The following is a 115,343-nucleotide window of genomic DNA, read 5'->3' as shown; positions in this document are numbered from 1 at the left end:
GAGAATTTCAAGATCTGCAAGAAAGCGTTGACGGAAAACAAGCCAGATGCGATTATTCTAATCGATTATCCGGGTTTCAATCTGCGAATGGCGAAATGGGCCAAACAGCGCGGCATCAAGGTTTTCTATTACATCTCGCCACAGGTTTGGGCTTGGAAAGAAAGTCGTGTGAAACAAATGAAGAAAAACATTGACCGATTGATGGTGATTCTTCCATTTGAGAAGGAATTCTTCGTGAAGCATGGAATGGACGTTGATTTTGTTGGACATCCATTGATTGATGAGATAGAAGCACGAAATCAGAAACTCGAAATTCGAAAAGAAAAGGTGATTGCGCTCTTGCCTGGTTCTCGGGAACAGGAGATCAAACACATTCTGCCAGAAATGTTGGCCGTGATGGAACACTTTCCTGATTATCATTTCATGATCGGTAAGGCACCGGGAAGGACGGCCGCGTTCTATCAATCGCGTTTCAATTTGGGGAATGCGAAGGTTTTTGAAGATGGAACATACAAGTTGCTTGCGCGATCCAAAGCTGCGCTAGTTGCTTCAGGCACAGCTACACTGGAAACAGGACTTCTGAAAGTGCCGCAAGTTGTCTGCTACAAAGCGAGTGGCATTTCGGTGCGCATTGCACGGAGTTTGATAAAGGTGCCATACATCTCGTTGGTGAATTTGATTCTGGATAAACCTGCGGTGAAGGAATTGATTCAATCGGAACTAAACACAGATGCAATTGTTGCTGAATTGAAGAGGCTGTTGAATGATGAGAAAGCCCAAGCAGCGATGCAGAAGGATTACGATAATCTTTGGAATGCACTTGGAAGCGGTGGCGCTTCTAAACGGGCAGCGAAGTCAATCGTGAATGACCTGTAGCCTCCAAACGCATTGCGTCTCTACAGGTTGATTATCTTTGAAATAACATTCAAATTGCCATGAGTATTAAAGCGGACATCAATTGGATAAAGAGTGAACTGGATAAGGTAAATGATCCTGATTTGATTTCTGCGTTCAAAAGTCTTCTCCATTATCAGGAAAGAAATTCGAGATTGAGCGCTTTCGCGGAAGAACGAATCCATTACGCCAAGCAATCAGAGGCAGACTTTGAAGAGGGCAAAACCTATTCGCCCGAGGAAGCATTGGATAAATTGACCAAACGACTTAAGAAGTGAAGGTGGTGATCACCGAAACTGCGCTGACAAATCTAGAGCGTGGTTTGAATTTCATGCGAAAGAAACATCCCGAGCACCTTTGTCTGGAAGTAGGAGAAACCGTAATCCGTTCGACCAATAAATTGGCAGAAAACCCGAACGTTGGACAACTTGAACCTATTTTGGACGAACTTGAATTAGGTCATCGTAGAATAATTGTCGGACATTTTAAGATCATCTATCGAGTGATCTAGGAACAGGATATTATTCTTGTGACCGATATTTTCGACAGCAGGCAGAGTCCGAGTAAAATGCGCCCGTAGTTGTCGAAGCAAAGACGCAATGCGTTGCGACTCTACGTATATTTGAAACCATGAAAGAAGTACAGTTCAGAGAAGCGCTTCGCGAAGCGATGAGTGAGGAAATGAGAAGAGACGAAACCGTCTTTTTGATTGGCGAAGAAGTGGCCGAATACAATGGCGCTTACAAGGTAAGTCAAGGTATGTTGGATGAGTTTGGCGAGAAACGAGTGATTGACACGCCCATTGCAGAACTTGGCTTTGCCGGCATTGCGGTTGGCGCTGCCATGAACGGTCTTCGTCCGATTGTGGAATTCATGACCTTCAATTTCTCACTTGTGGCAATTGACCAAGTGATCAACTCAGCTGCAAAGATGTTGCACATGTCTGCAGGGCAATTCGGTGCGCCAATGGTTTTCCGTGGGCCAACTGGTTCTGCTGGACAGTTAGGTGCGCAGCACTCGCAAGCTTTTGAAAGTTGGTACGCCAACTGCCCTGGATTGAAGGTGGTTGTTCCTTCCAATCCTGCTGATGCAAAAGGATTATTGAAATCGGCTATTCGCGATAACGACCCTGTGATCTTTATGGAAAGTGAGCAGATGTATGGCGATAAAGGGATGATTCCTGAAGGGGAATATCTGATTCCGATTGGCAAAGCAAATGTGGTGCGAAAGGGAAAAGATGTAACAATCGTTTCCTTCGGGAAGATCATGAAAGTGGCGTTGGAAGCTGCCGAACAATTGGCGAAAGACGGCATTGAAGCTGAAGTAATTGACCTGAGAACCGTTCGGCCAATTGATTACGCGACCATTATTGAGTCTGTGAAAAAGACCAACAGAATGGTTGTGGTTGAAGAGGCTTGGCCATTGGCATCCATCTCATCCGAACTGACCTATAATGTTCAGAAAGATGCGTTCGATTATATGGATGCGCCTGTGAAACGCATTACGTGTAAGGATACTCCGTTGGCTTACGCTCCAGCTTTTGTAGAAGAGTGGCTACCGAATGTTGCAGATACGATTGCGGCTGTAAAAGACGTGCTATACGTGAAGTAGCAGGCCCTTCGACTTGGCTCAGGGTAAACTGTAGGGATGGAAGCAGCATCCTTTTTCCTGTACAACCATTCGAGAACATAGGTGTTTGCGGAAAAAGATAGAGCGGACAGCCCGACCCGTAGGGTAACGCCCTAGGATAAACTTTGGGCAGGCTGCAAATAACCATCTGTATTCTGTAACGATTACCTTTGCCGCTCAAATTTTGACCTATGAAAAATCTTTCGCTCGCGATAAACGCGATTCTGGCCGTTGCAATTGCCGTGTTGTTTTACTTCGAATTTTCGGGACGCAGGCCTGAAGGCCGTAAGAATTCGGTGGATGCTGCGGTGATCGACAGCGTTTCGAGCAAGCTGAAAATTGCTTACGTGAACACGGATTCGATCTGGAATGGCTACAAACTGATCATCGACATTAAGTCTGATCTGGAAGTTGAGCGTATGAAAAGCGAGAACAAGGTGGAGCAACGTTCGAACCTTTTGCAAAATCAGCTGGAACAGATGGCGAGAGAATTGCAGACGAAAGCGGCCGATTTTGAGCAGCGCGCTCAGGGAATGAACGAGGTTTTGCGAAACAATAAGATGCAAGAATTGCAAAGTTTGCAGCAGAATGCGCAGGCTTTCTCTCAGGAAGCTGACCAAGAAATTGGCCTGTTGCAACAATCGCTTCAGGAAAAATTGATGGAAAAGGAGTTGAAGGGAACGAAGGAAGTGCAAGACAACATCAAGGCATTTTTGAAGACCTACAACGAAGATTACGGTTTCACCTACGTGCTTGCTTATTCGAGCGAAGCAGGTGGCATTCTACTTGGAGATCCGGCCTTGGACATTACACGTGATGTGTTGGCCGGGCTGAACGCCATTTATGACGAGGATAAAGCTGCTGAGAAGGCAGCCCAAAAGTAATTGGGGTTGATGACTTACCTCCGTTTGGTAAGATGGCCCAACCTGCTGATGGTAGGGCTGATCTTTGTGTTGGCCAAAACACAAATTGTAGATCCGATTTCTGAGCTACTACAGATCGATTCGTGTTTATCAGTTCTCGATTGGCTTCTTTTTAGTTTGGCCACGGTGCTGATTGCCGCATCAGGCAATGTGGTGAACGACATTTTTGACCAAGACATTGACCGCATCAATAAGCCCGATAAGCGGATTGTAGGAAACCTTATTTCGGAAGAAAAGGCTTGGAATTTCTATTACGCGCTTGGCTCAGCTGGTCTTGGAATTGGCATGTATCTGTGCAGGAATTTGGGTAACGTTTCCAACTCGCTCATATTCATGCTGGCCGCTGGAGGTCTTTATTTTTACTCGTATTCGTACAAGCGGCAATTGCTTATTGGCAATGTGGTTGTGGCGTTGCTAGCCGGACTGGTGCCATTCATGCCCATGTATTTTTACATGATGTGCAATCCGGATGGATGGATGCAATTGCCTTGGTCGCCCATTCTTATTGCGTTTGCATTCTTCTCGTTCATTTCTACGCTAATCCGCGAAATAATCAAAGACATGGAAGACATAAAAGGCGATCAATTACTGCGCTGCCAAACGCTGCCGATCGTTATCGGCATCAAACCAACCAAAGCGATTGTCGTGTTCCTGATTGCAGTGCTAATGTTGGCGATAGGGAAATTTCAATGGGCTTGGTGGCAAGAGAATGACCTGATCATATTCTTCTATTTCCTGCTTGGCGTGCAACTTCCAGCCTTGGCTTTGGCGATGCAAGTGGCAAGAAGCATTTCGGAAACTGATTTCCACAAAAGCAGCACGTTAGCCAAGGTTTTGATGGTTGGTGGAATTCTGGCCATGCCCATATTCAGAACCTTATTCTAATGCTTAATCTTCAGGGAAAACAACTGATCCTTGCTTCGGCATCGCCACGCAGAAAGTGGCTGATGGAAGAATTGGGGCTTGAGTTTTCGATTCAGCCAAAGAACGTGGAGGAAGTTTATCCGGATGATCTGGAGCGGGAAGAGATTCCGTTGTACTTATCGAAACTGAAAGCCAACGCTTTTTCGGAAGATGAATTAGAAGGAAAGATCATTCTCACGGCCGATACCATTGTTTGGCTGAACGATAAAGAACTTCAGAAGCCTGTTGATCTCGAAGATGCCAAGCGCATGATCCGTCAACTTTCGGGTACAACGCATGAGGTTTATACGGCAATTACCGTACGAACTTCGAGCAAGACCATTTCAGATTTTGACCGCACAGAAGTACATTTCAGAGAACTGACTGAAGACGAAATTGAATTCTACGTGCAGAAATACAAACCATTGGACAAGGCTGGTGCATACGGCATTCAAGAATGGATCGGTTATGTGGGCATTGACCGAATTTTCGGCTGCTACTTCAACGTGATGGGCTTGCCGCTAAGGAAGGTTTATGCGGCATTGAATTCGCTTAGCGCATAATTTTCACGAAGACCTTCACTTATCCAGGACGACATCTATGTGGCTTGACGTTCTTTCATAGTTGTAAAAGGTTCCTGATATTAGCAATCTAACAAAATGTCATGAAAAAGGTCGCCTTTCTACTCATATTCATTTGTCTATCCATTTCCTCGGCAAATGCGACTCACAATCGAGCAGGTTATGTTGCTTACACGCATATTTCTGGTTTCACATATCAAGTTGAGGTTACCACCTACACTGTTCCAGACAGCCCTGCGGATAGGCCAATGCTGATAGTAAATTGGGGTGATGGGCAATTGGATACGATTCCACGCACCAACGGCAATGGAAATGGAGTGGTTCTTTTACCTGGAGTGAAGGAAAACAAGTATGTGGCACAACACACATATCCAGGACTCGGCTATTATGCTCTTTCTATGGAAGACCCCAACAGGAATGGCGGAATTCTCAATGTTCCGAACTCGATAAATGTTCCTTTTGCCATTCAAAGCGAGTTGAGAATAACTAACACGAACGACTTTAATAATTCAACCAAGCCAACTGCAATTATAACTCCCTATGCATTTGCTGGGATTCCGTTCGTTAGAAACCTCGCATTTTATGACCCAGATGCAGACTTTCTTTCATTCGAATTAACAACTCCACGTGGAGAAAATGGTCAGTTTATTCCTGGATATTCTGTTCCTAACGGAGTATCGGTGAATCCATTGAACGGAGATTTTGTGTGGGATTCTCCCCAAGAACAAGGCGAATACAATTTTGCCATGATCGTAAGTGAATATCGTAATAGTGAATTTGTTGGTTCTGTAACCGTAGATTTTCAAGTGACCGTTTACCCCGAGGATTTCACGGGAATAATTTCCGGAACTTCAGGCTGGCCCACGAATGCAAGCAATGATTTTGCGATTACAGTTGAACCAGATCAAAGTATTGATTTAGGCTTGGTTTACAGCGACCCATTACAGAATTCTGTTGAGATGGAGGCTTTTGGCGAACCATTTCTTTTTGGCAACACCGCCTCGTTCAATTCGGATTCTTCAGGAAGTCATTACGTGGCCAACACGTTCAATTGGACACCATCCCAAGAGGACATGAGATGTGCACCGTACATCGTTAGCTTTCGGGGAACATCAAGTAGCAATCAGTCTACGGATGTTTCATTGCTTATTTACGTCCATGATCAAGCCACTCAGGCAAACCCTGATTGTTTTGTGTTTGCAGGAATTGACGAAGAATCAGACAACCAAACAAGAAGGGCTTCACTTTATCCGAATCCGATAGTAGAATCTGTAAGCATCACCTTCTCTGACGAGCATATTTTCGACTTCACCTTTGAAGTATTCAATGCATCAGGAGCACTTGTCTATACCCAATCTGGCTCAACGAATCGAACACTTATTCTGAATGAGCATTTTGCTTCAGGATTGTATTTCTACAATGTGAGTTTTTCAGATAGGAAGATTGAACAGGGAAAAGTGGTCGTTCAATAAAGCTACAAAAGCAAAAACGTCATCGTATCAACCCCATCTGCATAATCCCACAATTCTGGAGATTGCGCCTTTCCGAAGGGAACAGAATGCTCGAAACCAAGTTTATCAGAAGCCACCACGCATTGGATTTCGTCCGCATGGATTTTCACTTCGGCCTTCATCTGATCAATAGTTCCATAAGTCTGAAAGTGCAGCACGCCAACAGGACAGCCCAAACTCGCATCCTCGCGCAGCAGCAGGAAACCATTATCTAAATGTGCCATTTTCTCAACCAGAAAAATGGCCTTGTGGTACTCGTAATTATTGAAATACTTGATGTGATTACCGATCGGTTTCCAATCCTCTAGCGTAGCCAAAAACGTTTTCGGATCCATTTTATCGGACAGGTAAACCTTAGAAACGTTGCGACAGCCCAATCCGAAATAGCGGAAAATATCTTTTCCCAAAGCGCGCAGTTCATCTAGCGATTCATCTCCGTTGATGATAGCAATCGAATTCCTGTTCTTGCGGATGATGTTCGGGTACTTTCCAAAATAATACTCAAAGTAGCGCGCGCTGTTGTCACTTCCAGTGGCAATTACATGTGTAAAACCTTCCATCTTACCATCAATCAGCTCAATGCGTGCAGCTAGTTCAGGACTTATCTCTGCAATGGTTTCCACCAATTTCTTCGGCAGCACTTCGTCTTGTGAAGAAGTTTTAACCACCGCCTCATTGCCCGACATCAGCACGCACAAAAGATCATGAAATCCAACCAACGGAATATTCCCCGCCATGATCAATCCTACCTTCTTTCCACCCGTTTCAGGAAGCTCACCGTAAACCGAAAGCCACTTTTCCAATTTCTCCGGTTGCAACATGTAGGCAATTCCGCGCAAGGCCAACGCCATGTTCTCTTGCGTAAACCAGCGGTTCTTTGCCTCGGCAAGATTGAAAGCCGCAGCCCAATCGCTTTCCTGCGCATCGGTTGCCACCGATTTTAGCACTTCTCCCAATCGAATAAATGCTTCAGTCCGTTGTTGATGATTCATCTTGCGTACACTATCTTTGAGCCCGCAAAACTAAACCACATAAAGCAACAGACAAGATGGCTATCAAGATAACAGACGAGTGTATAAACTGTGGGGCGTGCGAGCCAGAATGCCCAAATAATGCGATATACGAAGGCGGTGCCGAGTGGCGCTTTTCAGATGGTACATCTGTAAAAGGCGAGTTCAAAGGCTTCAGCGGTTTTACAGCCGATGCCGATGCAGCCCAAGAACCAAAGGAAATGGATGTGTATTACATCGTTACAGATAAATGCACGGAGTGTGTCGGTTTTCACGATGAACCGCAGTGCGCGGCCGTTTGCCCAGTAGATTGCTGTGTTGCCGATGAGGATAACGAACATACAGAAGCGGAAAACCTTCAGAAAAAAGCATCGCTTCACCTTTAGTAGTTGAGGCAAGGATTTTGAAAGGCGAGACTTGTTCTCGCCTTTTTTATGCAATTTCCATTCATTAGTGCCGTAATTACAAGCATGCTTGCAAACCGATTTCAAAAAGATCATTTGGGCGTTCCCCTCGCTTTAGGCGTGGGTCGGGCTGTCCGCTATATCTTTTTCCAACACCCTTCGAGAACCTCAGGGTTCAGAAAAAGGATGCCGCTTCCATCCCTAACGCAGCTCTCCCAGCAAACATCAGTGCAAGCCTCAAATCAACGCGCCTGTTCCCCTTCCTCAAGGGAAGGGGTTAGGGGATGGGTCTTCTTTCTTTTTCTCCTTTCTCCACTTTTCACTTCAGCACAGGTCGATACCACCTTTCGTAATTCGGTTCTTCGATCATTCGATACCATGCGTACGGGCGAAGATTCTGAGAAGATCATTGCTTCTGCTAAGCTGGAAAGTGCCTTCTCCAAATTCTATTCAGACCCGGCAAACTTTGATACCGAATTAGACTCCGTTCCATTTCTCGGTCAACTTTCGTCTTGGGATGGCGTCATTCACATGCTATGCTGGAATCTCGCATTAGAAAATGGCGACTTCCAGTACCATTGCATCATGCGCCATAAACCGACAAAGGAAACCGTGGCAGTCACAGTTTTTCAAGACAATGCAGATTGGGAACGCATTGAACGTAAACCCATCCGTCCGAACGAATGGTATGGAGCGCTTTACTACAAACTACTCGCCAACCGCTATCGCGGCAAAACCTATTACACCCTTCTTGGTTGGGATGGCAAAGACAACATTACCAATCGCAAAGTGGTGGATGTAATTAGCATCCAAGGCAAGTCTGTCATTCTTGGTTCATCCATTTTTAAAGATGAGCAAGGTCGACTTGCTTATCGGCTCATTTACGAGTATGCCAACGATGTTTCCATGGCACTCAATTATGACGAAAAGGAAAAGATGGTCATCATGGACCATTTAGCTCCTGAAGACTCTCGTTTCGAAGGTCAATATCAGTTCTATGGGCCTGATTTCAGTTACGATGCACTCGAATTTCAGAAAGGCGAATGGATCCAGATCAGAGACGTATTTGCCAAAAACCGAAGTCTGAACAACTTACCTGAAGACACTCGTCCAGGCGATTTTAAGGATTGAGAATCGGAATACGATTCATCTTATTTTTGGCATCTAAATTGCCATGGGCAACGTCAACCTTAAATCTCATTTAACATGAAAAAAACACTTACCATTTTTGCCGCTTTTAGTACCATTGGCGCATTCGCTCAAGACACCGATGTGAATGTTAATATGAACATGGGCGGAATGGGTGTTGATATGAACGTCAACATCAGCGAAACCTACACCGAAACACATACTACAACCACCACAACTACAACGAGTGGCGGCTCTGACCATTATGTAATGCCTGGTTACGGTGGAGCTATCGGCTGTCCTTGGCCAATGGAAGAAGGGCAATTTGCAGATGCACGTAATTCTGTTGCATCCAAAGACTTTGAAGATTCGAAATTGACCGTTGCCAAACAGATCACTGGTTCCAATTGCCTAACAGCCGATCAAGTAAAGCGAATGATGGGCACATTCGATTTCGAAGACAGCAAATTGGAATACGCCAAATTCGCTTACGACAAAACCTATGACATTGGTAACTACTACAAACTAAATGATGCTTTCGATTTCAGCTCAAGCATCGATGAATTGAACGATTACATTCAAGGCCGATAAACACTTCAGCCTTCCAAGAACAAATAAGCCCCGATACGGAATCGTATCGGGGCTTTCTTTATGCGGATTCACCCTCATAGAACCACCAATCTAAACCCATTAAAAAGCCCCAATCGCTTTTGCGATTGGGGCTCTCAATATCAATTAAATTACCTTTTACTTGGCAACTTCCGTTTTCACGGTCTCAACCACTTTCTCAACTGTTTCAGTCACCACTTCACCAGCAGCGTTAGTTACAGTTTCGGTAGAAACAGTTGTTTCAATTACGGTTCCGTCCTCAGCGGTTGTAGCTTCAACAGTCATTTCAATAACAGGAGCATTCAATAGAGCTGAATCAGAAACTTCTGGAAGATCCAGTGCGATAGATGGAGCAATTACCAAGGCAACTACAGACATCAATTTCAAAAGGATGTTCAATGATGGACCTGAAGTATCCTTGAATGGATCACCAACAGTATCACCAACAACAGCAGCCTTATGTGGCTCAGAACCCTTTCCGTATTTCTCACCGTTGATCTCAACGCCTTCTTCAATCATCTTCTTAGCGTTATCCCAAGCTCCACCAGCGTTAGACTGGAAGATAGCCATCAACACACCAGCAGAAGTAACACCTGCAAGAAGACCTCCAAGCATTTCAGGACCTCCAATGAATCCAACAGCTACAGGAACAACAATCGCCATAACTCCTGGCAATACCATTTCCTTAATCGAAGCCTTGGTAGAGATAGCAACACATTTGTCATATTCAGCTTTACCATCAGCAGCCTCAAAAATGGCGTTATCCTCTGCGCTCCAATCTTTCTGATCTTTTCCATCGTTACGCTTCATGGCTTCAAGAGCAGCTTTCAATTCAGGAATATCCTTGAACTGGCGTCTTACTTCCTCAATCATGGCCATGGCTGCACGTCCCACAGCGTTCATACTCATTGCTGAGAATACGAATGGAAGCATAGCTCCTACAAACAGACCTGCCATCACGTTCGGATCAGCCACGTTGATCATACTCACATTCGCTTGTTGCATGAAGGCCGCAAACAAGGCCAAAGCCGTCAAAGCAGCAGAACCGATGGCAAATCCTTTACCGATAGCAGCAGTGGTGTTACCAACTGCATCCAATTTATCTGTGCGCTGACGAACTTCTTTTGGAAGATCAGCCATTTCAGCAATACCACCAGCGTTGTCAGAAATAGGTCCGTAAGCATCAACAGCCAACTGGATTCCTGTGTTTGCAAGCATACCTACCGCAGCAATGGCGATACCGTAAAGACCAGCAAATTTGAAAGCAAGGATAATCGCAGCAGCGATCAAGAGAACTGGAATAGCCGTACTCATCATACCAACTCCCAATCCAGCAATGATATTGGTTGCAGATCCGGTCAATGATTGACGAACGATAGACGTTACAGGAGGTGTACCTGTTCCCGTGTAAAACTCAGTGATCTTACCAATTCCCAAACCTGCAAAAAGACCAGCAAGTGTTGCGAAGAAAACTCCGTTAGAAGTGTAATCCGTTCCATTCAAAGACCACGAATCTGGAAGGAAATAACCAATAATGAAGTAAGAAACAACAACCATAACAGCAGCAGAACCGAATTCACCGATATTCAAAGCAGTGTGTGGGCTTCCGCCATCTTTCACCTTCACGAAGAAAGTTCCGAAGATGGAAACGATGATACCAACCGCAGCTAAAACCATTGGAAGAAGAACAGCACCAAGACCGCCCCACATTTCGCCCATTTCAGCAAACCCAGGAACGAAGATCGCTCCCAAAACCATTGTACCAATAATTGAACCTACATATGATTCGAAAAGGTCAGCTCCCATACCAGCAACATCACCAACGTTGTCACCAACGTTATCTGCAATGGTAGCTGGGTTCAATGGATGATCCTCAGGAATACCAGCTTCAACTTTTCCTACAAGGTCAGCACCAACGTCAGCAGCCTTTGTGTAGATACCACCACCAACACGTGCAAACAATGCGATGGAAGAAGCTCCCAACGAGAACCCTGCAAGCACATTCAATACTTTAGTAATGCTCCATTCTGGACCTACAAATTGTGTGTAAACCAAGAAAAGGCCGCTCAATCCAAGAACACCCAATCCAACTACACCCATTCCCATCACCGAACCACCACCAAAGGCAACCTCAAGGGCTTTACCTAGTGAAGTACGGGCAGCGTTAGTCGTTCTAACGTTAGCTTTCGTAGCCACTACCATTCCAAGGTATCCTGCCAAGGCAGAACAGACAGCACCAACGATGAAAGACAATGCAACAAGTGGACTAGAATCTGCCTCACTCATTCCTTTAAAGGCAAGCAGAGCGGCAACAGCCACAACAAAAATCGCAAGCACTTTATATTCAGCACTCAAGAATGCCATTGCACCTTTCTGAATATGACCAGCAATTTTGGCCATTTTTTCCGTACCTACTTCTTGCTTGCTTACCCAAGCGCTTTTCCATGCAACGTAAAGCAGCGATACTACTCCGAACAGTGGAAGGAAATAAACTATGTTTTCCATACTAAGTTAAATTGGTTGTTTTTATAGCTCGTTTTTCGAGCGCGCAAAGGTAGGATAATCCCTATTTAAACCAAACACTGATTCAAGCACAAAAAGGGACTAAGAAACGGTCTGATCGCGTGTTAGACAAACCAATGAAGACGTGGCTGAAACTTGATCGGTCAGTGGTTTGCTGGAATAAGCACGTAGGTAACCTGCTTGAAGAACAAAAGAAACCGATAATACTCGACTTTCTCAACCACCAACTCATTCGTTTCAAATATCTCCTTCCATTTAGCATCCGTTCGGTTCGAATGCGGATGACCATAGAACTCCCCGTTTATCACGCTATCCGTAAACCAAGTAATGTATTTCTGGAAAGAGCTTTCATACACATCTTCCATGATGATGATGCGATTGGAAACCCTCTTTGCTTCGCGAATAAGTTCCTCGGCATTGGTCGTATGGTGCAGCATCGTAATCAACTGACAAACATCAAACTGTTTGTCTTCAAACGGAAACTTCTCTCCGTCATAAACCTCAACCACCACATCCTCAAACAGGCTTTTATCCGAGATATCTAATGCAGACATCTTCATCCCTTCAGTACGCAACAACTTCGTTAGCGCCCCATTTCCCGAACCGACTTCAAGTACTGATTCTCCTTTAGTAAAGAATGGCATTAAACGTTTCCGCTTCACCTCTGCCCTACGCAATGCCCACTTTCTTTCTAGGGGAACAAAGACATTCAACTCAAACAGCAACCACGCGTAAACAGGCATATACTCCAGAGCGATCAGCCACATATTCTCTCGAAAAGGTTCGTTTCCGAATGCGTGATACGAAAGCGGAACGAGCATCAACCACAGCAACGCAAACCGATACTTAGTAAATGGAAGAAAAGCCGCCAATACGGCCACATACCACGGATTCACCGTAGTGGCAAATGCATAATAAAGGAACCAGGCAAAGAGCATCAACTTCGGAAGTCCAGACACTTCTTTATCCTTAACCAGTAGTGCAATCAAAAGAATGGAAACCGCAACCACACGCGGCAGCCAAACAGCGGTTATCCCGATAATATTGTAGCCCTTATACCAGAATCCAACTTCCCGAATCACATAATAAACGCTCGCATTGAACTCGAAATTGGCGAAATACAAACGCAGAGACGAAAGCGTATTATCAAGCAATTCAGGTGTCCAAAATGGAACATACAGCAGCGCAACTGTAAGAATCGCCACTGTGCCGTAAATCGCGGTCCTGAACCAGCCCAAACGTTTGATGTAGAACGGAAGGAACATCAGCGGCAAAAGCTTCGTGCCTACGCTCAATCCGAATACGATGGCGAAAATTATTCCACTTGTAAAATCCGTCATTGCGAGAAATTCGCTTTTCGAATTTCGTGGCAATCTCTCCCCTTCTGTCTCCTTAGTTTCAGATTGCTTCGGTCGTTCCTCCTTCGCAATGACGGCGATCTTCGGGGAGGTCGACCTGCTTAGCAACCACAAACTCAACAGCAAGAAGAAAACCATAAAGACCTCTCCATGCAGATTGCCTGCAAACTCAATGATTACCAGCGGATTCAAGGCATAAAACGTCAGGTTCCGCTCGCTCATCTTCCACGCTTTCAAAAGCTTCCAGATGAGAATCATCGAACCCAACTCTGCAATTAGCACCAACACCCGAAGAACAATAATGGAGGAAAGTAATTGGCCGTTGCCCAACCACACGCTAAACGCAAATATGGATTGCAAAACAGGCGGATAGATTGAATAATAGTCGGGTGAATTGAGCTGATGCAGCATGTTTCCAAATTCTTGGCTCAGCCCGACATTCGACCATTCTGATGGAAGCATGGAATAAGGAGAAATCCCTTCATTCGTCAACATGCCATCCCAGATGTATCGGAATACATCATCCGACAATTCGGGAAATACCAATAGATAAATGGCGCGGAAAGCCATTCCGATAATAATCATCCGCTTGACGCTAATCTCTCGGTCGGCCCACTGAATCAGGAATACCAACCAGAGCCCAGCGAATGACGCCAATACGGCAGGCGAATTGAAGCGGTCAATGATAACTGCAAATGCCAAATGCCACTGAAAGGCTGCAAACATCAATAAGCTATGTGCCCAACGCGGCAGCATCAGATTCTAAGAAAACTATGCTTAATGGTGTAAAACGTAATGCCTGCAAAACCCAAGGTCAGCAGCACGTGAAACGGAATGAAAGCGTAATAACCGACATGAATGGCCCAAATAATTGCGCCTAAGAAATAGAGCGCCAAAAGTGCCTCAAACAATACGATAAAAGGTGGCCGCGATACAAAATATTTATTGTTCGTCAAATCCGAATTCTTCCCCACAATATTGTACTTCGGAGTTCGGATGAAAGGCGAACGGATGCCCAAGTATCCCTCCGAAACCGCAATGGCATTGTAAAGCGAAAGGCCCATTGACAGACTCAGAAAAATAGGGAAAAACAGCACGAACCAAGCTGTTGCACTCCACGCATTGGCGTGCCTCTGACGGATGGTTGTCCAAAAGAATCCCGATAGGAAGAAAAAACCAAGAAAGAACACAGCCGCATACTTCATCAGTTCGTTCGCTAAACCTGTTTCTGCCATAAAATAGAGCAACGGCACGCTGACCAAGGCCGCAAGGAAAATGCAAATGAAAATGCCGGTGTTGAACAGATGGAACAACGCGTGAAACTTGACGTGCAGCGGCAGATCAGCCTTCATCACATTCGTAAAATTTCTCCGTGCTACCTCCGCCCCGCCCTTGTTCCAACGGTATTGCTGCGAACGAATGGCTTGAATGAATGCAGGAATTTCCGCTGGCGAAGTCTGCTCTTCCAAGTACTTCATCTTCCAACCTTTCAGCTGCGCGCGATAGCTGAGATCAAGATCTTCAGTAAGCGTATCAGCACTCCAACCGCCAGACGTTTCGATGCATGTTCGTCTCCAAACGCCTGCCGTTCCGTTGAAGTTCATGAAATCGCCATTTGAATTCCGGCCGCGCTGCTCAATGGTAAAATGCGCATCCAAGGCCATCGAAAGCAAGCGCGTCAGTAAATTGTAATTTCGATTGAGGTGCTCCCATTTCGTTTGTACCAAACCGATATTCTCGTCTTGGAAATACGGCAAGGTCTTCATCAGAAAATCCTTCTCGGGAAGAAAATCGGCATCAAAAATGGCAATGAATTCGCCCTTCGCCAGGTTCATTCCGTACGACAGAGCGCCAGCCTTGAAACCTACTCGCTCGTCTCTGCGAATATGCTGAATGTCCAAGCCTGTTTTCCGCAGCTCTGCAACAATATTGCCCGCCAGTTCCACCGATTCATCGGTGCTGTCATCCAACACTTGGATTTCAAATCGATCCAGCGGATAATCCAATTGAGCTACGCGTCTGATCAAGCGTTCAACCACATACAACTCGTTATAAACGGGCAATTGAACGGTCACAAAAGGCAAGTCCTTTGGTAGTTCGGGCACTATTTCTGCACCCTTTTTCTTCGAACGTAAATAAAGAATAGTGAGATGTCCTTGAACCAGACTATAGACCAGAATGGCGAGCAGGCAAATGATGTAAACGACAAGAAGAACGTACCCGAGAACCATCCGATCAAAGGTATTTGAAAAGGGTAAGAATGATCTTGTAACCCGCACCAATCGTCCCTTTTATCGTGCCCGAGACTTTTGACTCCCCGATGCGGACCCGGTAATCCACTGGAACTTCAACACTTCGGAGCTTTTGCTTGGCGGCTTTAATCTGCATTTCCACCGTCCAACCGTAGTTACGATCAACCATATTCAATTGCAACAGACTTTCGTATCGGATAGCCCGGAACGGCCCGAGGTCGGTGAACTTCACTCCGTAAAACAACTGCAACATTCGCGTAGCCAACCAATTGCCAAATACTTGCTGCGGTGTGAGACTCCCGCTTTCCGACTTTCCCAACGCTCGCGAACCGATAACCATATCAGCATTTCCATCAAGAATCGGTTGCACCACCTCAGGCAATTCTTCTGGGTAATCAGAATGGTCACCATCCAAAAACACAATGATGTCTGGTTTGATTTCCTGCAGCGCGATGAATTCCATGGCTTTCAGGCACGCATTTCCGTAACCAGGTTCGGGCTGAAATACGACAATCGCTCCGTGCTGTTTGGCAATTTCTCCCGTTCTATCAGACGAATTATTGTTCGCCACTACCACATTCCGAACCAACGATTTCGGAATTTCGTCCAGCACCAAACCGATAGATTGCTCCTCGTTGTACGCGGGAATAATAACGTCAATGATCGGTTTCGTAGCCATGCGGCAAAGATGCTACGTTCAGTGGATTCAGTCGGTGAGTTCGCTCACTGCGGTAGCCTTTTGACTTTCCATCAGCGCTTTCATCGCAGTTTTGATATTTCGGAATTCCTCTTCGCGTTGCAGTTCACTGCTATCAATTTCCATCACGGTTGTTCCAATGGATGCATCGTCAGCAAATCCAACTTTCTTGGCGAATGTCGTGTTCTCCTCAAATCCGATCATCACACTCAAAGCTGCATTCGGGTTCCGTTTCATCGGACGGCTCAGCGCCATCACAAAAAAGCTTTGGCGTTGATTTTCAGTCACAAACCGATGGCAATGCGCCTTTGGTGTTTTTCCAAGATCATTGAAAATCATCTCGTCAGCCCATGTGCGACAATACTTCTCCAGCAAGGTGATTTTCTTTGGATTACGTGTTCGCGAAAGATGCAACTGCTTCTTCAACGAAGTCTCATTTTCGTTGCTCTTATGGTCGAAACGCATGAAGAACATACCACTCAACCCAAAATATTTTGGAATGATATTAATGAGTCTTAGCACGAACATCTCGGGCGAACTATTATACGTCTCCAAAATATTCAGCAAGCCTTTATCGTCCCATTTCGGCTGTGCGAAAAATCGTTCTAGCTGCTTAGCCAAACCTTCGGGCGAAATAAGTAGCGCACCAGCAAAATAACTCGCGCGACTGTTGTTCAGCACGTGATCAAAACTCGTGGCACGCGGCCAAGGCGTCATCAAGGCGCGCTCTCCGCTCATCTCCAAAAATTGGTAGCCAATTTCCTTGGCATAGAGAAACGCCTTCTGGTTTTCAGCCATCTTAGCATTGATCAAAATCTTCTTCGCATCCTCGATAAAAACCGAACGAATGTGTGTCAATTCCGGAAACTCACTGAGGTCGTTCTCCTCTACGTTGTACCCGAATTTATTCAGTAGAATATTTCGCAACACCTCCGATGAAATGCTTCCAGTTTCAGGCAATTCATATTCTTTCCTGAAGCGGGCCGCTTCCCGCTCCAATTCCTCAAAATAATTTTCGTGCATCTCTTGATACGAGCGCAACATGGCGAAGTAGAAATTCTCCTGCGTCAAGTTATATGTGCTCGAAATCTGCGCGATGGTGCTGATAAATGCCGAAACCTTCAGTGGCGCACTGGCAATGATCTCTATCAATTTGCCCTTATCAATCCCGAACAGCTCCAAGGGAAGTTCATCCAACAAACGGGAGTTCAATATCTCTCCAACAGGCGAAAGCTGCTTATCCAATTTCAGCGAAACAAGCTTATCGTAAGGCACATCAAGCGAGTTGGCCAACGTAGAAATCTTCTCCGCTTTCGGATACTTCTTTCCCTTTTCTATCTCGTTGATATAAGATATTGAAAGTCCAGATTTCTCCGCCAATTCAGTCAACGACAATTTTTTGGCCGTACGGAACTGCTTGAGTTTCAGCCCAAAAATGAGTTTGATATTTTCTTCGCTCCGTGACATAATGCAACGGACAAATATACGATTGACGATGTTGCGAAAATCAATTTTCAATGAAAATTCTCAATTAGCGAAAATTCGCTAGAAATTGAATTTCATTTTTATCTTTGCAGCAAATTCAGGGATATGTCAGAACTAACTGTTGCCATGGAAGGCGTTGAGATAAAAGGAGAATTGAAGACTGGATATGAGGAAATCCTTACTCCAGAAGCCATTGCATTTGTTGTAAAACTGCACCGTGCATTCAACGGAAGAAGAAAGGAATTGCTTGCTGCCCGACAAGGACGCCAAGCGGAAATTGACAACGGAAAGTTTCCTGATTTCTTGCCAGAAACGGCACACATCCGCGAAAGCGAATGGACGGTTGCTCCACTTCCTGAAGACCTATTAGATAGACGAGTTGAGATAACTGGTCCGGTTGACCGTAAAATGGTGATTAACGCATTGAACTCAGGCGCCAAGATGTTCATGGCTGATTTTGAGGACAGTAATTCTCCATCTTGGGATAATAACGTTGGCGGACAGATTAATCTTCGTGATGCCAACAAGCGCACGATATCTTACGAAAATCCAGACAACGGCAAGAAATACGCGTTGAACGATAAAATCGCAACACTGCTTGTCCGTCCACGTGGATGGCATTTATTGGAAAAAGGATTGATGATTGATGGCGAGCCTTGTTCAGGTGGACTTTTCGATTTCGGTCTTTATTTCTTCCATAATGTTCACCAATTGTTGGAGAACGGAAGTGGTCCTTACTTCTACCTTCCTAAAATGGAAAGCCATTTGGAAGCGCGTTTATGGAACGATGCGTTCGTAATGGCGCAAAACGAATTGGGAATTGAGCAACGAACAATCAAAGCGACTGTTCTTATCGAAACTATTCTTGCCTCTTTCGAACTACACGAAATTCTTTGGGAGCTGAAAGACCACTCTGCAGGTTTGAACTGCGGACGTTGGGATTACATCTTCTCTTACATCAAGCGTTTTAGAAATCATCCAGAATTTATCGTTCCGAACAGAGACCAAGTAACAATGGCTTCTCCATTTATGGATGCCTACTCACGATTGGTTATCCAAACCTGTCACAAACGAAACGTTCACGCCATGGGCGGAATGGCAGCTTTCATTCCTATTAAAGGAGATGAGGCAGCCAATGAAGCCGCTGTGAATAAGGTGAAAAACGATAAGATTCGCGAAGCGAAAAACGGACACGATGGAACGTGGGTTGCACACCCAGGATTGGTTCAAACAGCATTGGATGTATTCAATGAATATATGCCAACCCCGAATCAAATTGACGTGAAGCGCGAGAATGACGTGATTACCGCTGCTGATCTGATTGCCGTTCCTGAAGGAACCATCAGCGAGGCGGGTGTGCGGAAAAACATCAACGTGGGTATTCTTTACCTCGAAAGCTGGTTGCGCGGAAACGGAGCTGCTGCCATCTACAACCTGATGGAAGATGCTGCAACTGCCGAAATCTCAAGAACGCAGGTTTGGCAATGGATTCAGCGTGGCGCTGAAATGGAAGACGGCCGAACCGTGACTTACGCCATGGTAGAAGGTTTCATTCCGTCAGAGCTTGAAAAAATTGAGGATTACGTTGGAACGGAGGCTTACACCAACGGAAAATTTGAATTGGCAACCGAGCTTTTCAAGAAGCTGGTTGCAACTGAGGAATTCGAGGAATTCCTTACCCTGAACGCATACAATTACATCTAATAATAACTATTGACATAAAAAATGGGAAATCAACCTAGTTATGTTTCGGCTCTAGAAACAGTTCAAAAACTCAAAGCAAAATATGGTACTGCTTGGGGAGAAATAAACCCTGAACACGCAGCTCGCATGTACACACAAAACCGTTTTAAAACGGGATTGGATATTGCAAAATACACGGCAGCAATCATGCGTGAAGACATGGCCGCTTATGATGCAGACCATTCTAAGTACACGCAATCATTGGGTGCATGGCACGGGTTTGTGGCGCAACAGACGATGATCGCTGTCAAGAAACATCACAAAACAACCAAAGGAAGATACATCTATTTGTCTGGTTGGATGGTTGCAGCGTTACGTTCTGAGTTTGGTCCGCTTCCTGATCAATCTATGCACGAAAAAACATCTGTGCCGAAATTGATCGCGGAGATCTATGATTTCTTGAAGCAAGCTGATGCAACTGAGTTGAACGACCTTTTCCGCAGAAAAGTGGCAGGAGAAAATGTTCAAGATCTGATTGATAATTTCGAAACACATGTTGTTCCAATTATCGCTGATATCGATGCTGGTTTTGGTAACGAAGAAGCCACTTACTTACTGGCCAAAAAGATGATTGAAGCTGGTGCTTGTGCCCTTCAAATTGAAAACCAAGTTTCAGATGTTAAGCAATGTGGTCACCAAGATGGTAAAGTAACTGTTCCTCACGCTGAATTCCACGCTAAAATCAATGCATTACGTTATGCATTCTTAGAGCTTGGTGTTGAAGAAGGTATTATCGTTGCACGTACGGATTCTGAAGGTGCTGGTCTGACACAAACTATTCCTGTATCCAATGAGCCAGGAGATCTGGCCTCTCAATACATTAGCTTCTTAAAAACAGAAGAAATCGACATCGCTGATGCTAAAGATGACGAAGTATTGATCAAGAAAGGTGGCAAATTACACCGTCCATCTCGTTTAGCTTCAGGTTTATTTGAGTTTGCTCAAGGAACGAACATTGATCGTGTTGTGTTAGATTGTATTACTAGCTTACAGGCTGGGGCGGATCTACTTTGGATTGAAACACCAACGCCAGACGTAGATGCAATTGCTGCAATGGTTAACAGAATCAAAGAGCAAGCGCCAAATGCTAAATTGGTGTACAATAACTCACCATCATTCAACTGGACCTTGAACTTCCGTAAGCAAGCCTACAAGCGTTGGGAAGCTGCAGGAAAAGACCTTTCTGCATACGATGCAAACGATCTGATGAATGCGAAATACGATGATTCTGAATTGGCCATTGAAGCGGATCAGAAGATCAGAACGTTCCAAGCAGACTCTGCAAGGGTATCAGGTGTTTTCCATCACTTGATCACGCTGCCAACTTACCACACAACAGCTCTACACATGAACGACCTTTCTCAAGGTTATTTCGGAGAAGAAGGCATGTTGGCTTACGTAGGTGGTGTTCAGCGTCAGGAGATCCGCAAAGGTGTTTCTTGTGTGAAACATCAGCGTATGGCCGGTTCCGACCTTGGCGATGATCACAAAGAGTTCTTTGCAGGCGACAAGGCGCTAAAGGCTGGTGGTGCTAAAAACACAGCAAATCAGTTTGAGGTAGCGCACTAATTGAAATCGATTTAGTTAATGAAAAGCCCCGTTCCGAAATTCGGAACGGGGCTTTCTCTTTGGATTTTATCCTATCAATACTCCCAAAGGTCACTTTCCATCACAAAGATGTCGTCTTTGATACGTTCAGCTTCCAGCATCTGATCCAGACCATTTACCGTGTAATCTGCAATCTGTCGATCGTACACGTTCTGAACCTTATAGATGTAAGATCCGAACATCCGTTTCCAAAAAATGTCGTCAAGCGTTTTTCGCTCCGCATCATTCTGTCGGTTAAACACATCCACATTCGCGAATATGTTTCTCGCTTCTGGAAAGTAAACCCAGAACATCGGTTCCTTCCCTCTCACTTCTCCCGTAGTACGATCGATGTTGTCTGCCACCGGTTGAATACCAATAATTCGAACATCCATCACGGAACGCTGCCTATCAAAGAACCATTCTTCCTTCAACCTAATTTCCTTAACGGTGGAAGGATCAAATTCCTCTTCCACAATTACCATTTGTGGATCATAAGGAGGATCAGGCGATGGAATCCACATCGTATCAATACGCTTTAACTTGCTTTTCACCTCGGCCATTGTCAAGGTTCGGGTAAACTCGTCATCCAACGGATCATAGGCAGTCAAGCTTCCTTCATCAACAGATTCGACCAAAACCTGGACAAGGCTTCTTCTGTCTCTGATGCTTTCTATGGGAAAGTAAAACGGATGATTCATCTTTTCTCGCAGATCGATCTTTCGCCAAACCCGCGTTGCCCACATCACATCCGCTTCGCGAAGAGGCGAATATGGTATTGGATCTCTCAGAATGTTGGTTTCGTTGATGTAGACACCGTCATTAATGTTTTGCGCATCTAATGTGGTGCATATGAACATGAGTGAACCGATGACCAAAGCAATAAGTAGGGTTTTCATGAGAATAGGATTTGGTGGATAACCACATTACAACGCGAAATCTCCCTGCCATATTTTGTCGATTAGCTTACAAATGGGCGATTAACACGTTTCGATTGAAATTCAACCGATCCGTAAGAAAGTGATGCTTTGAAGGAATCTGGCCAGATCAGCTCACCATTTTTTCGCTTTTAAAAGGTTCTATTCGTATTCAAAAACATTTTTTGTTTAGCTTTTTATATAATTTATTAAACAATACTACCATGATCACGTTTACTTCACTTAACTCAACAAAATCAATTAAATGAAAAAATTACTTGTTCCAGTAACCATCCTTGCCCTGGCGCTTGGAACCTCGTTCTCATCTTGCAATAAAGACGATGACGACAATGACCCACAATCAAATATTGTTGAACTAGCTTCTGCCAATAGTGATCTTAGTTCATTGGTCGCAGCTGTTCAGCGTGCCGGACTTGTTGACGCACTGAGCGATGCTTCAGCAAACTACACTGTTTTCGCACCAACAAATGCGGCTTTCGCTACGTTTCTTAGCGCCAACGGATTCAACTCTGTTGATGAAGTGCCAGTTGAGGTTCTATCACAGATTTTGCTTAACCACGTTCTCGGAACTGAAATTAAAGCAGCAGACGTAACAACTGGTTACTTCAACACGCTTGCTACCTACAGCACCACTACCAGCAACATCGATATGTTCATCAACACTGCTAGCGGTGTAGTTATCAATGGTGGTTCTACTGTAATAACAACAGATGTGGATGCTTCAAACGGAGTTGTTCACGTGGTTGATGCGGTTATCGGAATTCCTAAAGTGCCAACATTTGCTGTTGCAAACCCTAATTTCAGCATCTTGGTGCAAGCGCTTACAAGAACCGACCTGACTACTAATTACGCTACTTTCCTAGAAGGAGATGGTCCTTTCACAGTATTTGCACCGACAAACGATGCATTTGCTGCACTTCTTGCCGAATTGAGCGCTTCAAGCCTTGCAGACATAGATGCAACTACGTTAGAAGCAGTTCTTACTTACCACGTTGCTAACGGAAACGTGCTTGCCGGTGCTTTAACTGAAAGTATGATGGTACCAACTGCACAAGGTGGTTCATTTACAATCAGCCTAACTGGTGGAGCCGAGATCACAGATGGTGCTGGTCGCGAAACCAACATCATTGCTACTGACATTCAAGGCAGCAACGGTGTGATTCATGCCATAGACCGCGTATTGATTCCATCTTAATGAGTAACGCACTCAGTTGATAGAAAGAAGCCCGGCCAATTGGTCGGGCTTTTTGTTTCACTACTTTCGATTCACAAAATCAGATCAATGAAACACATTCTACTATTCATTCTCCTTCCATTCTTGTCGTTTGCCCAGAATGAACTGAGCGAAACACACACAGCCATTTTCTTCAACACCAACGTGGATAAGGCCACACAATTGGCATTACTGAATAAATATTCCGTTTCTGATCTATCAGACATCTCCGAATTTCGCTACAAACCCTACGTGTTTGTCCCGAAAGGAGCGGTTGACACAGAAGCATTGCTTCTTGAACCAGCAGTAGATTTCATTAGCCCAGTACAATCGAACACAAAACATCAGTTCGTGACCTACCTACCGAACTTCTTCGTGCATTTGAATAATGCGAATGACATGCAATTGCTAGAACGAGAAGCAGAAAAATTAGGCATTTCCATCGTTGGACCGAATCGGTACATGGAAAATATCATTGAGTTGACCACAAACAAAAATGGAATCAATCCTATTGATGCCGTCAAAGCATTGAAAGCCACTGGATGGTTTAGAACCGTTAGCCCGAACTTGGTTCATAGCGTAAGCGATTGTTCTGTGAACGACCCTCGGTTCGACAAACAGTGGAACTTGAAAAATGAAGGAACCAGTCTGCAAGGAAACGGAACCGTGGGTGCCGATATGGACGTGGAAGCAGCTTGGAACATCACAACAGGAAGTTCTGACATCACGATTGTGATCGTTGACAGCGGAATAGATACGCTTCACCCAGAATTGGAAGGAAAACTCCTGCCCGGTTTTGACGCCATGAGCACAGATAGTACAGACACTAAAGGTTATCCTACTCCCAATTTTGACAGTGACGGCCACGGAACTTCCTGCGCTGGAATTGCCGCAGCCAATACCAACAACAACCTTGGCGTAGCTGGTGTATGTCAAAATTGTAAAGTAGTACCTGTTCGGGTTTTCCATTACGAAGTCATTTTGGGACAAGTTCAACCTTGGTCTGAAACTGCCTTCTTTTTGGCGGCAATGGGCTGGCAATCACAAGCCGATATTGACGTTTCGTCCAATTCTTGGGCTGTTCCAGATATCCTGCTTGCGCTGTATCCTGGTTCTGATACACTTGTAAATGCCGTGATTGATGAGGTTGTGGATAATGGCCGAGGAGGATTGGGCGTTCCAATGTTGTTTTCGAGTGGTAACGATGGTATTACCGATACCATTCCACTTTGGCCAGCGCGCTACGAAAAAACCATTGCCGTAGGTGCAACAAGTATGTGCGATGAGCAGAAAACAGCCTCCTCGTGCGATGGTGAAACTTGGTGGGCTGGAAATTGGGGCACAGGTTTGGATGTGAGCGCACCGGGAGTTAGAGTAGCCACAATCGACATGTTGGGCGGAAACGGGTTCAGCAACACGCAATACTACGACAGCTTCAACGGTACATCTGCTGCCTGTCCGAATGCAGCTGGCGTAATGGCGCTCATGCTTTCACAAACTCCAGGTTTGCCGGAATGGTTAGCACGCAAGTCGCTTGCCATGACCAGTGAGAAAGTAGGTGGATACGACTACTCCACTTGGAAAGAAAATGGAGGCTGGTCGAAGGAATTGGGTTACGGTCGGGTGAATGCCTTTAATGCGGTCACTTATGGTGCATCTGCAGTGGGCGACTTATCGACCGAGCGAAATGTATTGATAGAAACATATACAGACAAACACATTCTTCGCGTAAGCGATAATAGTATGGTTGAGTGGAGCCTTTTTGACATGAACGGCCGTTTGATCAAATCAGGAAGTGGAAAAGAAACAATTAACCTGTCTCACCAAGGTCTGATGCAAGGAATCTACGCCATTAGGCTGAAAGGCACTGAATTTTTCGAAACTGTGAAGCTGTTTATTCCTTAGAATAAACCGTTTATCTGGGCATCAATTCGGCTGATGATCTTTCCGAGGTCTTCATTGTCTTCGGAAAAATTATTGTCATCCACCTCAATGATCAAAAGGTTGCCTTTGTCGTACGTGCTTATCCAAGCTTCGTAGCGCTCGTTCAATCTTTTTAGATAATCCAAACGAATGGTCTCTTCGTACGCTCTACCGCGCTTTTGAATCTGATTGACCAACGTTGGAATGGAAGCGCGCAGATAAATGAGCAGATCGGGCGGGCCGACAAATTCATTCATCAATTCGAACAACGATTCGTAATTCTCAAAATCGCGGCTGGTCATCAGGCCCATTGCATGCAAATTGGGAGCAAAAATGTGCGCATCCTCAAAAATGGTACGATCCTGAATAACGGTCTTAGTCCCGTTTTTGATCTCCATCACCTGACGGAACCGTGAGTTGAGAAAATACACCTGCAGGTTGAACGACCAACGCTGCATCTCCTCATAAAAATCGTTCAGATAAGGATTATCGTCAGCAGCTTCGTATTGTGCTTCCCACTTATAATGTTTAGAAAGAAGTCGTGTCAGGGTGGTTTTACCAGCCCCGATATTTCCTGCTACTGCAATGTGTTTTGGTTGTGACATAGGCGGTCAAAAATAGTAATTGAAAGTACGCACCCAAAGTGAATTTTGATGTTGAAATCTGTGTATCAAATCCTATTTTACTTGTTAATGGAGAACATGAGCACGGCATGATCCTGCAAAACGTAAAGTTTGTTTTTCTCAATACTAACAGATTTGAACTCCGACACTGGAAGTTCAATCTCCATCTGCTCAAAGGTGAATGGGTCGTATTTAATGAGTTTGTTTTCCATTTCGAAGAAAACCCCGTTGGACCGAACTTGAACGTGCTCTGCTCCTTTGATCGGAATGAGCTTGGAATACGTACCAAATGAATCGAACACGAAAACTCCATACTTCGGGTCGTCGAGGTAAAGCCAATTTTCAAACTCCGTCATGTCGTTCGGATTTATTTCGGCACCAACCAATTGATTGACACTCGAAACTTCGTTGGTTATGTTCAAACCCTGATCAAAACGCACCAATCGGAAGCTTACAGGGTCATAAACCCAAAATCCATTATCGAAAGATGCACAGGCCAATTGCACCAATTGCAACTGCAACATATTCAGATCAACATTTTCGCGCGTTCGGCTAAGTGTGTTGTCCAAAAAAACGATCTGGCTGTATCCAGGATAGAACAGCAACAGCTTCATTGGATTGCGCGTATCTAGGTGTGTGATCTCGCCTCTGCTCAGGTCGCTGAACTGATACATGTACTGACCATCCGGATAATACAGGAACAGCTCGTGGCCGCGAGACAGATACAGCCGCCCCAACTGATCGGTAACCATGTAGTCGAAATCTCCTTCGATGGTTTTAGTCAACTTCAATTCCTGCCCACTTGCGTGCAGCAAAGATCCGAGCATATTCAAAACCAGAATTAATCTCAACATAGGTGCTAAGCTAATGATAGTAAGGGTGATTTTGCCCCTCGCAAAGACAATAAGAATGCCGATAACGGGCGAGCTAAGTGTAATACTTACTTTTGGTCAAAATTATTCAGATGAATTTGAGTGGAATTCTTTCAATTGCCGGTTATCCGGGATTGTTTAAAATGGTGAGCCAGATGAAAGGTGGTCTGGTTGTAGAGTCATTGCTTGATGGAAAACGCATGCCTGCGTATGCAACGCAGAAAATATTGGCGTTGGAAGACATTAGCATTTACACCGATGAGGACGATGTACCGTTGGCAGAAATTTTCGGTCTGTTGTTCAAAAAGACAGGTGGAAAAGTTGCCTTGGACCCGAAAAAGGATTCGGTAAAAGAATTGGGCGATTTTCTAGCTTCAGTTCTTCCGAACTACGATAGAGAGCGCGTTTTCAATTCCGACCTGAAAAAACTTTTCCAATGGTTCAATCTATTGGTTGAAAAAGGGCTTCTTAAACCTAAAGAGGAAGAGAAACCAGCGAAGAAAGAAACTGCCACTGCCAAAAAAGCTGCTGCCCCAAAATCTGTAAAAGAGGAAAAAGCAGCCACCCCGAAGCCAAAATCGGAACCAAAAGGCGCAAAAGGCGCCACCAAGAAGGTTAAAAAATAAACCATCAATGGAAAAGGAAGCTGTAATACCAACCCGCCAGAAGAGAAGATATTTGGCGGAGGATTTCCATATTGAAACCTGGGAAACCTTACAACCACTTTTTGAAGAGCTTAAAAACCGCAGCATTTCCCGCGTTTCAGAACTGGAAGAATGGCTGCGCGATCTGAGCGAAATAGAAGCAGTTCTGAGTGAAGAAACCGGATGGCGCTACATCCGAATGAACATCGATACCACCAATGAAGATGCCGCGAAAGCGTTTGATTTCATGGTTTCGCAGATTGACCCAAACGCAGCTCCTTATTCGGATACCTTCAATAAAAAACTTCTCGATTCTCCTTTCTGTAAAGAGTTGGACGTGGAGAAATACGCGATTTTCTTGCGTGTACTGAAAATGCAGATCAAACTGTACCGCGAAGAGAGCATTCCGTTGTTCACCACGCTGCAACAGATGCAACAGAAATACGGAGTAATCACCGGTGCCATGTCTATTGAACATGACGGTCATAAGTTGACATTGCAAATGGCGAACAGCTTTTTGAAAGACACTGACCGCGAACTCCGCGAATCGATCTACAATAAGGTTAACGAAGCGCGACTAAGCAAAGCACGCGAATTGGATCAGCTTTATACCGAACTGATTCGTCTGCGCGATAAAATTGCGAAGCAGGCCGATTACGCCAACTACCGCGATTATAAAATGGATGCACTAGGCAGGTTTGACTACACTGCTGCAGATTGCTTTTCGTTTCACAGTGCCATTGAGGCAGAATGCGTTCCATTGAACAACAAGGTTGATCTGGCGCGCAAAGAAGCGCTAGGTCTTGATTCGCTGAAGCCTTTCGATGCGGATGTGGATCCTTCTGGCCGAGCTGGCCTGAAACCTTTCAGAGATGAGCAGGAACTGATCACTCTTTCAATTGAGGCGTTCCGAAGGATCCGTCCTTATTATGGCGAGTGTTTGGAAACCATGCATGCCATGGGACACTTGGATCTCGGGTCGCGTTTGGGAAAAGCTCCAGGTGGTTTCAACTATCCGTTGTATGAGATCGGTGTTCCATTCATCTTCATGAACTCAGTTGGTTCGCTTCGCGATCTGATCACCATGGTTCACGAAGGCGGACATGCTGTGCATTCGTTCCTAAGCAAAGACCTAGAGATCACTGGATTCAAGAATTTACCATCTGAAGTGGCCGAATTGGCCAGCATGAGCATGGAACTCATCTCCATTGATCAATGGGATGTTTTCTTTGACAATGAAGTAGACCTTAACCGTGCGAAGAAAGAGCATTTGGAAAAGATAATGGCCACATTGCCATGGATAGCAACCATTGATGCTTTTCAGCATTGGGTGTATGAAAACCCAACACACAGCGAGGAGGAAAGAGGCGAAAATTGGATTCGTATCAGCAACCGTTTCGGAGGAAAGGTGGTTGATTGGACCGGTTATGAAGACGTGAAAAAATTCCAGTGGCAAAAGCAACTTCATCTTTACGAAGTACCTTTCTATTACATCGAATATGCCATTGCCCAATTGGGCGCCATTGCGGTTTGGAGAAACTACCGCAACAATCCAGAAAAAGCATTAGATCAATATGAAGCTGCGCTAAGTTTGGGCTATACAAAACCAATTGGTGAGATTTACGCAGCAGCTGGAATCGAATTCAACTTTACGCAAGACTACGTGCGCGAGCTGATGCAGTTCGTTTGGGAAGAGTATTCAAAACTCTAGTCAACCGATCATCTAATTTTCGACAACAAAAAAGGGCGCAAATGCGCCCTTTTTTGTTGGAATAAATCACCTTCTAAAACAAATAGCTCAGGCCTAATGTCAAGCCCTCACGGAATTGAACCCCGCGTGAAGAATAGGTTGTATTTCCGTCCTTCTGATATTTCGGAACAGTGATATCGTAATCATACAACAACTGCCACTCCAACGATGCCTGCAGGAATTTATTCACCTTCAGCGTAATCCAGGCCTGCCAGTTCACGTCCACGTTAGTACGGTTATCATACGCGTAGATCGCATTTCCGCTTCCATCAGTTCCGATCTGCGTATTCTGATCTCTACTTGCTGGATCGTAATAAACGGTGCCATCAGTTGCATCAACCGTGGTGGCAATATTGTCAATATGCTCTTTATCCATGTAATTACCGAACAATTCGACCTGCGTTTTTACGATCACATTCTTAAAAACTTCCTTTTCCAAGTTCGCTCGGAAATACCAACCAAACTCTGCGCGGTAAACACTGGTAGGTGTTTTTAGACCGTAAGCCATTGCACCTTTGCCGCCAGTTTTTGCATCATACACGTTTGCAGCAGGATTTACGAACGTGAATTTTCCTGCCACAGGAGAAAGATAGAACTGTACCCAACTAACAGGCTTGTAAGTGATACCTGCGGAAACAGTCAGATAAGCAGGAGCTGCAAATTTCGAAACGGTGGTTCGCTTGTTGATCCTGTTCGGATCCAAGTTGATCTCATCAATTGAACCATCAGCATTTAACACTGTATCTTGATGCGTGTAATCACCGTAACCGTTCAACAGTTGTGAACGGAAATCAAGCAGACCGGAAAAAAACCATTTCTGATTCTTATCCAACTCGTAGCTTCCGATGGATGTAAGCTGAAGGTTGTCTATGTTCTTTCGGAACGGGAATCTGTTGAGATTGTCCGAATACTTTTCCTGTGGAAAGAGTGCAATACCTCCAACTCCAAGAACCAAGTTATTATCCCAAGCGCCTCTACCTTTTCGGTAATTGGCGTGCACCAAGCCTGTAAAGGCAACGGAAATGGCATTCTGACCGCCCGAAGCCCAACTTTTCAAATAGGTTTGCCCGAAGTTGAGAGCTGCCGAACCTCCAATATCCCAATGTTTTGTAGAATCTGCAGATGGCGCGAGTGATGTACTGGTGGTCAATGCCGCATCCTTAATGTCTTTTTCCTGCGCAAAAGATGCAGTTGAGAAGAGGAGCGTAAAAGCTAAAAATGTAACGTACGTTCTTTTCATATAGTGTGATTTTGAGGGCGCGAAATTAAACAAACTCTGTGCGTAACAAGAGACAAATACCAGAAAACCAAATCTGACAATTAGGTTCTTAGAGGTTCTCACACAAGACCTCCACACCTTTCATTCGTTAAATTTCCAATGCTACAATGCATTTTAAGGTTTCGATTGAATCGGTAAATTGTCGGCCCAACCCCAACTGTCAGGCATGACCAGATTCTTTGTTTTTTCATTTTTCGCAACCATCATTATCAGCGGATGTAAATCACATCACAAACCCATTCCCAACCTCATTTCGGACAGAGCCACGCTGTCAAAAGATCTGGACATCTCTACCATTGAGACCAACCCGAACAAAAACCTTTATTGGGGCGATCTGCACGTTCATACCAGCCTTTCTTTCGATGCTTTTTTCTCTGGAACGCTTACCTCCTGCGATGAAGCGTATCGCTACGCGCAAGGCGAAGAAATTGAGATCTATGGACGCAAGGTGAAACTCCGCAAGCCACTTGATTTCTGCGCCATCACCGATCATTCTGAACTTCTGGGCGAATCTTATTGCGTGACCACAGAAGGCGCACCTGGCCACAATTCCCTTGTCAATCAATTCTTCCGATCCATTTTCAACACCGATTCTCCGCTTGGAGTAGACACTGCCAAACAATGGAGTATTTTTAAAAGAACCATGAAAGGCGCTGAAAAGGCTTCACGAACGCATCCTTTCTTTTTCAAAGGCTACGAAACAACCGCTACTGCTTGGGGCATCACCATAGATGCAGCCGAAAAGCATTATCAGCCCGGAAAGTTCACCACACTGATGGGATTTGAATGGACCTTGGCAAATGGCCGCTCGCATCTACACCGCAATGTCATTTTCCGCGATATGATGTTGCCAGCATATCCCGTGAGTTCGTTGGAAGCGAGGAACGAAGAAGAACTTTGGACATGGATGCAGCAGAGCACCGATGCAGGTGCCAGTCTCTTGGCCATTCCGCATAATACCAATTTGGCAGAGGGAAGTGCCTTCCGTAGCACCGACATTCGAGGCAATCCCATCTCGAAGGAATATGCGCAGATGCGACAGGATTTTGAACGTTTGGTGGAAGTGCATCAGGTAAAAGGGAATTCAGAGGTGCACCCTGCATTTTGGAAGAACGATGAATTTGCAGGCTTTGAAAACCACACATTCGGTGAGCCCAACGAAACGAATTACGTGCGTTATGGCCTGAAAAAGGGTGTTCAATTCAACCAACAATTGGGCGTAAATCCCTTTAAACTGGGCATGATCGGCAGCACAGACACCCACAACGGAACTCCCGGAAACACGGAAGAGGACGACAAAGAGATCGGCAACAAAGGCATCATCGACATTGACCCTGTGAACCGTACTTACGACCGCTGGCCTTTGGACATGACGCAACGCGTGGCCGAAGTGGTTAACCCAGGAGGTTTGGTGGCCGTTTGGGCCGAAGCGAATACGCGAGGCCATATTTACGATGCGCTTCAGAGGCGCGAAGTGTTTGCCACAAGCGGCAATCGTATTCAGCTTCGCTTTTTTGGCGGAAACGGTTTCAATCCAAGTTTGAATGAAGACCAGATGTTGAGCGATGCCTATCAGAAAGGCGTTCCGATGGGAAATGACCTAAAAAACCCGAATGAGAAACCGCAGTTTCTTGTATGGGCCAAGCGCGATGAGGACGGAGCCACGCTCGACCGCATTCAGATCATCAAAGGTTGGGCCGATGAAAACGGAGCGGTGTATGAGGAAATTTTCGATGTTGCTCTTTCGGATGGCAGAAAATTGAATGCCGATGGAAGTGTGCCCGACAATGGTGCTGTAGTGAATCTAACAACGGGAGAATGGTCGAAGGACAAAGGCGCGGAAGAGTTGAAAGTGATCTGGACAGATGAGGATTTCAACCCGAAGCACCACTCCTTTTATTATGTGCGCGTGTTAGAAGTGCCCACTGCCAGTTGGCGATTGTGGGACATGATCCGCTACGGTAGCGATTTCAGTAAGGAGAAAAATCTGGTCATTCAAGAACGGGCATGGTCATCGCCCATTTGGTATTCGCCTAACTAGAATTTAGAACCGCCTTGGCGCAATTCGCTTTGGAACTTGGCGCCATTGTTTCTGAAAATATTGAAGTACTTCTGACCAGTTTGTATCTGTTTGAGAAGGTATTTCTTGTCCTGCTCATTCTCGGTTTCGAAAGCCGCGTCAAAGGCTTTTTCAGTATCGTCCTGTAGCCAATCTATCAAGGTTCGTCCATCGCGTTCAATGATGTTCATATCAACACGTGCATCGTACACGTAGAAGAAACCAATATTCAATGCGTCTTCAAATACCACTTTGCGCAGGACACTTCCGCCTCTGAAACCTGGTTCCTCGTCACAGTAAAAACAACCGTAGTACTCTTTGGTCCAGGCAAGCACCTGATTGAGGCTGTTGCTGGCGCTTTTACGCTGCATGAGGTCTTTGATGTAAGAAGCCTGATTGTTCTCTATACCACTACAGACCTTCTTGTTGTAATACGAACCAACCTTATTACAATCGGGTTTGGTTTGAGCAATGGCCGCAAATTGTAACCCTGCTACAAACACACAGGCCAAAAGAATCCTTTCAATAAACATTAACCTCTCTTTCAAGTTGAACGCCAAAAGTATCGTAAACCGATTTCATAATCTGTTCGGATAAATTGAAGATTTCAACACCCGAAGCCTCACCATAATTGACCAAAACCAAAGCCTGTTTTGCGTGACTTCCTGTGTTACCAACCACCTTGCCTTTCCAGCCGCATTGCTCTATAAGCCAGCCAGCAGCCAACTTGGTTTCATTGCCAGATGGATAACCAGGAATGCTCGGATGCTTCGCTTTCAGTTCTTCGTACTGCATAGTTGGAATCACTGGATTTTTGAAGAAGCTTCCTGAATTACCAAGCTCTTTCGGGTCGGGCAATTTGCTTTGACGGATGTTGATAACCGCTTGACTCACATCCTTGATAGTAGGTGATGAAATGCCAAGCCGCTCCAGTTCCTCTTCAATGGCTCCATACGAGGTATTGACGTTTGCTTGCTTGGCCAATTTTAGGGTAACCGAGGTAATGACGAATTGTCCCTTCAATGCACGTTTGAAAACGCTTTCGCGGTAACCGAACTGGCAATCGGAGGCCGAGAAAGACACTACGTTTCCGGTGGTCATTTCCACTGCTTCCAACGAATGGAACACATCTTTCAACTCCACGCCATACGCACCAATGTTCTGCATGGGAGAAGCGCCAACATTTCCGGGAATGAGCGATAGATTCTCGATGCCTGCAAACCCACGATCGATGCAATGCATGACCAATTGATGCCACACCACACCTGCGCCCGATCTAACAAGCACATGATCGGCTGCTTCGTTCACCACTTCAATTCCAGCCAGTTCATTCTTAATGACCAAGGCATCTACATTGCGGGTGAGCAATATGTTGCTACCTCCGCCCAAAATGAAGCGTTCTTCTTTCTGAAGCTTGGCGTCAGCCAGCACATTCTGAAGACAGCTGACCTTAGCCACGCGCACCAGCAGTTTAGCTTTTACCGCCAACCCGAAGGTGTTGTAGGGTTGCAAGGAAATATTGTGCTCAATCATCTTAGGCGAATATAGACCTATTGTATGCCCGATCCTTGGCGGAATGGATGAGCTATCAACAGGCGACCGTGTATTTCAGGATGGCCTCTGTGGCGCCTTTTCGGCTTTGCATAAAGCGGAGAATGGCGTTTCGAAGTTCGGTGTGATCGTTGGTCAGGAAATCTTCCAGCCAGACCAGCAGCTGCTGCTCGTCAGAAATGCTAAACGCAAGGCCTTTGCTTGCCATTTCACCAGCATCTGGGAACCGCGACTGGTCGGGACCGAAAAGCGTAGGAACGCCATAGGCTGTTGCCTCCAATATATTGTGCAAACCTGTTTTGAAACCTCCGCCCACGTAGGCCACATCTGCGTAGCGGTAAAGTTTATTCAAGATTCCGATGGAATCGATGATAAGCACGTTTGCATCTGAATCTTGAATCTTGGAATAACGATTGGCATTCGGAAACAGTTTTTCTATGCGCTGGATGTTCTCCTCTCCTACTTCGTGTGGAGCGATGAGCCACTTTGTATCAGGCAGATGAATTACTCCGCTCACAAACAGTTTTTCGTCCTCTGGCCATGTGCTGCCACAGACAATGAGCTTTGAAGTGCCTTTAAATGCTTCTACGGTTCTGTTCGATTCGCCCAAGGCTGCAATTTCCATTACACGGTCGTAGCGCGTATCTCCACAGACAGTTGTGTTCATCACTCCAATTTGATGCAGCAGTTTTTCCGAATCGGCATCGACCAGAAAAATGCGGTCGAACAGTTTCAACGCTTGGCGGGCAACGCTTCCGTAGAACTTGAAATACTGTTGGCTCGGACGGAATTGTGCCGAGATCAACATCAGCTTTGCTCCCTGCTTTTTGGCTTCGGCCAAATGATGAAACCACAGGTCGTATTTGACAAAAATGACCTTGGTTGGTCTGATGGCCGCTACAAAACGCTTGGCATTTGAAGGTGTGTCGAGCGGCAGATAGAAAACGTGATCAGCCGTGGCGTAATTCTTTCGCACTTCGAAACCTGAAGGAGAAAAGAAGGTGAGCACAATTCGCAGTTCGGCATCTGCTTGCTTGAGGCGTTCCATAATGGGGCGCGCCATTTCAAATTCGCCCAAACTGGCGCAATGCACCCAAAGCGTTTCGCCAGCAAATGCGCCTGCCTCCTGCTCTACTCTTTCAAGCAGAGCGATTCTTCCTTCATGCCATTTTTTGGCCTTCGGATTGAACGCTGCCGCCAATCGGACCGCGAGCCCGTAAAGTCGGATGCCGATGTTGTAAAACGCAAACATGTCAACAAAAAAATCCTCCGCCTCGTTCCTCGGCACCTCCTTTTGAAGGAGGAACTAGCACCTTCCCCCTTTTAAAAGAGGGTGTTCCGATGGCGCAGCAAATCGGAACGGGTGATTTATCGCGCACAGTCATCAGTAATAATAGTATTTGTCTTGATTGCGCTTGTAGAAAGGCATCATCCAACCAACGCGGAAACCGATGAGGATATCGAGGTATTTGTCGTTTTTCACACTTCTAGTGGGAATATCGTAGCTCCTTCGGTTGCCTGTAAAACCTTGCGTAAACTCTAATCCGCCATAGAAGTTGAGCAACCGCGTGCTTCCTTGAAAATTGTAGCCGATGAATTCCTGAATAATGATGCCATTGGTGAGGCGGTCGTAGCCTTTCTTATAATCGCCCAAAATCTGCGGAACATCATTCGATTGGGCCTTATAACGAATCCAATGTTCCATAAAACCGCCCCCAACAGTGAACATGAAACCGGAATTAGGATTGGGCGACACCCAAGGAAATATTTTCCCGAATTGAAAATTGACCATGTAGCCCATTTGCGAAATATCGACATAGGCCTGTTCTCCGCCTTTTCCGATGATGATATTGCTGGATGTGATGAGCGATGCCAAAAGACTGTCTTTTCCCACTACGCTGGTTCCGAAAATGTAATGGCCGCCAAGGCTGAATATCCAATTAGACTTGGTTCTGTAGGCGATAGATGCGCCAATGTTGTTGGTGAATCCGAAACGGTCGGCATAGTCTCCGATCGGAATCTGTGCGGCATACGACACACGGAAAAGCACGCTTCCAACAGCGCTATCCTTGACCATGGTGTCGTTTTTCGGGTCGTCTTGCGCAAAAATGCTTGCGGAAAACAAGAGACAGAATAGAGTAAAAAGGTGTTTCATGCGATGCTGACAAAAGTAGTATTAACCCGTGCTTGCGGATTTAATTGTGTTTGTGGTTGTTTTTGAAAAGAAGCCAATGCATTGGAATGAAAAGACTGATACCGAAGGAAGATGATGCGGTGCATGGCGATTCATTGCGGTTGTATGACGGCTCAAACAGTTTGCAAGCAAGTGCCAAGGGTGTTGCAAGGCAGCTCAAGGGCATTGCAAGCAGGTTCAAGGGCTTTGCAAGCAGGTTCAAGGACATTGCAAATAGGTTCAAGAGCTGTGCATGGATGCTCAACGATGACGCAAGGAAGCTCAAGATGATTGTACGCTTGTTCGATAAAGACGCAAGCTTGCTCAGTGGATCTGCAAGGGTGTTCAAGCGCGATGCAAGGGTCTGTTCAGCGAACTGTGTGGGTCTGTTCAACGAACTGTGTCAACAGCCTGGCACGGTTGGTTGGGGGATTAGTGACGTGATTTGGAGATTGCTGCATTCGATCTTCACTCGTAATGACGTGGCTCGAGGAATGCGGCAGTAAGGGAACAGATTGCAACGGAATTCCCCGAATTAGTTGACTTCTACAGCAATGACGTGGAAACGTTCGTTCGGGCGTAATACCTTACGCCACCACGGGATTGGCTAGAGGCAGGCCCTTCGACTGCGCTCAGGGTAAACGTTAGGGATTGCAGCGGCATCCTTTTTTCATTCACTTGCACTTCGAGTACCTCAGTGCCCGCTTTGAAAAAAGATATAGCGGAAAGCCCGACCGCCACATGCCATGGTTTCGTGCTTCGATACATCCCGCTAAAAATCGGGATACTCAGGATGACGCTCTTCCAAGTTGCTTGGCGGAAACGCCCTCTTGGTTATGCGTAAGGTTGGCAGAACAAATCTCTTTTCGTGTGGTTGATAATGCGTCTAGAACATGACCAAAATGGGGTGGAAATTGCGCTTCTTAATCACTAAGTTTGCGCACGTTTTAAAAAACAGTAATTCAATATATATAGCATGAAGATCTTAGTACCAATCAGCAAAGTGCCTGATACTACGTCCAAGATTGCCTTTACGGATGGCGACTCGAAGTTCAACGAAGAGGGAATTCAGTGGATTGTGAACCCATATGATGAATGGTATGCGCTTGTTCGCGCATTGGAAATTGTGGAAGCTGGTGGTGGCTCCGTTACGGTTATCAATGTTGGTGATGCAACATCTGATCCGGTCATCAGAAAAGCATTGGCCTTAGGCGCAAACGATGCGGTTAGAATTGATGTGAATCCTGCTGATTCGTATGTGATTGCCAAAGAGATTGCAGCTTATGCGGCTGACAAAGGTTTTGACATGGTGCTTCTTGGAAAAGAGACGATCAACTACAATGGTTCTGAGGTTGGCGGTATGCTGGCTGAGTTCATGAACTTGCCTTACATTTCTCTTGCATCTAAATTGGATGTGAACGGAGGTACGGCCACATTGGAGCGTTCTATTGAAGGTGGTGTTGAAGTGGTTGAGGTGAAATTGCCTTTGGTTGCAAGTGCTTCTAAAGGAATGGCTGAGCAACGTATTCCGAACATGCGTGGCATAATGGCTGCTCGTACGAAACCGTTGACGATTGTTGCGGCAAGCGGAGCGCAGGCTAAAACGGCTTACGTCAAGTATGGTCTTCCTGCAGCCAAATCTGCTGTGAAGTTGGTTGACCCAGAGAACATGGACGAATTGGTGAGACTGTTGCACGAAGAGGCAAAATCAATCTAAGTCCTATTTTACGAACGATTAAAGAAAGAATAAGATGTCAGTACTTATTGTAGTAGATACAAAGAACGGTCAAGTAAAAAAATCATCGTTAGAGGCAGCTCAATACGGAGCCAAAGTAGCAGCAGCCATTGGTGGCGAAGCTGTAGCACTTTCGTTGAATGCAAATAATGCCGAAGTTCTTGGAACTGTTGGTGTAAATAAGGTTTTGAATGTAACAGACGCTTCCATCTCTGCTTCTGACCCACAGAAAGTAGTTGCGGCCATTGTAGCTGCAGCTAACCAGATCGGTGCTAAAGTGGTTGTATTCGCTCACGATTCAACTGGTAAAGCAGTTGCGCCACGTTTGTCGGCAAAATCGGGTGCAGGATTGGTAACAAACGTTACTTCATTGCCAGATACTTCAAACGGATTTGTGGTAAGCAAAAACGTTTTCTCTGGAAAAGCACATGCACAGGTGAACATATTGAGTGATGAGAAGATCGTTTCCATCCTTCCGAACGCTTTTGGCGTGAAGGCTGGAGAAGGTTCTGCTTCTGTAGAGGCTTTCTCTGTAGATGTAAGCGGAATCAACTCTGGAATCACCGTAAAAGAAGTGAAAGGCGGAGACAGCAAAGTTGTTCCATTGCCAGAAGCTGAATTGGTTGTTTCTGCAGGTCGAGGTCTGAAAGGACCCGAGAATTGGGGAATGATCGAGGAAATGGCTGAGATCTTGGGCGCCACAACTGCTTGCTCTCGTCCAGTTGCTGATATCGGTTGGAGACCTCACCATGAGCACGTTGGGCAAACGGGTGTTGCCATCCGTCCGAACCTTTACATTGCCGTTGGTATTTCTGGAGCAATTCAGCATTTGGCCGGTGTGAATGGTAGCAAGGTGATCGTTGTGATCAACAAAGATCCTGAGGCTCCTTTCTTCAAAGCTGCTGACTACGGTGTGGTTGGAGATGCATTTGAAGTGGTTCCGCGATTGAACGAAGCATTTCGTAAATTCAAGGCAGCAAACGGGTAAAACGTTTTAACTCTCCCCCTTGTCCTCTCTTACAAAGAGCGGGGTGACCGATTGATATAAGGTCGGGTGAGTTGGAAAGACTGCAAATGGATAAGATTAAAATGGGCATATATGGGCTGCAGTACAGCCAAACCCAAACTGGCGCATACGCGTTGGTTCTGGAAGAAACTGTAGGCACGCGGAGGCTTCCGATCATCATTGGTAGTTCCGAAGCTCAGGCCATTGCCATTGAGTTGGAGAATATGGCCCCAACGCGCCCGCTGACGCACGATCTGTTCCGCACATTCGCACAAGAATTCAATATTGACATCCAAGAAGTCATCATCTACAATTTTGTAGATGGTGTCTTCTATGGAAAGATCGTTTGCAGCGATGGGAAGAACGATGTGGAGATCGATTGCAGACCATCGGATGCCATTGCGCTTGCCGTTCGGTTCAAATGTCCGATTTACACACACGAATTCATTTTGAATGCTGCCGCCTTTGAGAAAGACCAAGGCGGATCGGGCATTCGTCCGCTTGCCATAGAGGATGCTGACTCAGGCCCAGAACAGAACGGATTGAGCGAGCTCACAGAACAGGAACTTGATGAAGCGCTGAATGATGCGCTGGCCAAGGAAGATTACGAGGAAGCATCTCAGATTAGAGATGAAATGAATCGTAGAAAGAAATAATGATCGACATGACCAATATCAGCCGATCGTCAGCCGTTTGTCAATTTCAACTAACCAGTTGTATTCATATTTGTTAACGTGAGAAATCTCGGCATACTCGGTTTAGCAGTTGTGTTCATCATTCAAATGATGAGTGCTTCTCTTATACTCCTGAATTACGAGGTGAACACGGCTTACATTATCGAGAACTTCTGCGAAAACACGGATAAACCAGAACTGAAGTGTAATGGTAAATGTCATCTGATGAAGCAGATAAAGGCCGATTCGGAACAGAAATCAGAAACACCTGCTTCTCTTACAGAATTGACTGTGTTTGTTCTTGCAGTAGAAGAAATATCCAATTTTGAATTCCGATCGGTCGATTCAGAACCGATTGCTTCAAACAGCCTTTATCTCGAAGGCAATTATTCCAACCATTTACATTCCATCTTTCATCCACCACAGGTTGTATGAGTTAGAAAATTAACGGCCATCGGTCCGTATTTCAACTTAATACATCTTAATAATGAAACAGTTTATTCTTGGGCTTGGTCTATTGACCATGTCAAGTTTGAGCGTACAGGCCTGTGATCAATGTGGTTGTGCGTCAAGCGGTTTTATGGGTATAGTGCCTCAGTTTGGAAAGCATTATGTTGGTTTGCGATACAGCTTCCAACAGTTTAAAACCACGCATTTAGGTTCTCTGTATGATACAGCAGAACAGGAACGCAGTGTCGAAAACTTTCATTCTGTAGAGTTGCTTGGTAGATATGTGCCACACAAGCGTGTTCAACTACTGGCTTCGCTTCCGTTCACATACCGCATACAAAAATCGAATATCAGCGGGTCGTTTGTAGGTTATGGAATAGGAGATGCTACCATTGGAGCCGTTTATACGGTGCTTTCTACACCAGACACGGTTGGAAAAAAGGTAAGGCACAACATACTTGTCGGAGCTGGGTTGAAGATACCAACTGGTGCAACTCAGCTGAAACAGGATAATGAAGTACTGCATCAAAACTTGCAGCCAGGATCAGGTAGTTGGGACCCCAACTTTAATCTCCGTTACATTCTCCGCATAAAACGATGGGGGGTATCAAGTTTGATCAATTACAAGTTAAATACAACAAATCGGTTCGATTACAAATTCGGAGACCGAATAACTGGCATTGTTGGAGCATTCTATTGGACCATCTACCGAAACGTTACGTTTATGCCGCAGGTAGCGCTAAACGCTGATTATGCCATGACAGATATTGATAATCGCAGGCGACAAGTAAAAACGGGAGGTTATTTGCTTACAGCCCGTGCAGAAGTTCAAATCGGTTACAAACGATTTATGTCATCGCTTGGGTACGGACTCCCAATTGGTTACGAGCTAGGTGCTGGCGAGGTAACGCCTAAGCACCAGTTCAATTTTTCGATTCTATTTCTCATTTAAACACATTTCAACAGTATCAAATCAATTTCAATGAAAAATTCAATTTCAATTTTAAGCGTTGCTATACTTATTGCTTCTGGTTTTACTTCATGTACCAAGATTGAAGAAAACCAAGCACCAGTGGTAACTATCATCAGCCCATCTGCCACAAACAACCCGTACATGAGTGGGATGCCGATAACTATCCACGTTGAAGCTACAGATGATGTTGGCCTGCACGAAATAGTTGTTACTGTGGTTAGGGAACATGATTCGGTTGAGGTTTATTCTCATTACGATCATTCTCACGAAGCCAGTTATAGTTTTGAAGTAGATACCATGTTCACAACAACGACACACTCGGACTTTACGCTTACTGTAACTGCTTCGGATCATGAAGAAGAAGAGACGGTTGCCACTGAGACTTTCCACATGCACCCCATGTAAATGAGAATTTGTCCAGAGATGTCAAGAGACCCTTTGCAAGTACTCATAAGCTCTTCATTTTAGACAACTTAACATGAAACCTGTTGTTTTAAACACAATGAACCGTTTGCGCTGGATAATCATGCTTCTGATAGGAGTGATAATTGGCAGTTGTAATCAGCCGGATGATGACGACTCGATAACCACTCCTTACGAATTGAACATTCCTAAAGGGTTACCATCAATGGAGCTTTTCATTCCTGCGGATAACCCAATGACCGTAGAAGGCGTTGCCTTGGGAAGGAAACTGTTCTATGATCCTCTTCTATCGGGCGATAATACGCAGTCGTGCTCAAGCTGTCACAGGCAGGAACAGGGCTTTGGGGACCCAAGACAGTTTAGCCAAGGAATTGATGGAAGCATAGGTAATAGAAATGCCAATGCCCTCATCAATCTTGGGTGGAATCAGTTCGGGTTATTCTGGGATGGTAGAGCCGCCACACTCCAGGATCTGGTATTTGAGCCAATTCGGAATCCAATAGAAATGAACACAACTTGGCCCGAAGTTGAAGCTAAGTTAAATGCAAGTGATGAGTATTTAAGTTTGTTTGACCAAGCGTACAACGCGGATAGGGTCGATTCGGTCCTTGTGACCAAAGCTATTTCTCAATTTCTTCGAACCCTCATTTCCGGCAATTCTAAGTTTGATAAATGGTACAATCAGCAGTCCATACAATTGAGCGAATCAGAAACACGTGGCTTTGTACTCTTCAATGGTGAAGGAGCTGATTGCTTCCATTGTCACGGATTGGGTGGGCTTATCACCGACAATAAATTCCACAACAATGGTCTGGATGTGACCTTCCAGGATGGTGGTCGATATCTGGTAACTGAGAATGCAGCTGACTTGGGTAAGTTTCGTACTCCAACACTTCGCAACATCGAAATTACTGCACCATACATGCACGATGGAAGGTTCTTTACACTCGAGGAAGTCATTGATCATTATAGCGAACACATTCTGCAATCTCCAACTCTCGATCCTTTGATGAAGTTGGTTGGCAACGGAGGCGCGCAGCTCACTCAACAGGAAAAGCAAGATCTGCTCGCATTCCTAAAAACATTCACGGATGAGGAATTCCTCAGTAATCCTGATCTAAGCGACCCAAATCCTTGAGTAGAATTTCCACCATATTGATTACCGGACTGTACGTCTTCACACTACTGCAAGCGTATGTGCCGCATGTCAACTATTGGATGAATAGGGAGTACGTGGCAACGGTGCTATGCGAAAATCTGGACAGCCCCGAACTAAAATGCGAGGGTAAATGCCATTTAAAGAAAGACATCCGCCAATCAGAAAGCGAACAGAAGGATGCTCAAGCTGAATCGGTTCGTTCGATGGTTGAGTACTTTCATCCAATTGCAATTTTTTCCTTCAAAAACTTCGTTTCGGAGGGCAAAAAGGCAAGTTTCAACTATGTGGAAAAAGCAATTTTCGAATACTCAAGTTCCATATTCCGACCACCAAAGCCATAGTTCTCTACCTATCGTTTTTACTTCTATAAGGGTTACGTGCTGCCCGATTTGCACGAATAAAATCAACTGATACAAACATTAACATACAACAATGAAAACTAAATTATTCATTTCAATGGCTATCATGGCCGGAACATTTGCGTTCAGCGGATGTCAAAAAGAAGGATGTACCAATAGCAATGCTATCAACTACGATGAGGATGCTAAAAAAGATGATGGCAGCTGTATTCTTGACACAGACACTACTAGTCAGATCAGTTTGCATTTCCACGCAAAGTTAGGAACAGCCGATTTTGCTTACGGTACCGAAGTGACCAACTGGGAAGGTCGTAAGATGAAGTTTGACATTGCGCAAGTTTACCTGAGCGGTTTTGCTTTTTACGATGACAATGGCGCCAAGAACATGATTGAAGACTCGTATGTGCTTGCTAAAGCCGGCACAATGATGTATGATCTTGGTACGATTACGAATGACCACTATCATTCGTTCGGTTTCAGCGTTGGGGTGGATAGCGTTGCCAATCACAGTGATCCGGCAAGTTGGCCATCATCTAATGCCTTATCATCGAACAATCCCGATCATGCTTTCTGGAGCTGGAACTCTGGTTACATCTTCATAAAAATGGAAGGATTAGTTGATACTACTGCAGACATGAGCGGCACTGCAAACGCTGCGTTCGTGTATCACGTTGGAATGGACATGATGCGTAACGACCTGATGTTCATGAACCACATGGAGGTGGACGAAGACATGATGATGACCGTTGAATTCGATTTCTTGGAGCTATTCAACGGAATTGTGGTGAGAGGAAACAATCAAGATACGCACACCATGAATAACATGCCTGCTGCTATGGCCGTAAGAGATAACGTGCCGAACGCAGTAACTTTGGAGTAGCATTCTAGATATCACAGACTTAAAGGGCGGATGGAAATGTTCCGTCCGCCCTTTTTAATCGCCATGAAGCTTAAACTCAAATACTTCTTCGTTTCCATTTTCTTTCTGTCGGCATGCCAGAAAGACGCAGAAATCCCTGTCGATCATCTGCAGATTCCTTCTTGGTTTCCCGAAATGGACATCCCTGCCGAAAATCAGCTGGCCAAGGCACGGATCGAACTAGGAAGAAAACTGTTCTATGATTCACGTCTGTCGAGAGACATGACAGTTTCCTGCGGCAGTTGTCATCAGCAGGAAAATGCATTTACCGATGGATTGCCGATTGCATTAGGAATTGAAGACAGACTGGGGCTGCGCAATACCCCAACGCTCGCCAATATCGGTTATACCGATAGAATGTTCATGGATGGTGGCGTCACCACGCTTGAGCTGCAATCTCAATCGCCCATATTCACGCATGTGGAGATGGATTTCACCATTGCTGGATTTTTACAGCGGATTGCTGGGGATGTTGAGTACGAGCGCATGTTCCGTGAAGCATACGACCAAGAACCCGGAGCTTTCGGAATTTCGCGGTCCATTGCAGCATTTGAGCGCACCTTCATTAGCGCTCATTCGCGATTTGATGCCTATGAATATCAAGGAGACGTAAGTGCACTTTCCGAAGCGGAGAAACGCGGTCGCAACCTGTTCTTCAGCAGCGCCACAAGCTGTAGTGAATGTCATTTGCCGCCTTTATTCACCAATTTTGAGTACGAGAACATCGGGCTCTACGAAAACTATGTTGATAGTGGAAGAGCCCGCATTTCCGAATTATCAGTTGATAACGGAAAGTTCAAGGTCCCCACTTTACGCAATGTGGCATTGACCGCCCCCTACATGCACGATGGAAGTTTTGAAACGCTTGCTGAAGTGGTAGAGCATTTCAATTCCGGTGGAATAAATCACGAAAACCAAAACGAACTGATCCATCCACTGGGGCTTACAGAACAGGAAAAGTCCGATCTGGTAGCGTTCCTTGGGTCGCTCACAGACCAAGCGTTCATTACAGATTCTGAGCTTTCCGACCCTAACTGAAATCGTCATGTTATTCAAATACAGGGGTGTCCAAAACCAAGCAAATAACAAGCATCTCGATTGGGGTGGCATTGCCCGTCCGGGAATTAACGGATATATAAATGTGAGCTTCACGTTCTGAACAAAGCCAACAAAATTCCTTATCCTTGAAAGGTTCAATTAAGGGAACGAAATAGGATGACAAATTGTAGTGCTCATTTATTGTTGAATGTTCCATTATTGGATGCTGGCATTTCTGCCATGGGCATCGGACGTGGACTTGTTGGGGTTGCGGTATTAGTTGCCATCGGATACCTTTTTAGCGAGGATAAGAAGGCCATCAACTGGAAATTGATCGGAACGGGCCTGTTGATCCAACTCGTTCTTGCCATTGGCATCCTGAAGGTCAGCGCGGTGCAACACGTTTTTGATGTGGTAGGCCAAGGTTTTGTCAAGGTCATTTCCTTCACCGATTTCGGGACAGATTTTCTGTTCTCATCCTTCGTTACGGGAAGTTCCGAGGTGGCAGTCATCAGTTTTGCCTTCAGAATTCTACCAACCATCGTGTTCTTTTCTGCGCTTACCAGCCTATTGTACTACGTAGGTCTACTGCAAAAAGTGGTTTATGTGTTTGCATGGATCATGAAGAAGACCATGAAGCTTTCGGGTGCCGAAAGTCTGGCAGCTGCCGGCAACATTTTTCTTGGTCAAACAGAATCTCCGTTCCTCATCAAACCCTACTTGGAAAAGATGACCAAGAGCGAGATAATGTGTTTGATGACGGGTGGAATGGCCACCATTGCGGGAGGTGTTTTGGCTGCATACATCGGTTTTTTAGGAGGCGAAGATCCTGTAGAACAAGTACTTTTTGCCAAGCATTTGTTGGCGGCTTCGGTCATGTCGGCTCCAGCAGCGGTAGTTGCGGCCAAGTTGCTTATTCCTGAAAAGGAAGAGTTCAATGAAAGCATGGAGATCAGCAAGGATAAAATGGGCGCAAACGTGCTGGAAGCGGTGGCAAACGGAACGTCCGATGGCGTTAAACTGGCAGTGAACGTAGGTGCCATGCTGCTCGTGTTCACGGCATTCGTTTATATGGGAAATTGGATTCTCGGAGACTGGATTGGAGGATTCAGCGGTTTCGATTATTTTGCCAACCGATGGCAAATTGGCTGGCTGGGAAACTGGACAACACTTAATGATATTGTTGCAGCCCGTACAGCATTTGACGGCCTGAGCTTTCAGTTTCTAGTAGGATACACCTTTGCGCCAATTGCTTGGTTGATGGGCGTTCCAACAGAAGATATTTTCCTGGTCGGTCAGCTCTTGGGAGAAAAAACCATCCTCAACGAATTCTACGCTTATAAAACGCTTGGCGAAATGAAATTCGGTGGTTTGTTCGTTCACGAGAAATCGATGATCATGGCCACGTACATCCTTTGTGGCTTCTCCAACTTTGCCTCTATCGGCATTCAAATTGGAGGAATAGGCACTCTTATTCCTAACCGCAAAGGATTGCTCTCCAAACTCGGATTGCGTGCCCTTCTTGGTGGAACGCTCGCGTGTCTTTTCACCGCTGTGCTGGTGGGGATGTTCCTATCGTAGGCCAACTACTCGACCCAAAACCCCTCGGTCAGGTAGAAAACTGTATCGATAAAATAGAGTATTCCGTTCTGGGTCAGTACGTTCTCGTCATGCAGGTCCTCAAGGATCACACCCAAAGCGCTATTCAAGTAATCATTATTCCGAGTATTTATGAAACCATTTGCCTCCATGAACTCCCGAACCTTCGTAAGGTCGGTTGGAGTTGTGCTGATAACATACGCTTGCTGAACCGATGCAAAAAGTGTGTTATCTATCTCTGTGAAACCGATAAGCTCGTACGCTGTATCAGGAAAGAAATAGTTATGCAACAATAGATTACGTAAATAGTCACGCCAAGTCTCAAAGTAAATGGCATCGTTCAACTTCAGTACGTGTTCGGAATCGCGGAGGTAGACTTTCTGTTCAGCACCCTCGCTTACGTATTTGGAAGTATCAACCTGATGTGACCAAAGCCCACAGGCGATGGCAAACTCCCTTATTGACCGACCTTCCTGATCTTTGACCTGCTCTCTGTCTTCAGCCGTTGAGCCTGCACGCGCGCCTGATCCAAGGTAACCAATGACTGATTGGATAGTTGCTCCGAACCTAACTTGGCTCGTTCCTGAAATGACATTTTGTAGCTCATGCTTGAGTCCGTTTGACATTTAATGTGCAAAGATAAGAACACAACATTATTCTCCCCTCAACCCTTTCAAAACCTCCTCCACGATCACCCGGAAATCAGCCGAGTGATTGTCTACGCTAGCCTCGCGTTTTTGGCCTAAGCGAACCACAACCATGTTGTATTCTGGAATGACAATGATGTATTGTCCAAGAATGCCTCGTTGGTAGAAAATGTGGGTTCCATACTCATCAGTCATCCAAAAGCTGTGACCGTAATAGGCCACATCAAACGGAACAGTGGCTGTATCAACAAAGGCTGTGTCCAAAATCTGAGAGCCATTGTAATTTCCTTTTTGCAGCATCATCTGTCCGAATCGGGCAAAATCGCGTGCATTGGAGTTGAAGCAACAGAACGCCAATTCGTTCCCATCCTTCCTGTCCAAACTCCATTCGGCCGAATGTGTTGCTCCAAGTGGCTTCCACAGTTTTTCTGATGCGTATTCGGCCAAATGTTTGCCTGTTGCCTTTGTCACGCACAGACCTAAAAGCTGCGTAGCACCACTTTGATATTCGTATGAACCTAATCCTGGTTTTCGAATCACGGGAACTTCCTCCAACATCAATTTCTCGGCATCTGGCCCATAATAGAGTTTGGCGGTAATATCAAATGGATTGCTGTAGTGCTCATTGAAATCCAAACCAGCTGTCATAGTGCTGAGGTGACGCAGCGTCAATTCATCGGCAAACTCGCCTTTCAAGGTGGGCAGATAATCCTTCACTTTGGTATCCCATCTAGGGATGAAGCCATCTTGAATGGCGCATTGCGTAAGCATGGTGGTAATGCTTTTGGCCATACTGAAAGAATTGCTGCGCGATGAGTCTGAGTAATCATCCCAATATTCCTCAAACACGATCTCGCCATCCTTTACCATCAGAAAAGCAACGGTTTCAGTCGACTCCAACGACTTTCTAAGGTCTCCAGAAATATCCCATTCGTAATAGAAATCGGACACTTTCCATGGGGCTGGAGTTCCTGCCTCAATTGTCCGTGTATCGAAAAACTGTGCATCACTGATGGTTGCAGAAGTATTTCCATGCAAGTAAGCAGCCCAAACTCCTTTCAGCAGAAATTGGTTGCCAGAAAAATAGAGCACTGCCACAACGGCAACTATGACCAATCCGGTCCATTTCAACACATTCAGAAGTTTCTTCATCTCAAGGAATTATCAGATACAAAAAACGGCATGCCAATGACACACCGTTCTTTTATTCAATTGCTATTTATTTTAACGTCTTTCAAACTTAGAATCGTCCACTTTTGCAGCGGCCACGCTCAACACATCTTGTGATACAACGACTTTGCCTGCTGCGTCTCGCTTTTCCATTTTCACTGGAAATCCAGCAGACTCAATTCGTGGCATGTTCTTTCTAAAAACCGCTGGAAGATCGTTGAATGAAAGCCCTGACTCTGTGCTGAGCCAATAGGTTACCTGATTCACTCCATCAGTATAAACCTCCTGTACGCAGGTGAATCCATTTACCATAACGCCTTCTCTTTTAGATACCAGTTGCAGATTGGCCATCTCCGTTTTCAATGCAGTTGGCGGCACCGGAGTAATGTGGTCATCAGCAATAAGGTCAGTCCCTTTAGCATCGGCTACCAGAACATACTGCGTATTGTGCTCTCCCGCTTTGGATGCAACTTCCATTCTGCTCCGTTCACCTTTTATATACCACGTAACCGAAGCGTTCTCCTTCATGGCTTCGTTGGTAGTATTCATGGTGATTACACCTTCAAAACTCTGCGCTACTGCCCAATTAGCGGCCAACAAGGCAATAAATACATGTGCGATTTTCATAGTTCTCATTTTCAAATTCGATATTCAGATCACGGTCCAACCGTTCCTCTCAAGAATGATGTATTGTAAAGATTGTCTGGAATGTTGGTGGTGAAACCATTGCGTTTTACCGCATATCCTCCTGCACCAGCTGCTGGCGGTGGCGCTGGAATCGGAATGCTAAGATTCGTAACAACTGGAACCACGATCGGTCCGATGAAAGGAATATTCACGACCACACTCACCGAAATGGTTATCTGGAAAACTCCTTGCGTACCAGGATATCCGTAAGGTCCACCATTTCCTCCAATTGCATTTGGGTTGATATCAACTTGCGCAGGTCCAATGGCAAATGTGATAGGAAAATTGAGGATTCCACCTTGCCCAGGAACACCGAACTGACCACCAGTTCCATCTGTTCCGCCACTGTAGAACGATAGTCCGATAAGACCATTCGGTTGAGAACCTCCCTCTCCAAGGTTAGCACCACCACCACCACCGGCTCCAAGAAAGAATCCGAATGCTGGGGCTGGAGGAGGAATCAAGTTTCCTGTGCTGATAGAGAAAGCCATGGAACCACCACCACCTCCTCCACCGAAGATGTTGAAGTTGTTGACAATATCTGCACTCAGCGTAAGATCAATGGCCGTTCCGCCATCCTCTCCTTCTCCTGTCAATCCCAAAGCAGGATCGTAGGCATCGCCACCATCACCTCCACGACCAAGAATGTTTCCATTGTTCACAATGGCAACCAGCGAACCTGCTGGAAGATTTCCTGTACTGAAAGCAGGATCAGCAGTTGTTGGGCTCGAGATTTCGACTCCTGATCCGATCAGGCAAACCACGCAAACTGGTGAAGTGGTAGGTGCGTTAGGATAAAGATTGTAGAAATCTGTTCCAAGATCATAGTTGTTGGTCGTATTGATGACCGGCACTTCGTAGCAAGGCAAAATGGTAAGGGAATACACAATATTGTAGGTGCTATTGTTGCAAAGCACTTGCAATACAATCGGATACGTGCCTGCGGGAGCAAAAGGTGTAGCGAAGAACTCGATGTCTACAACGCCAGTAGACGGTGCAGGATTTGGAGTGATGGTCGCTGTCAATCCACTCGGAAGCGTAGTTAGCAAGGTAATGGCCAGCTGCTGCGGATTACCAGCCGTTTGAACAATATCCAAGGAAAGGTTTTGTGTTTGAGATATCACCCTATCGATGGTGTCTGCCAAGCTGCTTGGTGTAACACTTAAGTAGCACGAATTGCAATCTTCCGCAAAGGTTGGAAGCCAGCAAGATCCATTATAGTAATCGACCGTGCTGTCTGTAGTATTTACGATAACGAGCCCGACCGCGGGATTAGGTATGTTATCCCGTGAGTTCTTGTCCATCTGCGGAGCAAGGAAACCTTTGTTCTCGGCAACCAGATGAAGAATAGCGCTCGAATCAGGCTGATCGGTATTGATACCAACATGATATTCGTTGTTCCAGATAAAGCTGTTCGCCACCCAATCGTTGAAGAAAACGGTGTCGTAGCGCATGGTCTGACCTTGAAGTCCAGGAATGAGCGGACCTGCTGGGCCTTCTGGTCCAATGCCTCTTCTCCAATAAATTCCATCAAAATACCAGAAACTGCTATCGGTTACTGTGTAGATAAGAAGTCCAGTGGCAGGATTCGTAATCGCCAACGTGTCTGTTCTAGGAATCAACAATCCTTTGTTCAGCGCCTGAATTTCAAGCAATGCACTTGGGTCTGGTGATGTGGTGCCGATTCCCACGTTATCCTGAGCGAACAATTGGGAGTTTGAGAACAATAATAACGCAGCTGAAAACGCACCTAGAAGCGCGCGGATATTTCGCATTTCAATCAGATATTTCGGTTAGCGGCCAACTTTGACCAATTCAAGCTCGAAAATTACACATTTCGAATGTGAGAACAGTATCAATTAGACGGATAAGGCTATTTTTGCCGCGTCTTAGGGCATTTAGCTCAGTTGGTTTAGAGCACCACCTTGACAGGGTGGGGGTCACTGGTTCGAATCCAGTAATGCTCACAAAGTAAAATGGGAGGTTATCATGCAAATGGCATCCTCCCAATTTTTTATTCAGTTGAAAGAAACTCTCAAAACAATCGGCCTATTCCTACTTTGCTTCGCTGGTCTTTCGGTGAAAGCAGATATTGGCGAAACCTATGAATTGAAGCACAAGCGTGCTGAAATAATGATGGAGATTGAAAACCTGCAATTGGACAGTACAGGAGGTTTTACTGCAGGGCTTGACCGAATGAATCGTATTTGGGAACTGAAAGAAGAAGTGGTTGTGTTGGACGCCAAGATCTTTAAGAGTTATGATGAGACCATTGTGCGAATGACCTCCAACGATCTTGTCCATGGTTCGAACGATAAGCTAGCAGTGTACGTGGCTCTTGCAACAACCATTGTTGCATTGATCATGTCGGTGTTGCTTTTCTTGGCACGAACAAGAATTGTACAAAGTGGCAATGCGGGTCTTACAGAAGTATATCGTGAGCTTTTTGCCGACCTGTTGGCAACATCATCTTCCGAAAAAGCTTTTTCAAAGAGGCTTCTTCGCGTTAATATTGTGGTAGTGATAGGCCTTGTGATGATGAGTGTGTCGATTGTGGCATATCTTCTCACTTCGTTATAACCTGCTCATCAAACAAATTGAAACTTGCACGTATTTCTCCAATTCGTTCTTGTGATTTTTGGACTGCATTGCCTGGCCTTCGCGCAGGGGTTTGATGCCTACGAACCACTTCGTTCCCAAGGGCCGATTCCGACAGATTTTACGACTTCTTCTTCTCTTAAGTACGAGCGTGCCAAAGAACAGCTGAACGACCCAGAGGAAGGGATAAACACCAAGCAGACCAAGCACGATTTTCTGCTCGAAAGCAATTTTCTGATCGATCAGGTGCTGGCCAGCGGACGCGTCCTTTTCAACGACCCTGTCTCCGTTTACCTTGGTCAGATACTGGACACGCTTTTGGTAAACGAACCAGAACTTCGGGCCAAGGTTCGAGTGTATGCCGTTCGTTCTTCCATCGTCAATTCATTCACTACCGATGATGGAATCATTCTGGTGAATTTGGGTCTGGTGGCTCAACTGGAGAATGAAGCACAACTTGCCTTTATTCTCTGCCACGAACTGGCCCATTTTACACAGCATCATGTGCTGAATGCCTACTTACAGAATGAAGAACTGAAGAACGGTGAGGGCGGTTTTAAACGCGGTTCATTTGATGAAACGCTCCTTGCCAAAAGCAGGTATTCGAAAGATCTGGAGAAGGAGGCTGACAAACTCGGATGGGAACGGCTAAGCGCTACCTCTTATAGCAGCGCTTCATTGCTCAACGTATTTGAAATGATGCGCTATGCGCATCTTCCGTTTGATGACATTCCCTTCGACAAGAATTTCTTTGACCGAGAGTATTATCATATTGATGACTCTTATTATTTGGACAGGGTAAGACCTGTGGAATCTTCGGAAAGCTCGGAATCAAACTCAGACACGCATCCAAGTCCAACAGAAAGACAGCAGTTGATGAGCCTTTATCTTTCGAGAGAAACCAGCGTTTCTGGAAAAGATGATCTGGTCTCTGCATCTGAGTTTCTTCGGCTAAGAGACGTATGCCGATTTGAACTTTCGAGCCTTTACCTGAAAGCCGATAGACCGATCATCAGCATCTACAACTCGTTCCTGCTTTTGAGATCCTATCCGGAAAACTTCTACTTGAAAAAGAAAATTGCACAGAGTCTTTATGCGTTGTCCAAGTTCAAAACTGCGGGCAACTTCGGTCAGATCCACCCCGGGTATTCTCAGATCGAGGGCGAATCTCAGCAACTTTACCATCTCTTCTATCAATTGAAACCCGAAGAACTATGCGTCTTAGCAATAGGGCATCTTTGGAAATTGAAGCAAGCATTTCCTGACGATGTGGACCTGGATAACATGAGTCACGACCTTCTTCAAGACCTCATGAAGAAGTACTACGTTCCGGGGCAGTTTGCCCGCACAAAGCCATCTGAGGGTTGGGACGAACCAGACACAACTGGAATTCAAAGCAAATACGACCGACTGAAGGAGAAGAGCAAAAGCAACCCGAAACTCAGCATGGTTACGAATGCCTTGGTGGACCTATTTGACGATGCTGAATTTTCGGAATTATTCGATGAGTTAGAACAAAAGGAATGGGGCGCAGCTAAAGAAACCGTATCGCTGAAAGACATCGCGAAAGCTAACAGAGAAGAAGTTCGGAATTGGAGAAACCACGGTTTTGCGCTTGGAGCTAAGAAAGTGGTGATGGTTTCCCCAACCTACGCCAAACTCGACCTCAGAAAAAAACAGAAGCATCGGTTTCTGCATTCGGAGTCTGCCAAAAACAAGCTGATCGGCCAGATGCGTAAGAGTGCCGAGCTATTGAAATTGGACGTGGAAATGTTGGACATTTCTGAACTCGATTCCAATCAGGTGCAACAGTTCAATGATATTGCTTTTCTGAACGAATGGGTTGATCAACGCTTCGTTCATCTCGATGTTTCCATGATCAACCAACCGACTGAAAAGATCGAGCAGCTCATTGGCCGATACGGAACAGAATATTTCACTTGGACAGGCATCATCAGCTATCGCGAAACCAAACCGCTGATGTATTTCTACCTGCTCTACGCGCTCATTCCGCCAGCTATACCGTTGGCGGTGTATTACTTGGCGCGGCCCAATTTCGACACCTATTATTACTGCATAACCTTCGATATTCGAACGGGAGAACCTGTTCAGGTCAACTACAACAATTACCGAAGGCGTGATGCACGCGATCTGATGAACAGCAGCATTTACGATTCGCTGTGGCAAATGAAACAGCATGCCAAGAACTGATGATGAAACGGCTGACCGTCATATTCTTTTTGGCTGCGCAAAGCTGTTTTGCGCAATCGCCTGGTTATATGGGCAAGAAACTGCTCATAACTGGCGAGGTCAGCTTTCTCAACGCACTCTTCAATCCTAACCACAATCTGAACAAGGGATTGAACAAGTTCAGTTTCAATGTACGTGCCACCACCGACCTTGATTACGTGGTTGCCCGCAACGGAACGGTCGGTGCCACTTTCGATGTATTCGCCACCGGAATGAAATACGATTGGCTTTCCGATACGTACGATCCATTGCTTATTCCAAACGTGGAAAAACGATTTGATCACGCACGGATCACGGGCTTCGGTTATGGAATCAATTATAAGTTGTTCCGAAATCCATCGCGTGGCGGAATTGCTCCCGTAGGAAGCTATGCCAAATTCGACCTGATGCTACTTGATGTACGCGTGCGTCCGATTGATAAAAGCCTCGATGTGGGTCATTCCTATTCGAATCAGTTCTTTACACCTGTGGTATCGGTCACCTTCGGTCAGCAACGCATTTTCTGGGATTTTCTCGTGCTCCGAACAGGTATTCAGATCGGAATAGTGCCACTCGGAATTTCTCCCTACTTGCAGCAACTTGACAACGGTATTGAACGAGGCACGCAGGAACAAGACCTTCGCGCCAATGCGCAAGCGCGCCTCATGACCTACTACCTGCTCAACATCAATTTCGGAGTGGGTTTTCTGCTTCCTTTCAGAAAAAACTACCGGGTCAACAACTGATTCCACCCAGCCTTTAGGAAACTTCCATTGCCTTCCGTGAGATTCACACAGCATCTAGGTAATTGACTTTGCCCTGCTGCAAGTTCATACAGCATCCGGGTAATTGACTTTGCCGTGCTGCAAGTTCACACAGAATCTGGGTAATTGACTTTGACCTCTAGCAAGTTCCAAGAGCATCAGGGTAATTCACTTTGCCTTCCTGCAAGTTGCATGAGCATGGAGGCAACTTCCGATGACCTTTGCTAGCGCGCTATTTGCGAAATACAAGCAGTCCGTTACATCCTGTTTTCTCTACAGAGAACTGAAAACAATATATTAGCAGCTCCTTCAGCCATGGACGCAATTGAAGATGGTTTTGATATCTAATAGTTGTAGTACTTATGAAATGAAGACGTTAGCTCTAATACTTCTTTTATTCTCAATTACTCATTTCACTTCAGCTCAAGAGACAAAAAACTTGAATTCAGTTGTTCAAATGGTTCTTGACCAACAAGAGCTTTTGGACATTTTCCATGAAGAAGATTGTGCTGGACAATATGTGTTAATCTGGAATCACGAAGATAAATGGGTGGAAAACTGGGACAATGAAGAACTAAAAAAACTCCCTTGGACGCCAGACTTGAAAGGTGTATTCACCTTTCGTAATAAACAGGTGGTTAGAGGTGACGGACTAAACCTTGGGGCACAATCTTGTGGAGTAATAAAGCTGTCTACTGAAAAGTTGAATAATGGGTACAAAGTTTCTGGATCACTTCACGAAGAGTTTACAAACTATGAAGAGTCAGATTTTCAGAGTGCGTTAAAGTTTGAAGCACGTGTGAAGAACTCAAAATCAGGACTAAAAATCATAAGACTGAAAACGAAAAACTTACCCAAAACTGGATGCTGGGTTTGGTTATAAATTACTACCTAGAACACCAGCCATGAAAAACAGGGGCTCATCAGTTACAAAGGGTTCGGGTTTACCTATTCATTCTTGTCCAGTCGGACAGGGCGAAGCAGCTAAAACCCTATTTTTCATAGCTAAGAAACGTTGGGAGTAATTGATGAAACAAAAGGACGTAATAATATTTAGTGTAGCTACGGCCTTCATATATACGATAGGCGAGATTGGCTATCTGCATGGCGATCTCGGATTATACTTTAGTGAGATCGATCGCTATTGGACGGTCTCAGGCATTCTAGTGTCTTACATCACTGCTATCCTCACGTTACACTTTATTGAAGAATGGCAAATCACTTCACGAAAAGACTCCTTTTTTGCACATACTTTAACATTCACAATTATTGCTTCGATAATTTCGACTATCATTAATTATCTATTGAATGAAGCTTTAAGCGCAGGACAGATGTCAACAGCAGTTGCATTCTTTTGGTACGTGCCTTATAAGTATTTTGAGAGTTGCTTCTTTGAGCTATATCGGACGAGATTGTGTGAATAAATAAAGTACTCCGAACGCCTGCCATGAAAAATAGGGCCGGCACCGGTTGCGCAGGGCACATTGCTTTCATCGGATAGGAAACCCTACAGATCCACAAACTGAGCACCGCTCACCGTGCAGATGATATCCTTTCCGTAAGCCAAGCTTGGTGTTTGAAAGCCTGGTTTGAAATTTCCTGATGCGATCTTGGACGCAATATCAACTGAGGTCATGGCCGTGAGTGTGTAGCCTTCCTGGGTTTGAATGGTTGATGTGAGCGACTTTCCGCTTTTGTCGGTTACCGTTCCAATCAGGTAGGTTGTGGCTTTCTCCCTCGCGGCATCGCTCGGGCCCGCTTTTCCAGCAATGATCTTGGCGCGGGCGCGGTTCTTTACAAACTCGGTGCGCATCAGCCAACCTAACCATTTACTCCATTTCATGCCATTGATAACCTTCTCTGGCAATCCCATATAAACCTTGATATTTGGAATTCCAGTGCTGAAGAACGCGGTATAAACATCGCCCCAAGGGATGGTCACTGCTGACATTCGGTTCGGACCGAAATCAAACTTCTTCACGTCATAGGCATCCGGAACTTGTTTGATCTTTCCATTCTCTCGGATGGTTCCTCCGTAGCCCAAACCTTCCACCACGGTCAAACTCGTTCCTCGCGAAGCTCTTCCCGTTCCATAGAAAGCCAAGACAAGGTCATCCGCATCCGCCATTCTTGATTTGAGATGAGCTGCCAGACAATCGCTCGGTACCACATCGAAACCGACACCGGGAAGCACCATCACTCCTGCCTTTTTTGCTTGTTCATCATACTTTCTGGCTTGGGCAAAAACAGCGATCTCGCCCGTGATGTCCGTATAGTGCACACCATTCCGAATGCATGCTTCCACCATCGCTTTGGACGTATGGATGAATGGACCGGCCGCGTGTATCACCACTTTCGAACCAGAAAGCAAAGCATCCAGATCATCTGCTTGCAGGTCGGCAGCCAAATAAGAGAGTCCGTACTTATCGGCAATAGGCTTCAATTTAGCTTCATTTCTACCAGAAAGAAGCGGCTTGATACCGAGCTCTTGACACTTTCGAACAATCAACTCGCCTGTATATCCGTACGCTCCGTAAACGATGATGTCTTTGTTTTCCATGGTGGTCTATTTCTATAGCTTGCAATTTGTCTAAATTAGGCGTTTCGCCAATGGAAAACACCACCGATTCACCCAAATTAGAACGCACACTTGGCCCGATCATGCTTTGGGGCTTGGGCGTTGGCTACGTGATCTCGGGCATGTATTTCGGCTGGAACTACGGCCTTGAAGCAGGCGGAACCCTTGGTTTGGCCATTGCCACGTTCTTCATCATTATCATGTACATGACCTTCACCTTCAGCTACACCGAATTGGCCTGCGCCATTCCCAAGGCTGGTGGTGCCTTCGACTATGCGGACAGGGCACTGGGTAGAAACTGGGGATTTTTGGGAGGCATGGCGCAGATCATCGAGTTTGTGTTTGCTCCGCCTGCCATTGCCGCAGCGATTGGAGCATTTGTCAACACCAAGGTTCAAATAGATTACGTGGCTATTATCCCATTCCTCGGTGAAACAAACATTCCGGTAGTCGCCATGGCGGCTTTCTTGATTTTTACTTTGGTGAACATCATCGGAGTACGATTGGCCGCCTCATTCGAACTTTTCGTCACCATCATTGCCGTCATCGAACTGTTGGTCTTTGCGGGAGCGAGTCTCCCCCACTTCGAAATGGTGAACTTGACCACCAACGCCTTCCCCAATGGAATTCCTGGAATTTTTGCTGCCATTCCCTTTGCCATCTGGTTTTTCTTGGCGATTGAGGGCGTGGCAAACGTGGCCGAAGAAACCATCAATCCGCAACGGAATGTCCTCATAGGTTTTGGCTCAGCTATTCTTACGTTGGTGATTCTATGCATATTGACTTTTACTTCCTCTGTTGGTGTGGCGGGTTGGGAAGCAATTGTCTATGAATCGCCAGGAGTCGCTTCGGACAAGCCTCTTCTGCTGGCCTTATCGCATGCCGTTGGTGCCGATAGCATGCTGTACAACCTACTGATCTATGTTGGAATCTTTGGGCTCGTTGCTTCCTTCCACGGAATCATCCTTGCAGCAGGTCGTGCCACCTACGAATTCGGACGAATGAATTTGGCTCCCAAAGCTCTAGGAAAGGTTCACCCTAAGTTTAAGACTCCTGCTGTAGCCCTTATCGCCAACATGGTTGTCGGGCTCATTGCATTACTATCAGGACGGACTGATGAAATAATTACAATTGCTGTTTTCGGGGCCTTGGCGCTTTACATCATATCCATGATTTCCTTCTTCAGACTGAGAAAGAACGAACCCGATATGGAACGACCGTTCAAAGTTCCCTTCTACCCTATTTTTCCTGCTTTGGCATTGATCATCGCCAGCATTTCTATGGTGGCGATGAGCTACTACAACTTACAATTGGCACTCATTTTCATTGGCCTGATGGCAGGCTCATTCGTTGCGTATAAATTAATCTATGGCAAAACTTAATCCCCCGTCACTTCGTGACACCCACTTAAAAGGGAGAATGAGCTGGTTCCTCCTTTAAAAGGAGGTGCCAAGGCACGGCCAGTGCTGAGCTTGTCGAAGTAAGGCGGAGGATTTCTCAAATCAAACAACACATTAATTCCATGAACGACAAAGAACTTTCACGCGAACACATTCTGAACGAGGTTCGCAACTCATCACACAATAAGATCAAGGTGGCCGTCACCGATATTGATGGCGTGCTCCGTGGCAAACTCATGCGCAAAGACAAGTTCCTTTCTGCGGTAGAGGGCGGTTTTGGTTTCTGCGATGTGGTTTTCGGATGGGACAGCTCAGACTTAGCCTACGATAACGTGAGCTACACAGGTTGGCACACCGGTTACCCAGATGCACAAGCGCGCATCGACCTCAGCACCTTCCGCCTCGTTCCGTGGGATGATGACGTTCCTTTTTTCTTGGCAGATTTTGTCAATGCTCAAGAAAAACCATTGGGCGTTTGTCCAAGAAGTTTGCTCAAAACCGTAAAAGCAAAGTCTGAGAAAATGGGCTTCAAACCATTTTTCAGTCAGGAATTTGAATGGTTCAATTTTGCTGAGAATGCTGATGATCTGCACGAACGTGGATTTACCAAGCCGCAGCCACTTACACCAGGAATGTTCGGGTATTCGCTTTTGAGAAGCTCGCAAGAGAAGGAATATTTCAACGACATTTTCGAATACATGGATCAATTTGATGTGCCGATAGAAGGCTTGCACACCGAAACTGGCCCAGGAGTTTACGAAGCAGCCATCATGTACGGAGATATTCTGCAATCTGCTGATAGAGCAGTTCTGTTCAAAGGCGGGGTGAAGGAGATTGCGCATCTACATGGCGTCATTCCAACGTTCATGGCGAAGATCAGTCCGAAACTACCTGGCTGCAGCGGACACATTCACCAAAGTCTTTGGGACGAAAAGAAGAACCTTTTCTCCGATGCCAAAGGCCATAAGGGCATGAGCAAACTGATGGAAAGCTACATGGCCGGGCAATTGGCTTGTCTACCGTACATCTTGCCAATGATCGCTCCTACCATCAACAGCTACAAGCGTTTGGTAGAAGGTGCTTGGGCGCCTACAACATTGACATGGGCAGTTGACAACAGAACCGTGGCGCTGAGAGCGCTTCCTGCTGGGGCAAAATCCTGTCGATTGGAAACACGCGTAGTTGGTTCTGATACCAATCCGTACATCGCCATGTCGGCCTGTTTGGCAGCTGGTTTGTATGGAATTGAGAACAAACTCGAACTCAAATTGCCAGAAACAATCGGTAATGGTTATGCCGACAAAGGAGCGGGAACACTTCCAAGAAATCTTTGGGATGCAACACAGGCCATGAAGAATTCAGACATTCCGAAACAACTGTTCGGAGAAGAGTTTGTGAACCATTTTGTTGCCACACGCGAATGGGAATGGCGCGAATTCTCTAAAGCGGTTACTGATTGGGAAACGAAAAGGTATTTTGAGATTATTTAATCTCAATTTCTGACAAATAAAAAGGCCGCGGTAGAGCGGCCTTTTTCATTTATATCAATTTCGGATTATTGCGTAACTCCAGCCTTAATCACTTTATGGGTAGTATTCATTTTCCCATCAACGCTTTGCATTTGAACCAGGTAATTGCCAGTTGCAACTTGATTCATAGGAAGTACGAACTTGGTCTGATAGGCCTCAATTTTCGCCTGATGAACCAATTTTCCGCTCATATCAAATAATTGAAGATTGATGTCAGATTCGTTATTTCCCAATTCAATGTTCAGCAACTCTGACGTTGGATTCGGGTACATGTTCAATCGAATATCAGCCAATGTTTCTTCAATGGAAGTCACTGTCAGGTTTGTTTGATGAAAACCTTGAGTAAGAATGTTTGTTCCATTATCGTAGGTGTCAATCATCACCTCGCCAAGTGTCCAACTAAGCTGAACTGAACCGTTATCGAAATGCTCGCCAGCACTGGCAATTACTTCTGGCTCGATGGATTGCGCCATACCTAGGAAAGGCAATGCGGCAATTGAAAGGGTGGTTAAAAACTTCATGTGTTTTGTATTGATGATACGAATATACAGATCAATGTGCAGATTAGCTTTACGTCCTCAAAATCTATCGTTACTAAACTAAAATGAGTCAAATAGTTCAATTCAATTTCCCGACAGTTATCCGCTTCGGATCTGGTGCCATTTTGGAACTTCCTGCCCACCTGAAAGAGCAGGGAAAAATGCGACCACTGGTGGTTACAGACCCTATTGTTGCCACACTTCCTTTCTTCCAAGAAATAATCGATGGACTGAAAAAAGCAGGACTGGAACCAACCGTGTATGCAGAAATGCACAAAAACCCGGTAAAATCGGACGTGCTGAAAGGCAAGGCAGCTTTTGCAGGTGCGGATTGCGATAGTATAGTCGGAATTGGCGGTGGTGTTGGATTGGATGTAGCGCGTGCTATTGCTTTGGCCATCAATCATCACCGCGACCTATTTGATTATGATGACCTTATCGGTGGTGATCAATATGTGACCGAAGATGTGCCGTATTTCGTAACTGTTCCTACCACAAGCGGAACCGGAAGTGAGGTTGGTCGAAGCGCCATCATTGCAGATGACGTGACGCATCAGAAGAAAATCCTTTTCTCGCCAAAATTGTTGGCAAGCCGTGTTTTTGCCGATCCATCTCTAACTTTTGGCTTGCCGCCATTCGTGACTGCAGCTACTGGAATGGACGCCCTAACGCACAACATGGAAGCATACGTTGCAAAGAATTATCACCCAATGTGTGATGGAATTGCACTTGAAGGCATAAAGTTGATCGGCAGATCAATTGAAAAAGCGACTCATGAAGGACAGAATGAGCAGGCACGTGCCGATATGATGCTCGCAAGTTTGATGGGTGCAGTAGCATTCCAAAAAGGTTTGGGTGTAGTTCACTCATTGGCTCATCCACTTTCGCAATTGTTGGATACACATCATGGTTTGGCGAATGCAGTGAATCTTCCTTATGGAATGAAATTCAACTTGGATGGATTTGAAGACCGATTTGAAGCCATGGCGAATGCTATCGGTTTGAAAAATGGAAACGGAATCCAATTGATCGATGAGCTGTTTAAACTGAACGAGCGCTTAGGACTTCCTACCAGATTGTCGGCAATTGAGGTAAAAGAAGAACATTTGGAGCCGTTGGCCGATCTTGCATTCGCAGATTTCTGCCATCCAAATAACCCAAAACCTGTGTCAAGAAATAATTTCTACGATATTTACCGTTCGGCACTCTAATTGCTAAAGGAATTTCAAACAAAATCTATTACTAATGAAAAACACAGTTATTGCCTTGGTTGCATTGTTTGCAACATCAACTTTCGCTTTTGCCCAAGAAGAAGCAGCAGGCGGAGCAGCTTTCAAATTTGAAACTGAAACATTGGATTACGGAACCATTGAAAATGATTCTGACGGTAACCGAGAGTTCAAATTCACGAACGTAGGAACTGAGCCATTGATCATTTCAAATGCAAAAGGATCTTGTGGTTGTACTACGCCAGAATGGCCAAAAGAGCCGATTGCTCCAGGAGCTTCATCGACCATCAAAGTTCATTATGACACAAAAAGAACTGGTGCATTCGAGAAAACAGTTACGTTGACTTCAAATGCTGTTGAGTCTTCAAAAGTGATCCGTATCAAAGGTGTGGTTAACGCTCCAGCTCATGATCCAAATGATGGAACTGATCATTCTGGTCACGATCATTGATATTTGAATATTGAAATTGAAAAGCCGATGCAGAAATGTATCGGCTTTTTTTGTGGGCCGAAATCCGAGTCCAACTCAATGTGTCTCTCCTAAAACGCGGGAACGGTTTTTAATTTCTTCAGCAAGCAATTCTGTTGGGTCTTCATCGTCTCTTACTTGAAGAAAGTTTCCATCACCCATCTCGGCCAGTTTATTCATCATTTTAGCCGCTTCCTTATCCTCGCCAAAGCCGATGATTGAAAGCACAATTCCCTTGTCAGAATTATCCTTCACAAGTTGAATAGCGTCTTTCTCAGAGAATTTAGAGGAGTTGAATTTTCCATCAGTTGCAATAATGAGTTGATTATTTCCACCTTGGATGAGCTGCTTTTCCAGGCTTTCGTAGGCCGTTTCCATTCCTTTTACACCGTTGGTATAACCAAAAGGTTCGAGGCTATCCACCAACGCCAAAATTGCCAGATTATCCTTCACCGGAGTTGGTGGCAGCAGTTCCCACGAATCTGAATTGTACGCAATCATTGTCAGCACATCCACTTCGCGAAGCATCATCACCAACCTGCGAATAGAGGATTTCAGCTTATCCATCTTACCATCGTCATTCATAGAACCAGACACATCCAATAGCAATAGCACATTATTTGGGCGATATTTCTCATTGGAGAATTCAGGCTCCGATTCAGACTCTAAGTCATACTCAACTTCATTCCTTTCAGCCTCAGCCAAAGCCGCTTCAACTTCATTTTCTATTTCCGATGCTTCGACTTCAATCGGCACAGGTTCACGATCAATGATTTCGGATAGTTCAACTTCAGTAGCCAAGGGTCGTACATTTTCCTCTTCCAATTGATCATTCGTGGCTACTCCAAGATCGATGTCTTCTTCATTGACTTCTTCGGCACTTCTGTTTGATTCCGCACCCGCAATCTCTGGCTCTTCCCATTGCTCATTCGAACTAATTCCTAGATCAACGTCTTCGAAATCATTTGTTCGTGCATCAACTGATTCATCCGACATAACCTGATTGATCGTAATTCCAAGATCAATTTCGTCCAACTGCTCACGTTCGTTTTCCAAAACATCATTGGTGGTAATTCCCAAGTCGATAACTTCCTGAACGGGTGCTGATGTCTGATATCTTTCATCTGGTTTCTCATTCACTTCATCCCTCCTATCCTCAACAGCTACAAGCAACTCTTCCGTATTGATTTCAGTCTCGGTCGATCTCCGGTTCAAATAGATTACTTGAGTCCGATCCCTTTTAGTAAAAACGATTTCCTGTTCAGCCTTTTCGTATCCAAGCTTCGAAGCGACCGCAACGTATTTCCCTGACTCAATCCAATTAACGGCAACGCCTTCTAAATTGGTTCCATTCATGGCCTTTCGAATGCCGCGGTCAAACACTTCGACCTTCGCGTTCGGAATAGGACGATTTGTGGCTGCATCCACCACTTGAACCACATTAGGATCAGAGCTTTTTGCTGGTGCTGGATCTTGGAAAGATGGGCACGAAGTAAGGGCATTCGCGTAAATGCTCTTGATATTTCCTTTCACCGTGAGCTGTTGAGACCTGTTTGAAACATTGGTGTAAACCTCAACCGTTTTTGAAAAAGCACCTTGTTCGGAAGTGTAATATTGAATGGTGATCTCGCCAGACTCGCCTGGCTGAAAAGCACGATTGGGATAACGGACCAACACATCACGACTATGCTTCTGTGGCAAGAACATCAGCTTAGTCTTTCCTGTGTTGGTAAACTTGAAAGTCGCTTCAGGACTATTCCAATCGCGAACAGTTCCAAAATTGATTGAGGTTGTTTCCCACTTGACATTCTGCCCTAAAAGCGCAAGCGGAACAAGAGCCAAGAAAAGTGTCTGAATTAGCAACTTCATACAGCGATAAAGTTAAGGAACGCTGCAAGCACGGACGTATTGCAAATGTATCTTTGCGCCATGATCAAAATCGGAGTTTCTGCGTGCTTTTTCCATCCTGACCTAGACAGGACAACCTTCGGACCGAAAACACTTTCGTACCTCGAAAACGACATGGCCGCTTACATTGCAAGACCTAATGTAATGCCAGTACTTATTCCTGAATTGCCGAAAGCTGAAAAGCTGGCAATCATCAAGGAAATGGATGGTTTGGTGCTGCAAGGTGGTGCCGATCTAGCGCCTGAATCTTATGGCGAAGCACCCATAGGAAGATGGCTAGGAGATCGTATCCGAGATGAGTATGAATTGGAACTGATGGATCTTTTCATCAAGGAAGAAAAGCCGGTTCTTGGCATTTGCCGAGGCTTTCAACTCATGAACGCCTATTACGGAGGAACACTTTTTCAGGACATTGACACTCAACGGCCTGAAAGCATCAAGCACCGCGATGCGATTGAATATGACCATGTACATCACGGAGTACGGTTCGAACCGGGTTCGTTCTTAGAATCATTGTATAAGAATTCGGAAACCCCGATGGTCAATTCTGTTCACCATCAGGCCGCAAAAGACATTGGAAAAGGACTTATTCCGCAAGCCTATTGCATAGAAGATGGGATTCTGGAGGCATTCATCCACGAAAATGCTGAACCTGGAAAGATATTGGGTGTGCAATGGCATCCCGAATTCTTCCACACCTTGGGCAATAAGCTTATCGATCCGTTTAAGATCATCAACACATTTTTGTCATTCGCTAAAACAGATAAATGAAAATCATCAATCCCGCTACAGAAGCGGTCATTAAGGAGATTGCAGAAGATACCGCTGCATCCATTCAAAGCAAATATGAGGCTGCTAAAGCTGCTCAGAAACAATGGGCGCAAGTGCCATTGAAGGAGCGAATTGCTTGCATTGCCAAGTTCAATGAGCTTATGTTGGCCAATGCCAATAAGATTGCAGCAGACCTAAGTGCCGAGGTCGGAAAACCGCTTGGTCAGGCCAAAGGAGAAATAAACGGAGGTGTTGGCAGAAGTCAGTATTTCGTTGAGAACAGTGAGAAATACCTGGCAGAAGAGTGGATGGTTACTGAAGGAGCTACTCGGGAAAAACTGATGTATGAACCACTTGGCGTAATTGCCAATATTTCCGCATGGAACTACCCTATTCTGGTTGGAATGAACGTATTTATTCCAGCGCTTATCGGTGGAAACGCAGTGCTCTACAAGCCATCAGAATTCAGCACGCTTACGGGTTTGAACATGGCTGATATGCTTTGGCAAGCAGGCGTTCCGAAGGATGTTTTTCAAGTGGTGATAGGAGCGAAAGACGCTGGAGAAGCCCTTTTGAATTTGCCGTTGAACGGATATTTCTTCACTGGTTCATACGGCACAGGAAAATACATTGCAGAACGTGTTGCCAGCAAACTCGTTCCAGTTGGATTGGAACTTGGTGGAAAAGACCCAATGTATGTTTGCGAAGACGTTGATGTAAAATCAGCCGCTGCAGCAGGTGTTGAAGGAGCTTTTTACAACAATGGCCAAAGTTGTTGTGCGGTAGAACGGATTTACGTTCACGAGGATATCTATGAGGATTATGTGGCTGCTTTCGTAGAAGAAGCAAAGACCATGAAGTTGGGCGCACCGAGCGAAGAAGGAACCTTTATTGGGCCACTTACTCGGTCTCAACAAGTGGCCGTGTTGGAACAACAGGTTGCTGATGCCGTTGCTAAGGGTGCTGAACTTTTACTGGGAGGCAAACCAACAGGTGGTAATGGCTACTACTTTGAACCTACTGTTCTAACCAATGTAGATCACAGCATGCAAGTGATGCTGGATGAAAGTTTCGGGCCTATAATCGGAATCCAGAAAGTGAAGAGTGATGCAGAAGCTGTTAAGCTGATGCTAGACACTCCTTACGGATTGACTTCGGCTGTTTATACGCTTGACGAGTCGCGTGCACTTGGATTGATGAATCAATTGAATTCTGGTACCGTTTACTGGAATTGCTGCGATCGTGTAAGCCCAAACCTTCCTTGGAGCGGACGTGGTGCATCAGGCCTAGGTTCAACCCTTTCGCATGCAGGAATCAGAACCTTTGTACAGCCTAAAAGCTACCACTTGAGAGGATAGTTTCTTGATCTACGTCAATTAAAAAAGCCCCGCTAATAGCGGGGCTTTTCTTTTATACAACTTCAAGTTTTACTGTTGCTTGATGAGTTTTACAACAGTAGTCTGATTGTCAGCGCGAATTCTCAAGAAGTAAACACCATCAGGCATTTCGCTCAGATCATATTGCTTACGCATTTGGCTTGTGTTTCCAATTGCATCGTCCATCCAAATCTGCTTACCGATCACATCGAACAATCCAATGCTGAGGTTCATTTGCTGAACCAAGTCAACCTCTACAGTGAACAGCCCATTATTCGGATTTGGATAAACATTAACGTTACCATCAAAATTCGCTTCTTCAATCCCTACACAACATGACATCTCATAATTAAAGGAACATCCTTCGCAACCACCAGCATCAACTACGCAAACGGAATAGTTTCCACTACCTGTACCGGCAATGTCATATGTAGCACCAGTAGCACCAGGAATTGGGTCTCCATTCAAATACCATTGATACGTACTGAAATCAGTGGCATTGGTCATGGTCAGAATATCGCCAGACTCTTGAACGATAGGCTCTGGGTCAGTAACAGTAACGATAACCGGATCTGCAACCATCGAACTGTCGATACATCCATTTCCGTCCAAAACAACCACGTAATACTGACCTGATTCAATGATAGTGACAACTTGTGTTGTAGAACCGTGACTCCAGAGGTATGATGCATATCCAGGTCCTGCGTCCAAATGAACAGATTCACCAACACAGAATTCCAATGGTCCATCCCAAGTGATCACTGCACCTGGTTGAGGCTCATTCATAACAGTAACCACTTGTGCTGTTCCAACACAACCATATTGGTTAGTTACTGTAAGCGTTACCGTCTCCGAAGTATATACTGCCTCTTCATAGGTGGTAGATCCGGTCGACCAATCATAACTTGAATATGATTGATCCGTAGTTAGATAAGCAGAATCCCCAATACAGAACTGAACACCTCCAGATATCACAGGCGCAGGAATAGGATTAACTATAACTGCTATCTGATCCCCCCCAATACAACCGTTGCCATCAACTACAGTTACTTCGTAAATACCAGTCACACTAGCTTGTACTGTTTGGGTTGTTTCTCCAGTATTTGTCCAATCATAAGAGTTGTATCCGATACCTGCATCAAGTGTAATGCTACAAACAGTTGTGTCATTACCTAAATCAACCTGCGGTGCTTGTAAAACGATATAATCATCTGAAGCAGTAGTTGAACAACCATTTGCAGCTGTATACGTGTAATCAACATTGATAGCTCCTGGACCAGCAAGGTCTGGGAAGAAAAGGTCACCGATAATTGGGAATCCATTATAGACAACCGTATAAGTACCTCCTGCTGGAGACCCCTCTACAAATTCTATTTCGGCACCATTCGAACACGCTTGATTCGAGAACGCCAAGGTTACAGATGGATTAGGAAGCACCTGATACGTCAAACCTGGACTAGTCGCAGTACAGCTGTTCACATCTGTGCCAGTAACGGCCACTGTCTGCCCATCAACTAGCGTTGAGTTCAGGTATGGATTCGTTGATCCAACAGAAACTCCATCAAGGAAAAACTCGAACGTGCTAGCACTACTTGCCGCTGCAGTAAACTCAATCTCCGTCCCCTCACAAATGATAAGACCGGACGGGCTTGCAACCAAAGAAACACTAAGGGTACCTGGGTCGCTTAACGAAGCAGCATCACTTGATTCACATCCATTAGAATCAGTAACCGTAACAGAGTAAGCTCCAGCAGGAACCCCAATCGCATTCGCAGTAGTGAAACTATTAGACCAAGCATATGTGTAAGCTGGAACACCCCCAATAACAATTGTATTTATCTGACCATCAGAAGCTCCACAAGTACTCGGATTGAGAAGAGAAGATATGCCGATCTGAATCTCGGGATGAACCGTGTAGGTAACAGGTGCACTGGTAGCAGCGCAAAGTTGTGTGTCCAATCCCATCACTGCGATGATATCGCCATCCATCAAGGAATCTGTAACGAATGGATTGTTTGTGGTAACCTGCTGACCGTTTACGAAGAATACATACGTAGTTGCTCCGGTTCCGGTAAACGTTACCGACTCGCCACCGCATATTGTGCTATTTGTAGCTGTTGAAGCCAGAGTAACTGGACTTGAGCCAACATCACTTAGAGATGCGCTTGTAGCTGCAGTACATCCAGCATCGTCAGTCGCCAACACAAAATAATTGCCAGCATTAAGAGTCGCAACCGTTGGACCAACATCACCATTGCTCCAAGTATAAGTGTAGCCTGGGGTTCCACCACTAGCTTCAGCAGTAATCGCACCATCTGTTGCACCACAAGAAGTAGGATCAGAGCTACTGGTTATTGCAATTGTAGGGCTAGGGTTAACTGTAACCGTGATGCCAGTACTTTCAACGTCACAACCATTGCCATCAGTACCTACAACAGTCACAACTTGCCCATCAACAAGAGCAGTTGCTACAAAGACTGCTGTGGAACTAGCTGGTCCTTGAGACACACCATCAACAAAGAATTCATACGAAAGTGCTCCTGAAGCGAAGAACGAAATGCTTTGCCCAACACAAATCACGTTATCGGTATCATTGGAAATCAACGAAATAATTGGACCTGGATTGACGGTCGGATAAATGATATTACTTGTAGCAGTACAGTTGTTCGCATCCGTTCCTGTTGCTGCTACTGACTGAGCATTAGTAAGAGCGGTGGTCGTATACGGATTAGTAGTGGAAACTGACTGTCCATCAACAAAGAAGTTGTAGGTAACAGAACCAGATGCAGTGAATGTGATTGACTCTCCAGCGCAAATAATGTTGTTAGGATCTTCTGAACTTGCTAACGTTACAGAGGCAGCACCTGGATCATTCAAGGCATAGGTTTCGTTGGAAAAACAACCACGATTATCTGTTACGGTCACAAAATATGGTCCTGCTGGTAGCCCAGAAATGTTTGGTGTAGTTTCAGAATTACTCCACAAGTATGTATAAGGTGGTAATCCTCCAGAAACACTCGTAATTACAGTGCCATCAGAAGCTGCACACGCACTTGGGTCAGATACAGTTTCGTCAATCAGCGGATTATCATGAACGGTCATCGCAAGTCCTTGCGTTGTGTAAGTACAGAAATTGTAATCCGTACCTGTCACATAAATATTATCTCCGTTTTGCAACGCATTAGTTACAAATGGATTTTGCGTTGAAACTGGAATGCCATTAACGTAAAACTGATATTGAAATGCTCCCGAAGCGGTAAACGTTACAGTCTCTCCCACACAAATTATGTTATCGATATCACTACTTACAACAGATACAACCGATGCACCTGGATCATTTAAGGAAACTGACGAAAAATCAGTACATCCATTTTGATCAATGAGTTCAACCTCATAAGGACCTGCAGCAAGTCCTACAATTGTAGCACCAACCGATCCGTTGCTCCAGACAAACGTATAAGGAGGTGTTCCACCGCTACCAACTGCCGTTATAGTACCATCAGCCGCTCCACATGCGCTTGGACTTGTAATTCCACTGAAACCTACAGTTGGAGCGGCAGTTACATTCACAAGTACGTTGACGCACACAGTACTATTACAAGAACTTTCAGCCCTAACGAAATAGTTTGCAGTGGACAATGGATTTACTGTGATACTCTGTCCTGCACCAACCAACTGACCTCCACAACTTCCAATGTACCAATACCATTGGGCATTGGTTCCCAATGTTCCGCCATTAACGGAAAGTGTTACAGGTGCACCAGAACAAACCGCAGTGGTACTTGCAGTGACTGATGTGGGATCGGTAGAAGGAACATCCACAACAACATTGAATGAACAAGAAGCCACATTTGCAGAAGCGTCAACTGCATCATATGTTACTACTGTCGTTCCAGGAGCAAAAGTTCCGCCACTTGCTGGACCAGAGCTTAAACTTAACGTAACCCCCGAGCAGTTATCTGACGCAATTGGAAGTGGATAATTGACCACCGTATTGCATCCCGCGAAAACAGTACCAGGACAAGTGATAGTTGGATTCTGATTATCTATAACAGTTACGTTAAAACTTTGAGTAGCAATATTCCCGTAAGGGTCAGAAGCTTGAAAAGTAACAGGAGTCACCCCTGTTGTGAACAAGCCACCGTTCGTTGGACCGCTCAATTGAGTTAATGTTGCAGTACATGCGTCAGTTGCAGTCACAGGTGTCCAACTAACCGTTGAGGTACATGAACCTAGGTCTGCATTTACGGTAATATCAGCAGGAAGTGTTATCAGAGGAGCAGTTACGTCACCATCCACGCTCACCTGAACTTCATAAAAAGTAATACAAAGAGGCGCACCTATATTGTTATCACCAGCTTCTAAATGCCACGAACCGAAAGGAGATTGACCATTATAAACCGCAAGACTGCCTGCATTGGGCCCAAAAGTCCCAGTAACAGGAGTTCCAGAAGGAATAGCATTTCCATCACTAAACGTGGTGGTGACCGAGGTAGTCGAAACAGCGCCAGACCAGGTTCCAGCAACGGCAAGATCTTGAGTGGCAGTTGGGCCAACTATTCTGAAGCTAGTCTCATTATGGAAAGAATTACCTCCAGTAGGCGCAGTACAAGTGCCTGCTGTTTTGGCCCATTCAATCACAACATTAACATCAGAAACCACGCAGCCAGTAGTAAAGTCAGTTGAAGCAAAAGAGACAGGGGTCAATGGGAAGACCTGATTATCGACTGAGACCGAACTTGCGTTGTAGAAAGATCTAGAAACTGTTTCAATCTGAGAAAAAGCAGTCTCAGAACAAATAGAAGCAGCAAAAATGAACAGTAATATTTTTTTCATATCGGGGTTGCCTAAAATTCACAGTTGATAAGTGAACGAAATTAATGTTTTTTCTTCTCGTTGAACATATCTCACAACAAATTCAACAAGGTGTTTAAAATCATGGGGATCTGATAAAAGCCCCTTCTTACTTTTTGACAATTCGGTGAACGATTGCTCCATTGTTCGTTGTAACCCGCAAAAAGTAAACGCCCGATGCCAACGTATTCAAGTCGAATGACTTCTGAACGCTCGAAACGGGAGTACCGAAGAAATATGCAATCATTTCCTTTCCAGCAATATCAAATATGAGGATCGAGACTTCCGTTTCATTGACAAATTCCGCCTCGAGCGTAATCATGCCCGAAGTTGGATTCGGATAAATGTTCAAATAACTTAAGTCATTTATCTCTCCGATTCCAACACAACACGTCATCTCGTAGTTTGGCGAAAAGCCCATACATCCATTATCATCAGTCCCTGATGCTGTGTAATTTCCACTTGACGTAATGACGTAAACGGATCCATTTTCTCCCGAGATTGGATTTCCGTTGTAATACCATTGAATTGCCCCAAAATCGCCAGCATTCGTAATAATAAGCGAATCCCCTGATTGAACAATCACTGGTTGAGGCTCGAATACGGTCACAGAGACCGGTGTGGCAAGTAATGTGCTATCTACACAACCATTCAAGTCAATCACGCTCACTCCATACAGACCAGATTCTGTTACCGTAATAGTTTGACTGGTTGAACCACTCGACCACAAATAAGAGGAATAATTCGAACCTACACTGAGAACAACATTTTCACCTGTGCAAAACTCAAACGGTCCATCACCCGATATCTGAGGACTAGGCTGTGGATAGATGCTTACATCAACAGAAGAGCTATTGACACATCCTTGTGCACTTGTTACTGTCAACGTTACTTGCTGAGCTGAATTCACAGCAATACTATCATTTGAAGAACCGGATGACCACTCGTAACCAACGTATCCAACCGGGGCAGCAAGAATTACGCTGTCTCCTGGACAAAACGACAATGGTCCAAGCGCATTTATGGCCGCGTTTGGTAGCGAATTAACACTCACTTGAACAATTTGCGATATGCCAGTGCAGCCTAGATCGTCTTCCACGATAACATAATAGTCTCCTGATTGAGTGACCGTAAGCGAATCAGCTGTGGTGCTTCCGTCAGACCAAAGATATGTAGCAAATCCAGCATCAGAGCTTAATGTAACCTCGCCTCCTACGCAGAATGAAGTAGGACCATCGGGAATAACCACCAGGTTAAGTGGTTCACTAACCCCAACTTGCACCTGATCTTGTCCTACACAACCGTTGGCATCGGTTACAAAAACCGTGTAAATCCCAGTGTTGTCAATCGTTAACGTTTGAGTTGTGTCTCCTGAAGGGCTCCAAGAATACGAGTTGAAGCCTATTCCAGCATCGAAAGTTATCGTGTTCTGTCCGCAAATGGTTGTATCCTCGATTCCAAGATCAACGGTCGGCCCGGGAGTCACCGTTATTTCCTGATATACTGGAATTGACCAACCGCAACATTCATCCTTTACCCGAAGTTTCACATAAAAAGTTCCAACCGAATTAAAGGTATGAGAGCTACTTGTAGACGAAGCTCCACCTGTGGGTACTGCACCGATTGCACTAGACACAATCGACCACTCATAACTTGCACCAACTGTAGGCGTATTGAGGTCAACTGACGCTCCGACACAGAGGCTGGAAACAGGGAGGCTATTCATTAAAACCTCTATCACCGGCAATGGTCTAGAAGTTACAATATCAATGTAATCGTTATAAACTGTTCCGCTGATCACTACATTCTGCTGACCCGTTGTTCCATAATACACGGCAACATTATTTGAAGCAATTGTGAAACTGCTGGTATTCAAGTCAAGATCATTGACCAGTTGTGCATTCCCCATTCCTGTGAGATCAAAACTTCCACCGTTTTTAGAGATCGTAATTTCAGAATTCGTACATCCTTGATTTTGAAAAACCGTAACAGGACTGTAGGTTGATGGAACTGTAGTCCCTAAAACATTTAGTGCCGTTCCAGTTGATGCGGATGCTAACGCAACACCACTAGCTCCAGAAGCACCGTTGCCGCCTGAACCACCAGAGCCTCCTGCACCTCCATCCCCACCTTCACCAATTTCTGAGGAACAAGCCGTTGCCCCATTTCCCCCATTTCCACCAGCAGCTCCACTTCCTCCTAGTCCACCTGCACCTCCAGCACCCGCGGCACCTGGATTCAATTCTGTATCAATTATGTTCCCGTTAGAACCGTTGCTCCAAGCAAAAACCCCATATGTGGAGCCACCACCATAACCACCAGTTCCTCCAGTTCCAGCTTGACCTCCGCCACCGCCAGCACCACCTGCATTTCCTGGTCCATCATCACAAAGAGAGCAGCCTTGACCGCCACCGCCACCGCCACCGCGACCGCCTTTTCCAGCAATTCCGTTCACACCAGCACTGGCCTGAGCCCCGGGAATGAAAAACCCACCTGAAACCGTACCAGCAGGTGAGCTTGCACCGTTTGCTCCAGCAGTTCCATTTGCTCCTGCACTTCCGTTCGCTCCGTCACCTCCTGGATCTCCTCCGCCTCCTGCTGTTCCTCCCCCTGTTGTATTAGCGGGAGAACTAGCAACTCCACCACCTTCTTGTCCTGCTTGACCAGCATTGGATCCTTCTACACCTCCATTGCCGCCTTTTCCACCTCCGCCACCATTTACACCAGTGCCATCTTGACCAGCAGCAGTTCCACCACCGCCAAGACCACCCGCGCCTCCAGGAGCTCCAGCTCCAGCATTGCACCATGGGAAGAAACAACCATCACAATTTCCTTGTTGACCGAGATCGCCATTAGCGCCTGAAAGCCCATTTTGTCCTGCTACTCCACCTGCTCCGTCTGAAGCATCGCCCGTATTAACAACAACCCGTGAAATGGTATAATCTGAACTTCCATCCAAGTACAGTCCATAAATATTTCTTCCTCTGTTATCCGTTGTTCCAGTTGCCCCAGCTAATTTTACATTTATAGTCAAATTGCGTAAAACGAATCCTGTTAAACCAGAAGCTTCCACTCCTACGTAGTGACCAACATCGGTTCCACCAATGTTAACGGTTTCCAATGGTGGAATCACGTTAAAGTTGGTATTCACATTACTGGAAAGAACCCAATCTGAACCACTTATCTGATAGCCTCCTTCAATAGTGACATCAGAAACAAGGAGAATCTTATCCGAAAAGCTATAGGTTCCGCCAAGTACCCTGATATGGTTACGAGCTGGTGTCACATTTGCAAGTGCATATGCAAATGTGACCGGCTGGTCAGATGTTCCTAATGTTCCCGCTCCCGTAGGGGACACATACCAAAAGTCGCAGTTTGACTGAGCAAAAGACGAAGCTGAAATAAACAGGAATAAACAGACTGATACAAACTTGTTCATGTATTTGAGGCTATAATTAATCTGCTAAAAGTACAACGAACTGTCGTCAATACTAATTATTGACACCTTCAATTTGACCATCTGTTCCTCAACGAGGAATTTCAATTCTTTACCACAGACCTTACAACAACACCCTGAGGCATTGACAATTGTACAAAATACACGCCTGCATCAAGATGTGAAATATTGAATTCTTTTCTAATTGTGGAAACTCCAGAAATATATTCTGGCACCATGATTTCTCGTCCCACTACGTCTCGTAACGCTAGCGTAACATCAGTGTTTATTCCTAATTCAGCTTGTAATGTAAAAGTTCCGTTGGTCGGATTTGGGTATAGTTCAAGGTCTACCAAACTTTCCAAATCGAAGACTCCAGTAAATGTGAACTCAACATTGAAAGACGTTCCTGTACAACCATTTTCATCCCACGCTTCAACGTAGTAATTCCCACTTACCAACGGGACATAAACGTCTGCAGTAGCTCCAGGAATAGGACCTCCATTCAAATACCATTGATATTGATTAAACGGTCCGTTAGTCACAACTACGCTATCTCCCTGCTGCATTGCAATTGGCTGCGGTTCCCAAACTTCTATATGAATTGGATTTCCGAGTAGAGTACTGTCCAGACAATTGTTGGCATCAAGTACAGTGACTGAAATGTCCCCAGTATGAGTTACAACAATTGACGGAGTGGTTGAACCTGTGGACCATAAGTATGAATTATATGGACCGGGCTGAACCGATAAGCTTACGCTTTCTCCATTACAAAATTCAGTGGCACCACTAGCTACAATTGTAGGTGGAATAGAAATGTTTATCGTTACCTGAACAGGAGAAGAAGTCGCCTCACACCCATTATTCGGATCCTGAACAGTTACTGCATAAGTCCCAGATTGAGTAACCGTTATGGAAGAAGTTCCCTCACCATTTGGGCTCCAGTCGTAGTTGGCAAAATTGGAACTAGCAGAGAGAACAACCGAATCACCGCTGCAAACTGCGATTGGCCCGGCTGGAGAAATCACAGCATTAGGTAGCTGAAGAACGGACACTATTGCTTCATCGCTTCCGCCACAACCAAATTGATCCCAAACTTGAAGTTCTACTACGCCCGATGTATTGACATCGATAGTTGATGTCTGTTCTCCCGTGCTCCAGAGGTAGGTAAAATATCCTGAGCCACCATCAAGCGTTACGCTCTCTCCATCGCAGAAACTCAGTGGCCCGCTGGCAACAATTACAGGATCTAAAAGATTACTTACAGTAACGGCCACGTCATCCGTTCCAATGCACCCATTTCCATCAGTTACTTGAACTGTAAATGCTCCTGTGGTTGTCACATTTATTGATTGAGTGATTTCCGTTGTTGACCATAAATATGTAGCTCCATTGTTACCAGCATTCAAGTTCAATACTTGACCAGTACATATCGTTGTGTCATTTCCAAGATCCACCACAGGTGGCTGATTAACGACTACTTGAATTGGAGCCGATGTTCCAGAACACCCTTCATCTGAAGTCACGATCACATTGTACGATCCAGCTTGGGTGATCGTAGTGGTTTGGCCGTTCGTGCTATTACTCCAATTATAAACCGAATAACCACCTCCAGCATTCAAGACAAGGTTGCTTCCTGCACATATCTCTGAAACACCTCCAGGTGTAATGACAGGAAGCGGTAAGTCATTTACTTGTACTTGCTGATCAATACTATTTGTACAGCCATTCACATCAGTATATGTGTACGTAACAGTATGAAGACCAACACCAGCAGCAACTGGGCTGAAGGCGCTTCCGATAATTCCTGTTCCGGAGAATGTTCCACCAACGGGATTCCCAACCAGAGAAGCATTTGAAGCATTCTCACAATAACTAGCAGCCAATCCAGTGAACGATACGACCGGAAGTTCATTGATAGTGACCGATTGGTCTTCAAAACTCGTACATCCGAATGGGTCGGAGTAAGTGTAAGTGACGGTATGAATTCCCGCTCCCGCGTTTACAGGCACGAAGTCATTTCCGCTTATTCCTAAACCACTGAAGTTTCCACCGGCAGGAACACCTGTAAGAGTGTAAGAGGTCGCGTCATCTTCACAATAAGCCATAGACAATCCCGTGAAAGATACCACTGGAAGTCCATTTACATCAACAGCTTGAGTTTCGCTATCCGTGCAGCCGTTTAGATCTGTGTAAGTGTAAGTGATAAAAATTGTTCCAACTCCAGCTATAGAAGGCACAAAGCTATTTCCACTAATGCCAAGACCTGAAAAGGTTCCTCCAGCTGGCGACCCGGTCAAAGCAACAGGAGACGTTTGATCAATGCAGTAATTTGGCAAAAGACCAGAGAACGAGACAACTGGTAGCGGATTGAAGACAACAATCACATCCTCAGAGTCAGAACATCCACTATTGTTTTCCGTCCAAGTAAATGTGTACTGTCCAGTCGCATCCACAGTGACAATTGCATTTGGTGTGTTTCCATCTGGAGAAAAGGTAGCAGACCCTGGTCCGGTGAAAGTCCAAGTTCCTACACCCACACTTGCAGTTGCATTAAGGTTAAAGTCAAGATCACATTCTGAACCTCCATTACCAGCATTGGCTACCGGCTGTTGATAGAAATTAACAGTAATTGTAGCTGCGTCCGAACATATTCCGTTAACCTCGGTCCATGTAAAATCGTACGAACCGTACGTATCTACAGTAACAGCTCCAGTCGCACTATTTGCATTGCTGAAAAAGGCATTTCCAGCACCAGTGTAGGTCCATGTTCCTGTACCAAAACTAGATACTCCCGAAAAAGTGAAATTAAGGTCACATTCATCACCTCCTTGCCCAGCATCAGCAACTGGTTGATCGTAGAGATTAACTTGAACATCATCCGAATCAACGCAAGAACCGTTCGTTTCAGTCCAAGTAAACGTGTAAGCTCCTGATTGAGTAACAGTAACGGCGGTGTTCGGATCAGCATCATCAAGGAATGAAGCAGAACCTGGTCCAGAAGAAGTCCACAATCCATTTCCATAGCTAGGCACTGCCGAGAGCACAAAGTCAAGATCACATTCGTTACCTCCATTTCCAGCATCTGCAACAGGCTGCTGGTAAAAGTTCACAGTTACTGTTGATGCGTCCGAACAACTTCCATTTGTTTCTGTCCAAGTAAACTCATAAGAGCCGTACGTATCTACGGTTACCAGAGAAACGGGAGAAACTGCATTATTAAACGTTGCAACTCCAGGTCCGCTGGTAATTGACCAAACACCTAGACCAACACTCGGAGTAGAAACTAACAGGAAGTTCAGATCACATTCATCACCGCCAGTTCCAGCATCGGCCACTGGTTGCTCATAGAAATTAACGGTAACGGAAGCTGCATCTGAACAGGTTCCATTGATCTCATTCCAAGTGAAGGTGTAAGTTCCATAAGCCGATACAGTAACATCTGTAGTCGCATCAAGATCGTTTGTAAAACTTGCCGTTCCAGGTCCAACAGAAGTCCAAAGTCCAACCCCGACAGAAGCGACACCAGTGAAAGTGAAATCCAAATCACATTCGTCTCCTCCCAATCCCGCATTTGCGGTTGGTTGTTCGTAGAAATTAACCGTTATAGTTGCAGCGTCACTGCAAGTCCCATTGACCTCTGTCCAAGTAAAGTCGTAAGTGCCATATTGTGAAACCGATACGGTTGATGTAGGGCTTGATGCATTCGAAAATGTTGTGTTTCCAGGATCAGATGACGTCCATGTTCCAGTACCTGAGCTAGCGATTGCATTTAAAGCAAAGTCAAGGTCACATTCATCTCCACCAGACCCTGCATTCGCAACTGGTTGTTGATAGAAATTTACGGTTACCTGATCTACAGAAACACAATTACCACTGGTCTCAGTCCAAGTGAACACGTATGTTCCGTCATTACTTACCGTAGCGGTGGCTGTAGGACTATTCGGAGAACTGTACGTAACAGCACCAGGCCCTGTTGCTGTCCAAACTCCCGTTCCTACGCTTGGCACTGCAGAAAAAGTGAAATTCAAATCGCACTCATCGCCACCTGACCCGGCATTCGACACTGCCAGTTGATCAAAGACCACAGAAATAGAAGCTGAATTAGAACAGCCGTTGTTGTCCTCGGTCCATATCAGAGAATAGGTCCCGTATGTATCAACATCAACCACCGCATTTGGATCGTTGGCATCTGGAGTAAATGTCGCTGTTCCAGGACCAATTGCTGACCATGTGCCAACACCGACACTTGGCGTAGCCCCTAATTGAAAGTTCAGGTCACACTCAGCTCCTCCAAATCCTGGATTTGGAGATGGAACTTGATAGAAATTGACCGTAACTTCATCAAAATCGGAACATTCGCCATTTACTTCGGTCCATCTGAAAACATAAGTACCAACCGCAGAAACTTGCACTATTGATGTTGCACTATTGATGTCAGAGAAAAATGGCAATCCAGGACCACTGACCGTTGTCCAAGTTCCAACACCTACTGTTGGAACAGCAGAAAAAGTAAAATCCAGATCACACTCATCACCACCAGCGCCAGCATCTGCTACAGGCTGAGCGTCAACCGAAACCTGTTGCACTTGAGAATCAGTACATCCATTTATATCGGTGAATTCATATGTTATATCGTACGGTCCAGTTGGCCCTGCACCAGAAGGGCTAAAAGTCGCAGTACCAGTACCTAATGGAGCAATTCCAGTACCTGAGAATGAACCTCCATTTTGATTTCCCGTGAGCGTCACATCGGCATCAGACACACAATAAACTTGATCCAATCCACTAAAGTTAACTACCGGAATAGGCGTTACTACAACAGATGCTGTCCCCAAAAACCCAGAGGTTCGAGCGCAACCTGTTGCGTCTTGAATAGAAGTATAGCTGTAAGTAACGGAGGTTGGCGGTACAATCGTGTACGTGTCGCCACTTTGAACTCCGTTGACAGTGAAAACTGAAATACCGTCTGTAAACGAAACATTAAAGGGACCAGAACCAGAGGAAAAAGTGAATGTGATGTCAGTTGGATTTCCTTGACATACAGATGTAGGAGGCAAAGACAGTGTTCCATTAGGCACAGGATCTACTGTTACCGTAAATGAACAATCATTTTGATTGCCTGATGCATCAATAGCCAAGTATGTGACCGTTGTAGTTCCTGACGGAAAGGATAATCCAGTAGGATAACCTGCAGTGAGGACGGTTTGCACACCAGAACAATTATCAGTTCCAACAGGTGTAGAATAAGTAACCAGAGCTCCACAGCTACCATTGGTAGACACAGTATTGATGTTTGCTGGGCAACTAATAGCAGGGTCTTCAATATCGAGAACCTCAACCTGAAAAGAACAATCACCTGTGTTGCCAGCAGCATCTGTTGCTCGGAACGTAACAGTAGTGTTTCCAACAGGGAAACTCGAACCGCTTGTTGGGCCTGCAATTTGAGCTACGGTAGCACCCGGACAGTTATCAGATGGGGTTGGGGTTGTGAAACTCACGTTAGCTGCACAGTTTCCACTTGGAGCATTGGCACTAGGGTTTACAGGACAGGCCACAGTTGGGTTTTGATTATCTGTAACCGTAACTGTAAACGAATGTGTAGTGACATGTGAATAAGGATCAACCGCCTGATAGGTTACAGTAGATGTTCCAATCGGGAAAGCGCTTCCGCTTGGAAGACCTGCTGTTTGCGATAAGGTAACCGAACATTGATCAGTAGCTACCGGAGTTGGCCAGGTGACAACCGCAGTACAGTTACCTGGATCCGTATTTACATTGAAATTTGATGGGGCGGAAGTAAAAACGGGAGAATCCGTATCTGTAGAAGTCGTAATTCTCACAGAATAGGACACCAAGCAAACCGGATCGTCAATATCGTTGTCACCAACCCTTAAATTCCAATTACCGAACGGCACATCACCAATGTAATTGTCAAGATTTCCATTGTTCGGACCATAAGTTCCAGTTGCGGGCGTTCCAGATGGAATGGTGGACCCTTGATTGAAGGTTGTAATAACATTATTGGTCGTGGCATTACCAGACCAAGTAGCAGGTTGAGCCAAAACCTCATTCCCTGTTGGCCCATCAATCCTAAAGCTTGTTTCTTCGTGATAAGAACTACCGCCAGTTGGCGCAGAACAAGTTCCATCTGTCTTCGCCCAATTGATAATCACATCTACATCAGATACTCGGCAACCTGAGGTAAACTGCCCTTGATTGAATGTAACCGCGGGAGCCGAGTAGCCATAGTTCCCTACATTATCGATAGTAACCGAACTTGGTGCACTCCAAGTCTGAGTCACTTGTTGAGCACTCGAGACACTTGCAAAGGCAGTGAAAACGAATAGAAATGAATAAATGTTCTTCATGTGAATGGTCTCAAATAATTTTTTCGGACAATTGTCATAAAAGTGCCAGATCAGTAAAAATATACATTAAATCGAACGAACGCCTCCGTTAGTCGATCAATTGAAATAACTAAGCGAATCATCTGCAATATGAAGGCAACGATTCAATTACTTGATGAATATTCGATTTGTAGTATGTATCGATCTCGTTGTCAAGCGAAGTAAATAAACACCTGATGACAAATCGGGCAATTGCATGAGATTGTCTCCATTGTCTAAGTGGATACTTGCTGAATGAACCATCCGTCCTGAAATATCGAACAACGCAATCGACACTTCATTTGATCTAGACGATCTGATTATTGGGTTTGAACCAGTATTGACCACAATTAATTCATCAAACTCATCAGCATTTGAGTGAACACCTATGGTGATATCCTCATACACTTGATGAATCTGGTTTGCTTCCACATTTGTGAATATGCGATCGATGCCACTTGGAAAACTGACGATGACAGAATCAACCACTGTATTTTCACCAAGCCCAAAATGGACAACAGATGAGTTCTGCGAAGCGTGAGAAGAACCACCATCAACTTCTGCTAACACGGATACTCCATTCTGAACCAAACGGATGTGTGAACCGAAGGCATCTCTATTACTTTGAGTTCCGTGGAGTTTGAATGCAATCCAGTTTCCAACTTCCGATATATTATGGTAATATTCAAAATGGGTCGAATCGTTATCCTTGTGAATATTATTTACAAATAGGTCCAGCCTACCATCGTTATCAAAATCGCCATAGGCGGCTCCCCTTCCCCTCAGGGTAGATGAAACTTCTGCCACATCCGATATATCTGTAAAAGTGCCGTCTCCATTATTGAGGAACAACTTATTCGGGTCTCTCAATACATTGGCAATGATATCGGCCGAGTTGATCTCTCCATTTGACACAAACAGATCAGGCCACGAATCATTATCGGCATCAAAAAAGAAGCTTCCCCAACTTGTATTCAGTAGTTGTCCTGTCGAATCATTTTCGCAGTTTGCTTCTGTGGTTACATCTGCAAACCATCCATTGTCATTCCGACTCAGCACGTTTCTGCCTAGGTTGGTCTGGTAATAATCCAGATCGCCATCTTTATCATAATCGCCAATGGCTATTCCCATCCCGTAAATCGATAGGTCCATATCGGACTGTACACTTATATCCGCTAGTTGCGCTATTGGTAATTCATTTTCAAATAGTGCGCTTGGTTGAACCCATGCTCCAAAATCGTTAGCCAACATAAGGTCCATGTCCCTATCGTTGTCAAAATCGGTAAATGCAGTTGCTAACGCGCAGCCTTCATTATTCACTCCATAAGTACCTGAAACATCCGTAAACGTCAAGTTTCCATTGTTCAAGAACAACATATTAGGACTACAATCGTGAGCAAACCCAATAACCGTTCCTACTCCATCTTGTATAAAACCCGATTGAAAAACATAGGAAGTTATGTACACATCGAGCAACCCATCATTATTTACATCCCCAAAAGAAGCGGCCGTTTTCCAAGTTGTGCCATCATTTATTGCATTAGGCAATGCTGTAAACGTTCCGTTACCCTGATTGCGAAGCATGATACTTTGACTTCCAAATTCAGTTGTCACCAAAATATCGCGATAGCCATCGTTATCAATATCTCCTGTTGTCACCCCAAACGTGAAAGTCTGCGAAAAAGCACCGATGCCGGACTGGATGGTCACATCTTCAAACTGGCCATTTCCCAAATTATGAAGCAGTTTATCTGAATTCTGTCCACCAGTAAGATATACGTCTTGCCAGCCATCATTATCGAAATCAAAAACAGCAACTCCTCCACCCAAATATTTGAATGACCGGTGCATGTGAGTAATACCCATAGTACCAGAAAGTTCTTCAAAAAGAACTTGTCCGGTTGCAGGTAATGAGACTACAAACAAGGAGGAAATGAAAATCCAAAAACGATGTTTCATGAATTGAAGGTAATACGAACATCTTATCAGATGAAACTAAACCAATAAAAAAGCGGGGTTCATTTCTGAACCCCGCTTTCAAATTTCATTGATACACCAAACGGCTATCAGTCTCTAATTATCGGCTTGACAACCATGCCTTCTTCAGTCACCAATTGCAAGTAGTAAACTCCCATTGATAGACTTTCGAGGTCAATTTCTCTTCGGATGGAAGAAACATTATTGAGCGTTTCAGGAACAATGATGCTTCTGCCTGTCACATCTTTCAATGACATTACCAGATCAACTGATTTTCCGAAGTCGGCAACCAACGTAACCATACCTCTTGTTGGGTTCGGATAAACACTGATGTCGTAAATATCATTCACATCAACGATTCCAGTGAATGTGAATTCAACGTTGAACGAAACACCCTCGCAATCGTGCGAATCCCAGGCATGAACTGTGTAATTACCACTTTGAGCTGGTTGAATGACCGGTCCTGTTGCTCCAGGAACTGGTCCACCGTTGTAGTACCACTGATATTGATCGAATGGTCCGTTGGTAACAACAATACTATCACCTTGCTGTACAGCAATTGGTTGTGGATCCCAAACTTCTACATGCAGCGGATTACCCAAAAGCGTACTATCCGTACAGCCATTCGCATCCTGAACAGTTACTCCGTAATCTCCTGTTTCTGTAACCACAATTGATGGGGTTGTTGAACCGCTTGTCCACAGATACGAGTTGTATGGACCAGGCGCAACACTCAAACTAACGCTTCCACCATCGCAGAACTGAACAGAACCACTGGCTACAATAACAGGAGGCGCTGAATTGTTGACTGTTACCTGAACAACATTGGATGTTGCAACACAACCATTGTTCGGATCTGTAACCGTTACCGAGTAAGAGCCAGACTGCCAAACATCAATGGAACTTGAGGTTGCTCCACCAGGATTCCAGCTGTAAGCAGCAAATGTGTTGCTTGCAGAAAGCGTAATCGTATCTGAACTACAGATCGCAATCGGTCCACTTGGTTGAATAACCGCATTCGGCAATTGAAGAACTGAAACAACTTCGTCATCTGTTCCGCCACAACCAAATTGATCCATTACCTCTACTTCAATAAGACCTGCACCGCTAACGGTAATGGTTTGCGTAGTAGCACCTGTGCTCCAGAGATAACTATCATATCCAGCTCCAGCATCCAGCACTACTGATTGACCAGCACAGAAAGTTATCGGTCCATTTGCAACGATTATCGGATCAAGAAGATCACTTGCAGTTACAGCTACGTTATCTGTTCCAACACAACCGTTCTGATCGGTCACATTGGCTACATATAAACCAGAAGTCGTAACGTTGATCGTTTGGGTGATTTCAAATGTAGACCAGCTATAAGATGATCCAGCATTTCCTGCATCCAACGTCAATACGTGACCAGTACAGATCACCGTGTCAGGACCAAGATCAACAACCGGCAATTGATTGACGATCACTGTAACATCAGCCGAAGTCCCTACGCAACCTCCAGCAGTTGTAACTGTGACATGATAGCTTCCAGCGGTATTCACAGAAATGGATTGACCGTTTTGGTTTGTGCTCCAAGAATACTGTACGTATCCGTTTCCTGCATCAAGCGTAACGCTAGTACCAGCACAGATCTCAATGTTTCCAGAAGGGCTGATGGCTGGAAGCGGAACATCATTAACAGTAACTTGCTGAGAATAGGTATTCGAGCAACTGTTTCCGTCTGTGTAACTGTAAACGATGGTGTGTGTTCCTACGCCAGCTGCCACCGGACTGAATGCATTTCCTACAATTCCAGGACCGGCAAACGTTCCGCCAGCAGGAATTCCAGTAAGATTTGCGTTCGAAGCATCTTCACAATAAGTAGCGGATAGCCCAGTGAATGACACCACAGGGAGTTCGTTAACCACCGTGGTCTGCTGATCAGAACTTGTGCAGCCGAAGGCATCAACATACGTATAAGTAATGTTGTGAGTGCCGTTGTTTGCAACTGATGGCGTGAATGAGCCACTTGCCATTCCTGGTCCAACAAAAGCACCTCCTGAAGGAGAACCAGTTAGAACGTAAGGCGCTGCATCGTCTTCACAGTAGCTTGCTGCAAGGCCGCTGAACGATACAGTTGGAAGTCCATTAACATCAACCGACTGTGTTTCGCTATCTGTACATCCGTTCACATCTGTATAAGTGTAAGTGATGAAAATGGTGCCAACACCTGCCGCACTTGGAATGAACGAGTTACCGCTTATTCCTAATCCACTGAATGTTCCTCCACTTGGAGTTCCAACAAGTGGTTGCTGTGAAGTCACGCTCACGCAATATTGTGCAGCCAATCCACTAAAACTAACTGTAGGCAGTGCGTTGAAAGCGATTGTTCTAGAAGAACTTGATGTACAACCGTTGTTATCTTCTGTCCAAGTAAAGGTGTATGAACCTGTTGCATCAACAGTAACTGTTGCTGCAGGATCATTGGCACTTGGCGCAAAAGTGGCGTTACCAGCGCCTGTGTACGTCCAAGTTCCAACCCCGATGCTTGGAACAGCACCGAAAGTAAAGTCTAGGTCACACTGATTTGAAACAGTTCCCGCATTTGCTACTGGCTGCTGATAGAAGTTTACTGTAACAGAAGCGTTGTCTGAACAGATTCCGTTGGTTTCCGTCCAAGTGAACACATACGTTCCATAAGCACTTACAGTCACGGTTGACGTAACGCTACTAGCACTTGTGAATGAAGCGGTTCCTGGTCCAGTGTACGTCCATACACCTGTGCCATAGCTTGCAGTGCCATTGAATGTGAAATTCAAATCGCACTCATCGCCTCCAGTTCCCGGATCAGCAACCGGCTGATCGTAGAAATTCACAGTTACAGCGTCTGCGTCAGAGCAAACACCATTGGTTTCTGTCCAAGTAAAAGTATAAGCACCAGACTGAGAAACCGTAACAACCGTACTTGCTGCAGTTGGAGAACCGAATGTAGCTGTACCTGGTCCAGTGTAGGTCCAAGCTCCAGTCCCGACACTAGCAGTTGCAGCCAAAGTGAAGTCCAAATCACATTCATCTCCACCTAATCCTGCGTTAGCATTAGGTTGCTCGTAGAAATTAACGGTCATACTGCGAAAATCAACGCAGGTACCATTGGTTTCTGTCCAAGTAAAATCGTACGTCCCGTAAGTATCAACCGTAATTACGTTTATCGCAGAACTTGCGTTGCTGAAAGTTGAGTTGCCAGGACCCGATGTTTGAGACCACATGCCCGTTCCAACACTCGGAACCGCAGAAGTTAAAAAGTTAACATCACACTCATCTCCTCCAAGACCGGCAACGGCTACTGGCTGTTGATAGAAATGAACCGTAACCGAAGCTGCATCTGAACAGGTTCCGTTGATCTCCGTCCATGTGAAAGTGTACGTTCCATATGTTGAAACAGTTACCGTTGAATTCGGATCCAGATCATCCGAGAACGTTGCTGTTCCAGGTCCAGAGGCAGTCCAAAGACCAACCCCAACTGAAGCTGTTCCGTTAAGCACGAAATCAAGATCACACTCGTCACCTCCAGTACCAGCATCAGCCACTGGTTGCTCGTAGAAGTCAACAACAACTGTTGCATTATCTGAGCAAACTCCATTCGTCTCAGTCCAAGTATAAGTGTACGTTCCGTATTGATCAACCGTAACAATTGTATTCGGGTCTGAATCAACTACAAAAGTTGATGCACCAGGTCCGTTTGTCTGTAACCAAAGACCGTTTCCTACACTAGGAATAGCAGCGAACTGAAAATTCAGATTGCATTCCTGACCTCCTAGGCCAGCATTAGCAACTGGTTGTTGATAGAAGTTTACACTTACTTGATCAACCGCAGTACAATTACCATTTGTTTCTGTCCAAGTAAAGAGATAAGAACCATAAGTATCAACAGTAACCGTGGCCGTTGGACTGTTAGGGTTGCTATAGAACGCATTTCCTGGACCTTGTGCTGTCCAAGTTCCAGTTCCAATACTTGGCGAGCCTGTGAATGTAAAATTGAGATCACACTCATCACCACCTATACCAGCGTTTGCATTCGTCTGTTGATCGAAATTGACGGTGATACTTGCATTATCAGTACATCCGAAGTTATCCTCGCTCCACGTGAAAATGTAGATGCCATAAGCAGAAACAGTAGCAACAGCATTCGGATCGCTCGCGCTCGGACTGAAGGTTATCGTTCCTGGGCCTGAAGCAGTCCAACCACCAACACCAACACTTGGGGTTGCTCCGAGCTGAAAATCGAGGTCACATTCACCTCCGCCAAATCCTGCGTTGGCAACCGGCTGTTCAAAGAAATTGACAGTGACTGTTCCCGCATCGGAACAGGTTCCGTTCACCTCTTCCCATTGGAACACGTATTGACCAATTGATGAAACGGCAACAGTAGTGGTAGCGTTGGTTGCATCAACAAAGCTAGATGTACCAGGTCCGCTTACTTGCGACCAAGTTCCATTTCCAACGCTTGGAACCGCACTGAATACAAAGTCAAGATCACACTCATTTCCACCACTACCTGGGTTAGCAACAGGTTGCTGATAGAAATTGACTGTAATGGAAGCTGCATCAGAACAGTTAAGTAAATCTTCCGTCCAAGTAAACTGGTAATTACCGTATTGAGATACCGTTACTGTGGCATTAGCCGTATGATTGTTCGGTATGAAATTCACGAAACCTGGACCACCTGTTTGTGTCCATGTTCCAACTCCTACGCTTGGCGTGGCGTTCAAATTGAAGTTGAGATCGCATTCATCGCCTCCGGATCCAGCGTCTGCTATAGGAGCAACAACTTGTGTGATGGCCACCTGACTAGACGCGGAACATCCGTTGACGGTCACTGTAACTTCAAAAACATAAACGCCAGGAGTACCGCTAGTAACGATTGATGCAACTGGCGCAGCGTCATCAACAATAACGGCAGTAGGACCAGATATCTGCGTCCACTGATACGATGTGACCGAAATATTCGTGGTTGGTGTCAGGCTATAAGTAAGTTGACATTCGTCTCTGTCAGCACCTAAGGTCACGGTTGGTTGCTGATAGAAATTGACGGTGACCTGCTGACTATCTGAGCACTCACCATTTACTTCACGCCATTCAAACACATAAGTGCCATATGCCGTCACTTGAACCGAAGAGGTTGGAGAACTTGCATTTGAGAAAAATGCATTACCAGCTCCACTTACCAGTGTCCAAGAACCTAAACCGACTGTTGGAACAGCCGCGAACGTGAAATCTAGATCACACTCATTTCCAGCAGCACCAGCATTAGCAACAGGTTGCTCATCAACATTAGCAATTTGGTCTATTGAATTGGTACACGTATTAATGTCTGTAAAAGTGTAAGTAACCGTGTTGTTGCCGATTGAAGCTGCACCAGGGCTGAACGTGGCCGTTCCATTGGCAAGATCTGTCACTCCCGTTCCAGAGAAAGTTCCTCCAGGAGCTTGATTTCCCGTGAGCGTTACTGACGCTCCAGTTTCGCAATAATCCGAAGCCAAACCTGTAAAACTTACCGTTGGAAGTGGATTGACGATGACCTGCGCTGACCCAGCAAATCCACTTGTTCTGGCGCAACTGTTTCCATCTGTGATTGACGTGTAAGAGTACGTCACAGAGGTTGGTGGTGTTACCATGTAAGTATCTCCATCATTTACACCTGTGAGAGAGAAGTTAGTTACCCCGTCCGTGAAATTGATATTGAACGGACTGGTTCCACTCGTAAAATTGAACGTGATAGTTGTTTGTTCACCGAAACAGATCGGAGTTACAACCGACATCGTTCCGTTGGGAGCAGGATTTACCGTGATGATAGCAGAACTGGAAATCACACCATTGACACACGTATTATTATCAGATATCTGCGTGATATTGTAAGTCGTAGATGTGGATGGAGAAACCGAAACGGTATGACCATCATATATACTCGGTAATGTATAAGTAGTTGTACCATCGGTATACTGAACCGAAAATGGTCCCGTTCCGACTGTAAAATTGAAGGTCAGATCGGTTGCATCTCCTTCACAGATTGTGGTCGTACCAGAGATGGTTCCAACAGGTAGCGGATTGACGTTTACAGTTACTGTCTGTGTACTACCAACACAACTATTCGCTGTCGGATAGATGTCGTATGTAACGCTTCCTTGTGTGGTTCCAGTATTGGTCAACACCTGAGAAATGGAAGATCCAGAAAATCCTGATGCATTTGTTGCTCCAGTTATGGAACCTGAAACGCTTGTATTCCACGTATAGGTGGAACCACCAACAGTAGAATTGAGACTGATTGATGTACTGGTTCCGCTACAAATTGTAGAAGCATTGTTGGTAGCAGTGAGTACCGGAATAGGATTCACAACAACCGTTGTCGAACCACTTGTTAAACTTGTACAACCGTTAACAGTTACTGTTGCGGTATATGCACCGGCTTGAGTAAGCGTAATATTAGGTCTTGTTGGGTTTGTTCCGGTTGTAGAAAAAGATTCTGGGCCAGACCAGTTATATGTAGCTCCACCAATAGGGGCCGTTACATTCAACTGTAGTGTACTTCCAGCACACAGCGGTGTATTACTAGTAAGCGTAGGAGCTGAAGGGAAAGGGTGTACAATTACCTGCTGAAACACCGGAATTGACCATCCACAGCATTCAGTTTTAGTTCGTAATCGAACCCAATACGTTCCTGCCGTACTTAATGGAGGACTTACCCCTGGGTTTTGACTTGCAGAATTGAGTATAAGTGTTCCGTTTGGACCTTGATTATCGTTATAAATTAACCATTCATATTGATCTGCACTTGTTGCCGTAGCCAAACTTACCGTGGACCCAACACAAATTGATGATGGCAATGTAGAAATCACTGGAAGTGGTCTACTGGTTATAACCCTCACAAAACTGCTGTATGTGCCACCATTTGCGGTAATGTCGTAAGCTCCACTGTTATCGAAGTAAACAGTTGCCGGAGATGAGCCAGAGTTCCACTGAGATGTACTCGAAGTCAGGTTGTTGACGAAATGAGCGCCAGACGGAAGGGCCCATGAGCCCGAACCTTTGGTTATCACTATTTCTGAATTAGTACATGGTTGCGCATTCTGATAATTTACTGCAATATTGGTCGCATTAGGTACCGAACCATACGTAGCTCCAGCAGTATTAGAAGCAGCTCCAACAGTAGTTCCTTGAAAAGTTGGGTTACTACCGAGATATTTCCCAAAATAGTAAGCAGTTCCAGCTGTTCCAGCACCACCATTTCCTCCTCTACCAGCAGTACCTCCGATTCCACCGTCTCCTCCTGAACCAGCGTTATCTCCACAAGAAGTAGAGAAAGTTGAAGCTGAACCTCGGGATCCAGCAAGTCCTCCAGTACCTCCAGCACCACCAGAACCAGCAGTTCCAGTTGTCAATTGAGAATCATCAATCACAGAACCAACGCCATTAGAAGCGATATATAGACCAAAAGAGCCACCGCCACCGCGGCCTCCCTTGGCACCACCACCACCACCAGCACCACCGCCACCGCCATGGCCGCCACCGCCACCATCATCATTTCCTAAAGAGCCGCCAGCATCCCAGGCGCCACCGCCCCCGCCTCCGCCTCCGCCTCCACCGCCACCACCGCCACCATCGGTGCCGTAGCTAGGAATGAAATATGTAGAAAGAGATGATGCAACAGTTGACCCGTCAGTTCCATTGCTTCCAGCCCCGCCTGCTGCGGCATTGTCTCCATTATCCTCCTCACCCTGACCGCCACAACCTCTGGCTCCTTGTCCACCACCGGCACCTCCTGGACCAACGCCTGTACCTCCAGTTCCACCGTTCAACCCTTGTGATCCATTCTGTCCCCAGGATGTTCGGCTGTGTCCGCTGCAAGACGCATCGGCTCCAACACAATTTTCATCGCCACCTGCACCAGCTTCGCCACCTCCAGCTCCAGCACCACCTGTATTCCCAATAGGGCTTGAACCTCCACTTCCGCCATTTCCTCCAACTCCACCATCGCCACCTCGATCACATGTTCCTCCATCACATTCACCATTGGACCCGTTTCCACCGTTTGTTCCATTTCCTCCATTTCCTCCATCCCATGACGAATTGTATGTTCCAGAATTATTATCTCCTAATCCTGTGGTACCATTCCCTGGATCAATCACACAACGAATGATGCTATAGTTAGAACTACTCGCGACATAAAGAGCATAATTGGTAGTGCCATTTCCTGAAGTACTGTTTCCTGAAGCATTGGTTGTGCTAATGGTTAAGTCTTGAAGAATCCAACCGGATTTACTGGCTGAGCGCATACCAATTACGTGTCGCGTGTCATTGTCTACCTGTTCAACCCCACTAAAAACAAGGTTAGTGACCTGATTACTGGTCTTTACCCATTCGCCTCCAACAACATCATAACCACCTTCGATGATCACATTATTCGGTAATTCGATGATGGACGAGATATTGTACGTTCCGTTTTTCAACTTCAGGTAATATCGCGTTCCTGTAACTCCAGCTATTGCATTTTCTATATTGGTCGGATTATCAGGAGTTCCTGCAGAATTCACAACTCCAGGAGCAACATACCAAATGTTACATGGCTGCTGAGCAGAAGCGGTCATAGTCAACAATAAAAAGCTAAAAACGCTAACGAGGCTACAAGAAAATAGCTGAGAAGTAAAATATTTCTTCATGTCAAAAAATGAATTGGGGAGTCAAAATTACATTTTAATCTGACCAAGTGCGGTACTGGTCGAATTACTCTTTCGTTAACAAGGCTGAATCAGCTAATCTCTGTAAATCATCAAAACTCTAACCATCCTAAATCAACCCGATGGAGTGATTAGCGAGCAATCATCTCCACGTATTCTCGAAGTGCTGTGTTGACCGGGTCACGATCAAGCGCTTGATTGAATCTAGCGATGGCTTTAACAGTATCTTTTTGAGACAAAAGCAAATTTCCTGCATGAATGTAAGGCTCTGATCGTGATGGATACTCAATTAAAAACCTGCTATTATGATCTTTTGCTGATTCAAGATCATTCGATAGTAAATCGCACGAAACTGCTCGATTCCAGATTTCAGGCTCATTCAATCCATCATCAATGATTTTTGAAAACTGCTTTGCGGCTTCAGGAAACCGCTTCAAATCCATCAGACAAATAGCGTAATCCTGCCGAGCAATGGAAAAGTTAGGATTGTATTTCAACGCATTTTGATAATAGGCAAGAGCTGAATCTGGCCTCAACATATCGTACTGATAAATTACTCCAATGCGATGATAAGGCACAGGCCATCTTTCATAGATAGAAAGGGTTTCTTGATACTCACTAATGGCTTTGTACGCCAAGGGTTTCCAATCGTTAACGGTCTTATTCATGTATTCTCCCCGCAGATAGAGCGCATACAGTTCATGAAGTTTGGCCGACCTTGGACAATCTTCCACATCGGCCGCAAAAAGCGTGAGATTACTTTTCCATTGCTTATTTCTCGCAACTGTTCTGTATCCTGCTAAAACAACCATCGCGATGATGAGCACTGAGGCGGGAAGCTGTCGTGGCAACAGATCTCCATTTACCGCTTTTCCGATTACCAATTGCAAAGCACCAGTAACCATCAACGCAAAACCAATCGTTCCACCAAAAAGGACGCGTTCACCAAGAATTCCTGTATACGGATACAGCACATTTACGAACAAGGCCAGGTCGAACAATAGCACCATGGCTCCAAATCCGATCATGTTATTGAATCGAAGTCCCCTGATTGCCAAAACAATCAACCCGAGATAAGCTGCAATAGATGCATAAACCGACCAATGTGACCACGAAACAATTGGAATCTGATTGTAACCGTAATATGAACAGAGCGGAAATGGATAGACCAATAATGAAAGATAATGACCTGCTGCAGATATGATACTGGCCCATTTATCGGCCGCGGAGTCTATCTGAAAATAAGGTGTTTCGATGAAAATGAACTCTCGCAACCAATCTCCCAACATGCTTAAAACCATTACCTGATAAGCAGCAATTACCACCAGCATAGCGCCTGCTAACATGATCACTCTTTTTTTGGATTCGCCATTGTACCAAAGCAGCCAAGCCACTAGAATACCAAGCCATGGCAAAGAGGACATTTTGGAAAGAAGAGATAGCACCAGGAATAGAATGGTCATTCCCACATACTTCCGGGTCCGATAGGTAAACCACTTAAGCGAAAACTGAAAAACCAGCAGAATGAACAAAAAACTGAGAAGTTCATCTCGGTTTTTCAGACTAGCAACAACCTCAGTATGAACCGGATGGACAATGAAAATCAGCATGGCGGAAAAAAGAACCCACTTCTGTTCGGCTGGAAAAAATTGAAGTAATAAGCTGAATAGAAGACAACAGATGATTGCATACAGCACAAGATTGATCGCATGACTGATCTTCGGGTTTTCTCCGAACAACTCGAATTCCAGAGCAAAACTTGCCTTAACAAGTGGTCGATAATCAACCTGATAACTACCCCATGTGACATAATGAGTAGTAAAAATCTCTGGTAAGGCTTCCAATCCTCGTGAAACCTGATCATGTTTGGATGTAGTCACAAGCCAATCATCCAGCGCATAATCGTTTGTTAGGGTATTACCGTAAACCAGAAAAGCAAGCGCAGCGAGAAGCCAATAAAGTGAGGTCTTTTGGAAAATCGACTTTGGATCAAGCTTGTTCTTCGCCATTGCAGCAAACAAAGATAGGTTGAAGAGACACGCATTTCGTGAGAACAGCAATCATTCGTCACTATGGCACTAATCAAGAGCCTAGAGTAACCTTCCTGAATACATCTAAATATCCTCTACTGAAGTCTGAATCATCGAAGTAACCTGGAGAAAGCGCCAATTTCAAATGCAATTGCTTCAAATTGTAGCACGGAATTCCGCCATAATGGTGGTGTTCGTAATGATAGTTCAAATTATGTGGCACGAGTAAGAACTGCTCAACCCAACTGAGCTGAACGCTTCTCGCCAAACGTGTATCACTAGTGGCAAAACAGTGATCGGATATGAGCGTTACCCGAATAAGAAACTGGAAATAAGTAACTAACGGCAAAACCCAAAACAGCAAAACCGCGAGCCACAATTGGAAATAGGTGATCAGCACGGCCAAAAGGACATAATACACCGCTCGTTGAACAGACCAATTCGAAGTTTTTTTCAGCAGAACCATTGGGTCTTTTATCAATCCAAGCAATCGGTAATAGATGAAATTAATGCCCAAAAGATCTTTGACCAAGATTGATGCGAGTCGGGTTTTACTCATGGGAAACTGAAATTCAGCGTATCGTGTCAGCGCAAAATTAGGGTCGCCATTTCCACCTAAAAACCGATGATGCGCACTGTGCTGCTCGTCAAATTCATCCAACGATTTAAACAATGGCCAAGCAATAAACCATTCAGTCAACATTCGATTTAAGCGTTTGGAACGAACCAGCATATTATGATGCCCATCGTGCAGCAAAGCCCAAAGTCCCATCATGCGCGAACCGATAACAATTACCGAAAGCAGATACAAGAACCACAAATCAAAATTTACGCAAACAACAACTGCAGCAACGATCAGCGTCCAATCTCCAAGTAGGAGGAAAACGCCTTTTTTCGAATCAATTTGCTTGAGCGACCGATACTCGGAAGTTGCCAATTTACTTTTCAATGACATATAAATTCAGTTCTTTAAATGTAGTGAAAGCAACAGCGTTATGATGATGCAGCATGCATCGGAACTAGGTGAAACACGCGATCCTTGCCAACTTCCATCATCCCAAACTTGGAAAATACGTGACGACTTGTTGAATTATCTACTCTTGCTCCATTGCATATTTTCTTTAGTCCATGTTCCACTCCATAGTTGTTCCGAGAGATCATCAGGTCGTGAAAAATCTTCTTATCCCGATACTCAGGAAGAACAACGGCCAATGGTGTCATCATGATTCCATCATAAAAATCGCTCGCAACAAACGCCACTGGTTGTCCAAGCCATTCCATAAACCACAATTGTCGTTGTTCGGTCACGTACAAACGAGAATAGTATTGGGTCAGATAATTGATCTCATCTTCCAAAGTAATGAGCTCTTGTAGTCCGGGTGTTGAAAAATAACCGATCGGTCGTTCTGCATTTCCCTCCCTGATAATTCGTTCAATGGAATTGGGATCATCTCCATTGTATACTCGAACCGTTACCTCAGGATTGCAGTAATCTTCGAGAACCAATCCACCGACCTTCAACTCATAATTGACAATTTCTCCTTGGTCGTAGCACGGAATATCACTTGCTAGTAGCCATTCAATCACATCTGTCTGACGCTCATCAATGCGGACACGCACCACGTCAAATCGGCCTGTTTCAAGTTCTTCAAGAAGCGTACTTACTTCTCCATTTCGCACAACTGCTCGCCCAACCTTTAACCCGAAAAATTCAGATTCCTCAGTAGAAAAATGAATCAGATCACCCATTCCCTGTCTTGAAAGCACCTTGAAAAAACAAAATAAGTCGTACTGGAAGAGCCAATAGCTTTTGCAATATCCTTGTTAAACTGCGAGGCATGTTTTTTAACACAGGAAACTTAGTGGCCACAAACTTCATGCTTATTAGCGCAAGCGATTGCGAGCAAACCTCTGCAATTCGGTCTTTGTAGTCAGGGTGTATTACATCTACAATCAAAGCAATTCTGTATCCAGCAGAATTATTCCAAGCATAATGCCTGTGTACGATACAGAACGAAAAGGTCTTTCCGTCTTCCCAGCAAACCTCTTGTTGTCCGACCCTTAGCCCAAGCTCAGGATATTTTCCCGGGATTGAAATTCCTAAATGAGTTCTGATGATGGCGTTGGTATCTCCCAAATGCGCTTTTACCCGTACATGAGGCTCCAATATTGCTATTTGAACCATCGTCATTCCTGGGATTTGCCGCGTTACTGAATCCAGAACTGGAAATTGCTCACAGATCTTAGAATACCGTAATCCGTAAGTGTAGAGATTGATGGTTTTCCATCCTTTCTCGTGATAATCATATGGAGTAAAGTTTGAACGTATAGCATCTTTATTTTCCCCAAAATAGGTCATGATCTCTGCTTTAAGATCAGGATAATGTTGCTCGAGCAACTTATTCATCTCCCAATTTTCGGCATCATAAAAAGCTGGCATCTTTCCTTTGTACCAGGTATTATCCAAATAGAAATAGAGCGGTTCAGAAACTGTGGGCGGCTGCGTCATCCTTGCATTTTGCAACATAGGTAGCAAATATTCGGCATAGTTGAAGCTGTTCCATAACCTTGTTTTTCTGTTCAAAACCTGTTACTTCATGAAATTATTTTATGCAGATCAGAATCGCTTGATGGACAATCCTAACATCTTTTTCAAAGAGTTGACCGAACACGGATTCTCGCAGGTTTCTGACCTCGTTCCACCTTCACTTATAGATTCTTTACGAAACGAAGTTTTGAAGCGTGTTGATGATGAGGCAGACCGAATGGGTACAAAGGAGTACAACGATTACGGAAGGTTACTTTTCGCGCCTGTTTACGGAGGTCCGTTCCTTGAGATATTGGAATTGGACAAACTCTTCAAACTTGCCGAACCGTTCTTCGATGGACCTTCCATCATTTATACAATGACGAGTTCGTGTATTCCGCCAAACGCTTCCAACTACACAAATCGGATACATCGGGACAGTGAAATAAGGACGCCCCATTGCTCGCTGGCGATACAAATTCTACTGGACGACTTTACAGCGGAAAACGGTGCTCCATTGTTTTTGAAAGGCTCGCATCAATTGCTGAATTCGCCTGACTCAGATGAATTCGAAAACGAAGCAATTTTGGCAACTGGCAAGAAAGGAGACGTCACGTTTTTCGATTCACGAATTTGGCATCGCAGCACTGAAAACCATACTGACAAATGGCGATGCTGTCTACTTATCGGACTGGTTCAACCTTGGATGAAACAGCGTTTTAACGTTGAGACAATTTTGGAAGAAACCGACCTGAGTGCCTGTTCTCAAAATGCATTGAAATTGCTGGGTTTTGGAAGTCTTCCTCCAAAAAACTGGGATGCCTTTCACAACAATTCGAAGTCGGTTTTCAAATGAATCTGACGTTGACTAAGCTTTCTGACCAAAACCTGAAATGGATCATTCTCATCTGCTCAGTGCTTCTGTATGGTCTTACATTACTGAACGGATACAGTATTGATGACTACCTGGTATCAGAAAACCTAGAAATCGTAGATAAGGGCGTTGAGGGAATTCCCGAGATCCTGACCAGTTATTACTCAAAAACTGACAATGGAACTCCGTTCGCATACCGACCAATTGGCCGCATAAGCTTTGCGTTGGAACGTTCCATTTGGGGAGAACGCCTTTGGTTAAGCCATCTGATCAATGTGCTGCTTTACGCGCTAGCTGTTTTCCTCATGTTCCGATTTATGATAACGTTGATGGGAGAACAGTACCGTGTTCTTCTCATCCTCACAACGGCTTTCTTTCTATGTCACCCCATTCACACAGAAGTGGTTTGTAGCTTGAAGAACCGCGAAGAGCTTCTGAGCTTCGTTTTTGCAGTTGCTAGCTCCATTTTACTTGTCAAGTATGTGGATCAGAAACGACTTCGCTTTTTACTAGGCGCACTAGCATTGTTTCTGCTATCGCTACCAACCAAGGCTGGAAATGTCCCGTTGGCGGGGATCATGGTGCTAGGTTTCCTTTTGTTCCGAAAATGGAATTGGCGGCAGCTCTTTATTCTTGGTATTCCCTATTTCGTGATTTTCGCTGGGTACATGCTTTGGGTCAATCATTACTTTCCCAATTACATCCGAACAGAATATGCGTTTGAAGAAAGTCCTCTGAACTTCTATCCTAGCATGATTGAAAGAGTGCCAACAGGGTTTGTTGCATTGTTCTATTTTGCTCGGTTCGTATTAGTGCCGCATCCGCTTGCGTTCTTTTATGGATATGCTCAAATTCCAGTGGCCGATTGGAGCACATCTCAAGTTTACGCAGGTATTGTAATCCTAATCAGTGCTGTGGCAGCATTCTTTTATCACATCAAAAGCAAACCGATCATTTCGTTCGGAATAGGAATCTTCCTGATGTCGGTAGCACCATTTCTAAATGTGGTTGTGCCACTACCTGGAATTGTGGCAGAACGTTGGCTTCTTGTTGCCTCTATAGGCTCAAGTCTTATTCTAGCATACTTGATGATCATTCTGTCAACACATGTTCGATTTGCTAGGCTTTACATTCCCGTCACCGCGTTGCTGCTTGGCCTTTACACTTTAAGAACTGTGACCAGAATTCCCGATTGGAAATCGAGTAGAACATTGGTTTATCACGATGTAGAGATCGTAACGCGTTCGTTCGTTCCCAATTTTCTGGCTGCACGGTTTTATTATGACGATGCAGTTGCGGCAGCGTCTCCAACCGAACGGGTCCAATTCATGCAACTTGCACTAAGAAGCAATGATGTCTTGAGAGAAATCTGTAAGGACAATACGCGGTACGTTGCCAAATGTGCTGAAATCAACAACGAACTTGGAAACCGACAACAAACGGTTCAACTCGCCAAGGAACTTTACCTTGCTTCAAACGATAGGATCAATTACGTTCAACAGGCCTTAAATCTGCTACTGATGAATGATGACGCTGAAGCAGGCCTTGAATTGGCTACCGATTGGGCCAGCAGAAACCCAACTTTATCGCAGCCGATAATTTACCAAGCGAATTTTCAGCTCGCTGCGCGAGATACCGCAGCAGCCATCAGCACATTTAGAAGAGCAGTTCAGTTTCAAGATGTTGATCCTAGATTGAATGACTATGTTGAGTCGTTAGCTAGGACCTTTAAAAACAAGCCTTAACTGATTTAGCGTACAGGAGCTGACTTCGATAATCCTAAGCGTTTCAATTCCGACTGGTTTCTGTTCTTTCGTTTTCTATTCGTCCATTCTCCTAACAGATTCAGGCCGGCAAATAAGAAAAACAAGAGCAGCCATGAGCCAGATAACGTGCTCTGGCAAACGCCTACCATTGTGAGAATCAGTGCCGCCAAGCTAATCCCCAACCAAGGGATTAGTGTGTAATGGGTCAAGAGTCCAGAGACCATCCAGTAAAGAGACAAAAAGCCGTATCCACCTTTCCGATGATTTTCCGCAAGTGATCTATCGATTTCGACATACGTAAACCTACACTTGCTTTGGATGATCATTCCTTCCAACTGAATGTAATTCGGCTTCATCTTCCGTATACGAGATACTAATTGCGATGAAACAACTCTGAATGAAGAAGTGTGTATTGGGTATGTATTCGATATCAACGGTTTGATGACACCCAACACAAAATCTTTGAGCAGTTCGGTAAATCCTTCGCGCTCAACGAAACCGTAAACGACTCCGTTCTCTGGTAGTTTATCCATCATCTCCGGAACTAACTCCGGAGGAAATTTTAGGTCCTCATCTATCGTTACGATGTCGGTTTCGCCTGCATTCAGTATGCCAATGAATGTAGCCGCATGTTGTCCCAAATTATGGCTCAGATGAAGCACCGTCACTTTATCTTGTTTTTCGAAAATTCGTTTTAGGATAATCGCCTTTTCGTCATTGTTCGAATCATCAACCACCATCACAGAGCAGTCAATTCCATGAATGACGCATGTGGAAAGCGTTCTTCGAACCACCTCTTCAATTGTTTCCAATCCGTTGAAGAAAGGAATGATGACAGTTATCTTTTTCAATTATAGTGGCTTGGTGTCCAAATATGGCACAAAAAAAGAGCCCTGAGAATTCTCAGGGCTCTTTCGATCAATCGTATCAGAACTATTACCTGATCAATGTAAAGAATCCGGTCTGCTCGCTTACGTTGCCATCCTTGTATTCCATTTGGATGACATAGTAGTAAGTTCCTCCCTCGCAATCTTCGCCTGCGCTTGTCTTACCTGACCAGCTGAACTGACGTCCTTCGCTTGCATAGACACTGAATCCCCATCGATTGTAGATGGTCATGTTGATGTTCTCAAGGTCAGTTCCTTGCAGCCAGATCACATCGTTAACTCCATCGTTGTTCGGTGTGAACACGTTTGGTATATCGATAATGATCTTCACCTCTAGACCAGCAACCGCTGTATCCTCGCAACCGTGGTTAGACGCAATCAACGTTACCCAGTATGAACCAGGATCGCCATAATTGTGATCTGGGTTTTGAAGCATACTTGTCATACCATCACCGAAGTTCCACATCCAATCAGTAACCTGACCTGCAGTAGTATCTGTGAACTGGATATCACTTCCGAATGGCACATCGCCAGCTGGGTCACGTTCAAATCCTACAACAGGATAATCGTACACCCAAACTTTCACGTGATCCTCATCCGTAATGCTGCAATTCTCATTTATCGCAACAACCGAGTATTCAGTTATGCCAAGCCCTGGAGCTACAACAATTGTCTGAGCAGTATCAATCGCTTCACCATCAACATACCAGATGTAAATGGTTCCTGATGTTCCTCCAGTAGCCGTAAGCGTAGTGCTTTGACCAACGCAGATGTCAACATCATTTCCAGCAAACACTTCTGGAATAGCCGCTTCTTCGATATCGATACAAACGCTTGCCTCGCAACCATCAACAGAAGCAGTCATCACGCAGTATTCGCCAGCTTCGCTCACCCAAATACTAGGAGTTGTTTCGCCAGTTGACCAAGTAAGGCTTTCGCCATTTACTGTTTGAGCCGTTAGCATTACGCTATCTCCTGAACAGAACTCTGTCTCTCCATTGATAACAACCGTTGGCACAACTCCTTCTTCAACTTCGATAGTTGCCGAAGCAGAACAGCCATTGACATCGGTAACCTCTACAGAATATATTCCAGCTGCATTCACCGTAATACTTGCTCCGCTTCCGCTTGGCGTCCAAGTGTAGTCAACTGCTGTAGCAGATGTTGCGGTCAATTCAACTTCGCTTCCTGGGCAAAGTGGGTTGCTACCTGCCGTAACTTCCACTACAACTTCAGGAGTTGGGTTGAAATCGATGCTGATGCAATCCGAAGATTCGCAGCCATCAACTGATGTTGTATATACACAGTACTCGCCAGCTTCTGTAACCGTTATGCTTGGAGTTGTAGCTCCAGTTGACCACAGAATGCTTTCACCACCAGTAGATTGAGCTGTGAGCTCAATGCTGCCACCAGCACACGCAACAGTATCGCCTGTGATCTGGATGGTCGGAGTAAGACCTTCTTCAACTTCGTATGAAGCGCTGTTTTCACAACCTACTTGGTTGACCACAGTTACACTGTAAGAGTCAGCAGCGTAAACCCAAATTGACTGCGTTGTTTCACCCGTGCTCCAATCGTAACTGATAGCCCCTTGCGAAACAGCAGTCAGCATAGCGCTGTCTCCAGTACAAAGCGGATTGTTTCCGTCAATTGTGATTTCAACTTCTGGAAGTTCGTATACTTCTACTTCAATGCTTGTAGAAGCCATACAACCATTCGAATCTGCTACTTCAACTGAGTAGGTTCCAGCTTCGGTCACCCAGATGCTGGTTCCAGTAGCGCCTGTGCTCCAAGAATAACCAACTGCTGTAGCACAGTTTGCTGTAAGCTGCGTGCTATCTCCGTTGCAGAATGGGTTACCACCAGCAACTTCAATCTCCACTTCTGGATTTGGCAACACTTCAATAGCAATGCTGTCAACCGCAGAACAGTCGTTTCCATCAGCAACGGTTACTACAAATACGCCTGTCTCAGTAACTGAAATGGTAGCAGTAGTTTCTCCCGTTGACCACTCGTATGAAGCAGCCGTACTTGATGTAGCAGTCAACTCAACTGAACCTCCATTGCATGTTGGATTCACTCCTCCAGTGATAGCTACATCAACCGTTGGAACTTCATTGACCGTGATAGTAATGATGTTAGACTCACCGATCCAATCTGTACATCCTTGGTTACGAGCAACACGAATGTAGCAAGTGGTTTCACTCAACATTCCTGGATCATAGCTTTCGCCATCAGCACCAGCAATCAATGTGAATCCAGCTGGAATTGCTTCTTGAACAGGTGCTCCGATGGTCTGAGAATTCGTTGAGCACGGACCACTGTACCAAGCGTAAACTACTGGGCCAATTCCTCCTGTTGCAGGAACAATGCTCGTAATAACGCTTGGGTCGAATGGACCGCAGTTTTCCTGTTCCCCGTCAATCTCGCCACCATGAGTCACATTACAGCATGGAACTATTTCCACATCTGTGCTGCAAGAATCAACACAACCGTTTCCGTCTGTTACTACTACAGTGTAAGTTCCAGCAGCTAGATTTTCAAGCGAAGCAGTTGTTGCTCCTGTTGACCAAGCATAGCTGAACGGTGATGGTGCACCGCTAACATTTACGCTAGCAGAACCAACATTTCCATTCTCGCATGTTCCATCAACACTTGAACACACAAGTGAAGGAGCAGAATTGATGGTGATAGTGACAATGTTTGATTCGCCAAGCCAATCTGTACATCCCTGATTTCTCGCAACGCGGATGAAACAAGTGGTCTCGCTCAACATTCCTGGATCGTAGCTTTCGCCCGTTGCGCCAGCTATCAAACTAAATCCAACTGGGATTGCTGTTGGGTTCGTTTGCTCATCGCATTGACCGCTATACCAAGCGTACTCAACTGGGCCGATTCCACCTGTTGCAGGAGTTATGCTCACAATCTCACTTGGATCAAATGGACCGCAGTTCTGTTGTTCACCATCAATCTCGCCACCATCAGTTACGTTGCAGCAAGGAAGAACTTCAACCAACGTGCTGCAAGAATCAACGCAACCGTTTCCGTCTGTTACTACTACAGTGTAGGTTCCAGCAGCTAGATTCTCAATTGAAGCAGACGTTGCTCCATTTGACCATGCATAGCTGAATGGCGATGATGATCCACTTACCGTTACGCTAGCAGAACCAACATTTCCGTTCTCGCAAGTGCCATCAACACTTGAACAAACAAGTGCAGGTGCAGAATTGACGGTGATGGTGACCATGTTCGATTCGCCCAACCATTCTTCGCAACCTTGATTTCTCGCAACGCGGATGAAACAAGTTGTCTCACTGATCATTCCTGGATCGTAAGACTCTCCAGTTGCACCAACAATCAGACTGAATCCAACTGGGATTGCTGTTGGGTTGGTTTGCTCATCGCAGTGACCACTATACCAAGCATACTCCACGGGGCCGATTCCACCTGTTGCGGGCGTAATGCTTACAATTGGATTTGGATCGAAGGCACCGCAGTTCTCTTGATCTTCAGCAATCTCACCTCCATCGGTCACATTACAGCATGGTGTAACAGACACTGAAGTTGTGCAAGTTGCCTCGCATCCGTTTGCATCGGTAACTGTTACTGTGTATGTACCTGCTTGAAGGCTATCGATGGTTGCAGTAGTTCCGCCATTGCTCCAAGCAATTGTATACGGCTCAACTCCGCCAGAAATGTGAGCAATTGCTCTTGCAACATTTCCGTTGGTGCAATCTCCATCAACTCCATTGCAGGTCAACTCAACCGCTGGGTAAACCGTAATAGTGATGATGTTGGTCTCACCGATCCAAGGCTCACAACCGTTGTTGCGTGCACATCTTCTAAAGCAGGTTGTCTCAGTCAACATTCCTGGATCATAGCTAGCACCATCGGCACCTGAAATCGGTGTCCATGTGTTCGGATCAGTATTGCAATCTCCTTGTAGCCACATGTACTCAACCGGACCAATTCCGCCAGTTGCAGGAGCAACACTTGTGATTGCCGTTGGATCGAATGGACCGCAGTTTGACTGCTCTCCAGCAATCTCACCTGGATCGGTCACATTACAGCAAGGCGTCACAATCACAGACTCGGTGCAAGATGCGGTACATCCGTTCGCGTCAGTAACTGTTACTGTGTACGTTCCTTCTGCCAAACCAGTGATGCTGGCAGTTGTTTCGCCATTGCTCCACTCGTAGGTATAAGGCCCAACTCCATCAATCACATCAACCGAAGCAGAAGCAACGTTTCCATTTCCGCAATCGCCAGAAATGCTTGAGCACTCGATGGTCAACGCATTCTGGATTGTGATGGTGATGATGTTGCTTTCTCCGACCCACGGCTCACAACCGTTGTTGCGAGCACATCTTCTGAAACATGTTGTCTCAGTCAACATTCCTGGATCATAGCTAGCACCATCGGCACCTGAAATCGGTGTCCACGTGTTCGGGTCTGTATTGCAATCTCCTTGCAACCACATGTATTCAACCGGACCGATTCCGCCCGTTGCAGGAGCAACAGAAGTGATTGGGTCTGGATCGAATGCAGTACAATTTTGCTGAGTTCCAGCAATCTCACCTGGATCAGTCACATTACAGCAAGGTGTAACTATTACCTCTTCTGTACATGTTCCCATGCATCCGTTGGCATCTGTTACAGTTACTGTGTATGTTCCTGCTCCTAGATTTTCGATTGATGCAGTTGTTCCGCCATTACTCCACTCGTAGGTGAATGGTGCAGTTCCGCTGGTCACATCCACACTGGCACTGCCAACATTTCCGTTTCCGCAGTCGCCACTGACGCTTGAACATTCAACCTCCAATGCTGGATTGACGGTAATGCAAACCACGTTGCTTTCTCCAACATAAACGGTACATCCGCTTCTACGTGCACAACGGATGAAGCAAGTTGTTTCAGTCAACATTCCTGGATCATAGCTATCGCTATTTGAATTTGGAATCTCCACCCAACCGTTGTTTCCGTTGTTCAATGGAACGTTCTGATCGTTCATCAACCAAACGTATTCTAGGTCTCCAAGACCACCAGTTGCTGGTGTTAAGGATGTGATAGCTGCAGGGTCAAATGGACCACAGTTTTCTTGAGCACCTGCAATCTCTCCTCCATTTGTCACATTACAGCATGGAGTGATTGAAACCGTTACAGAACAATCAGCTGTGCAACCGTTAGCATCGGTTACAGTTACTGAATAAGTACCTGCTGCGATGTCATTGATAGAAGCGGTAGTTTCTCCGTTGCTCCACTCGTAAGAGTAAGGTTCTGTTCCACCGCTCGCGCTAACTGAAGCTGAAGCAATGTTTCCGTTGTTGCAATCTCCGTTTATAGGAGTACAAGTCGCAACTGGTGCTTCATTGATAGTAACGCAAACCACGTTGCTTTCGCCAACATAAACTGTACATCCACTTCTTCGTGCACAACGGATGAAACAAGTTGTCTCAGTCAGAATTCCTGGATCGTAGCTTTCGTTATCCGAGTTCGGAATTTCTACCCAACCGTTGTTTCCATTGTTCAACGGAACGTTCTCATGGTTCATCAACCAAACGTATTCAAGATCGCCAAGACCTCCAGTTGGTGGAGATACCGAAGTAATTGCCGCTGGGTCAAACGGACCGCAATTCTCTTGACTTGCAGCTATTTGGCCACCATCAGTCACGTTACAGCATGGAGTGATTGAAACTGTTTTGCTGCAAGTTGCTTCACAACCGTTGGCATCAGTTGCAGTTACGCTATATGTTCCAGCAACAAGGTTGGTGATGGATGAAGTTGTTTCACCATTACTCCATAGATAAGTGTAAGGCTCTGTTCCTGCTGAAGCTGCTGCGTAGATCGATGCAACATTATCGTTGGTACAATCCCCATCATCCTTGGTGCAAAGCACTTCAGGAACTGGATTAACAGTTACGCAAACCACGTTGCTTTCTCCAATGTAAGTTGTACAACCAACATTTCGCGCACAACGCAAGAAGCATCGGCTTTCGGTTAAATAACCTGGGTCGTACGAATCAGAATTACTGTTCGGAATCTCTACCCAACCATTGTTTCCATAGTTCGGTACGTTCTGCGTATTCCATAACCATACGTATTCAACTGGCCCGATTCCGCCTGTTGCTGGAACCACACTTGTGATTGCAGTTGGGTCGAATGGACCGCAGTTTTCTTGCGTGCCAGCAATCTCGCCACCATCGGTAACGTTGCAGCATGGCTCAGAAGTAATTGTGACCGAACAATCAGTAGCACAACCATTTGCATCCGTTACAACAACTGAATACGTTCCAGCACCCAAGTTGCTGATGTCTGCTACAGTTGCCCCATTTGCCTGTGCTGAGCCTGTCGAAGTACTCCAAGCATAGCTGAATGGAGCCGTTCCACCAGTTATTGATGTAGAGACAGAACCCATTCCATTGTTGCTGCAATCGCCATGCGTTGGGTTGCAAACAACTTCCGGCTGTGGGAAGATGGTGATGGTGATAATGTTGCTTTCTTCAAATTCATTACAGCCATTTCTTCTAACGCATCTTCTGAATTGAGTAGTTGCGGCAACTATTCCAGGGTCAAAAGTCAATCCATGGGCACCTGAAATCTCTTGCCATGGGCCTGATGTTCCCGTTCTAGTAATCCAAACAATCTCAAGAGCTCCAAGGCCACCAGAAGGATCAACAACACTTGTCAACTCAGCCACGTCAAACGGACCACAGTTTTCTTGATTGGCAGCAATCGAACCTGGTTCAGTCACATTGCAGCATCCAACAACTTCAACAGCAGTTGTACAAACCGCAGTACATCCATTGGCATCGGTAACCGTTACACTGTAAGAACCAGTCGCAAGGTTATCGATAGAAGCAGTTGTTCCACCATTGCTCCAAGCGTATGAATAAGGCGCTTCACCACCCGTTGCATTAACGGAAGCTGAAGCAGCATTTCCATTTGCACAGTTTCCGTTTACTGGAGTACAATCAGCAGAAAGGTCGCCTGGGTTGATGGTGATGCAGATAACGTTGCTCTCCCCGATGTAAGGAACGCAACCGCTTCTTCTTGCACATCTGATGAAGCAAGTTGTTTCGGTCATCATTCCTGGATCGTAAGTAGCAGAGTTGCTGTTAGGAATTTCTACCCAACCATTGTTTCCGTTGTTGATCGGAACGTTTTGCGAATTCCACAACCATACATATTCAAGATTGCCTGAACCACCCGTTGGATCAGCAACGCTTGTGAACACGGCTGGATCGAATGGACCACAGTTTTCTTGACTCGTAGCGATTTCGCCACCGTTAGTCACGTTATCACAGCATCCTGGCCCAACAGTAATAGTGATGATGTTGCTTTCTCCGATGTAATCGGTGCAACCTTGGTTACGGGCACATCTTCTGAAACAGGTTGTCTCAGTCAACATTCCTGGATCATAGCTTTCGCCATTCGCACCTGGAATCTGAGCCCAAGTATTCGGGTTTGTTGAGCAATTACCTTGCAACCACACATACTCCACAGGGCCGATACCGCCAGTAGCCGGGGCAAGGCTCACAATTGGAGCTGGGTTGAATGGTCCACAGCTATCCTGACTTGCCGCAATCTCACCTGGATCGGTCACGTTGCAACATGGAGTCACAGTTACCACAGCAGTACAAGTTACCTCGCATCCGTTAGCATCTGTAACCGTCAGGTCGTAAGAACCTGCCTGAAGATTATTGATGCTCAGTGTAGATGCACCTGTGCTCCAAAGAACCGTGTAAGGCTCTACTCCACCGTCAATTGCTACAGAAGCAGAAGCTGCATTTCCGTTGCTGCAATCTCCGTTTACTGGAGTACAAGTTGCAATCAGTTCACTTGGTTCAGTGATGCTCACATTAGCCGTTTCTTCACAACCGTTTCCGTCTGTCACAACTACTGAATAAGCTCCAGCAGCAAGACCACTAACAGAAGCAGTTGTTTCGCCATTGCTCCAAGCGTAAGTATAAACTCCATCGCCACCGCCAACAGCAACCTCTGCAGTTCCTGTTGTAGCACCGTTACAAACTGGGTTTGTAGAGGTTGCATCAGCAGTAAGCGCATCGTTTTCAGATACGGTAGATGAGCATGTTGCAGTACAACCGTTGGCATCTGTAATTGTCAGATCGTATGCTCCAGCGGCAAGACCAGAAATGCTAGCAGTTGTTCCGCCATTGCTCCAAGCGTAAGAATAAGGTAGTGTTCCACCTGTAGGATTTGCAGTAGCAGTTCCAGTAGCGTTTCCGTTGCAATCAACATCGGTTGCAGAACAAGTAACGCTCAGTCCGCTTGGCTGACCGACAGTTGCGGTGCAATCGTCAGTACATCCGTTTGCGTCTGTAACTGTTACGCTGTACGTTCCTGCAGTAAGACCAGAAATGATAGCGGTTGTTCCGCCATTGCTCCAAGCATACGTGTAAGGAGCTTCGCCACCCGTTACAGAAACAGAAGCTGTTCCAGTTCCTGCTCCGTTGCAACCGCTATCTGTAGATGAACAAGAGGCAACTGGATTTTCGTTAATAGTAACGCAGATAACGTTGCTTTCGCCAGGATAAATTGTACAACCGTCTCGTCTCGCGCAGCGGATGAAGCAAGTTGTCTCTGTAATCATTCCTGGATCGTAAGTAGCTGAGTTGCTATTTGGAATTTCTACCCAACCATTGTTTCCGTTGTTCAACGGAACGTTTTGGCTGTTCGTCAACCATACATATTCCAGGTCTCCAAGACCTCCAGCTGGAAGGCTTGTGCTTGTAAACGCAACTGGATCGAATGGTCCGCAGTTTTCTTGCGCTCCTGCAATCTGACCACCGCTGGTCACATTACAGCAAGGAGTAACCTCGACAATTTTGCTGCAATTTGCCTCACAACTATTCTGATCGGTAACAGTCACGCTGTACGTTCCAGCAGCCAATCCTGAGATTGACGCGGTCGTTTCATTATTGCTCCATAGGTAAGTGTAAGGACCCGTTCCACCTTGAACAGAAACCGAAACTGAACCAAGGTTTCCATTATTACAGTTACCGTCAACTTCAGTGCAAGTTACTGTCGGAACTGGATTGATGGTGATTTCAAGTATATCTGAGCAGAATGTAAATTCAGGACATCCTTCTCTTCGGGCACAACGCTTAAACTGAGAATTGATGCTGATCATTCCTGGATCGTAGGTTTCAGAAGTCGCTCCTGGAATCGGTGTCCAAGTTGTTTCTGTTTCCTTTTGATACCATTGATATTCAATTCCGCCTAATCCGCCAGCAGCTGGTGCAACGCTTGTGAAAGCAACTGGGTCGAATGGACCGCAACCTTCTTGGCTACCAGCAACCGTTCCTGGATCAGTTACATCGCAACATGGATTCGTTGACACCGTAACCGAACAATCGTCCGTACATCCGTTAGCGTCTGTTACAGTTACTGAATACGTTCCGGCCGCAAGACCAGAGATTGAAGCTGTAGTTCCTCCATTGCTCCAAGCATAGCTGAAAGGAGAAGTTCCGCCAGTTACAGACACAGAAGCCGAAGCTGAGTTATTGTTGTTGCAATCTCCGTTTGTTGGAGTACAATTTGCAACTGGAACTGGGTTAACAGTTATACAGATCACGTTGCTTTCTCCGATATAGATATCGCAACCGCTTCTGCGGGCACAACGGATAAAGCATCGGCTTTCTGTCAACATTCCCGGATCGTAGGTCTCGTTGTCAGAATTTGGAATTTCTACCCAACCGTTATTTCCGTTGTTCACTGGGACATTCTGGCTGTTCCACAACCATAGATATTCAAGATCACCCAAACCACCTGTTGCTGGAGCAACTGAAGTGATGGCTGCTGGGTCGAATGGACCGCAATTTTCCTGAACACCAGCAATTGTACCTCCGTTGGTCACATTGCAACATCCTGCTACTGTCACATTTACATTGCAATCAGCAGTGCAACCGAAGTAATCAGTAACGATTACTGAATAATTTCCTTCGGCCAAGTTGCCGATGGTCTGAGTTGTTTCTCCATTGCTCCAAGCAAAGGTGTAAGGACTCGTTGCGCCCTGAACATTCACGGTTGCTGAAGCACCGTTTCCGTTGCTGCAATTTCCGCTAATGCTTGTGCAATTAACCTGTGGAACTGGGTGAATTTCAATCTCAAGAATATCTGAGCAGAATGTGAATTCTGGACAACCTTCTCTTCTTGCACATCGCTTGAATTGTGAGTTGATGCTGATCATTCCTGGATCGTAAGTCTCACCGTTCGCACCTGGAATTGGCATCCAAGTGGTCTCAGTTTCTTTCTGATACCATTGGTAAACGATGTTTTCTAAACCACCTGTTGCTGGTGCAATACTTGTGAAAGCTACTGGATCGAATGGACCGCAACCTTCTTGACTTCCAGCAACTGTTCCTGGATCGGTAACATCACAACATGGGATTGTAGAAACGGTTACTGAACAATCGTCAGAACATCCGTTCACGTCAGTTACAGTAACCGAATACGTTCCATCAGCCAAGTTGCTGATTGAAGCAGTTGTTCCACCGTTACTCCAAGCATATGAGTAAGGAGCAGTTCCACCAGTGACAGATACCGAAGCACTAGCTACATTATCGTTTGCACAGGTTCCGTTTGTTGGGACACAAGTTGCAACTGGAATTGGATTTACCGTTACGCAGATTACGTTGCTCTCGCCCACGTAATCTGTACATCCACTTCTTCGTGCACATCTTAGGTAACAAGTAGTAGCAGTCACCATTCCTGGATCGTAAGTAGCTGAGTTGCTGTTAGGGATTTCTACCCAACCATTGTTTCCATTGTTGATTGGAACATTATTCGGATTCGATAACCAAACATATTCCAAATCGCCTAAGCCTCCTGTTGGAAGGCTTGTACTGGTAAATGCTGCTGGATCGAACGGTCCGCAGTTCTCTTGAACTCCAGCAATTGTTCCGCCATTGGTCACATTGCAGCATGGAGTGATATTAACTGTCTTGTCACAAGACTCAGTACAACCTTTGGAATCAGTTACTGTCACAGAGTATGTGCCTGCCGCCAGACCAGAAATACTTGAACCTGTAGCTCCATTACTCCATACGTAAGAATATGGTGCGGTTCCGCCTGCGGCTGAAACCGATACAGAAGCTTGATTGTTGTTCGAGCAAGACCCATCAACCTTAGAGCAGGTTGCAGTCAGGTCAGATGGCTCATTAACTGTTGTAGAACAAGTAGTTGTACAACCGTTGGCATCAGTTACCGTTACGCTGTAGCTTCCTGCCATCAAGTTGCTGATTGAGACAGTGGTCGCACCAGTACTCCAAAGAACGGTATAAGGTGCAGTTCCGCCTGTTGTAGAAACAGAAGCGCTTCCTGTTGAAGCTCCGTTGCAATCTGCATCAATTGCAGTACAAGTGGCCACCATATCGTCAGGATTGACCGTTACACAGATCACGTTGCTTTCGCCTACGTAAGTTGTACAACCGCTTCTTCGTGCACAACGCAAGAAGCAACGGCTTTCGGTCAAGTAACCTGGATCGTAAGTTTCTGTGTTTGAATTCGGGATTTCAACCCAACCGTTTTGACCGTTGTTCAATGGTAGGTTATTCGCGTTCCACAACCAAACGTATTCAAGTCCTCCAAGTCCACCATTTGCTGGCGCAACACTTGTAATTCTCTCTGGGTCAAACGGACCGCAGTTTTCTTGAACTCCAGCGATGGTTCCACCATTGGTCACATTACAACATGGAGTGATGCTTACTGACGTTGAGCATGTAGCGCTACATCCATTAGCATCCGTAACAGTTACGGAATATGAACCAGCAGCAAGACCATTGATAGAAGCTGTTGTTCCTCCGTTGCTCCAAGCATAAGAGAATGGAGAAGTTCCGCTTGAAACAGATACCGAAGCTGATGCTTCATTGTTGTTTGAGCAGCTACCGTCAACTTTAGAACAAGTGGCAACTGGTGCTGGGTTGACGGTGTAGCAAACGATGTTGCTTTCGCCTACATATGTAGTACATCCGCTTCTGCGTGCACAACGTAGGAAGCAGCGTGTCTCAGTCAATAGACCTGGATCGTAAGTAGCAGAGTTGCTATTTGGAATCTCTACCCAACCGTTTTGACCGTTGTTCAATGGTAGGTTATTCGCGTTCCACAACCAAACGTATTCAAGGTCTCCAAGACCGCCAGTTGGCAATGATGCTGATGTGATCGCAGCTGGGTCGAATGGCCCACAGTTGGAACCTCCGCCAGCAATTTGGCCTCCGTTGGTCACATTGCAACATGGAGTGATCGCTACTGTTACTGAACAATCATCAGAACATCCGTTAGCATCTGTTACAGTTACTGAATAGCTTCCTGCTGCAAGACCATTGATGGAAGCTGTTGTTCCTCCGTTGCTCCAAGCATAAGTGAAAGGAGAAGTTCCGCCTGAAACTGACACCGAAGCGGAAGCTTGATTGTTGTTGTTGCAAGTTCCGTTTACTGAAGAACAAGTAGCAACAGGTTCTGGATTAACGGTAACCGTTAAGATGTTGCTTTCTCCGATGTAAGCAGTACATCCGCTTCTGCGCGCACATCTTCTGTATTGTAGGCTCACATCTGTGTATGGTGCATCGTATTCTGGAGTATCGGAGTTTGGAATCTCACTCCAAGCGCCTCCAATTGTTCTTACCAACCATACGTATTCAAGGTCGCCTAATCCTCCCGAAGGAAGTGAAACACTTGTAAATCTCTCAGGGTCGAAACCTCCGCAATTCTCTTGACTTGCAGCTATCTGGCCTGGATCAGTAACGTTACAGCAAGGAGTTACAGAAACAGTTACTGAACAATCATCAGAACATCCGTTAGCGTCTGTCACAGTTGCTGAATAGGTTCCTGCAGCAAGACCATTGATGGAAGCTGTTGTTCCTCCGTTGCTCCAAGCATAAGTGAAAGGAGCTGTTCCGCCTGAAACAGATACTGAGGCTGAAGCCTCGTTATTGTTTGAACAGCTACCATCCACTTTAGAACAAGTGGCAACCGGTTCTGGGTTGACCGTGTAGCAGATGATGTTGCTTTCTCCAATGTATTCTGTACATCCGCTTCTGCGTGCACAACGCAGGAAGCAGCGTGTCTCAGTCAATAGACCTGGATCGTAAGTAGCAGAGTTGCTATTTGGAATCTCTACCCAACCGCTGTTTCCGTTGTTCACCACGTTCTGTGTGTTCCACAACCACACATATTCAAGGTCTCCAAGACCGCCAGTTGGCGAGGATGCTGATGTGATAGCTGCTGGGTCGAATGGTCCGCAGTTGGAACCACCGCCAGCAATTTGACCTCCGTTGGTCACATTGCAACATGGAGTGATGCTTACTGAAGTTGAGCAGGTGGCTGTGCATCCGTTCGCATCCGTAACTGTTACAGAATATGAACCGGCTGTAAGGTTGCTGATTGCTGAAGATGTCGCACCGTTGCTCCAAACATAGGTAAAAGGAGAAGTTCCGCCAGAAGCTGTTACAGTGGCAGAACCTAAATTGTTGTTTGAGCATGTTCCGTTAGTTGGAGTACAGTTAGCAGTAAGTGTGTTTGCTTCTCCAACGACAACTGAACAATTACCAGTACATCCATTGTGATCAGTTACGGTCACAGAATACGTTCCAGCCGCCAACCCGTTTACGGAAGCACTTGTACCGCCATTGCTCCAAGAATATGTATAAGGTGCTGTTCCTCCTTGGACAGCAACACTTGCTGAACCGGTTGATGCACCAGCGCAAGCAGCAGGCGATTGACTACAAGTTGCGATGATGTTGTTTGAATAGATCGTGATATCCAGAACGTTTGAACACACTTGGTATTCAGGACATCCACTTCTACGAGCGCATCTCTTAAACTGAATATTCACCGAGGTCATACCTGGATCATAGCTAGCGGAAGTCGCACCCGGAATTGGCGTCCAAGAAGTTTCGGTTTCTTTAGAATACCATTGGTATTGAATATCGCCTGAACCACCAGTTGCAGGTGCAACGCTGGTAAATGCTACTGGATCAAAAGCACCACAGTTCTCCTGGCTTCCCGCCACAGATCCTGGCTCGGTCACATCGCAGCAAACTGGGCGATCACCAACTGTTACACATGCTTGATCTTCGCATCCGCTGGCATCTACCACTGTTACACAGTATTGACCTGCGCACAGACCATCCACAGAAGCTGTGGTTGCTCCGTTATCCCAAAGATAAGTGTAAGGCGATTGACCACCAGTAGCAGAAGCCGTAGCGGTTCCATTACACTGATGATCAGCGCAATTTTGAAGATCGAAGTTGAAGTCGCCATGACCTGAATAATCGCCTGAATAATCGAACCAAAGAGAGAATCCGTAGTTAGCGTTCTTATCATTGGCGGCAGTTCCAACCTGAACACGGAATTGAGGAGCTGCAGCCATGCGCTGTAGGCTAAGTTCTTTTCCTGCATACGTTCCAAGACCAATCATTCGGCTTTGTGAAGCATCCATTTCGTAGTAAGCCCAGTCTTGATAATTGTTTCCTACGATTGAGGACGTTCCTTTCCAAGAACCTCCAGCAGCTTGCCACTGCGTCCAGTCTTTCTTGTCATTCAGATAAACATCTACTTGCCAACGCTTGCTTGAATTAGATGTGTTGTAAACAATACCAGTGACACGAGCAGTTCCATCTGGGTATTCAACAAGATTTCCAGAATTGTTCTCAAACTTGAAATCGGTACTTGTTCCAGGCAACGTATTGATCCATACTGCATGCGAGCCGTTTTGATAATGAACAGCCTCACACTCATGAGAATTATCGCCATCGCACGTAACATCTGTAGCTGATGCGGTCGCATCAATCGTTGGATTTACCGTAAAACAGATGATGTTGCTTTCTCCAACATAAGTTGTACATCCGCTTCTGCGTGCACAACGTAGGAAGCAGCGTGTCTCGGTCAATAGACCTGGATCGTAAGTAGCAGAGTTGCTATTTGGAATCTCTACCCAACCGCTGTTTCCATTGTTCACTACGTTCTGAGTGTTCCACAGCCAAACGTATTCAAGGTCACCCAATCCGCCAGTTGGCAATGATGCTGATGTGATAGCAGCTGGATCGAATGGTCCACAGTTGGAACCTCCGCCAGCAATTTGGCCTCCGTTGGTCACATTACAACAAGGAGTGTTTGTTACCGTTACTGAACAGTCGTCTGAACAACCGTTCGCATCTGTTACAATTACTGAATAGGTTCCTGCTGCAAGACCATTGATGGAAGCTGTTGTTCCTCCGTTGCTCCAAGCATAAGTGAATGGAGAAGTTCCGCTTGAAACAGATACCGAAGCTGATGCTTCATTGTTGTTTGAGCAGCTACCGTCAACTTTAGAACAAGTGGCAACTGGTGCTGGGTTGATCGTGTAGCAAACGATGTTGCTTTCGCCAACATATGTAGTACAT

The 115,343-nt window shown here is 45.3% G+C and carries 74 protein-coding genes and 1 tRNA gene (1 of these 75 running past the window's edge); 43 read left to right on the top strand and 32 right to left on the bottom strand.

Going from position 1 to position 115,343, the window contains the following annotated elements; genetic code table 11:
* The 8 genes from lpxB to K9J17_03595 form a co-directional block, all read left to right on the top strand.
* Positions 1-876, top strand: the 3' portion of a protein-coding gene (lpxB, locus tag K9J17_03630; protein ID MCF8275803.1) for a lipid-A-disaccharide synthase. Its footprint begins 210 nt before the window's first position; the window shows 876 of its 1,086 coding nt (coding positions 211-1,086); its start codon lies beyond the left edge, outside the window; it ends in the stop codon at positions 874-876.
* 59 nt (positions 877-935) lie between these two features.
* Positions 936-1,172 carry a hypothetical protein gene (locus K9J17_03625; GenBank protein MCF8275802.1) on the top strand — a complete coding sequence of 79 codons (237 nt, stop codon included), beginning with the start codon at positions 936-938 and terminating at the stop codon, positions 1,170-1,172.
* Positions 1,169-1,405, top strand: a complete 237-nt coding sequence (locus K9J17_03620; GenBank protein MCF8275801.1) for a type II toxin-antitoxin system RelE/ParE family toxin — start codon at positions 1,169-1,171, stop codon at positions 1,403-1,405. Before K9J17_03625 ends, K9J17_03620 begins: the two co-directional genes overlap by 4 nt.
* Positions 1,406-1,524: 119 nt before the next feature.
* Complete coding sequence (locus K9J17_03615; GenBank protein ID MCF8275800.1) at positions 1,525-2,505, top strand: pyruvate dehydrogenase complex E1 component subunit beta; 981 nt, start codon at positions 1,525-1,527, stop codon at positions 2,503-2,505.
* A gap of 209 nt (positions 2,506-2,714) precedes the next feature.
* On the top strand, positions 2,715-3,407 hold the full coding sequence (locus K9J17_03610; protein ID MCF8275799.1) for an OmpH family outer membrane protein: 693 nt from the start codon (positions 2,715-2,717) through the stop codon (positions 3,405-3,407).
* Positions 3,408-3,416: 9 nt separating this feature from the next.
* Positions 3,417-4,331: a geranylgeranylglycerol-phosphate geranylgeranyltransferase gene (locus K9J17_03605; protein MCF8275798.1), complete on the top strand. Its 915-nt coding sequence runs from the start codon at positions 3,417-3,419 to the stop codon at positions 4,329-4,331.
* Positions 4,331-4,912, top strand: coding sequence for a Maf family nucleotide pyrophosphatase (locus K9J17_03600; GenBank protein MCF8275797.1), 582 nt, complete (start codon positions 4,331-4,333; stop codon positions 4,910-4,912). Before K9J17_03605 ends, K9J17_03600 begins: the two co-directional genes overlap by 1 nt.
* 101 nt (positions 4,913-5,013) lie before the next feature.
* Positions 5,014-6,402: a T9SS type A sorting domain-containing protein gene (locus K9J17_03595; GenBank protein ID MCF8275796.1), complete on the top strand. Its 1,389-nt coding sequence runs from the start codon at positions 5,014-5,016 to the stop codon at positions 6,400-6,402.
* Between the two features lie 2 nt (positions 6,403-6,404).
* On the opposite strand, the gene K9J17_03590 is transcribed toward K9J17_03595, so the two are convergent.
* Complete coding sequence (locus K9J17_03590; GenBank protein ID MCF8275795.1) at positions 6,405-7,433, bottom strand: acyl-CoA reductase; 1,029 nt, start codon at positions 7,431-7,433, stop codon at positions 6,405-6,407.
* 56 nt (positions 7,434-7,489) lie between these two features.
* Between K9J17_03590 and K9J17_03585 the strand changes: the two genes are divergently transcribed.
* From K9J17_03585 to K9J17_03575, 3 genes are all read left to right on the top strand, one after another.
* Positions 7,490-7,837, top strand: a complete 348-nt coding sequence (locus K9J17_03585; GenBank protein ID MCF8275794.1) for a 4Fe-4S dicluster domain-containing protein — start codon at positions 7,490-7,492, stop codon at positions 7,835-7,837.
* A 396-nt stretch (positions 7,838-8,233) separates the two neighbouring features.
* Positions 8,234-8,986 (top strand): hypothetical protein, encoded by a 753-nt coding sequence (locus tag K9J17_03580; GenBank protein ID MCF8275793.1) that lies wholly within the window; start codon positions 8,234-8,236, stop codon positions 8,984-8,986.
* A gap of 75 nt (positions 8,987-9,061) precedes the next feature.
* A complete protein-coding gene (locus K9J17_03575) occupies positions 9,062-9,574 on the top strand; it encodes a DUF4476 domain-containing protein (protein MCF8275792.1) in 513 nt (170 codons plus the stop codon).
* A 156-nt stretch (positions 9,575-9,730) separates the two neighbouring features.
* On the opposite strand, the gene K9J17_03570 is transcribed toward K9J17_03575, so the two are convergent.
* The 5 genes from K9J17_03570 to K9J17_03550 all read right to left on the bottom strand — a co-directional run bounded on the left by K9J17_03570 (position 9,731) and on the right by K9J17_03550 (position 17,889).
* A complete protein-coding gene (locus tag K9J17_03570) occupies positions 9,731-12,097 on the bottom strand; it encodes a sodium-translocating pyrophosphatase (GenBank protein MCF8275791.1) in 2,367 nt (788 codons plus the stop codon).
* Between the two features lie 161 nt (positions 12,098-12,258).
* On the bottom strand, positions 12,259-12,858 hold the full coding sequence (locus tag K9J17_03565; GenBank protein MCF8275790.1) for a class I SAM-dependent methyltransferase: 600 nt from the start codon (positions 12,856-12,858) through the stop codon (positions 12,259-12,261).
* A 1,370-nt stretch (positions 12,859-14,228) separates the two neighbouring features.
* Positions 14,229-15,704, bottom strand: coding sequence for a glycosyltransferase family 2 protein (locus K9J17_03560; protein ID MCF8275789.1), 1,476 nt, complete (start codon positions 15,702-15,704; stop codon positions 14,229-14,231).
* Between the two features lie 4 nt (positions 15,705-15,708).
* On the bottom strand, positions 15,709-16,404 hold the full coding sequence (locus tag K9J17_03555) for a glycosyltransferase family 2 protein (GenBank protein ID MCF8275788.1): 696 nt from the start codon (positions 16,402-16,404) through the stop codon (positions 15,709-15,711).
* A 27-nt stretch (positions 16,405-16,431) separates the two neighbouring features.
* Positions 16,432-17,889: a helix-turn-helix domain-containing protein gene (locus K9J17_03550; GenBank protein ID MCF8275787.1), complete on the bottom strand. Its 1,458-nt coding sequence runs from the start codon at positions 17,887-17,889 to the stop codon at positions 16,432-16,434.
* Between the two features lie 144 nt (positions 17,890-18,033).
* Here K9J17_03550 and aceB point away from each other — a divergent pair, with 144 nt between their 5' ends.
* Together aceB and K9J17_03540 are read left to right on the top strand one after the other, a co-directional pair.
* Positions 18,034-19,611, top strand: coding sequence for a malate synthase A (gene aceB / locus K9J17_03545; GenBank protein MCF8275786.1), 1,578 nt, complete (start codon positions 18,034-18,036; stop codon positions 19,609-19,611).
* A gap of 21 nt (positions 19,612-19,632) precedes the next feature.
* Complete coding sequence (locus K9J17_03540) at positions 19,633-21,219, top strand: isocitrate lyase (GenBank protein ID MCF8275785.1); 1,587 nt, start codon at positions 19,633-19,635, stop codon at positions 21,217-21,219.
* Positions 21,220-21,293: 74 nt separating this feature from the next.
* On the opposite strand, the gene gldN is transcribed toward K9J17_03540, so the two are convergent.
* The gene (gldN, locus tag K9J17_03535) at positions 21,294-22,136 is read right to left on the bottom strand and encodes a gliding motility protein GldN (protein ID MCF8275784.1); all 843 of its coding nucleotides are present in this window, start codon (positions 22,134-22,136) and stop codon (positions 21,294-21,296) included.
* A 283-nt stretch (positions 22,137-22,419) separates the two neighbouring features.
* Here gldN and K9J17_03530 point away from each other — a divergent pair, with 283 nt between their 5' ends.
* Entirely contained in the window at positions 22,420-23,370 is a 951-nt protein-coding gene (locus K9J17_03530) for a fasciclin domain-containing protein (GenBank protein ID MCF8275783.1), read from the top strand.
* Between the two features lie 87 nt (positions 23,371-23,457).
* Entirely contained in the window at positions 23,458-25,293 is a 1,836-nt protein-coding gene (locus K9J17_03525; GenBank protein ID MCF8275782.1) for a S8 family peptidase, read from the top strand.
* On the opposite strand, the gene K9J17_03520 is transcribed toward K9J17_03525, so the two are convergent.
* Together K9J17_03520 and K9J17_03515 are read right to left on the bottom strand one after the other, a co-directional pair.
* Entirely contained in the window at positions 25,290-25,916 is a 627-nt protein-coding gene (locus K9J17_03520) for a deoxynucleoside kinase (protein MCF8275781.1), read from the bottom strand. The two genes, K9J17_03525 and K9J17_03520, sit on opposite strands and share 4 nt — an antisense overlap.
* Positions 25,917-25,993: 77 nt before the next feature.
* The gene (locus tag K9J17_03515) at positions 25,994-26,788 is read right to left on the bottom strand and encodes a hypothetical protein (GenBank protein MCF8275780.1); all 795 of its coding nucleotides are present in this window, start codon (positions 26,786-26,788) and stop codon (positions 25,994-25,996) included.
* Positions 26,789-26,898: 110 nt separating this feature from the next.
* On the opposite strand from K9J17_03515, the gene K9J17_03510 reads away from it, so the two are divergent.
* Complete coding sequence (locus K9J17_03510; protein ID MCF8275779.1) at positions 26,899-27,432, top strand: DUF5606 domain-containing protein; 534 nt, start codon at positions 26,899-26,901, stop codon at positions 27,430-27,432.
* Positions 27,433-27,439: 7 nt separating this feature from the next.
* Positions 27,440-29,161: a M3 family oligoendopeptidase gene (locus K9J17_03505; GenBank protein ID MCF8275778.1), complete on the top strand. Its 1,722-nt coding sequence runs from the start codon at positions 27,440-27,442 to the stop codon at positions 29,159-29,161.
* A 73-nt stretch (positions 29,162-29,234) separates the two neighbouring features.
* Here the strand turns inward: K9J17_03505 and K9J17_03500 are convergent, their stop codons facing one another.
* On the bottom strand, positions 29,235-30,440 hold the full coding sequence (locus K9J17_03500) for a DUF3078 domain-containing protein (GenBank protein ID MCF8275777.1): 1,206 nt from the start codon (positions 30,438-30,440) through the stop codon (positions 29,235-29,237).
* 205 nt (positions 30,441-30,645) lie between these two features.
* Here K9J17_03500 and K9J17_03495 point away from each other — a divergent pair, with 205 nt between their 5' ends.
* Entirely contained in the window at positions 30,646-32,520 is a 1,875-nt protein-coding gene (locus K9J17_03495) for a DUF3604 domain-containing protein (protein MCF8275776.1), read from the top strand.
* Here the strand turns inward: K9J17_03495 and K9J17_03490 are convergent.
* The 4 genes from K9J17_03490 to K9J17_03475 all read right to left on the bottom strand — a co-directional run bounded on the left by K9J17_03490 (position 32,517) and on the right by K9J17_03475 (position 36,244).
* Complete coding sequence (locus K9J17_03490) at positions 32,517-33,071, bottom strand: hypothetical protein (GenBank protein ID MCF8275775.1); 555 nt, start codon at positions 33,069-33,071, stop codon at positions 32,517-32,519. The genes K9J17_03495 and K9J17_03490 overlap by 4 nt on opposite strands.
* Positions 33,061-34,071 (bottom strand): UDP-N-acetylmuramate dehydrogenase, encoded by a 1,011-nt coding sequence (gene murB / locus K9J17_03485; GenBank protein ID MCF8275774.1) that lies wholly within the window; start codon positions 34,069-34,071, stop codon positions 33,061-33,063. The genes K9J17_03490 and murB overlap by 11 nt, the downstream gene beginning before the upstream one ends.
* 55 nt (positions 34,072-34,126) lie before the next feature.
* Complete coding sequence (locus tag K9J17_03480; GenBank protein ID MCF8275773.1) at positions 34,127-35,341, bottom strand: 3-deoxy-D-manno-octulosonic acid transferase; 1,215 nt, start codon at positions 35,339-35,341, stop codon at positions 34,127-34,129.
* 132 nt (positions 35,342-35,473) lie between these two features.
* Entirely contained in the window at positions 35,474-36,244 is a 771-nt protein-coding gene (locus K9J17_03475) for a hypothetical protein (GenBank protein ID MCF8275772.1), read from the bottom strand.
* A gap of 86 nt (positions 36,245-36,330) precedes the next feature.
* Between K9J17_03475 and K9J17_03470 the strand changes: the two genes are divergently transcribed.
* The 12 genes from K9J17_03470 to K9J17_03415 all read left to right on the top strand — a co-directional run bounded on the left by K9J17_03470 (position 36,331) and on the right by K9J17_03415 (position 46,579).
* Positions 36,331-36,768, top strand: coding sequence for a hypothetical protein (locus K9J17_03470; protein MCF8275771.1), 438 nt, complete (start codon positions 36,331-36,333; stop codon positions 36,766-36,768).
* A gap of 470 nt (positions 36,769-37,238) precedes the next feature.
* Positions 37,239-37,979 carry an electron transfer flavoprotein subunit beta/FixA family protein gene (locus K9J17_03465; GenBank protein ID MCF8275770.1) on the top strand — a complete coding sequence of 247 codons (741 nt, stop codon included), beginning with the start codon at positions 37,239-37,241 and terminating at the stop codon, positions 37,977-37,979.
* A 34-nt stretch (positions 37,980-38,013) separates the two neighbouring features.
* Entirely contained in the window at positions 38,014-38,985 is a 972-nt protein-coding gene (locus K9J17_03460) for an electron transfer flavoprotein subunit alpha/FixB family protein (GenBank protein ID MCF8275769.1), read from the top strand.
* An 86-nt stretch (positions 38,986-39,071) separates the two neighbouring features.
* On the top strand, positions 39,072-39,659 hold the full coding sequence (locus tag K9J17_03455) for a DUF151 domain-containing protein (protein ID MCF8275768.1): 588 nt from the start codon (positions 39,072-39,074) through the stop codon (positions 39,657-39,659).
* 78 nt (positions 39,660-39,737) lie between these two features.
* Complete coding sequence (locus tag K9J17_03450) at positions 39,738-40,112, top strand: hypothetical protein (protein ID MCF8275767.1); 375 nt, start codon at positions 39,738-39,740, stop codon at positions 40,110-40,112.
* A 52-nt stretch (positions 40,113-40,164) separates the two neighbouring features.
* Positions 40,165-41,079, top strand: coding sequence for a transporter (locus tag K9J17_03445; protein MCF8275766.1), 915 nt, complete (start codon positions 40,165-40,167; stop codon positions 41,077-41,079).
* Positions 41,080-41,109: 30 nt separating this feature from the next.
* Complete coding sequence (locus tag K9J17_03440) at positions 41,110-41,505, top strand: hypothetical protein (GenBank protein MCF8275765.1); 396 nt, start codon at positions 41,110-41,112, stop codon at positions 41,503-41,505.
* A gap of 97 nt (positions 41,506-41,602) precedes the next feature.
* Positions 41,603-42,661, top strand: a complete 1,059-nt coding sequence (locus K9J17_03435) for a c-type cytochrome (GenBank protein ID MCF8275764.1) — start codon at positions 41,603-41,605, stop codon at positions 42,659-42,661.
* Positions 42,658-43,023 (top strand): hypothetical protein, encoded by a 366-nt coding sequence (locus tag K9J17_03430; GenBank protein ID MCF8275763.1) that lies wholly within the window; start codon positions 42,658-42,660, stop codon positions 43,021-43,023. The genes K9J17_03435 and K9J17_03430 overlap by 4 nt, the downstream gene beginning before the upstream one ends.
* Positions 43,024-43,114: 91 nt before the next feature.
* Entirely contained in the window at positions 43,115-43,921 is an 807-nt protein-coding gene (locus K9J17_03425; GenBank protein ID MCF8275762.1) for a hypothetical protein, read from the top strand.
* Between the two features lie 63 nt (positions 43,922-43,984).
* Entirely contained in the window at positions 43,985-44,998 is a 1,014-nt protein-coding gene (locus K9J17_03420; protein MCF8275761.1) for a c-type cytochrome, read from the top strand.
* A 204-nt stretch (positions 44,999-45,202) separates the two neighbouring features.
* Positions 45,203-46,579 carry a Na+ dependent nucleoside transporter gene (locus K9J17_03415; protein ID MCF8275760.1) on the top strand — a complete coding sequence of 459 codons (1,377 nt, stop codon included), beginning with the start codon at positions 45,203-45,205 and terminating at the stop codon, positions 46,577-46,579.
* A gap of 5 nt (positions 46,580-46,584) precedes the next feature.
* Here K9J17_03415 and K9J17_03410 read toward each other — a convergent pair whose 3' ends face one another.
* The 4 genes from K9J17_03410 to K9J17_03395 all read right to left on the bottom strand — a co-directional run bounded on the left by K9J17_03410 (position 46,585) and on the right by K9J17_03395 (position 50,876).
* Positions 46,585-47,223 carry a hypothetical protein gene (locus K9J17_03410; protein ID MCF8275759.1) on the bottom strand — a complete coding sequence of 213 codons (639 nt, stop codon included), beginning with the start codon at positions 47,221-47,223 and terminating at the stop codon, positions 46,585-46,587.
* Positions 47,224-47,250: 27 nt separating this feature from the next.
* Positions 47,251-48,396 (bottom strand): beta-lactamase family protein, encoded by a 1,146-nt coding sequence (locus tag K9J17_03405; GenBank protein MCF8275758.1) that lies wholly within the window; start codon positions 48,394-48,396, stop codon positions 47,251-47,253.
* A 72-nt stretch (positions 48,397-48,468) separates the two neighbouring features.
* Entirely contained in the window at positions 48,469-49,041 is a 573-nt protein-coding gene (locus K9J17_03400) for a DUF4412 domain-containing protein (protein ID MCF8275757.1), read from the bottom strand.
* A 29-nt stretch (positions 49,042-49,070) separates the two neighbouring features.
* The gene (locus K9J17_03395; protein ID MCF8275756.1) at positions 49,071-50,876 is read right to left on the bottom strand and encodes a hypothetical protein; all 1,806 of its coding nucleotides are present in this window, start codon (positions 50,874-50,876) and stop codon (positions 49,071-49,073) included.
* Positions 50,877-50,993: 117 nt separating this feature from the next.
* On the opposite strand from K9J17_03395, the gene K9J17_03390 reads away from it, so the two are divergent.
* The 5 genes from K9J17_03390 to K9J17_03370 all read left to right on the top strand — a co-directional run bounded on the left by K9J17_03390 (position 50,994) and on the right by K9J17_03370 (position 55,575).
* A tRNA-Val gene (locus tag K9J17_03390) sits at positions 50,994-51,068 on the top strand.
* 55 nt (positions 51,069-51,123) lie between these two features.
* Positions 51,124-51,681 (top strand): hypothetical protein, encoded by a 558-nt coding sequence (locus K9J17_03385; GenBank protein ID MCF8275755.1) that lies wholly within the window; start codon positions 51,124-51,126, stop codon positions 51,679-51,681.
* 24 nt (positions 51,682-51,705) lie between these two features.
* Complete coding sequence (locus K9J17_03380; protein MCF8275754.1) at positions 51,706-53,910, top strand: M48 family metallopeptidase; 2,205 nt, start codon at positions 51,706-51,708, stop codon at positions 53,908-53,910.
* Positions 53,911-53,912: 2 nt separating this feature from the next.
* A complete protein-coding gene (locus K9J17_03375; protein ID MCF8275753.1) occupies positions 53,913-54,674 on the top strand; it encodes a hypothetical protein in 762 nt (253 codons plus the stop codon).
* A gap of 385 nt (positions 54,675-55,059) precedes the next feature.
* Positions 55,060-55,575, top strand: coding sequence for a hypothetical protein (locus K9J17_03370; protein MCF8275752.1), 516 nt, complete (start codon positions 55,060-55,062; stop codon positions 55,573-55,575).
* A 624-nt stretch (positions 55,576-56,199) separates the two neighbouring features.
* On the opposite strand, the gene K9J17_03365 is transcribed toward K9J17_03370, so the two are convergent.
* Positions 56,200-57,252 (bottom strand): saccharopine dehydrogenase NADP-binding domain-containing protein, encoded by a 1,053-nt coding sequence (locus K9J17_03365; GenBank protein MCF8275751.1) that lies wholly within the window; start codon positions 57,250-57,252, stop codon positions 56,200-56,202.
* Between the two features lie 50 nt (positions 57,253-57,302).
* On the opposite strand from K9J17_03365, the gene eat reads away from it, so the two are divergent.
* Positions 57,303-58,652, top strand: coding sequence for an ethanolamine permease (eat, locus tag K9J17_03360; protein ID MCF8275750.1), 1,350 nt, complete (start codon positions 57,303-57,305; stop codon positions 58,650-58,652).
* Positions 58,653-58,792: 140 nt separating this feature from the next.
* Positions 58,793-60,160, top strand: coding sequence for a glutamine synthetase family protein (locus K9J17_03355; protein MCF8275749.1), 1,368 nt, complete (start codon positions 58,793-58,795; stop codon positions 60,158-60,160).
* A gap of 65 nt (positions 60,161-60,225) precedes the next feature.
* Here K9J17_03355 and K9J17_03350 read toward each other — a convergent pair whose 3' ends face one another.
* Positions 60,226-60,720, bottom strand: coding sequence for a T9SS type A sorting domain-containing protein (locus tag K9J17_03350; GenBank protein MCF8275748.1), 495 nt, complete (start codon positions 60,718-60,720; stop codon positions 60,226-60,228).
* An 83-nt stretch (positions 60,721-60,803) separates the two neighbouring features.
* On the opposite strand from K9J17_03350, the gene K9J17_03345 reads away from it, so the two are divergent.
* The gene (locus tag K9J17_03345) at positions 60,804-61,949 is read left to right on the top strand and encodes an iron-containing alcohol dehydrogenase (GenBank protein ID MCF8275747.1); all 1,146 of its coding nucleotides are present in this window, start codon (positions 60,804-60,806) and stop codon (positions 61,947-61,949) included.
* A gap of 34 nt (positions 61,950-61,983) precedes the next feature.
* Positions 61,984-62,418, top strand: coding sequence for a DUF1573 domain-containing protein (locus K9J17_03340; GenBank protein ID MCF8275746.1), 435 nt, complete (start codon positions 61,984-61,986; stop codon positions 62,416-62,418).
* 75 nt (positions 62,419-62,493) lie between these two features.
* Here K9J17_03340 and K9J17_03335 read toward each other — a convergent pair whose 3' ends face one another.
* Positions 62,494-64,305, bottom strand: a complete 1,812-nt coding sequence (locus K9J17_03335; protein MCF8275745.1) for a DUF1573 domain-containing protein — start codon at positions 64,303-64,305, stop codon at positions 62,494-62,496.
* A gap of 60 nt (positions 64,306-64,365) precedes the next feature.
* On the opposite strand from K9J17_03335, the gene K9J17_03330 reads away from it, so the two are divergent.
* Both K9J17_03330 and K9J17_03325 read left to right on the top strand, forming a co-directional pair.
* Positions 64,366-65,115 carry a gamma-glutamyl-gamma-aminobutyrate hydrolase family protein gene (locus K9J17_03330; GenBank protein MCF8275744.1) on the top strand — a complete coding sequence of 250 codons (750 nt, stop codon included), beginning with the start codon at positions 64,366-64,368 and terminating at the stop codon, positions 65,113-65,115.
* A complete protein-coding gene (locus tag K9J17_03325; GenBank protein ID MCF8275743.1) occupies positions 65,112-66,473 on the top strand; it encodes an aldehyde dehydrogenase family protein in 1,362 nt (453 codons plus the stop codon). The genes K9J17_03330 and K9J17_03325 overlap by 4 nt, the downstream gene beginning before the upstream one ends.
* A 69-nt stretch (positions 66,474-66,542) precedes the next feature.
* Here K9J17_03325 and K9J17_03320 read toward each other — a convergent pair whose 3' ends face one another.
* The 9 genes from K9J17_03320 to K9J17_03280 form a co-directional block, all read right to left on the bottom strand.
* Complete coding sequence (locus K9J17_03320; GenBank protein ID MCF8275742.1) at positions 66,543-71,327, bottom strand: HYR domain-containing protein; 4,785 nt, start codon at positions 71,325-71,327, stop codon at positions 66,543-66,545.
* Positions 71,328-71,454: 127 nt separating this feature from the next.
* Entirely contained in the window at positions 71,455-74,784 is a 3,330-nt protein-coding gene (locus K9J17_03315) for a T9SS type A sorting domain-containing protein (GenBank protein MCF8275741.1), read from the bottom strand.
* 101 nt (positions 74,785-74,885) lie between these two features.
* Entirely contained in the window at positions 74,886-81,152 is a 6,267-nt protein-coding gene (locus K9J17_03310; protein ID MCF8275740.1) for an HYR domain-containing protein, read from the bottom strand.
* Between the two features lie 147 nt (positions 81,153-81,299).
* A complete protein-coding gene (locus tag K9J17_03305; protein MCF8275739.1) occupies positions 81,300-83,129 on the bottom strand; it encodes an FG-GAP-like repeat-containing protein in 1,830 nt (609 codons plus the stop codon).
* A 107-nt stretch (positions 83,130-83,236) separates the two neighbouring features.
* Positions 83,237-91,768, bottom strand: a complete 8,532-nt coding sequence (locus tag K9J17_03300) for a T9SS type A sorting domain-containing protein (protein MCF8275738.1) — start codon at positions 91,766-91,768, stop codon at positions 83,237-83,239.
* 221 nt (positions 91,769-91,989) lie between these two features.
* A complete protein-coding gene (locus tag K9J17_03295) occupies positions 91,990-93,867 on the bottom strand; it encodes a tetratricopeptide repeat protein (protein ID MCF8275737.1) in 1,878 nt (625 codons plus the stop codon).
* A 73-nt stretch (positions 93,868-93,940) separates the two neighbouring features.
* Entirely contained in the window at positions 93,941-94,837 is an 897-nt protein-coding gene (locus K9J17_03290; protein MCF8275736.1) for a fatty acid desaturase family protein, read from the bottom strand.
* A gap of 44 nt (positions 94,838-94,881) precedes the next feature.
* A complete protein-coding gene (locus tag K9J17_03285; GenBank protein ID MCF8275735.1) occupies positions 94,882-95,637 on the bottom strand; it encodes a hypothetical protein in 756 nt (251 codons plus the stop codon).
* Positions 95,630-96,397: an aspartyl/asparaginyl beta-hydroxylase domain-containing protein gene (locus K9J17_03280; GenBank protein MCF8275734.1), complete on the bottom strand. Its 768-nt coding sequence runs from the start codon at positions 96,395-96,397 to the stop codon at positions 95,630-95,632. The genes K9J17_03285 and K9J17_03280 overlap by 8 nt, the downstream gene beginning before the upstream one ends.
* A gap of 88 nt (positions 96,398-96,485) precedes the next feature.
* Between K9J17_03280 and K9J17_03275 the strand changes: the two genes are divergently transcribed.
* Together K9J17_03275 and K9J17_03270 are read left to right on the top strand one after the other, a co-directional pair.
* On the top strand, positions 96,486-97,271 hold the full coding sequence (locus K9J17_03275; protein MCF8275733.1) for a phytanoyl-CoA dioxygenase family protein: 786 nt from the start codon (positions 96,486-96,488) through the stop codon (positions 97,269-97,271).
* Positions 97,268-99,034, top strand: a complete 1,767-nt coding sequence (locus tag K9J17_03270; protein MCF8275732.1) for a hypothetical protein — start codon at positions 97,268-97,270, stop codon at positions 99,032-99,034. Before K9J17_03275 ends, K9J17_03270 begins: the two co-directional genes overlap by 4 nt.
* A 5-nt stretch (positions 99,035-99,039) precedes the next feature.
* Here K9J17_03270 and K9J17_03265 read toward each other — a convergent pair whose 3' ends face one another.
* Positions 99,040-99,906: a glycosyltransferase gene (locus tag K9J17_03265; GenBank protein ID MCF8275731.1), complete on the bottom strand. Its 867-nt coding sequence runs from the start codon at positions 99,904-99,906 to the stop codon at positions 99,040-99,042.
* A gap of 85 nt (positions 99,907-99,991) precedes the next feature.
* Positions 99,992-115,343 (bottom strand): gliding motility-associated C-terminal domain-containing protein (locus tag K9J17_03260; GenBank protein ID MCF8275730.1); only part of this gene is annotated, 15,352 nt, incomplete at its 5' end.

The organism is Flavobacteriales bacterium, assembly GCA_021739695.1.
Classification (GTDB): domain Bacteria; phylum Bacteroidota; class Bacteroidia; order UBA10329; family UBA10329; genus UBA10329.
Note: the sequence above shows the minus strand (reverse complement) of the source record. Positions and strands in the feature narration are given on the sequence as shown.

Bases quoted from the DNA above. Each gene is read 5' to 3' on its own strand.
- K9J17_03625 (MCF8275802.1), top strand. From the start codon at position 936: ATGAGTATTAAAGCGGACATCAATTGGATAAAGAGTGAACTGGATAAG.
- K9J17_03615 (MCF8275800.1), top strand. From the start codon at position 1,525: ATGAAAGAAGTACAGTTCAGAGAAGCGCTTCGCGAAGCGATGAGTGAG.
- K9J17_03610 (MCF8275799.1), top strand. From the start codon at position 2,715: ATGAAAAATCTTTCGCTCGCGATAAACGCGATTCTGGCCGTTGCAATT.
- K9J17_03605 (MCF8275798.1), top strand. From the start codon at position 3,417: ATGACTTACCTCCGTTTGGTAAGATGGCCCAACCTGCTGATGGTAGGG.
- K9J17_03600 (MCF8275797.1), top strand. From the start codon at position 4,331: ATGCTTAATCTTCAGGGAAAACAACTGATCCTTGCTTCGGCATCGCCA.
- K9J17_03595 (MCF8275796.1), top strand. From the start codon at position 5,014: ATGAAAAAGGTCGCCTTTCTACTCATATTCATTTGTCTATCCATTTCC.
- K9J17_03590 (MCF8275795.1), bottom strand. From the start codon at position 7,433: ATGAATCATCAACAACGGACTGAAGCATTTATTCGATTGGGAGAAGTG.
- K9J17_03585 (MCF8275794.1), top strand. From the start codon at position 7,490: ATGGCTATCAAGATAACAGACGAGTGTATAAACTGTGGGGCGTGCGAG.
- K9J17_03580 (MCF8275793.1), top strand. From the start codon at position 8,234: ATGCGTACGGGCGAAGATTCTGAGAAGATCATTGCTTCTGCTAAGCTG.
- K9J17_03575 (MCF8275792.1), top strand. From the start codon at position 9,062: ATGAAAAAAACACTTACCATTTTTGCCGCTTTTAGTACCATTGGCGCA.
- K9J17_03570 (MCF8275791.1), bottom strand. From the start codon at position 12,097: ATGGAAAACATAGTTTATTTCCTTCCACTGTTCGGAGTAGTATCGCTG.
- K9J17_03565 (MCF8275790.1), bottom strand. From the start codon at position 12,858: ATGCCTGTTTACGCGTGGTTGCTGTTTGAGTTGAATGTCTTTGTTCCC.
- K9J17_03560 (MCF8275789.1), bottom strand. From the start codon at position 15,704: ATGGTTCTCGGGTACGTTCTTCTTGTCGTTTACATCATTTGCCTGCTC.
- K9J17_03555 (MCF8275788.1), bottom strand. From the start codon at position 16,404: ATGGCTACGAAACCGATCATTGACGTTATTATTCCCGCGTACAACGAG.
- K9J17_03550 (MCF8275787.1), bottom strand. From the start codon at position 17,889: ATGTCACGGAGCGAAGAAAATATCAAACTCATTTTTGGGCTGAAACTC.
- aceB (MCF8275786.1), top strand. From the start codon at position 18,034: ATGGAAGGCGTTGAGATAAAAGGAGAATTGAAGACTGGATATGAGGAA.
- K9J17_03540 (MCF8275785.1), top strand. From the start codon at position 19,633: ATGGGAAATCAACCTAGTTATGTTTCGGCTCTAGAAACAGTTCAAAAA.
- gldN (MCF8275784.1), bottom strand. From the start codon at position 22,136: ATGAAAACCCTACTTATTGCTTTGGTCATCGGTTCACTCATGTTCATA.
- K9J17_03530 (MCF8275783.1), top strand. From the start codon at position 22,420: ATGAAAAAATTACTTGTTCCAGTAACCATCCTTGCCCTGGCGCTTGGA.
- K9J17_03525 (MCF8275782.1), top strand. From the start codon at position 23,458: ATGAAACACATTCTACTATTCATTCTCCTTCCATTCTTGTCGTTTGCC.
- K9J17_03520 (MCF8275781.1), bottom strand. From the start codon at position 25,916: ATGTCACAACCAAAACACATTGCAGTAGCAGGAAATATCGGGGCTGGT.
- K9J17_03515 (MCF8275780.1), bottom strand. From the start codon at position 26,788: ATGTTGAGATTAATTCTGGTTTTGAATATGCTCGGATCTTTGCTGCAC.
- K9J17_03510 (MCF8275779.1), top strand. From the start codon at position 26,899: ATGAATTTGAGTGGAATTCTTTCAATTGCCGGTTATCCGGGATTGTTT.
- K9J17_03505 (MCF8275778.1), top strand. From the start codon at position 27,440: ATGGAAAAGGAAGCTGTAATACCAACCCGCCAGAAGAGAAGATATTTG.
- K9J17_03500 (MCF8275777.1), bottom strand. From the start codon at position 30,440: ATGAAAAGAACGTACGTTACATTTTTAGCTTTTACGCTCCTCTTCTCA.
- K9J17_03495 (MCF8275776.1), top strand. From the start codon at position 30,646: ATGACCAGATTCTTTGTTTTTTCATTTTTCGCAACCATCATTATCAGC.
- K9J17_03490 (MCF8275775.1), bottom strand. From the start codon at position 33,071: ATGTTTATTGAAAGGATTCTTTTGGCCTGTGTGTTTGTAGCAGGGTTA.
- murB (MCF8275774.1), bottom strand. From the start codon at position 34,071: ATGATTGAGCACAATATTTCCTTGCAACCCTACAACACCTTCGGGTTG.
- K9J17_03480 (MCF8275773.1), bottom strand. From the start codon at position 35,341: ATGTTTGCGTTTTACAACATCGGCATCCGACTTTACGGGCTCGCGGTC.
- K9J17_03475 (MCF8275772.1), bottom strand. From the start codon at position 36,244: ATGAAACACCTTTTTACTCTATTCTGTCTCTTGTTTTCCGCAAGCATT.
- K9J17_03470 (MCF8275771.1), top strand. From the start codon at position 36,331: ATGAAAAGACTGATACCGAAGGAAGATGATGCGGTGCATGGCGATTCA.
- K9J17_03465 (MCF8275770.1), top strand. From the start codon at position 37,239: ATGAAGATCTTAGTACCAATCAGCAAAGTGCCTGATACTACGTCCAAG.
- K9J17_03460 (MCF8275769.1), top strand. From the start codon at position 38,014: ATGTCAGTACTTATTGTAGTAGATACAAAGAACGGTCAAGTAAAAAAA.
- K9J17_03455 (MCF8275768.1), top strand. From the start codon at position 39,072: ATGGATAAGATTAAAATGGGCATATATGGGCTGCAGTACAGCCAAACC.
- K9J17_03445 (MCF8275766.1), top strand. From the start codon at position 40,165: ATGAAACAGTTTATTCTTGGGCTTGGTCTATTGACCATGTCAAGTTTG.
- K9J17_03440 (MCF8275765.1), top strand. From the start codon at position 41,110: ATGAAAAATTCAATTTCAATTTTAAGCGTTGCTATACTTATTGCTTCT.
- K9J17_03435 (MCF8275764.1), top strand. From the start codon at position 41,603: ATGAACCGTTTGCGCTGGATAATCATGCTTCTGATAGGAGTGATAATT.
- K9J17_03425 (MCF8275762.1), top strand. From the start codon at position 43,115: ATGAAAACTAAATTATTCATTTCAATGGCTATCATGGCCGGAACATTT.
- K9J17_03420 (MCF8275761.1), top strand. From the start codon at position 43,985: ATGAAGCTTAAACTCAAATACTTCTTCGTTTCCATTTTCTTTCTGTCG.
- K9J17_03410 (MCF8275759.1), bottom strand. From the start codon at position 47,223: ATGTCAAACGGACTCAAGCATGAGCTACAAAATGTCATTTCAGGAACG.
- K9J17_03405 (MCF8275758.1), bottom strand. From the start codon at position 48,396: ATGAAGAAACTTCTGAATGTGTTGAAATGGACCGGATTGGTCATAGTT.
- K9J17_03400 (MCF8275757.1), bottom strand. From the start codon at position 49,041: ATGAAAATCGCACATGTATTTATTGCCTTGTTGGCCGCTAATTGGGCA.
- K9J17_03395 (MCF8275756.1), bottom strand. From the start codon at position 50,876: ATGCGAAATATCCGCGCGCTTCTAGGTGCGTTTTCAGCTGCGTTATTA.
- K9J17_03375 (MCF8275753.1), top strand. From the start codon at position 53,913: ATGAAACGGCTGACCGTCATATTCTTTTTGGCTGCGCAAAGCTGTTTT.
- K9J17_03370 (MCF8275752.1), top strand. From the start codon at position 55,060: ATGAAGACGTTAGCTCTAATACTTCTTTTATTCTCAATTACTCATTTC.
- K9J17_03365 (MCF8275751.1), bottom strand. From the start codon at position 57,252: ATGGAAAACAAAGACATCATCGTTTACGGAGCGTACGGATATACAGGC.
- eat (MCF8275750.1), top strand. From the start codon at position 57,303: ATGGAAAACACCACCGATTCACCCAAATTAGAACGCACACTTGGCCCG.
- K9J17_03355 (MCF8275749.1), top strand. From the start codon at position 58,793: ATGAACGACAAAGAACTTTCACGCGAACACATTCTGAACGAGGTTCGC.
- K9J17_03350 (MCF8275748.1), bottom strand. From the start codon at position 60,720: ATGAAGTTTTTAACCACCCTTTCAATTGCCGCATTGCCTTTCCTAGGT.
- K9J17_03345 (MCF8275747.1), top strand. From the start codon at position 60,804: ATGAGTCAAATAGTTCAATTCAATTTCCCGACAGTTATCCGCTTCGGA.
- K9J17_03340 (MCF8275746.1), top strand. From the start codon at position 61,984: ATGAAAAACACAGTTATTGCCTTGGTTGCATTGTTTGCAACATCAACT.
- K9J17_03335 (MCF8275745.1), bottom strand. From the start codon at position 64,305: ATGAAGTTGCTAATTCAGACACTTTTCTTGGCTCTTGTTCCGCTTGCG.
- K9J17_03330 (MCF8275744.1), top strand. From the start codon at position 64,366: ATGATCAAAATCGGAGTTTCTGCGTGCTTTTTCCATCCTGACCTAGAC.
- K9J17_03325 (MCF8275743.1), top strand. From the start codon at position 65,112: ATGAAAATCATCAATCCCGCTACAGAAGCGGTCATTAAGGAGATTGCA.
- K9J17_03320 (MCF8275742.1), bottom strand. From the start codon at position 71,327: ATGAAAAAAATATTACTGTTCATTTTTGCTGCTTCTATTTGTTCTGAG.
- K9J17_03315 (MCF8275741.1), bottom strand. From the start codon at position 74,784: ATGAACAAGTTTGTATCAGTCTGTTTATTCCTGTTTATTTCAGCTTCG.
- K9J17_03310 (MCF8275740.1), bottom strand. From the start codon at position 81,152: ATGAAGAACATTTATTCATTTCTATTCGTTTTCACTGCCTTTGCAAGT.
- K9J17_03305 (MCF8275739.1), bottom strand. From the start codon at position 83,129: ATGAAACATCGTTTTTGGATTTTCATTTCCTCCTTGTTTGTAGTCTCA.
- K9J17_03300 (MCF8275738.1), bottom strand. From the start codon at position 91,768: ATGACCGCTTCTGCTCAGCAGCCATGTAACATTTGGTATGTTGCTCCT.
- K9J17_03295 (MCF8275737.1), bottom strand. From the start codon at position 93,867: ATGGCGAAGAACAAGCTTGATCCAAAGTCGATTTTCCAAAAGACCTCA.
- K9J17_03285 (MCF8275735.1), bottom strand. From the start codon at position 95,637: ATGGGTGATCTGATTCATTTTTCTACTGAGGAATCTGAATTTTTCGGG.
- K9J17_03280 (MCF8275734.1), bottom strand. From the start codon at position 96,397: ATGACGCAGCCGCCCACAGTTTCTGAACCGCTCTATTTCTATTTGGAT.
- K9J17_03275 (MCF8275733.1), top strand. From the start codon at position 96,486: ATGAAATTATTTTATGCAGATCAGAATCGCTTGATGGACAATCCTAAC.
- K9J17_03270 (MCF8275732.1), top strand. From the start codon at position 97,268: ATGAATCTGACGTTGACTAAGCTTTCTGACCAAAACCTGAAATGGATC.